Source organism: Paraburkholderia sp. GAS206C (assembly GCF_050435645.1).
GTDB classification, from domain to species: Bacteria; Pseudomonadota; Gammaproteobacteria; order Burkholderiales; family Burkholderiaceae; genus Paraburkholderia; species Paraburkholderia phenazinium_B.
Window position 1 is genome coordinate 229,605 of record NZ_JBNDKR010000007.1, and the last position, 115,343, is coordinate 344,947.

A 115,343-nucleotide genomic window follows, 5' to 3' on the forward strand; every position below is an offset into this window, starting at 1 on the left:
CGTGATGACCTTACCATGATGGTCGGTATCGTCCCCAATTCGGATCAGATTAATCATATTGCTTCCTTATCAACTCACCGCAAGGTCCTGCGAGCGCTCTAAAAAAGTTATTCATCAACCGGACGCTAATTGATCTCCTTTCCGCGCGACCGCATCTGCCCTTCAAGCCAAAACGGGGGGATCTCCTTGATTAGAGGATCGCCCCACTTCAGTGGCACCCAACTCTTTCCGCCGTCCTGAGAATAAACGACCAAGGGTCCGGCATCGAGCGCCAGTGTACTGTCCGTCGCGGCGAGCCAGATATGCCGGTCGTCGGCTACGTAGGCGCTGATCAGTTCGGAGATATTGTCAGGCAGTTTCATGGCTGACCAATGCGCTCCATCGTTCGAGCGCAGCAACGTGTTTTCAGTCGATCCGGCCATCCACCAGTGCCCCTGCGGTGACCATCCCAGTTCGACGAGGTAGTCGGGATTTCCGAGATCGGCAGACGCATCGATCCGGCAAGAGCCCGGCGCGATGCTCACGGTCCGATAGCGGGTATCTGATGGTCTGTCGCCCAATAAAGTGACCAGCGCTACCAGCGGTCGACTTGAATCGACGAAGCGAACACTCGTGTTCTTCAGTAACTCGATTGCGCGGGCATCATTCGCGTGGATCCCCAGTTGGTCCAACTTGAGCGTGCACATCTGTTTGCCTCGCGCAATTCGAAACGCCTTTCCCGATGCATTGGGTTCGATTCGGTAGTGGGAACCCAGGATCACAAGATCAGGTCGATGCTCGTCTTTAACTAGTCGTCCCGTATTGGCAAAGAGAATCTTGTCGCCGATGTAGAACACGCCTTGGCTGTCCGTCGCGATCGGTGGCCAATGCGCACCGCCCCGGTCTGTAACCTGAATCGGTTTGCCGTCTTTCACATCGAATTTGATGAACGAGCCGTACTGCTGCTCGATCTTAAGATCCCCGATGTCCAGTTGCACGACTGGATTGGCGAGCGCCGAAGATTGCGAAAGCGGCTGCAAGAGAGCCAGCGCAGCGCACGCAAAGATCACCGACTTACGGATTTGCATTGGCCAACTCCTTGCCTACGCTCGACAGCCAGAATCTGGAGCCGCCGATTCTTGTCGGCAACGGTGGCCAACGCGCTACCTTCGACGACTTCAATTTTCTGCCGTACATCGATCTATTCTTCGTTCATCCAATCGTAGTCGCCATTGCTCGGCACCATGATCATTGCTGCGCCGAATCCAGCCTAAGGGGTCCGACGCGATGGAATACATAGAGGCGTTTAAATTGCTCTGGAAGCGGTTGCCGGCAGCCAATTGTCAACGTTTTAGGCTAGCAGTCGAATGGTCTTTTCCAGGCAGCCCCCTGCACAGGCGAACAGCATATCTCGCCTCGCACCAGACCGTCCGAATCTTCAAAAGTGGCCATGTATTGAGCATGATTTTCGTTCCACGGCCGAAAACCTCGATGCACCGTAAATGGAGAAAGCATGAAAACGCTAGATGAGAGACAAATCAACAACATGCATAGTCGATGAAATTTCGTTTGACGCCGTCCGGTCTCCACGTCAGCCGATGTTAATCGCTTGTTGGGGGGGCCCTGCAACATCTATGCGTATCGAATAAAAGGCCCGGAAGCACCCGGATATCGCGGAATAAGTCTTCTTGATCTATTCGTAATTGGTGATTTAACATTTTTCAGATGTGCTGCGACTTTAATCTGGGGTAGATTCTCATTGCCGTGTTACGACACATTCGCAGAGATACAGGTTCGGAAAACCGAGCCCGTGAGTGCGTATGCTAGGCGCATGCACTCATTTGACAAGATGGATAAAACATGAATATGACCGATCTGGTTCAGGCCATCCGGGGTGGCCTGATTCAGCAGGACCGGCTGCTGAAAACTGACATTCCGTCTTTGCCAGGCAATACGCTGGTGCCCTATCGCGCTGTAACCTACAGCGAGTTAGGCCGTGACTTCAGCGTCACGCTCGACATGTTGTCGGCAGCGGGTGATGTCGAGCTCAAGAAACTCATCGCCCAACCGATGACCCTGTGGATGCAGCAGGCAGACAAGTCATATTTGCCCATTAACGGTTATGTTCATACAGCGAGAAGGCTGGGCGCGGACGGCAGCCTGACAAGCTACCAGGTGACTTATGCATCATGGATGCATTTTCTTAAATTCCGCCGGGATATGCGGTACTGGCAAGACAAGACGGCAGACGAAATAATCACTGATGTATTTAACCAGCATCCGCAGGCACAAGGGTATTTCCAGTTTGCTCTGTCTCAACCATTGCCACAACGTTCGTACTGCCGACAAAGTGAGACCGACTGGAATTTCGTGCATCGCCTGATGGAAGAGGAAGGTCTGTTCAGCTTCTGGCAATACAGCACGGATGGCAGGTCACATACGCTTGTTATCACTGACGATATTTATTCGCTGAACAGGATGGCTCCTGAGACGATTGATTTTTACCGTTCGGGGGCGACCAGCCAGATCAACGCATTCACCCAGTGGGGCGCATCCCGTACGTTACAGAGTGCGTTACACACCACCTGCACGTTCGACTACAAATCCCCATCTGCTCCGTCCAGTCCCAAAGGCACCGTGTTGCCGACACGGGCAGATCAGGGGAATCTTCCCGAGCAGGCAGAGGTTTACGAGTACACGGGAGCGTATACCTACGCGGGTCAGGACCGTGGCGAGTATCTCTCAAAGATTCATCTCGAAGAATGGGAGTCCCGTGCGAAGCGGTTCCACGGGTCGGGTGGTGTAGCCGGGATCGATGCCGGGTTGCGCTTCATCCTGGCGGGCCATCCTGTGCACGACCAGGACCCGGCCAGCCAGCGCGAATTTGCGGCCATCAAGGTCTGGCGGTACATCGAGAACAACCTGCCCGTCTCGGCGGGCGAGTCGAATTTCCCGCATAGCCTGAAACGTCAGTTGGCGGAGGCCAAGGCCGACAGCTCAAACGGCGGTTCCCTAACGATCCGTCACGCCGACGGTAGCGAAGGATTTTTTCTGGTTGAGGTCGAAGCGCAGCGCATCTCCGTGCCCTATCGCAGCCCGTTTGAGCACAGGAAACCGGAGATGCAACTGGAAACGGCGATCGTCGTAGGACCGGCAGGAGAAGAGGTGTACACGGACACGCTGAACCGCGTGAAAGTCATTTTCATCTGGGACCGCCTGAATCCGGGAAACGAGCAGGCGTCGTGCTGGGTGCGCGTCGCGCAATCGGATACGGGCGGAGGATACGGTAGTGTCCACATTCCGAGAGTCGGCGAAGAAGTGATTGTGGGCTACCTGGGGGGCGATTGCGACAGACCGCTCGTCCTGCATCGGGTCTACAACAGCGCAGTCAGCCCGCAATGGCACTCAAACGGCATCCTCTCCGGATACCGCTCGAAGGAATACTCCGGTGCCGGTTACAACGAGATGGTCATGGATGACGCGACGGGACAGAACCGTGCGCGACTTTTCAGTAGCACGTCGAACAGTCTGCTTCACCTCGGATATCTGGTTGGCCAGACCGGAAACACACGTGGCGGATATCTCGGAAGTGGGTTTGATCTCAGAACCGACTCTTACGGCGCGGTGCGCGCGAACAAGGGACTTTACGTTACGACACACTCTACGTCGGTCGACGGTCAACCGTTCGATACGTCAGATACCCAGCGACAGCTAACACGTGCGGAGAGCGTGGTCAAAGGACTATCGGACGCAAGCAAACAGCGTAACGCCGAAAACCTGGAGCCGGGCCACGATTCGCTCACCCAGTACACGGCCGCTACAAAGCAAAGCGTCTCGGGGCAATCCGGCGGAGGCCGGACAGGGGGCGGCGGCACAGGTAACGCAACCGCCTTCAGTGAGCCGCTGATCCTGTTGGGCAGTCCGTCCGGAATCGGCATCTCGACGGAGAAATCCGTCCGCATAACTGCCGATAAGAATCTGAACTTCGTGAGTGGCGAGAGCACCTATCTCGCGGCGGCCAAATCGCTTGTCGCGAGTGTGGCCGAGAAGATCAGTGTGTTCGTCCAGGGGGCGGGCATGAAACTGTTCGCGGGCAACGGCAAGGTGGAAATCCAGGCACAGAACGACGGCATGGACCTGTTCTCGGAAAAGCAGCTGCGCATATCGAGTGCGGGTCAGGATGTGCTGGTCGCGGCTAAACAGAAAGTGGTCGTCACGAGCGGCGGCGCGAGCATCACTATCGAGAATGGCAACGTGGAAATCCGTTGTCCGGGGAAATTCACCGTCAAGGCCGCATCGCACTCGTTCGAGGGACCGGCGGGGGACGATACTCCGCTGCCATCGCTCCCGCAAGGTGACCTGAAAATGAAGAACGTCTATAACTTGTCGCACTAACAATGATTATCAGCCCACCTTTTTTGCCCGCAGCAGGCGCGGCGTCAGGTAACGCCGACGCCACCGATCCGATGATGGACGCGGTCGATATGTTCGAACTCGCACACGGCGTCTATCCAATCGCTTTTGACAGACGCTGGCATACCGGCGTCCACCTGATGCCGGACACGCAGAACGAGCGCGTACGTGCAATTGCCGACGGCGAGGTGGTGGCCTACCGCGTGTGCCAGAAAGCGATCGATGGCGGTGAGGGGGTGCTGGATAGCAACGCCGGGTTCGTACTGCTCAAGCACAAGACCGAAACAGGCGACGGACGCTCCATCACTTTCTATTCGCTGTACATGCATCTGCTGGACCTGGACGGCTATACCGGCCTAGGTGTCCAGGTTAATTCCCTACCAGAGTTCCTGCGCACGCCGACGTCCGAAGAAGGACAGTCGGGCGGTGGCAAGAAGGTGTACCGGAAGGATGTGCTTGGGCTGCCTGGTGCCTGTCACGGAATGCACCACATGCACTTTGAAATCTTCATGCTACCGGGCGATTTCACCGCCTATGTCAACAGTACGCAACTCGATAACAAAAATACGACGACCCCGACGAACACCGATTACTGGGGGCACACCTACTACATCATTCCGGCCAATCAGCAGTTCGTAGACTCCCCCCCCGGCGTAGATAATGGCAAGCTCAACGGAATTGCGTTCGACAAGCTGCAAGGCGGATCGAACCAGAACCCGCTACACATCGAAACATACTTCCACAAAGGCAGCAGATACACGAACACATGGAGCGTGGGCGCGAACGGTACACGTACTCTGCTCACGTCGCAGCCAGTGAAGGAAGCGGGTTACGAATACACTCTCTACACGCGAGCAACCAAGCTATATCCGCGATGCCCGAGCGATGGTTATGAACTGTTGCGCTTCGGACGAATCCTGTCCGACCACCCTACCTTAAGCAATAGCGCGATCCACACGCCACCGGGCGTTTCGCCGGATATAGCCGGCAATCCGAATCCGGTGGACCAGGCGAACCCGTCAGCGGCGTGGATACGTGTCACCTACGCTCAGGGGAAGGAAGGCTATATCGACGTGAACGACGACAGTATCGTGAAGCTGTCCGATGCAGACTTTCCTTTCTTTACAGGCTGGACGAAGATCAGTGATGCCAATACGCCGTACACCGACGATGGCCTGTGTGACGTCGATGAGCTGAAAAAAATTCTCGGTAGCGTTCTGCAGCCTGTGGTCAACGGAAAGGATAACGAATACCAGGACGAAGACGCGCTGTGCAACTACATCTTGGGCGATGACGCCGTTCGGACAAGACTGAAGGGGTTCATATGCGAAGCCCCCACCGAATGGGATAGTGCTCATAACGACACACGGTATGCGAAGCTGAACGACCCGGATGGATTCTATGGCAAGCAGAAGGACGCCAACCCAACCGGCTACAGCGACTTTCTTACGTTGTTGAAGAAATTTCAGTTTTGGGATAAAACTGGTTTGCCTGAAGGCAAACTCTGGTACTTTCATCCGCTGCGGTTCATCCGGCACTTCAGAAAATGCGGATGGCTAAGCATGCCGGAATTTAAGCAACTCTTGCCAACTGAGGTTTTGCGAGAGGGCCCCCATCATGCCGTATATTACGAAAACATACCGAACTCTTATGCATCGGGAGCCATTCCGACTGACCACAGAGTTCCATTGAATAAAGTATTCAGAAAATATAGCATCACGGCCCCGGATCGGATGGCTGCACTCCTTGGGAATTCGATGCAAGAGACGCAATGGTTTACCAAACTGCATGAAAACAATTCGAGCATGTGGTACTACCCATGGGACGGCCGTGGTTTTCTTCAGCTAACTCATCCTGAGAACTACATTACATATTGCGATTTTAGAGGTCGGGAGATCTCGCAGACGACGCGTGACGCACTCGCTCGTGCGAAGAGCCAGGCAAATGCGCATAGGGACCATGCGCAAACGTACATCGCTGATTCGGTGAGTGGCGTAACGCCGTCCCTAATTTTATGGCGTCAGCAGGTTGGCGCAGAGGGCCGACCGTTGACAGTCGAAGACATGCTCGCCCCATCTGATAGTGCGGGATTTTACTGGTCTATGATGAAAATGGCGCAGTATGCGGATCGTAACATTTCTTTGGAGCGCCGAGAGGTATCGGCTACACAACCTCCAAATCCTCACCATCCCGACGCGTCCAATTCGGCTGTCACCAAGATTTATTATCATAGCGCGGGATTCCGCGACGCATCGGCTATCGTAAACTTGCCGAGTGCCGTAGGGCATGAAAATGCCCCTTTCAACGGCTATATCGCAAGATGCGTAGCATATGCCCAGGCGCTGGCAGTTTTGAGCGACATCATGTTTCCAGATGCCTCAGGAACCTTGTCACTTATTTTTCCAGAAGGGCGATCGCCGAGGAGAACATGAAAATGCGGGTAAATGTTGGTGCTATTTTTGTGGCGGTATTTCTATTGAGTCGATCAATAGTGGGATTTCCATCCGACCAGACTTCACCAAGTGGCAAGCCACTTAGGCTAGCCGTTCAGATGGGAGGAGGTTGCGCCGTTAGTATCATTGACCCGTATCACGGCCATTTTGAAAGTGGCATGCCATTACACGCAACATACTGGACGGACAAGCCGCCAATACCAACTAAAATCAATGATTTTTCGGTTAACATGATTTGCGAAGACGCAACCGGCGAGTCGGTTGACGACATCGCGACAAAGTACGGTGCGACGTACGATCAAACGGCTGGAAAATGGCGCGCACATTATGTAGACGATCAGGATCAAGCGCTACTCTCGCCCGTAACACACATCTATGAAGTTAAGTCGACAAACGGTTCAGGTTTTGCTCGTACAACGGACGATGTTGTTGGTGATACCGATCAACGGGTGCGTTCGCTGTCCTATTGTGTTTTCCACGAAAATCGAGCTGTGTGTGGAAACGGACAGGTGATGAAACTATCCGATTCCAAAGGAAATTTGCTCCCTTTCGTCATGAATGTGTTGCGTAGTATCGAGTTTCAGGACTCGAGCGCTAATTCCGGGGCGTCACCCACCCCAACGACCGCGATAACACCCAAACAGGACTAGTACGAACGTCACGGGATCCCAATTTTCCAGCTGAGGTACTACAGATATGAAGAATTTTTTTCGATGTGGGATTTATGAGCGATCACGCACGGCGTTTGGATACCCGGTGAAGCCAGGATGAAACGATATTTGATATTGGACGGCGACCGCACGACAGCATCGGGGACCGTTCACGCGCAGCCCACGACCGTCGAGTGTGATAGCAAAAATGTTGCGCACGAAGGCGATGACGTGACTTGTCCGGCCTGCAATTCGACGGGCAAGATAAAGTGTGACGGTCCCCATCTGCCGATGACGGGACCAGACGGAAGGCCCGCGGCCCTGAACGATGACCTATGCGTCTGCAAGTGCGATCCACCGCCAAAACTTGCGGCTTCGCAGTCGGCAATGTCGGTCGATGTATAACGCGTCATTCCCTGCGCAAATGAGAACGACGAACAGTCTGTATGGCAACCGTTAGTGAAACTAGCCTATGACGAGACGCTCTCTGTGGGTCATGTCAGGAAGGTAAGCACGGCCCCGCAACGTCTTGACTGGAGATCGTGATCTTTAGACTGCGACGTGGAGCTGATCGGCGACGTCCCACGGTGCGAGTTCATCGATGCGGTTAATCGCATGGTCGGCGATGCGCGCGAGCACGTAGCGCAGATACGCCTCGGGATCGATGCCGTTGAGTTTTGTGGTGCCAACGAGGCTGTAGCTGGCGGCGGCACGTTCGTCGCCGGAGTCTGCACCAGCGAGACTGAACGGCCACGCCCCCTACGCGTATCTCAAGGACGTTCTCGCGCGATTGCCTACGCAGCGGGCCAGTCGTCTCAATGAACTTTTACCACCATCAACCCGACACGTCTCAAACATCAATATTCCCCGCCCTCAACGCATTCGACTCAATGAAAGCCCTACGCGGCTCCACATCATCCCCCATGAGCGTAGTAAAAATCCCATCAGCCGCAATAGCATCCTCAATCTGCACTCGGAGGAGCCGTCGAACAGCCGGATCCATCGTAGTCTCCCAAAGCTGCCCAGGATTCATCTCTCCGAGACCCTTATAGCGTTGCTTGGAAACATTGCGCTCAGCATCCGCAATCAACCACTTCATAGCACTCTTGAAGTCATTAACGGCCATACTCCGCTCACCACGCTTGATCACAGCGCCCGGGCCAATCAACCCCTTAAACGTCAGCGCCGTAGTCACAAGCTGCTGATAGTCCGCGGTCAACTGAAACTCTTCATCCAGAACGGAAATCTTCTGATTCCCGTGATGCGTCCGCGACACCTTCAATGACCGGAGCTCCCGCACCTGGTCATACATAGTCGTAACTCGAACTTCAGGCTTCAGCGCATCATCCCTGAGCTTGGCCTCGAACGCCTTAGCCGAAGCCTCGGCGGCCTCTTCCGAAGAAAGATCGAGCACAACCCCATCCATCACAGCCTCAAGCGCCCCAGCGTCATACAACCGGCTCAACCGATCGACAACACCCTGCGCGAGCAGATACGAACGAGCGAGCTCACCCAAAGCATCCCCAGCGATCGGGGTAGCACCCTCAGCCGTCACAAGCTCCGACCCATTGAGCGCGAGCTTCAGCATATGAGCATTCAGCTCAGCCGCATCCTTCAGATACCGCTCATCCTTCCCCGCCTTGATCTTGTACAGAGGCGGCTGCGCGATATAAATGAACCCACGCTCGATCATGTCCGGCATCTGCCGATAGAAGAACGTCAGCAACAGCGTCCGAATGTGCGCACCGTCCACGTCAGCATCGGTCATGATGATGATCCGGTGATAACGCAGCTTCTCGAGGTTGTAGTCTTCCTTGCCGATCCCACAGCCGAGAGCAGTAATCAAAGTAACAATCTGCTCCGAAGAAAGCAGCTTGTCATAGCGGGCTTTCTCAACGTTCAGCACCTTCCCACGCAGCGGCAAGATCGCCTGAAACTTCCGATCCCGTCCCTGCTTGGCCGACCCACCTGCCGAGTCGCCCTCGACGATATAAATCTCAGACTTCGCCGGATCCTTCTCCTGGCAATCCGCCAGCTTCCCGGGCAGACCAACGCCATCCAGCACGCCCTTGCGCCGCGTCATCTCGCGCGCCTTGCGTGCAGCATCCCGCGCGCGCGCCGCATCCACAATCTTGCTGCAGATGATCTTCGCGTCGTTCGGCGTCTCCTGCAGAAAATCTTCCAGCGCCTTGGCGACCACGTCCTCCACCGGCGCCCGCACTTCAGAAGAAACCAGCTTGTCCTTGGTCTGCGCGGAGAACTTCGGCTCCGGCACCTTCACCGACAACACGCACGACAACCCTTCGCGCATGTCATCGCCCGAAGTCTCAACCTTCGCTTTCTTCGCGACTTCGTGATCGTTGATGTACTTGTTCAATACGCGCGTCATCGCCGCGCGCAAGCCGGTCAAGTGCGTCCCACCATCGCGCTGCGGAATGTTGTTCGTGAAGCACAGCACGTTCTCGTTATAGCTATCGTTCCACTGCATAGCCACTTCCACGCCCACGCCGTCCTTCTCGCCGCTGATGTGGAAAATATTCGGATGCAGCACGGCCTTGTTCTTGTTGATGTACTCAACAAAACCCTTCACGCCGCCCACGAACGCGAAATCTTCTTCCTTGCCGGTACGCTGATCCGTCAGGCGAATCCGCACACCGTTATTCAGGAACGACAGTTCGCGAATCCGTTTGGCCAGAATGTCGTAGTGATATTCGATGCTGCCGAAGATCGTCTCGTCGGCGAGAAAGTGCACTTCGGTGCCGCGGTTTTCGGTGTCGCCGGTCACCAGAATCGGCGAGACGGCCACGCCATTGATCTCTTCAATGATGCGGTTTTGCGGCACGCCACGGTGGAACTCCATGAAGTGCTTCTTGCCGTCGCGGCGAATGGTGAGACGCAGCCACGCCGACAACGCGTTCACGCACGACACGCCCACGCCATGCAGGCCACCGGACACCTTGTAGCTGTTCTGGTCGAACTTGCCGCCGGCGTGCAGTTCGGTCATCACGATTTCAGCGGCGCTGCGCTTCGGATCGTGCTTGTCGTCCATCTTCAGACCGGTGGGCACGCCGCGGCCGTTGTCGGTGACGGAGATCGAGTTGTCCGCGTGGATGATCACCTGAATATCGTTGCAGTGCCCAGCCAACGCTTCGTCGATGGCGTTGTCCAGCACTTCGAAGACGAGGTGGTGCAAACCGGTGCCATCTGAAGTATCCCCGATGTACATACCCGGTCGCTTGCGGACCGCCTCCAGACCCTCGAGGATCTGAATCGAAGAGGCGCCGTAGCTGTTATCGGGTTGCGAATTGTTCGTGTCAGTCATGGATTTTTTCCGGTTCTGCGTTGCTGCCTGGTTGCTGCTCGGGACTTTTCAAAACACCATAAAAACGCCAAAGGGGCACTGCGCCCCTTGGTGTTCTTCTCGATGTTGGACGCGTTAGATGCGCATCGGCATCACGACGTACTTGAATTCGTCGTTCTCGGGAATCGTGATCAATGCGCTGGAGCTGGCATCACCCAAGCTCACTTGCAACATGTCGACCTTTAGGTTTGCCAGCACGTCGAGCAGATACGTGACGTTAAACCCGATATCGACGCTGTCGCCGGTGTACGCAATTTCCAGTTCTTCTTGCGCTTCTTCCTGGTCAGCGTTGGTGGACATGATCTTCAACTGGCCCGGCTCGATAATGCAGCGCACGCCCTTGAATTTGTCCGAGGTCAGAATCGCCGCGCGTTGCAGCGAACGCTGCAGTTCTTCGCGGCCAATCAGGAACTGGTTCTTGTGCGACTTCGGAATCACGCGCTGGAAGTCCGGAAATTTCCCTTCCACCAGCTTCGACACCAGTTCGACCTGACCGAAGGTGAACTTCACCTGGCTCGCTGCAATGTCGATCTTCAGCGTGTCGTCGATGTCTTCCAGCAAGCGCTGCAATTCGAGAATCGTCTTGCGCGGGATGATCACTTCCTGGCGCGCAAACGAGCCTTCGATCTTCATGGACGAGAACGCCAAGCGGTGTCCGTCCGTTGCCACTGCCATCAACTGGTCGCCGTCCACCACTAGCAGCATGCCGTTCAGGTAGTAGCGAATGTCCTGTTGGGCCATCGAGAAATGGACCATGCCCAGCAGTTGGCGGAACGTCTTCTGCGGAACCACCAGGTTCGCACCGAAGTCTTTAGCTTGAGCGACGGTCGGGAATTCGTCCGCGGCCAGCGTCTGCAACGCAAAGCGGCTCTTGCCGGATTGCACGGTGAGGCGCTTGTCATTCAGCGTCAGCGTGACCTGGCCGTCGGGCATGGCACGCAGGATGTCGAGCAGCTTACGCGCCGCTACCGTTGTCGCAACCGAATCGCCGCCCACGCCGAAGTCGCCGTGCGTGGTGATCTGAAGCTCGAGGTCGGTGGACAGGAACGACACGTCGGGGCCGTTCTTGGTAATCAGCAAATTGGCGAGGATCGGCAACGTATGGCGGCGTTCGACGATGCCGCTCACGGTTTGCAGCGGCCTAAGGAGGTTATCGCGTTCGGTCTTGACCAGTTGCATAGGTTTCCTTCGTTGATGTGACGGCCTGCGCGCCTCGCTCGGCAATCCTGCACGCGGCCCCGGCCCCCGCCGGCGCTACGCTGCGCCAGTCACGGCGTACATCCGCCCCAAGCCGCCGGGCGGTTAAACCTGTATTGTGCCTGAAAACAGAACCGCTCCCCTAAAATGGGGGCGAGTTCCGAAATAAACAGGTCGATTTTTCCTGCTTTTTGCCCAAATTTTAGGCAGCGCTCTCGCGCCCCGGATTTCGCATGAATCATTAGCCCGAAATCGGGCCTCCGCGACGCGCAAGACCTATCCTTCTCTCACCCCTTCAACGTCTGCTCGAGCACGTGCAGTTCGTGGTTCAATTGAGCATCCGTGCCACGCTCGGCGGCAATCTTGCGCACCGCGTGCAACACCGTCGTGTGGTCGCGCCCGCCAAACAGTTCGCCGATTTCCGGCAAGCTCTTCTGCGTCAGTTCCTTCGCCAGATACATCGCAATCTGGCGCGGCCGCGCAATGTTCGCCGGCCGCTTCTTCGAATACATGTCGGCGACCTTGATGCTGTAAAAGTCCGCCACCGTCTTCTGGATGTTTTCCACCGAAATCTGCCGGTTCTGCACCGTCAGCAGATCTTTCAGCGCTTCTTTCGTCAGTTCGATCGAGATTTCACGCCCGTGGAACTTCGAGTACGCGAGGATCTTGCGCAGCGCGCCTTCCAGTTCGCGCACGTTCGAGCGCAGGTGCTTGGCGACGAAGAACGCCACGTCCTCATTCAGGCTCACGCCTTCGGACTGCGCTTTGCGCATCAGAATCGCCACGCGCATTTCCAGCTCAGGTGGCTCGATCGCCACCGTCAGGCCGGAGTCGAACCGCGAGATCAAGCGGTCGTCGATGCCCGAAATTTCCTTCGGATACGTGTCGCTCGTGATGATTACCTGCGCCTTGTTCGCCACCAGCGCTTCGAATGCGTAGAAGAACTCTTCCTGGGTGCGTGACTTGCCGGAGAAGAACTGAATATCGTCGATCAGCAGCAGGTCGAGCGAGTGGTAGTAGCGCTTGAAATCGTCGAACGCCTTGCGCTGGTACGCCTTCACCACGTCAGACACATATTGTTCCGCGTGGATATAGCGGATCCGCGCGCCGGCCTTGTCCATCAGCAACTGGTTGCCGATTGCATGGATCAGGTGAGTCTTGCCGAGGCCCACGCCGCCATATAGAAACAGGGGGTTGTACGAGATGCCGGGGTTGTCCGCCACCTGGATCGCGGCGGCACGCGCCAGCTGGTTGGCCTTACCGGTCACGAAATTGTCGAAGGTCAGCACGGGGTTGAGCTTCGAACGTTCGTACATTGAGTCGCTCTCCGCGCTGCCTTGCTGTGCGGCGCTCTGGCCCGGCCGCCATGTGCGGCGCGCCGCGGCAGCTTCGTTCGCGTCGAGGCTGGGCAGATCGAGATCGCCGCCGTCGTCACTATTGTTCTGATGCGCGCCGTTGCCGGCGTTTGCACCCTGCCCACCGCCATTGGCGCCATTGGCACGTGCGCCATGCGCGGCCTGAACCGCGCCGACGGCTGCATCCACGGCAGCCGTGCCGGCGTTCCCGGCAAACTGCGACGGCCGCGACTGGGCCGGCGCGCCAGCCGTGCTGCGCATGCCTGCTTTGGGATCGAGGACGAATTGAACGTCGACCGGCGCGTGCCAAAAGTCACGCGCCATATCGGAAATGCGGCCGGAAAACTGGCTCTTGACCCAGTCAAGCTTGAAGCGGTTGGGTGCTGCGATGCTCAGCGTGTTGGCTGCCGCATCGAAGGCAACCGGGGCCAACGGTTTGATCCACGTCACGTACTGCTGGGGCGTTAACTCACGCTCTAGCAGTGCGGAACAGTGTTGCCAGAATTCGTTCATCGAGTTGCTGTCGTTATGTTTACACGGCGCCCCGCCCGCCCCCTTGTTGCAGATACACAACAAGGCCCTGAGCGGCCAGGCGGAACGGCTCCAGGCGCTTGTGCCACAAGGGTTTGCGGGGCAAGCGAGCCGGAGCGGCGTGCAGGATTTTTGGGAAGTAGGACGAGATTCTACCGCCAAAACATCCAGGAAAGGGAGTTATCCACAGGGACGGATCAAACGTTTGCCGTCGGCCCAGCCTGTGGAATACGACGCTAAACTATTGACGACCAAAAGAAAACCGGTTTAAATAGCGGGTTCCGCGAAAACCAATTTTTGAACCACCGGCCATTGCACTTTCCGCGATGCTCGCGCGGTTATTTCTCTGCCAAGTGAGAGCAACATGAAACGTACTTACCAACCTTCCGTTACCCGTCGCAAGCGTACCCACGGCTTCCGCGTTCGCATGAAGACCGCTGGTGGCCGCAAGGTCATCAACGCACGCCGCGCCAAGGGCCGCAAGCGCCTCGCCATCTAAGGCTGGCGAGCGGATTGCGCGCTCCGTCTGTGCAACGCGATGCCCGCGGTAGCACGGGAACGGCAGGAGCGCCGCAGCAGGATTCGGTTCCGTTGCGAGCGCAAGCCGCGTTTCCCAAAGCCGCAAGGCTGCTAAAAACGGATGAATTCTCATCCGTTTTTCGTTTGCGCCCGTGGCGCCGCACCGAACACTTCGTCGTGTACGCCCGGCCCACCGGCGATGACGCGCGCCTTGGTCTCGTCATCGGCAAGAAGTATGCTCCGCGCGCGGTCACACGTAATCTGGTGCGACGCCTCGCGCGTGAAGCCTTCCGGTTGCGTCGCGCAGACTTTGGCGGCTGGGATGTGCTGCTGCGCTTGCATACGCGTTTCGACAAGAAGGCAATGCCTGCCGCTTCGTCGCTGCCGTTGAAGACGCTGTGCCGTAACGAAATAGAGGTGCTGCTCGACAAGGCAGCACGCGAAATTGCCCGTCGTGAGGCGCCGCCCGCGGATGCGCCCGCCACGCAATGACGCTTATGGAGATGCTCGTGCGGCTGATGGGCTGGTCGCTCATGGGGCCAGTCAAGCGGCCCGGTCGCCTGGGCATCACCCGGTATTCCTTCTTGGGCGGCGCCGCTCGGCCGCACTAGTCATGCAAACGGTACTTTTCGCTTTATTGCGTTTCTACAAGGTTGCCGTGAGTCCCCTGCTCGGCAACCGGTGCCGCTTTTACCCTTCCTGCTCTGATTACGCGCGCGAAGCAATCCAGTATCATGGCGCCGCGCGCGGGACTTATCTCGCCGCCAGGCGCATTTGCCGCTGTCACCCGTTTTCGGCGGGCGGCATCGATCTTGTCCCGCCTCCCACTTCTGAAAAGCGCTGACGCGCCGTTCCATCGACACTGAGACAACGCATGGATATCAAACGCACCGTCCTATGGGTCATATTTTTCATGTCGGCGGTCATGCTGTTCGACAACTGGCAGCGCGACCACGGACGCCCGTCGATGTTCTTCCCGAACGCCACGCCGACGCAAACCGCGGCCAGCGCAGCACCGGGCACAACGACGCCGGGAACCCAGCCTGCCGATTTGCCGCAGACCGACACCTCCGCTCCGGGCGCCGCGCCCGCTGCCCAGGCCCAACTGATCCCGTTCACGACTGACGTCTATAGCGGCGAGATCGACACGCGCGGCGGTACGCTGTCGAAGCTGTCGCTGATCAACAAGGGCAGTGGCAACCAGCCGGACCTCGTCATCACCCTGTTCGACCACACCGCAGATCACACGTATCTGGCGCGCACGGGTCTGCTGGGCGGCGATTTCCCGAACCACACGGACATCTATACGCCGGCGCCCAACCAACCGCACGATCTGACGGGCGACGCCAAGTCGTTCTCGCTTAGCTTCGAATCGCCGGCCAAGGGCGGCGTGAAGGTCGTGAAGACGTACACGTTCACGCGCGGCAGTTACGTGATCGGCGTCGATACGAAGATCGTCAACGTAGGCACGACGCCGGTGACGCCGACCGTCTATATGGAACTGGTGCGCGATAGTCAGCCGGTGGAAACGCCGCGCTTCTCGCACACGTTTATTGGGCCGGCTGTGTACACGGATCAGCACCACTTCCAGAAGATGACGTTCAGCGACATCGACAAGAACAAGGAAGACTATGCGAACCAGGCCGATAACGGCTGGATCGCCATGGTGCAGCATTACTTCGCGACGGCATGGATTCCGCAGCAAGGCGTCAAGCGCGACATCTACGTCAACAAGATCGATCCGTCGCTGTACCGGGTGGGCGTCAAGGAAGCGGTGCCGACCATCGCGCCGGGCCAGTCCGCTGACGTCTCCGCCAGGCTGTTCGCCGGTCCGGAAGAAGAGCGCATGCTGGAAGGCATCGCCCCGGGTCTGGAGCTCGTGAAGGACTATGGCTGGGTGACGATCATCGCCAAGCCGCTGTTTTGGCTGCTGGAAAAGATCCACAGCTATGTCGGCAACTGGGGCTGGTCGATCGTGCTGCTGACGCTGCTGATCAAGGCCGTGTTCTTCCCGCTGTCGGCCGCCAGCTACAAGTCGATGGCGCGCATGAAGGCGATCACGCCGCGTATGCAGGCCCTGCGTGAACGCTTCAAGGGCGATCCGCAAAAGATGAACTCGGCGCTGATGGAGCTGTACAAGACCGAGAAGGTCAATCCGTTCGGCGGCTGTCTGCCGGTCGTGATCCAGATCCCGGTGTTCATCTCGCTGTACTGGGTGCTGCTGTCGTCGGTAGAAATGCGCGGCGCGCCGTGGATTCTGTGGATTCACGATCTGTCGCAGCAAGACCCGTTCTTCATCCTGCCGGTGCTGATGGCCGTCTCGATGTTCCTGCAGACACGTCTGAACCCGACGCCGCCGGATCCGGTTCAAGCCAAGATGATGATGTTCATGCCGATCGCGTTCTCGGTCATGTTCTTCTTCTTCCCGGCTGGTCTGGTGCTGTACTACGTGGTCAACAACGTGCTGTCGATCGCCCAGCAGTACTACATCACGCGGATGATGGGCAAGCCGAAGGCCAAGGCGGCGTAAGCGCCGTGGTCTGAATTGCCGGAGCGAGCCCAGAACGGGTTCGCTTTTCTGCTCAAGTCAGTTGAGAAAAAGCCGCCCGGTTTGCGCCGGGCGGCTTTTTTATTGGATTCGCACACGGCCGGCGCGTCGGAGTCACTCTTTGCCGGTGTCGTAAAGCCGCTCGACAAACTCTTCGAGGAAATGGCGATCCTTCGGATCCAGCGCTTCGATCTTCGAGGCGAGCTCGATCGCCTCCGGAGTAAGGGGGTATTTCTCCCCGGGCGCGAGTGGCTTCGACTTGGCGCCCACCGGCGGTGGTGGTCCGTAGTGCAGCCAATGCACACCAACGCCTAGCCAATCGGCTAAGGTCTGCAGCTTGTCCGGCGTAGGAATGGTTCGGCCCGTCAGCCACTTATGCGCGGTCTGCGGCGACACAGGCGCCTCGCCGCGATGCAGCAGATTGAATTGCCTGGCGAGTTGAGTCCCACCCTTGATGTTCTTCCGGGCAATCTGATCTTGCAGTCTTTTGGCGAACGCTGATTTTTCTTTGGAGGTCGGCATGAGCCAAATTGTGCAATCCGGCGCGCCAACAGTGGACAACCATTTAGGCTACAATTTAGCGCATTTACGCTATTTTTAGCTCAAGATAAGCGCCAGATAACGCCTTGCGCAATTTACTCAGTTTGCGCTTTTTTCCTTCTGCCGTGGCTGTTTGGCGAATCCAATCCACGCAGATAGTCTTATTTATCCGAAGACCGATCTTATCGCAAATGAGATAAATCCGTATTTGTCTAATAAAAGGCGCCTAATACACCGGAATACCTCGTTGTCGCCCTCGGCGGAAGCCCCGCGAACCGCTCGCGTTACAATGCCTCGCGCCCTTCGTAGGGCCTTTCGTTCTTCCAGTTTCCTCTGCTGCTGCGCCCAATCCCATGCTCGCCACCGATTCCGATCCCATTGTTGCCATTGCTACTGCGCCCGGTCGTGGCGGAATCGGCGTGGTCCGGATTTCGTTCGGGCGTGCCGGCGCGGCTGCGGCCGAGCCGCTCATGCAAGCGCTCACAGGACAAATCCTCGCGCCGCGTCACGCGAGCTATGTGCCCTTCCTCGACGCTCACGGCGACGCGCTTGACCGCGGCATCGCGCTCTACTTTCCGGCGCCGAATTCGTACACCGGCGAGCACGTACTCGAGCTGCAGGGCCACGGCGGGCCGATCGTGCTGCAACTGGTACTGCAACGATGCATCGACGCCGGCCGCGCGGTCAGGCTGCGGCTAGCGGAACCGGGCGAATTCACCCGCCGCGCCTTCCTCAACGACAAGCTGGATCTGGCCCAGGCCGAGGCTGTCGCCGATCTGATCGAGGCAAGCACCGAGGCGGCCGCGCGCTCGGCGGGCCGCTCGCTGGAAGGCGCGTTTTCGCGTGACATCCACGCTATGGTCGAAGACGTCATCACGCTGCGGATGCTGGTCGAGGCGACGCTCGATTTTCCGGAAGAGGAAATTGACTTTCTGGAGGCCGCGGATGCACGCGGCAAGCTCGCGCGGATCCGCGAGCAACTCGCCCACGTGCTGAATGAAGCGCGTCAGGGTGCACTACTGCGTGAGGGGCTCTCGGTGGTGCTGGCGGGTCAGCCAAACGTCGGCAAGTCGTCGCTACTCAATGCGCTTGCCGGCGCCGAACTGGCCATCGTCACGCCAATCGCCGGCACGACTCGCGACAAGGTCGCGCAAACCATCCAGATTGAAGGGATCCCGCTACATGTGATCGACACCGCCGGATTGCGCGAAACCGAGGATGAGGTGGAGAAGATCGGCATCGAGCGCACGTGGAACGAGATTGAGCGCGCGGACGTGGTGCTGCATCTGCTCGATGCACGCACCGGTATGAACGCCGAGGACAATACGATTGCCGCCCGTTTTCCGGTGGGTGTGCCGGTGCTGCGGGTGATGAACAAGACCGATCTGACGGACATCGCTCCGGCTGTGCGTACGTTGGATGAGGCGGAAGGCGTCGATCTGCGCGAGGTGCGACTGTCCGCGAAACAGGGTGACGGCATCGCGTTACTGCGTGCCGAGTTGCTGCGGATCGCCGGCTGGCAGGCCGGCGCGGAGAGCGTATACCTCGCACGCGAGCGGCATCTGATCGCCCTGCGCGCAGCGCAGGAACACTTGGCAACGGCTGCGCAGCATGCTGACCAGAACGCGCAGGCACTCGACCTGTTCGCCGAGGAATTGCGGCTTGCTCAGGAACAGCTGAATTCCATCACCGGTGAGTTCACCTCCGATGACCTTTTGGGCGTGATTTTTAGCCGGTTTTGTATTGGGAAATAGATGGCGGGCGTGCGTCAGCCACATATTTTCATTTCAGGCCTGTATCTTCGACCTGAAATAGCAAGCAATCGCTATACTCCGAGGCATGATCAAACAGCGCTTTTTGGTACACAGAGTGTCTTTTCCGCATTTCTCGACGCACTGTGTACCAAAGAAAACGATCCAGGCATGCCCAAAATCGTCCCTCCCCTCAGCGAAACGCAGATCCGCGCGATGGAGCCCCGCGCAACCCGCTACTCCGTCGCTGACGGCAATGGCCTCGTGCTCGAGGTCATGCCGACCGGCAACAAGGTCTGGCGCTTTCGCTATACGCTCGACGGCAAACGGCAGCCGCTGACCACCATTGGCGACTATCGGCGAATTTCGCTTCGAGTCGCGCGCGAACGGGCGCGCAAATACGCCGAGATGGTCGCGGCCGGCGTATCGCCGGCGGCAACCGCCCGCCGCGACCGCGGCGCCGAGAAACGCGTCGACCTTCTACGCGACGCGGCCGAGCTGTATATGTCGGCGGCCATGGCGAGCAAGTCCGACGAATATCAGCGCACCACACGACGCGCGCTCGATAAAGACGTGCTGCGGGCAATCGGCAGCAAGCCGATCGGCGCAGTGACCTCTGAGGACGTCCTCGCGATTTGCGAACGGATCAAGTTGCGCGGGTCGCCCAAAATGGCCCTGCATACGCGCAACGTGATCAGGCGGCTCTACGAATTCCTGATTGCCCGGCAACTCGCCACCCACAATCCTGCGACAACTGTTCCCGCGCGCTTCATCGCCACACCGGACAGCCGAACGCGCGTGCTCACCGCCGAGGAACTCGGCACGACATTGCGCGCGATCGATGCTTCGCGCGTCCGTCGGCCACTGAAGCTCGCTTTGCACCTTCTCGTACTGACGATGGTCCGCAAGTCCGAACTGATTGAAGCGACCTGGGCCGAGTTCGATCTGAAAGCGTCCCTGTGGAAAATTCCCGCCGCCCGAATGAAAAATGCCCGCGCACATGAAGTGTATTTGCCGCGCCAGGCGGTGGCGATGCTGCGCGAACTACGCGAAACGAAAAGCAGCCGAACCTTCGTGTTCCCCACCGTCAGAGGTGACGATCGCCCCATCGCAAAAAGTACCCTCAATCAGGCGGTGAAAGCGCTCGGACTCGATGTTGAGCATTTCGTTTTGCACGATTTCCGGCGTACCGCGGAAGCCCATTTGCTCGCGATGGATCAACCCGCAGATGTCATCGCGAGAGCGCTCGCACGCGCTTCAAAAGAGGCTGCGAACGAGCCGACGCGCGCGGACGACGCGGCCAACCAGCGCAACGTATTGCAACGATGGGCGGATTTCGTAGAAGCGCAGATCGCAGACGAGCCACAGAGTGAGAGCAATCGATCCCGGGCCGCCTCTTAGGCATTGGCCACCTTACGCTGCGCCAGGAGTGAGCGGTTCACTCGGGCTACGCTGCGGCCCAGGTTGGTACACAGTACATGCCATATATCCGTCAAACTCAATTCAGATAAGCATTTTTGTCGAATTCACTAGGTTATATTTTAGGTAAAAAAATACTCCGACAACCAACGCCCGACGGTTAGCGAACCCTTCCCGCAAGGAAGACCCCCCTCAACTCCGCAACACGCGAACCCAATGACGCCAGAATGACACCTCTCCGCTTTCATCGGACATTTCGCAGTGCACACCTTCGCGCAAACGTTAGCGGTCCAGATCAATTCGTCTGACGCCATCCTGGCGGGCATGTGCGAGTGATCGACCGCGGATGCAGTCCGAATCCGACAAATCTCAGACCTCTGCGGCGCTTCGGCCACATCCTCTTTTGCAATGGCTTAGAGTCCCTACCGTGCGTGATCCCCCGCGCATGTAGTACCGTTTTTTGGCCGCCGATTTGGCGGCCTTTTTGTTGGTGCCCCAGGAACGCCTAAACTGCAAGCAAGGTTACGTGCTTGAGGGAGGCATCCATGACCGAGTCAATGCTGGCCATTTCGATGGCGACCATTCTCATCGTGTTCGGCACCGCGATACGCGCGACTCACATCAACCGCGATCGGCTTATCAGGTGGTTTGAGAAGCACAATATCCGCTGATGCGTGATGACGCTCGCGGTCATCGCTCCCCATCGCGCATCAGTGCCGCGAGCGCGTGAAGTCGTGCAGACGATGCCCGTGCATGCTGCGGATCAGACGCTGTCGAAGGTGTTCACGCCGGTAGTGCGCGACGACGAATAACGATGCGATCAACAGCACCGAGAAACCCAGCGCGACGCCCATCATGGTCTCGTCCATGGCCACCTCGTATCGGTATGCCCCCGATACTTATCTTAGGTCGCGGCTGACGCTTTTAACAGGCGAGCGTCCAATTACCAGGACATTGATCCGGACCCACTGACCGCGCCAATCGGCACCGTTGAATCCAGGCGTTTAAAGCAACGCTTTCGCTCGCGAATCGCCTAAAATACAGCCATTCTCTGTAGTTGCGGTCACGACCTCGACGGAGGGTCCTATGACTGAATCGGTGATGGCTTATTTGCTCGGACCACTGGTCATGGCCGTGGTGGGCATAGCATTGTGGGTTTCTTCGCATCACCGTCGCGACGGCGGCGATCGTGGAGAGCGCCGGCAACGCTGGCTGGACACGCATCACGTGGACTGGATGCGTCATCGGCATTGACGCCGTGCGTAATCGGGCAGCAAACGGGCCCGTTACGTGAAACTACGCGTTGAGCCTCAAGCGGGCTTATTCGCGGCTGAGTACCCGTAACACGTCGCGGGCGAAGTCTTCGCCTGCCCGCTCCCAGTCGGGCGAACCAACCACAAAATCGACCGGATTTCTTTTGCCCTGAGCCTTACGAATTGCCGCGATGCTCAGCGCGAGTGCCCGCGCCTCGAGATACTGCGGATGCCCAGGCCCGAATGGGATGGATTGTTCGTCGTTCATAGCCAGGATGTCGGCCTGTTCCGCGCAAACTTTAGTACGCGTGACGCGAATTTCTGATATTCCCCGTAGATCGGTCCTACTAATGCGGCGTTGCCCTCGTCCGCGCTTGCCCTAACGCACGCTCACGCTTGCGCCCGGCCACGACTCGAATCATGATGCGGCAGTGAAAAAGACCCCTGCACGCCACTTCGAGGAACGCCATGAAGTACGACGAGACAAACCCCTTCGCAAGGATTTTGCGCGGCGAGCTACCGTGCATCAAGGTTGCCGAGAGTGACGCCACGCTGGCCTTCATGGACCTGATGCCGCAGGCAGATGGCCATGTGCTGGTGGTGCCGAAAGAAGGCGCGTCCGAGATATTCGAGCTCTCCGATGCGGCGACCGTTGAATGCATACGCATGACGCAGCGGATCGCCATCGCGGTTAGAAAGGCGCTCAAGCCAGATGGCGTGTTTATCGGGCAATTCAACGGTGCGGCAGCCGGCCAGACCGTCGCGCATGTGCATTTTCACGTCATCCCACGTTGGGAAGGTGTGCCATTACGCTTGCACGCTCGTGAGGTAGCGCCGCAAGCCACGTTAGAGGGGTTCGCGCAGCGTATCCGTGCCCAGTTCGTCAGTGGGAGCAACTGAGGCCATACGCGCGGTTATAGAACGCTGCGGCCGTCGCGAGCCATAGGAGGCCTACGCGGACTGCAGCGCTTAGCGAGGACCGCTGCCGACGTTCACGAAGAACTCAGAACGGCATCAATTGCGATGCAACAAACTGCGCAACGGATGGTGCCAGTCGATATGCCGCGGGTGGTCCCTCTGCGCGCGCTGGCGATGCTCCTGCCACAGTTCATCGGAGAACAGGAACGCGACTATCAGCAGCGGCACGATCAGAAACGCGCCTAGTACCAGGTGCTCCATCACAGCTCTCCTTTCGCCCATCCGTAATTGCATTGTAGGCGCACTTCTCGTGCCCAGCGTGCGCCGGCGCACTCACGGACACCTGTCCGCCGGTTGCGACAAACGGACGCCCTGCTCCTGCAAAACCCGCGCCACGCCTTGTCCCGCGAACGTCAGGCTGCAACTGTTCACACGGCACTTCAAGAACTCCCAAGACGCACACGGGACTAACCCTGGCTCGCTGGAATTCGCTGGCCGCACAGGTATCGCAGTTGTTTTCTTCCCGTCACGGTCAATCCGGCGCAATCTAAAACCAATAACTCCCAAGGGGGGATCTCACATGACTATCGAACGCGATGCCATGCTCACGTTAAGGCCGCTCGAGCGTCACGATCTGCGCTTCGTCCATGAAGTGAACAACAACGCCAAGATCATGCGTTACTGGTTCGAAGAACCCTATGAAACGTTCTCGGAGCTTTCGCAGCTCTATGACCAGCACGTGCACGATCAGCGCGAACGGCGCTTCGTCGCCATCGATAACGACGGTGAAACGGTCGGCCTCGCGGAATTGATCGAACTCGACTACATTCACCGGCGCGGCGAATTCCAGATCATCATTGCCCCGCAGGCACAGGGCCGTGGCCATGCAACGGTTGCGACCCGGCTTGCCATTGACTACGCGTTTTCAGTGCTGAATCTGCGCAAGATCTATCTGATCGTCGACAAGTCGAACGCTGCCGCAATTCACGTGTACGAGAAATGCGGCTTCCGGCACGAAGCCGAATTGATCGAGGAGTTTTTCGGCAACGGGAAGTACCACAATGCGTTGCGCATGTGCATGTTCCAGCACGAGTTCTTCGCAGCGAATCCGCGCCGTGACTGACCGCGATGGTCACGCGCCCGTGGTTGAGCGAAGTAGCTAACGTGATGCAACTGAACGCGGTTCGCTTGCCGCGTCCAGCGATCTCGCGCCGCCGCGCCAAATCGTTACCGAGCCATCACGCGCTCGCTTTCTTCCATGTGGCGGCGAAAATTCCCGCCCCGATCAACAGGCTTCCCCCAACGCGGTTTACGACGCGCTGCACGCGCGCGCTGCGGATCGCCCGTCGGGCGACCGAGGCAAGCATTGCATAGCAAAGCGCGTTGAACGTACCGAGCAGCACGAACGTCGCTTCAAAAGCGATGATCTGCGAGGTTGCCGCTACATGGGGATCGATGAACTGCGGCACGAATGCGACAAAGAAAATGATGCTCTTGGGATTGAGCGCCGTCACCGCAAAGGCATGCGCAAAAATGCGGCTGGAGCGGGTCTCGACGATATTCGCGGCGTCTGTCACATCAGACGCCTCCATATCGCGCGTCGGGGAGCGCCACAACTTGATGCCAAGGTAGATCAGATAAGCCGCGCCAACCCATTTCAACGCCGTAAACAGGGCCGCGGACGCAGCGAGAATCACGCCCAGGCCCAGCATGGATGCGGTCATCGACGTCAGGTCACCGAGCGCGACGCCAGCGGTTGTCACGAGCGCAAAACGGCGGCCATGTCCCAGCGCATACGAAACAACGAGCAGTACCGTCGGGCCTGGGATCGCGACGAGGATTGCCGAAGCAATCGCAAAGGGCAGCCAGTGGGCAAGCGTCATGGGAGGATCTCCGAAAGTTGTCGGCTGATTTATCCATGAACTTTCGGCGAGTGCAAGCGACTTTTCGCCAGGCAATCTTCATCACACCCGACATCGCCACGACAGACCTGGCACTCTTTTTGTCCTGCAATTAAACCGATACTTGTCTCATTTTCAATTATCTGGTGAATGACTTTGTGTGCGGCGCATCAAGCGGCCGGATTTTTCGTATTAAGACGCTTAATTATCGATGCTGGTTTACTCGTATATACCCCGCGGAGCATTGCCAGTTAAAGCCAGGCGCGTTCGGCGACATTGAGGAATCCATGACGAAGCCTGCCTTTTTCATCATTTAGGACGTCGCATTATCCTGCGATAACCGGTGCGGCAATTCGCCACTGTTGCAAGCGCACACAAGATGTGCTTGCTGCTGGCTCAGGTTCTTCTAAAGTGCAAGATGCGGGTATGACCTAGAAGTTAAATACATAGCTAACCTGAGTAATAACCCGCACGGAGGCAAATATGAAATCGAAAGTCGCTCTTCTTTTCGCCGTAACGGGATTGCTGGCCGCATCATCGGTGCAGGCCCAGGACGCGATGGTCAAGCCGCAGCAAACCATCCAGTTCAAAGCGAATGCTTATGGCTGCCTGTCGAAGGATAAACTCGACGCCGCCGATCAGCACGCGCAGGCTGGCGAACAGCAGCAAATGCAGGAATTCTTCTCTGGCTATCAGTGCATCTCGACACCGGAGAATTCGAGTTTCCGCGTTGTGCGCGTCGTCGGACATGACGTGGAATTCGTCAATTCGGGCAATAGCGATACGGAAGGCCTCTGGGCTAACGATCGATTCATCAAGCAGTAAAGACTGTACCGCCAGGTTATAAAGCCTGGGCAGGCTGCTGCAATTCACGGCCCTTAAAAGGGGCCGTGTGGTGAGTTCGCGGAATTAAAGACACATTACGTCGTCCGTCGACGTAAATGGAAACGGCTAGGCACCGCGCCTGGCCGTTTTGTTTTTCTCCGCTCGCAGTGACCGATGTCGATCCGCATTGTGATCGATTCGCTTCATGCGCAAAACACCCACGTCGGTGAGCATAGCGTTTCATAGCGCTTTCCAGCATTCCGAATATCAATTCCGGTATGGCATGATCAAAGCCGCCGCATCAGGCAGACGGCTTTCGGCCACGCTATCGGGATAAACATGACACGCAGTCATTCGAACTGGTTTGTGCGCGGGCGACTCAAAACCCGGCAGCTGATGTTGCTGGCCGCAATGGAAGAGGAGGGCAACGTACGGCGCGCCGCCGATTCGCTCGGCATCACCCAGCCCGCCGCGTCGCGCCTTCTGAAGGAGCTGGAGGACATGCTGGGTGTCAGCCTGTTCGACCGCACCCCACACGGTATGCTCGCCACGATGTATGGCGAGGTGATGATCCGGCACGCGCGCATGGTGTTGTCAAACCTGAGTCACGCGCATGATGAAATATCGGCCTTGCGTGCTGGATTGACCGGCCAGGTGCGTATCGGCGTGATCGCCGCGGCCGCAGCGACGATGGTGCCACGCGCTATCGCAAGCGTGAAAGAGCTTTACCCCCAGTTGCAGATCTGGCTGCAGGTCGAAACGTCCGACGTGATGCTCGAGCGGGTTGCAGAGGGCGAGCTCGACATCATGATTGGCCGGGTGCTCGAACGGCAGAATCCGCTCAAGACTGAGGTGCGCTACGAGCCGCTCGCCGATGAACCGCTTTGCGTCGTCGCGCGGACCGGCCATCCTCTCGAAAATGAGACAGGTTTGACGCTGCGCGATGTTGTGAACGCAAGCTGGGTGCTGCATCCGCCTGGTAGCGTGCTGCGCCACCGTTTTGACCTGATGTTTTCGCAGATTGGACTCAATCCGCCACAAGACGTGGTCAATACGAACAATTTCCTGGCCATTTCGAGCCTGCTATTGCAAGGCGACATGCTGGCTGTCCTGCCGGACGAAGTGGCGCGTCAATACCAACAGTACGGCATGTTGCAACGGATGCCGGTGGATTTACCGTGCAGAATGGATACGTTCGGTATCATCACGCGCCAGTCGCAATTGCTGTCGCCGGCGGCGTCCGTGGTGCTGGAAGCCTTGCGCACAGCGGCCGCTGACGTGTATGGTGCGGCCTTCGACCCCACGGTGGCATGCTAAATGCTCCGCAATGGCTGAAAAAAGCAGCCATTGCAGGCGTTCTCGTGCATGATCCGTCCTCGCCACCCCACGGCTGCAGTCCAGCCGGCGACGTTTCGCTGCCAGCTTTTTCTGGCACCACGTGCCGGCCCCGCAGCCCTGTGGAGGAGCGAGCGATGTACAAACAAAACGGTAGGCGGCAGCGAGCCGCCGATGATTCCTTTTCTGTGAGGTCCGCAAGCGCGGGCTCCTGGTGTGGCATGGCTCTGAAATCGACGATTTATAAGGCGGAACTGCAGATTGCCGACATGGATCGGCACTACTACGCCGATCACGCGCTGACTATTGCGCGCCATCCGTCGGAAACCGACGAACGCATGATGGTGCGCGTGGCGGCGTTCGCGCTGTTTGCACAGGAACGCCTCGAGTTCTGCAAAGGCCTGTCGGACATCGACGAGCCCGATCTCTGGCAAAAGGATCTGACCGGCGCAATCGAGACCTGGATCGAAGTCGGCCAGCCAGACGAGCGGCGCATCGCCAAGGCGAGCGGCCGCTCCAACGAGGTGGTGGTAATCGCCTACGGTGGCCGCACTTCCGAGATCTGGTGGCAGGGGGTGCGCAACAAGGTGGACCGGCTGCGCAATGTCACGGTCTGGACGCTCGGAGAAGAAGTCGGCGCCGCGCTCGGCAAGCTGGCCGAACGCACCATGCGCCTGCAGTGCACGGTGCAGGACGGCGCGGCCTGGCTCGGCAGCGCGGATTCAGATCCGGTGCCGATTGAATGGACTGTGTTGAAAGCGCCGGCGAACGCTTAAGAAGGGCGCGGTCAATCAGGCGCGCCCGGTCAGGCAGCACCCTCGGGCGGTCCCTTCAGTTCGACCATATTGCCTTCCGGATCGAACAGATATAGCGACGGTCCGAAACCATCGGCGCCATATCGCACGCCCAGTTCGCCGATACGTACGCCGCGCTCACTCAGATACGCCTTCAGCGCCTCGCCGTCGAACTTTTCCACGCGCAGGCATAGGTGATCCATATTTCGACCTTCACCCGGCGTGCCGCTATCGGGCCGGTCAATCGTGGCGCCGACCGTCAGCAGATCGATCAGCGAACGTCCCGCCCGCAACTGGATCAGCCCAATATCGCGCTGTTCTTTTTCGACGCTGCAACCGAGCACGTCGCAGTAGAAGCGGGTGACGGTCTCGGGATCAGCGACCCGAATGACGACGTGGTCGATCTCGCGAATGTGAATCTTCATGAAAAACGCCCCTTGGCCGGTTCTCTAGCAATCAGTTCGAGTGTAGGAGAAAGGCGGCCTGCTGGGCGTATGCCCTTGTAATGCAGGAGCGGCGAAATACGGGGCCGAATCAGCTGATGACAGGCAAAAAAAAGCCCGCTCTCAGGGAGCAGGCTGAATCCATATCAGGAGGAGACATGGAGGAGACAAGGCCTACTATACACACGGGGTTGGTGCGACGCAATAACTTTTTAAGGGAAAACCCGATAGGGTGGCGTTTTGTCGCAACACATGCGGAACCGGTCCCAAAACCCCATCGCCACAAGGCCCGCGCAATGACAGAGCAAGAACCGGAGCGTAGTCTGACGCCATGCAAACTAAATTGGTGACCATCGAAACTGTCTCTTCGAGGACATCATGAACCACACCGTGACATCTGCCTGGACTACCGCCGCTGAACGCTGGGACGCCGTGACCCAGCGCGACCCGCACGCCGACGGCGCCTTCTTCTACGGCGTCAAAACCACCGGCGTGTTCTGCCGCCCATCGTGCGCGTCGCGCCAGCCGCGTCGTGAAAACGTCGATTTCTTCATTACGACAGACGCCGCACGCGCCGCCGGCTATCGCGATTGCAAGCGCTGTCAGCCAGGCCGTCTGCCGCGCGAACTTGAGATCGTCAACCGCGCGTGCGCCGCGCTCGACGCCGATCCGCAACAGCGCCTCACGCTCACGCAGTTAAGCGATGCCGTGCACGTCAGCCCGTTTCATTTGCAGCGGCTCTTCAAGCGCGTGGTCGGGGTGTCGCCGCGGCAGTATCAGGCGGCCCAGCGCGGCGCCGCGCTCCGCGATGCGCTCCAGCGCGGCACGGACGTGACGCGCGCCACCGTCGACGCCGGTTTCGGGTCGCCGTCTCGTATGTACGAAAGCGCGCCGGGAGAGCTGGGCATGGCGCCGTCGGCTTACCGCCGCAAAGGGGCGGGCTTGACCGTGCATTACGCCAGCGCGCCAACGTCGCTCGGATTCGTGCTGGTTGCCGCCACTGCCAAAGGTATCTGCAAGATCGGCTTCGGCGACGACCCCATCGCGCTTGCCAGCGAACTGCGCGGCGAGTTCGCCAACGCGGAACTGGTCGAGGATGCGGAGCGGCTCGCACCGTTCATCGCGCAAGTCGACGCCTATCTGCATGGCACGCGTCAGCGCTTCGATCTGCCGCTCGACATCGCCGCGACCGCGTTCCGCCAGCGCGTCTGGGACGCGCTGCGGCGCATTCCCTATGGCGAGACGCGCAGTTATTCGGACATCGCCGAGGCGGTCGGTTCGCCGCGCGCGGTGCGGGCCGTGGCAAGCGCCTGCGCGTCGAACCCGGTCGCGCTGGCGATTCCGTGCCATCGGGTCGTGCAAAAGGGCGGGGCGCTCGCTGGTTATCGCTGGGGACTGCCCCGCAAGGCTGCGCTGCTGGATGCCGAGGCTCTGCATGCGGGCGTGGGTGAAGGTGTCGAAACAGGCGTCGGGGCGGCCATGAAAGCGAAGGCAACCCCGACAGCAAACGCAAGCGCAACCAGCACCGCCGCAGGCAAACGCAAAGCCAAGCCCACCGCCGCTGTCACCCCCAATCTGGACCACGCCGCGTGAGCACTGCCACCGACCTCGTCATCCTCGAGCTGCCCTTCAAGGCACCCTTCGACTGGCCGCGCATCCTGCGATTCTTCAATGGACGCGCTACTCCCGGCGTCGAAGCGGTCGAGGACGGCGCGTACCGTCGCGCCATCGATTGGGCCGGCGACAGCGGCACGCTAACCGTCCGTCCCCACCCGCGCAAACGATGTCTGGTCGCCACCATCGAAGGTCCTGCCGGCCAGCACGCGGAGGCGTTGGGTGCACCGATTGCCCGGATGTTCGACCTGCACGCCGATCCAAAGGCGATCGCCGCGCATTTCGCCTCCGATCCGTGGCTCTCGCCTCTGATTGAAGCCGCGCCCGGCTTGCGCGTACCTGGCGCATGGTCGGCGTTCGAACTGGTGGTGCGCGCGATCGTCGGGCAACAGGTGAGTGTGAAGGCGGCCACGACGATCATCGGCCGGCTGGTGCAGCGCGCAGGTCTTCGTATCGAAGACCATCCGCACGAGCGCACCGCGTGGCGCTTTCCGACGCCGGCCGCCCTCGCCGCCGCGGACATGGCGCAGATCGGCATGCCGGGCAAGCGCGTGGCGGCGCTGCAAGGCTTTGCCGCAGCGGTAGCAAGCGGCGCGGTGCCGCTCGACAGTCATGCTGTCGACACCGCCACCTTACGCGCCGCGCTGCTGGCCTTACCCGGTATCGGGCCGTGGACCGTCGAATACGTGGCGATGCGCGCCTGGCGCGACGCCGACGCCTGGCCCGCCTGGGACCTGGTGCTGATGCAATCCATCGCGGCACGCGATCCGGCTCTGGTGCGGCCCACCCAGCAACGGCTTCGTACCGACGCATGGCGGCCCTGGCGCGCATACGCAGCCATGCATCTGTGGAATGAAGTGGCGGACCGCGCGGGCGCGGCGCGCGGTGGCTAGCGCCACGCAAAGCAGGCGAGTGGGGCAAGCGCGCATCGCGCGTGGGCTTTGTGCGGCGTAGAGTGGGCAGGACGACAGCAGCTCGCCGCACCTCGGCGAAAGCCGCTCAGGAGGCGCTCGAAGGGGCCTCAAGCAGGCCTGGTGACGAGATGTTAAAGTGCCCGCTACTGAAAATTCCGCCGGACGTTGTCGACCACACATAGCCTCACGTGAGCGGCGCATGGCGGCCGACAACGTCCGACTCGCATCAATGCCAAAGACAACACCTTCTCGCCCGACCGACCTGCTTTCGCACCGCCTGGCCTTGCTGGCTGCCGGCCCGCAGCGGGACGCGCTGACGACCGGCCTGCGTGGCATCGAAAGGGAAGCCCTGCGCGTCACGCACGACGGCCAGCTCGCCATGACGCCGCATCCGCGCGCGCTCGGCTCGGCGCTCACCCATCCGTCTCTGACCACTGATTACTCGGAAGCGCTGATCGAACTGATTACACCGGCAGAGCACGACGCCGCGATCACGCTCGAGAAGCTCGATGAGCTGCACCGTTTCGTCTACGCAAAGCTCGATGGCGAGATCCTGTGGAACAACTCGATGCCGGGCCTGTTGCCCGCCACTGACGACGGCATCCCGATCGCACAGTACGGTGCGTCGAACATCGGCAAGCTGAAGTACGTGTACCGGGTGGGCCTTGCGTTGCGCTACGGCCGTACGATGCAGACCATTGCCGGAATCCACTACAACTATTCGCTGAACGAAGAAGTGTGGCGCCTGCTGCACGCCGAACAGCAATCCACGGCGAGCGCGGTGGACTACCAGTCCGACCGTTATCTCGCGATGATCCGCAATTTCCGTCGCACCAACTGGCTGCTGATGTATCTGTTCGGCGCGTCGCCCGTGCTTGACCGGCGCTTTTTGCGCGATCGCAAACATACGCTGGAGACGTTCGACGCCGACACGCTGTATCGCCCGTATGCCACCAGCTTGCGGATGAGCGATCTCGGCTACTCGAACACCACCGCCCAGGCGGCGCTGCGCGCCGACTACGACACGCTGCCAGGCTACCTCGACGCGTTGGCAAAGGCGGTCAGCCAACCGTATCCACCGTACGAGAAAATCGGCACGCAGCGCGACGGCGAGTGGGTGCAGATCAACACCAACGTGTTGCAGATCGAAAACGAGTTTTACTCGACGATCCGCCCCAAACGCATCACGTATCCGGGCGAGCGTCCGCTGCACGCGCTTGCCGCGCGCGGCGTGCAATACGTCGAAGTGCGCTGCATGGATATCGATCCGTTCGAACCGACTGGCATTGCGCTCGAAACCGCGCGCTTTCTCGATGCCTACCTGCTGGTCTGCGCACTCGACGATAGTCCTTCGCTGCCTGCAGACGCTTACTGCGAAGCCAACCAGAACTTCGGGCGCATCACGATGGAAGGGCGCAAGCCCGGCCTCGAACTGACGCGCGACGGTCAGCAGGTCGCGATGCACGCATGGGCCGACCAACTGTTCGCGAAGATCGAGATCGCAGCGAAGGCGCTGGACGCGCTACACGGGAGCGATGCGCACGCACGTGCACTCGCCGCGCAGCGCGCGAAGCTCGCTGATGCGTCGCTAACGCCTTCCGCGCGCGTGTTGCAAACACTGCGCGACAGGAAACAGAGCTTCCTCGAGTTCGGTCTTGAACAAAGCGAAGCGCACGCGGCGTATTTCCGCTCGCGGCCGCTTGATGCGAAGGTCGAGAAAGCGTTCGGCGAGCTGGCCGTGAAGTCTTTGGAAGAGCAGGCGAAACTCGAGCGCGAAGAGGTCGGATCTTTCGACGCGTTCGTGGCGGCGTATCGCGCGTATACGTTGAATCGCTTTAGCGTTTGAGTTTGAGCCACGCGCACGCGCGAACGTATTCGCGCTCGTACGGACGAATGAAACGCCACCCGATTGCACGGGTCCAACCCTTACACTGAATGACAATCGGCGCGCGCTACGCGCATCCGGTCGTCTACACGCAGGGAGGAAGCAACGCGATGAAGAAAGCTCTGTTGGCAACATTGTGTGTTCTGGCCGCAGGCTGCACGACGCGCGGGCAGGTGAATCCCGACGTCATGCAGATCGCCACCACGCCGCTCACCTGTTCGAATACAAGCGAATGCAGCGTCTGGTGGCAACGCGCCCAGAGCTGGGTGAGCAGCCATTCCGCCTACAAGATCGAAGCCGCCACCGATTCGCTGATCCAGACCGCCGGCCCCGATGGCGGCAAACGCGCGCTCGCATATCAGATCACGAGGACGTCGAACAACGACGGCACCGCCACCATCGGCTTCGCGGCACATTGCGACAGCTCGTTGGGCTGCAAGCCGAATCCGTGGGAAGCGGGCGCCGATTTCAAGGAGTTCGTGAGAAGTGGAGCGCCGGTCACCGTGCCACCGCAAGGCACCGGTGTGGCCACGCCGGCCAGTCAGCCGCTGGAGTCCGCGCCTGCGCAATCGGTGAGCACGCCGGGAGACGTGCCTGTGTCGCAGTAGGCAAACGGCGCCGCCCCGGCCGACGGCGCCGTTCAAAGCCGTTCAATGGCGCTCAATGCCCCAGCGAAGGACCCGCGCCCTTGCGCGGCTTCGTAATCCACACCAGCCCGGCTAGCACGATGAAGGCGGCGCACGAGATGCGGAAGAAATCGTTGGTGGCCATCATGTACGCCTGCTGCGTCACGATCTGATTCAATTGCGCAGATAAGCCTTGGCCGGCAAAGCCGAGGCTCGTGAGTGAATCGCTATAGGTGGTCGTATTCGGAGCGTAGGTACTTACCGATTCCGTCAGGATCGCGTGATGGTAGATCGTGTCGTTTTCCCAGTACGTTGTGCTAACCGCGGTGCCGATTGCGCCCGACAAGGTACGGAAGAAATTCGACAGGCCCGAGGCGCTCGCCAGACGCTCATCGGACACGCTCGATAGCGTGATCGTGGTCATCGGCACGAAGAAACAGGCGACACCAATACCTTGCACCAGCCGCGGCAAGATCACGTGACTGAACGGCACGTCGAGCGTGAAGGTCGAGTTCCAGAACGAGACGAACGCGAATACGACAAACGCGAAGCTCGCTACCATCCGCAGATTGAGACGGTGCATGTTGCGGCCGATCATTGGCGATAGCACGAGCGCCAGCAAGCCGACCGGCGCGGTGGCCAGACCTGCGATGCCTGCTGTGTAGCCCATCACCGTCTGCAACCAGAGCGGGAAGATCACCACCGAACCGAAGAACGCCATGAAACCGAACGAGATGATCAGCACGCCGAGCGCGAAGTTGCGGTCCTTGAAGAGCGACAGGTCGATCACCGGCTCCTTCTCGGTCGTCTCCCAGACCAGCATGAAGGCAATCGAAATCACCGCAATGATCGCCAGCGCCACAATGAAGGTGGAGTTGAACCAGTCGCGGTCCTTGCCGAGGTCGAGCATCATCTGTAAGCACGACACACCGGTCACCAGCAGAGCGAGGCCTACTGCATCAATACGCTGCTTCGTCGTTTTCGTCTCACGGCCGCGCAGCAGCACGAACGCGCACGCCGCCGAAAACAGGCCAATCGGCACGTTGATGTAGAAGATCCACGGCCACGTATAGTTATCGGTGATCCAGCCGCCCATCACCGGCCCGAAGATCGGGGCGACGATCACGGTCATCGCCCACAGGCCGAGCGCGAGGCCGCGCTTCTCCGGTGGATACGAGCGCATCAGGATGGTCTGCGAGAGCGGCACCATTGGTCCCGAGACCAGTCCCTGAAGCAGCCGGAAGGCGATCAGCGATTCAAAGTTCTGCGCAAAGCCGCACAAGGCCGAAGCGATCGAGAACAGCAGCACCGAGAGCGTGAACAGGCGCACCTCGCCCACCCGACGCGCGAGCCAACCGGTCAACGGCACCGCGATCGCCGAGGCGACCGAATACGATGAAATCACCCAGGTGCCCTGGCTGGTGGCGACGCCCAGACTACCGGAGATGGTCGGAACAGCGACGTTGGCGATCGAGGTATCGAGCACTTCCATGAACGTGCCGAGCGCGAGACCAAGAGTGAGCAACGCCAGGGTGCCGCCAGCTAGCGGCGCCGGTTCAGCGGCGGGTGCGGCAACTGCGGGAGCCGTAGCGGCCATGGTCGAATCTCCTGTCGATCGAAGTTGGCGCTTTTGCGCTTACTCCGATCCCATGCAAAGCTGCCGGGGACAAAAAGCTTGACTCAGCATGCATATTTCACCGCCATACGCGGTGCCATAGATGTTTTGTCACTTTCTGCCCAGACAGATACCTGCTTAAACATCGACGCGTGAAAAAACGCGTCTCGTGGCTACATCGTGGCTTCTTGCCCGGCTACTTGCTGTCTTCCGGCGACGGTGAATTGCCTGCTCCAGGGCAGGCCATGAATCCGTCATCGGTCCCGCTCCCCGAGCCGTTTTTGATCAGACGGCCGAGCAACGTCGTCAGCGTCGCAATATCTTCAGCGGTAAAACCTTGCAACTGTTCGTTCAGCACCGCGGCACCCAAACGCGGCAACTGCCGGGCGACTTCCCGACCTTGCGGCGTGAGTTCGAGCTTGACCATGCGGCGGTCGGCATCGCTGCGCGTGCGGACGATAAAGCCTTTCTTTTCAAGGCGATCAAGCATGCGCGTCATCGAACCGCTGTCGTACGACATGGCGCGCGACAGCTCATACGGCGTATGGGCCCGCTCGCACGACAGCATCAGGATCACACCGATCTGCTGCGCGGTAAGGCCCAACGGCTTAACCGCCCGATCCATCCGTTCGACCAGCACATTGCGCGCTTTCGACAGGTAATAGCCAAGACTCGATTCGAGGTGAATCTCGTCCGCGTTATAGGGACCGTCGGTCATCGAAAACTCGCTTTGGAAACATCAGGAAGCAGACCGGATTTTAGCTGCCTAAGCAGACAAGTCAATCTGAAAATTCGCTTCGTCATGCGGGTGAAAAAACAACACGGCATGCTGACGTGCAGCAAAGTATCTTGAAATTTAATTGCATAGTCAATATTATTACAGGCAACGAGTTACGCGCGATTCGCGCCACCCGAGACCATGTTCTGACCGCTTTGCCGCGCACCCTACCTTGGCGGTGCGCAGAGGATCCCCGTCATGCTGTACCTGAAAAACACCCTGAGCGGCCTGAGCCGCTCGCTTCACGACTCCGCAGTGCAGAGCTTTCAAGGCCCGTACCGCTGGTGGAAACTCGCGCTCTACGTGGTGATGTTCGTGCTGCCGGGGGGATCGCTCGGGGTGTTGTTCTTTGCGTGGATCGACCGTCGCCGCAACGGCCACCCGGCCCAGCCGGCCAAACAGTCGCCGACGCTGCCAGGCCTCACGGGCGCACAGCCCTGCCGTAACGGCACGTAACCGTCTCCGCAGGACCGGTTACACACCCACCGCGCGTCGCGCATTACTCTTTCAATTTTCTGCGTCATCGGCATCGCGTACGCTACCATTCCGGATCGTCGCGATGTCCCGTCTCGCTTTGTCATCCGGGCATTCCGCCCGCCGACCTTCCCGGGATCCCGTTGTCACTCAGGAACGCGCCTCGGCCGAATCGACAGGAATTGATTGCATGCAGTTTGACCGAAGCTCGCACGCGCGGGCCGTTGCTCCGCGCGCCCTGACTCTCGCAGTTGCCGCTGCGCTCGCCGCGCTGGTGACAGGCTGCGCGGTGGGCCCCGACTATAAGACGCCCACCACCGACGTGCCCGCATCCTATAAGGAAGCGGCGCCAGGCTGGAAGGTTGCGCAACCGTCCGATCAGCACGACCGCGGTCAATGGTGGGCCATCTACGACGACGCGGAACTGAACGCCCTCGAAGACAAGCTGAATACCTCGAACCAGACCGTCGCCCAATATGCCGCCGCTTACCGGCAGGCCCGCGCGCTGGTCGGTGAAGCCCGCGCCGCGTATTTCCCGGTGATCAGCGGCTCGGCCGGCCTGACCCGCTCGGGCAATGGCTCGGCAGCGAGCTCGACCTCGGGGACGCGCTCGAGCGTCAGCAACAGCTACAACCTGTCACTCGACGCGAGCTGGGAGCCGGACCTGTGGGGCAAGGTTAGCCGCACCGTCAGCGCGCAGGAAGCCGGCCAGCAGGGCGCCGCCGCCACGCTCGCCAATGCGCGGCTGTCCGCGCAGGGCACATTGGCGCAGACCTATTTCTCGCTGCGCGAGCTCGATGCAATGCAGAAGCTGCTCGACGACACGGTTGTCGCTTACGAGAAATCGCTCAAGCTCACGCAGAACCAGTACGCACAGGGCGTCGCCGCACGCTCGGACGTGATTCAGGCACAGGCGCAACTGCAATCGGCACAGGCCGCCGCGATCGACAATGGCATCGCCCGTGCTGAAGACGAACACGCGATTGCAGTGCTGGTCGGCCAGCCCGCCTCGACTTTCTCGATTACGCCTGTGCCGCTCACCGCAACGCCGCCGTCCGTGCCCGCGCAGATGCCGTCTGCGCTGCTCGAGCGCCGACCCGACATCGCGGCGGCCGAGCGCGCCGCCAAGGCCGCCAACGAACAGATCGGCGTGGCGATCTCCGCGTTCTTCCCGTCGCTGACGCTATCCGCGAGCGGCGGCTTCGAGAGTTCCGTGCTGTCGCAATTGCTCACCGCGCCAGCGCGCTTCTGGACGCTCGGCCCGCAACTTGCCGGCACGATCTTCGATGGTGGCTTGCGCTCGGCGCAGACCGAAGCGGCCCGCGCCGCCTACGACGAGGACGTGGCGGTCTACCGTCAAACGGTGCTGGCAGCGTTTCAGGACGTCGAGGACAACCTCGCATCGCAGCGCATTCTGGAGCAGGAAATCGGCGTGCAGCAGCAAGCCGTCATTTCGGCCCAGCAAGCGCTGGCTATCGTCACGAACCAGTATAAGTCGGGCACCGTGGCATACCTGAGCGTGCTGACCGCGCAGACCACCGCCTTCACCGCTGAGCAGAAACTGGCCACGCTGTCGGGAGAGCGGATGGTGTCGTCGGTGGGTCTGGTGAAGGCCCTTGGCGGCGGCTGGGATGTATCGCAGATGGCGAGAGAAACCGGCACCGTGGCGCCGCCGGATGCTGCTTCCGCAATCTCAACGCCTTCGACGGCTGTCAGAAGCGACTAGGAAAGCAACCGCGTCGGATTGGCAGCAAACAAACCGCATTTATACAGAAGGGGTATGACCGTCACGCGGCCATACCCCTTTCGCCTTTCTCCACCACGAGCGCCAGTGCCGCACGTAGCGCTCAGTGCCGCGATCAGTGCACGAAGGTCAACGCTACCGTATCCGGACCGCTCGGCCGCCCGAGCAGATTCAGCAGGCCCGCAAGGTTGTCGCGCGCCTCGGGGGCGGCGCTCGCCGTGCCGTTAAACGATGACACACCGCCCCCCACCATGCCGTGACCCTTCAGCGTCAATGGACCCTTAAGCGTCGAGAGATCGATGGTCGAGCTGTTGCCTTGCGCCTGAATCACCACCTGGTACGAACCAAGCGGCTTGACCAGCGACACCCGCGAACTGGCATCGTTCAGCGTAACCGTCAGTTGTCCAAACGCTTCCTGGCCGAAGCTGCGCCAGTCGCTCCACGCAAGCCGCACTTCGCCTTGCAGATCGAGCGTGTTGAACGGTGCGCCGAGGCCCTTGAGCAACGTCGCCGGCACGGCGATCGAACCTTGCGACACCACGGCGCCGCGACGGGTAGCGTCGACGGTGACAGGAACGGGCATCGCTTCGCTTTGCAGCATCGTCATCTGCACACGGCCGGTGAAGAGCGGCCAGAAGGCAGTGTGCCATTCGATCCGGCCCGGAAGAAGCGTCGCCGAGCTGGTATCCGATCCAGCGGCCAGCATCAGCGTGGCCGAACCATTCCAGAGCGAGCCGGCGGGATCGACCAGATTGACGTGACCGCCGCTCGCCTTCGTGAACTGCGGAGTGATCCATGCCGCAGGCAACAGCACCAGCAAAACCGTACCGCTCGACAACACCGCGACCAGCAGCCACGGCAGGGCAGCGCGCAGGCGCCGCATCCAGAAATTCATGCGAGATCCTGTGGCTGCACCGTCATTTAGCGGTCGATGGCTGCAGCGACGCCGTCAGGTCGACCTGTCCATCGTCCTTGAGCGCCGTGATATGGGCTTCGGCAATCTGCACCTTGAACTGCTTGCGCACATCGTCGACCCAGGCAGTCCACGCAGGAAACGACGCGTTCTTCAACTGGACCTGCACAGCGTTGCCCATCAACTGCACTTGCAGCGGCACGAGACCGTGTTCGGTAAGCGAAGCGGTGAGCGCATCCTTGAGGGCGCCGCCAGTGGGCGCCACGCCCTGAGCAGCGGACGACAGGCTGCGCGCTTCATCGGCTTGCGCCGTCATCTGCGCGAGTTGACGCTGTATCGCCGGCAGGCTCTCGCGTAAATGCGCGCGGCCGTCGAGGGCAGGGGCCAAAAGGATCGACCACGCAATCACCACACCGAGGGCCACGCCACCCCATAGCAGCAGCGTTTTCTCGCGCTCGGTGCGTCCGTCCCAGAATCCGGCCCACGTTTGAGCAAGTTCCGCTTTCATTGTCCGCTCCTGATGGTCCACTTGCCGGTATTGCTATCGATCGCGCCGGACAACCCATTGATTGACAGACGTTGCGCGAGGCCAGGATCCACTTTGACTTCCGGTTTGAACGTCACGTCCAGCCGACGGTCGTGATAGTCGAGCGCCGCGATGCCGTTGACCGGCAACGGTCCGAGCGAGCGCGCGAGTCCGGAGGCAAGCGACAGGAAGTCGTCCGGCGACAGTTCACCCGCCGCCACGCGCAACTGCTGCATCTGGCGCGACATCTGATCGGGCGCATCGAGCACGACGGTAGTCTTCGGGAAGGTGTTGAGCAGCACCTCGGTCATCTGCGCGTTGATCGCATCGCGCTGATGCGCGAGCACCATCCACTGCACGTTGACGCCGATGATCGCGACCACCAGCGCGGCAACCGCCAGCACGATCGGAAAACGCAGACGCCGTAACGTGGCGCGATCGAGCCGCCAAGGCTGCGAAGCGAACTCGAACTGACACAGATCGAAACGGCATTCGAGTGCGCGGCGCGCGAGCTTCTCGAACGGCAACGGTTGTGCGCCCTGCACCTGGCCGGCGAGTTTCGCCTGCGCGCCCGAACCCATGCCCGGCTCGTTACCCGGCACCTCGGTGAGCTGATAAAGCGTGACCGGCGCGGCGCCCGAGAGCGCCTCGAGAGTACTGTTGACAGCCGTCGCCGGCAACGCGAGCCCCTCGCCCTGGCGACCGCGCGCAATCGCCAGTTCCACACGAGTGGTGCTGGACTCCGGCGCCGCCTCGAGCAGCAGGGCGGGCGCAGTGGAGACGACGGCGCCGAGCACGGCCGCGACGACTGGCGCGGGCGGCTCGATTGGCAGACCAGCCGCGAGCTTGGCCGCTGCCCCGGGTTTCAACGTCGCCGAGGCTGCTTCGGCCTCGGCTTCAGCGAGCGCGGCGGCGGTTTCAGTGGCAGCGACGGTGACCGGAGCCGACGGCAGACAACGCGTGACCGGCACGGCACGCACGCTGCGATGACCGGCTGCAGCGAAAGCTTCGCAGATGAAGCGGAACCAGCCGCGATCGATGATGGCGAGCAGATGCCGGCCTTTGCCGAGCGGTTGCGGATCGAGCGCGATATGACAGGTTTGCGGATCCTGGATCAGTTGATCTTCGACGATGTTTGGCAATGCCTGACGCAGACGCGGTCCCTTCAGCGGGGGCAGGGTAGCGGGCATCATCAGGAGGTCGCGGGCCGCGACCATCAGGACCGTCGACGAGGTACGCGGCAGCAGCGCGAGCGAGGCCCGACCGGCGCGCTGCGTGCGGCCCGACTTGTCGAGCAACACGAACGGCAGCTCCGGCAGTTGCCATTCCTGCGATGGCACCGCCGGGTCACGCGGCGGCAGAAGGACGATCAGTGTGCTCAAAGGCCACTCTCTCCGGGAAAAGCGTTATTCATAGTTGATCCTGCACGCTCACGATGCGGGTGGTGTGCGTGAGCGCATCGCGATAGACGAGGGTCGTACGATCCACTTCCGCGCGTTCATGATCGACTCGGCCGTGGATAAAAAAGTAACTGGTGTTGACGTCGTAGAGACTGGGGTCGATCGACAGTTGCGGGACACCCGCACCCTGCAAGGCCAACTGTACATCGCCGACGTTATGAAAGAACACGGTTTGGCGGCGCGCAACGAACGCCTGCGCATTGGACAGGCTCATACCCTCGATGACGGCGGCGACGACTTCGGCCGGTGCAGTATTCATGTTGACTGCGGTAGTGGTAGGCAGATACGTCACGAAGGGACGCAGACGCGCGACCATGTCGGGGGAGAAGCCAGGCACATCAAGCAGCGAATCGACGCCCGTCATCTGCAGGGGCACGACAGAGGGATTGTCGTCGTCGTCGCTGATACCGGGTTTATCGGTGAAGTTATTGCCGCCGACGGCGCCGCCTACGACGGCCGGCGCTGTGTAGCCGCTGGTCAGGGCGGTCGTCTGGAAGCGCGTCGCGGAATGGGCGAGGCTGTTGCGAACCTGCACCGCGGCATTTTGTGCGACCGAGCCGTTGAGGCCAAGCAAGCTGAGCAAACGCTGGAAGGTCTGGATTTGCGACACGTTCAATTGCAGCATGCCAGGCGCTGGGCTTGAGACCAGGTTTCGCAGATTGAAGCGGGATTGGGCGTCTTCTATCGAGCCTGATAAGTACGTGTCGGCGCCTTCGGCGGCGCGGACTTCGCCTATTTGGCCGAGGAAGTCAGAGAGACGTGTTTTGGCTATGGGGACGCTCCAGACCCCGCCCAGGTAGGTTATTCCTGCGGAGGTGTCGCCTTCTGATCTCAGGATCAGGCGGGTCCAGTCGAGGGCGCCTCTTGATATCCATTGGGCCTGGGATAGCAGGCGCTGGTTTTCTATCCTGCGGATTTGTACTTGCTGGCGCCAGAGGATGCCTGAGACAAGGATTGCTGATAGGGCTACTACTAGTAATGCTGTGATTATGGCTACGCCGGTTTGCGCCTTTCTGTTTGCCTTGTTTGCCTGCGCAGCGCTTGTCCGTGTTCTTGCGGGGTTGGCCTTTCCTTGCTTTGCTCTCGATCTATTAGCGTCGCCCCTGTGCGGGGCAGCACTTACTTTCTTTGCCGCCGCAAAGAAAGTAAGCAAAGAAAGCGGGCTCACACCGCCAGCTTGTAGGTGCCCCCCTCTGTCCATAACCCGGAGTGGTCCGCGCACGAAATGAGCCCCCGCACTCTCACCCTCCGTGACAAAGGACTCATTCATCCCGCCCACGCACTTTGTGCGTGACGGTTGGGCACAACCATTGTTGGGTTGCTGAGCGCGCGACGCGGACGCAAGTGCCACTGCGGCTTGAGCGGGGGGCTGAACCCGGCGGCGGGGCGCGAAGCGCGACGCTGGAACGGATGACTGCCTTGTCACTAACGAGGAGGGTGCGAGGGATGATTGCGTGCGCGCACCACTCCGGGTTATGGACAGAGGGGGACACTTATAAGCTGGCGGGGTGAGCGGCTTTCTTTTGCCTACTTTTCTTTGCCGCTGCAAAGAAAAGTAGGTGCTGCCCCGCACAGGGGCGACGCTAATAGACCAAAAGCAAATCAAGGAAAGGCCAAAACAAACAAAACCAGAACAGAGAGCAAACACCCCCCCCGCCTGCGCAGCAGAAAAAGAAAGCCCGAACCCCGACGGTAGCAAACCCAAACCCACTTAATCACTCTCCGACGAGAAAAACCCGCGTAACCGGCCGCGCCAGCGAAGTCGCCCCAATCACAACCTCAAGCCCCGTCACCGACCGCGGCAGCGGCGCACTCCCCAACTGGGGAACCTTGAGATTGTTATCGTTCTCGGCAATCGCCGCCTGCACATCGCTCATCTGCGTAGTCCAGCCAACCTTTGGCACAAACAGCCGCGCACCGATCGAGCCAACTCCCCCCATCAATGGCACCGCACTCCATCCGTCGCCTTCGCCACTCCGCAAAGCCCCTCGCAACTCCCCCATCGTGCCCAGCGGCGGCGATGCATATCGCGTCACCCGGCCCTCCGTCACCCGGTATCGCACCACCTGCAGGCGCGGCGCCGTATCCGGCATGTCGAATTCGCGCACGATCTGCAACACGTTCCCGCTCACCGACACCGCGGCGGCCCCCGACTCGTCATCCGTCGCGGCATGCCGCACATCAATTCGCATCTGGTCGAACAACTGTGCGAACACGCGTTCGTCTTCCATCGCGCTCGTGATCGTCTGCCGTCCGCGGATGATCTGATCCAGTCCGCGCCACGACAACACCGCAATCACCGCCAGAATCGCAATCGCGACCAGCAGCTCGATCAGCGTAAAACCACGCGCGGTCCGGCGACCGCGGCGCTCAGAGCGAACGGTTCGTTTCATTCGCCACCACCGTCACCATCTGGGCAAGATTGCCGGCGCGGCCCGGTGTCGTTACCGCCACCTCCACCCGGCGAAACACCGGATTCGGTGTCGCCGTCACGCGTTCCGTACAAAGCAGTTGCAGATTTCCCTGCGAACAGTCGTAACTGCTCGATCCCACATCCGGCCAGCTATGTGCAAGCTTTAACTGCGCCAGCATGTTGTCCGCACTCCAACCGGCCAGCAGACGCTGATGCAGCTCCACCTCGCTGTTCGCCAGATTGCCCACCGCACGCATCGAGGCAGCGAGAGCCACCGCGATAATCGCCAGCGCCACCAGCACTTCAATCATCGTAAAGCCGCCCTGTGACTTCCGATGCATCGGGGCACGCCCGACATCCCTCATCCGGCCGCTCATCTCAACGCACCTCATAGCGGCCATTGCCCGTTCCCACGATCCGCGCCTGACCGACAGCGGAAAATAGCGTGATCTGCACCGGCGCGTCGATACTCTCCGTGCCGAACACCAGCCGCGACGGATGCACGTCCGAACCCGGATAGTCGATCGACACGCTCGTCACGCCGCCTTCCCAGCGACGCGCACCAAGCAGATCGTCACGCAAGGGACGCCAGCCGTCGTCGGTGTGCATATCGAAGCGAAAGCCGCCATCGAACGGCTGCCACGCAATCGGCCGGGCCCGCACCTGCGCTTCGTCGCCGGCCGATTCAAACAGCAACGCCAGGCGTTGCGCTTCTTCATTCAGATCCGTGCGTGGATTGCGCGTCACCGCGAGCGACGCCAGCGACACCAGCAGCCCGGCAATCACCAGCACCACCAGCATCTCCAGCAACGTAAAGCCAATCTGCCGGCTCGCACGCCGACGTCCGTCCGGCGTGGCCGCGACGGTTTGCTGCCAGGCATCGCGAGACGCCGCGTACGACACCTTCGCCAGATGCGCCGGGGCAACACGAGACTTGCAAGCGGACAGAGACATGGTGCCGGCGATAAGCGAGAGTGCGCGCAATAAACTCAACCGGTCATTCCCACGAGCCTATGTCGGCGTCGTTACCTTCGCCACCCGGTTTGCCGTCGGCGCCGTAACTGAACACGTCGATTTCACCGTGCACGCCCGGATTCAGATACTGATACCCATTGCCCCACGGATCGTTCGGCAGACGCTCGAGGTAACCACCGTCCTTCCAGTTGTTCGGGACCGGATCGGTCGAGGGCTTTTCAATCAATGCACGCAGCCCCTGGTCCTGAGTCGGGTAGCGGCCATTGTCGAGACGGTACAGCTTCAACGCCTGCATGATCGTGCCGATGTCCTGCTTCGCAGCGACGCGCCGCGCTTCATCTGGCCGGCTCATGATCTTCGGGACGATCAGCGCGGCCAGGATGCCGAGAATCGCGATCACCACCATGATTTCGATCAGCGTGAAACCACGCTGACGACGGTTGCGCAGACCCGCGATTTCAGTGCGGCGAGTGGTCCACATTTGCATAGCTTGCTACCTCTTTTCAGGAAGATTTTCGTGTCGGGCGAGTGTCGCGCCAGCCAGGATCAGCGTGCGATTTAACACTCCCGTTCTGTCATTTTAATGTCATGCAGTTGAAGGGTTGCGAGAAAACGCCGGGCCGTCCCAGGTTTCTCGTTTCCCCTCCAGGCAGGGGCACTTTCCCCCAACGCAAATTTCACAATAGTCCGTACAATGATGCGCATGAACGCCATCCAAATTCGCCTTCTGTCGCTCGCACTGTTCGCCGTGTTCTGCGCGACGCTCACTTACTGGGTCGTCACGCTCACCGCACTGCGAGGCGGCCCGTTGCCCGCTGCCGCCGTGAACCCGCCGGTCTCGGTCGACCAGGCGGCCACGCTGTTCGGTGGCCAACTGCAGCGCAGCGCCAACCAGGACGTGCGCCTGTTCGGTATCCTCTCGCTTCAGGAAGGCGGCGCCGCCATCCTCAGCGCGGGCGGCGAACCGCCGCGGGCCGTCTCGCTCGGCAGCGCCATCATGCAAGGCGCCAAGCTCTACGAAGTGCGCCCCCGTTCGATCATCATCGACCGCAACGGTGTGCGCTCCGAAGTGTTCCTGCCTGCCAATCCCGCCGGCCCCACCATCTACGTGCGCTAGGCAAACCCGCCGCCAACCGCTTCGCAAGCATCGAGCGCGCGTCCATCGTGGCCGCGCGCCTGAAGGCTTCATTGCACCAGGTTGTTCAACTCGATGATCGGCAGCATCACCGCCAGCACGATCACCAGCACCACGCCCCCCATCGCCAGAATCAGCAACGGCTCGAGCAGGCTCGTCAGGAACATCGTGCGCCGCTCGAGTTCGTTGGATTCGCCTTCAGCCGCGCGATCGAGCATCGTCGTCACGTCGCCGGTCGCTTCGCCTGAACGGATCAGGTGCACCAGCACCGGCGGAAACGTCTTCGTATTACCCAGTGCACGCGACAGCGATGTCCCTTCACGCACGCGCACAATCGCGTCGTCGATGTTGTCGCGCATGGCGCGGTTGCTGAGCGTTTCGCTTGCCGCCTGCAGCGCGCGCAGGATCGGCACGCCCGCTGCGGTCAGAATGCCGAGCGTGCTGGCAAAGCGCACGGTGTTGTAGCCGCGTACCAGCTTGCCGACCAGCGGGGCGGTCAGCAGCCAGCGGTCGAAGGCGAGACGCGGGCCAGGCTGGGCCAGAATCGACCGCACGATATACGCCACCAGCACGACCGCGATCAGCACCGCCCACCACCATTTCCGCACGAAGCCGGAGAGCGCCATCATCATGATGGTCAGCACCGGCAACTGCTGCTTGGTGCTCGCAAACACGTTGACGACCTGCGGCACGACATAGCTCAACAGGAACGTGACGATGCCGAAAGCGATGATCGTGACGATGGTCGGATACGTGAAGGCCAGCACGATCTTCTGCTTGAGCGCGTTACGTTGCTCGATATAGTCGGCAAGACGCGACAGCACGAGACCCAGCTTGCCGGTATGTTCGCCGGCGGCCACGAGTGCACGGTAGATCTCGGGAAAATCTTTCGGATGCTGGTGCAGCGCATTGGCGAGCGAATGGCCGCCAAGCACTTCCGCGCGAATCGACGCCATCAGCTCGCGGATGTAGTCGCGCTCCGACTGTTCGGTCAGCACACCGAGCGCTTCGTCGAGCGGTAAGCCGGCGATCAGCAGGCTGGCCAGCTGACGCGTGAGAATGGCCTGCTCGCGTTGCGACAGACGGCGCCCCAAAGAGAGCCGCTGATTGCGTTCGCCGCGCGTGCGGGTCGAGGCTGGCTCGACGATCAGCGGCGTAAGCCCCTGGCCGCGCAGATGCGTGCGGGCGCCGCGCGCGCTATCCGCGTCGAGTACGCCTTTCTGCGCCTTGCCCGTCGCATCGATCGCTTCGAAACGAAATGCCGGCATGGGGTTATGCTCCGCCCGTCACGCGGATCACTTCTTCGAGCGAGGTCAGGCCGGAAGCGAGCCAGCGGTCGGCGTCCTCGCGCAGCGTCCGCATGCCCTGGGCACGACCCGCCGTGAGGATCTCCGAATCGGCCGCGTTACGATGGACCAGCGTGCGGATCGTGTCGTCGATCAGCAGCAACTCGTACACGCCGCGCCGTCCTGCGTAACCGGAGTGGCCGCACTTCTCGCAACCCACCGGATGCCACTGCATGCGCCCGTCCGCGTCGGGGCGCTCTTCGCGGCACACCGGACAGAGCCTGCGCACCAGACGTTGCGCCAGCACGCCGAGCAGCGACGAAGCCAGCAGGTAAGGCTCGACACCCATGTCGGTCAAACGCGTTACGGCGGAGGCCGCGTCGTTGGTGTGCAGCGTCGCCAGCACCAGGTGACCGGTGAGGGAAGCCTGCACAGCAATCTGCGCGGTCTCGAGATCGCGGATTTCACCAATCATGATGATGTCCGGATCCTGCCGCAGTATCGAGCGCAGCGCCCGCGCGAAAGTCATACCGATCCGCTCGTTGACCTGAGTCTGGCCGATGCCCGACAGGTCATATTCAATCGGATCTTCGACCGTCATGATGTTGGTCGTCGCCGTCTCAAGCCGCGACATCGACGCGTAGAGCGTCGTTGTCTTGCCTGAGCCGGTCGGCCCGGTCACCAGCACGATGCCGTGCGGGCGGCCGATCAGCTTGTCGAATTTCGCCAGCGTGTCTGCGCCCATGCCGAGCGCTTCCAGATTCAGACGCGACGCGTCTTTCTCGAGCAGACGTAACACGGCACGCTCGCCGTGCCCGGTCGGCAACGTCGAAACCCGCACATCGACCGGGCGGCCACCCACGCGCAGCGTGATCCGGCCATCCTGCGGCAAGCGCTTTTCAGCGATATCGAGCTGCGCCATGATCTTGATCCGCGAGATCAACGCGCCGTGCAGCGCCTTCTTCGGCCGCACGACGTCGCGCAGCGTACCGTCGACGCGAAAGCGCACCACCGAGGCATTCTCGAACGGCTCGATGTGAATATCCGAAGCCTGTTCGCGCGCCGCCTGGGTGAGAAGGGCGTTGATCATGCGGATGATCGGCGCGTCGTCTTCCGATTCGAGCAGATCCTCGACCTCCGGGATCTCCTGCATCAGACGCGACAGATCGACTTCACCTTCCACTTCGCCCACCACCTGGGCTGCACTGCCATCGTGGCGTGCATAGGCCTGGTTGATTGCCAGCGCGAGTTCGTCAGCGGGCAGGCGCACTACCGTGAGAGCGCCGAAATTACGCGCGACCTCGGCGAGCGCAGCATCGCTCGTGCGTTCACTGATCCAGACTTCAAGGCTGTCGGCGTGCTGATGCGCAACCAGAATCTGGCCACTGCGCGCGAAGCCATAGGGCACGAGCCGTGCGGCGACTGCCGATGACGCGCCGCGCTCGGCAGGCTCCACCGCCAACGCGGGCGTCGTCGCGGCACCGGCCCGGGTCGCTGCCGACGACGCAGAACCTGACGACGGCGTGGACGGCGTACTCACGGTTGCGCTCCCGGCGCCGTGGTCACAGGCGAGTTGGTCGGCACAGGATTAGTCTGGACTGCAGCACCATTCGGCACCGCACCGCCATTCTGGACGGCACCACCACTCTGAACGGCGCCACCGTTCGGAACGGCACCGCCATTCGACACCGGCGCCCGGGAAGCGGGAGCCGGCGGCGCCATCTGCTGACGGCGCATCTCGTCAAGATTGAACAGGTTCATCGCGGGCGCACCGCCCTCGGCCGGGCCGATCGGCATCGGCGGAACCACCGGATCGTCCTTGTCCTTGATCAGGTTGTTATCCGACTTGTACGCACCCTGCACGCCCTGGATGTAGTCGTAACGGTTCTCCGTCACGGCCTGCGCGGTAGCGTGATCGGTGATGATCACGGGACGCAGGAACACCATCAGGTTAGTCTTGTTGCGACTCTTCGATTCCGAGCGAAACAGTTGGCCGATCCACGGAATGTCGCCCAGCAGCGGCACCTTGCTGTTGCTGACCTGGTAGTTGTCCTGCATCAGGCCGCCCAGCACGATGATCTCGCCGTTATCGGCGAGCACCGTCGACTGGATCGAACGCTTGGTGAACTCCGGGCCCGCCGGGTTGGTCGTCGCGTTGGTCGTGCCGGTGACGATCGCCGAATCTTCCGTGTAGAGTTGCAGCTTGAGAATCCCGCCGTCGGTGATCTGCGGCTTGACGTGCAGCGTCAGACCCACGTCGACGCGGTCATAAGTATTGAACGCCGCGCTCGAGGTGCCGCTCGTCAGGTTCGAATACGAACCCGTCTGGATCGGCACGTTCGTACCGACGACGATCTTGGCTTCCTCGTTGTCGAGCGTGATCAGGTTAGGCGTCGACAGCACGTTCGCGTCGGCGGTCTGCGACAGGGCCTGCAACAACGCACCGAGTCCCTGCACACCGAAAATGTTGTGCACCCAACCAACATTGAGACCTTGCTGGAGGTTGCTGGTCGTAAGCGCACTGGCGAGACCGCCGGCGGCCAGGCCGCCCGTCGCCGCAGCCGCCGTCAGATTGATAATGCTATTGCCGGTGCCGGTTGCCAGGTTGGTGCCGGCCAGCACCGAGTTGTTCGCGACTTGCCACTGAATGCCGAGATTGGCATTCGTGTTGGAGTTCAGCTCGACGATCAGCGCCTCGATATAGACCTGGGCGCGCCGTGCATCCAGCTGGTCGATCACCGAGCGCAGGTTACGATAGACCGCTTCGGGCGCCGTGATGATCAGCGAGTTGGTTGCCGCGTCCGCCTGGATCATGCCGCCAGGCTGGTTGTCGTCACTGCTCTTGTCCTTGTCGGTGCCGATCGTGTCGCCAGAAGCGCCGGCTGCGCCCGAGCTGGCGCCTCCGCCGAGCGGTGACGAGCTCGAGCCGCCTCCGAGTCCGCCCGACGGCAGCGGTGGGGTGCCCGAGGTGCCCGTCGAACTGCTGCCATACGAACTGCCTGAACTGCCGCTCGCGTTGAACGAATTCGCATTGTTCGATCCGCTCGATGAGCCGCTGTCGCCGCCTTTACCCAGCATGCCGCGCAAGGTCTTCGCGAGCGTCGCCGCATCTGCGTTGCGCAGTGGCACGACATGCATGTTGCCGGGCACGGCGCTCGGCGCATCGAGCTGCTTCGCCAGCTCCTTCGCGGCCGCAAGGCGCGCGCCGTTTGATGCACGGATCAGCAGCGAGTTGGTGCGCGCGTCGGCGGTAACCGAAACCTTTAGCGTCGCATCGGTCGCACCGATCGCACCCGGATCGAGCATCTTCGTCAGTTGCGGTGCGATGTCGAGCGCGTTGGCGTTTCTCAACGGCACCACCGAAACCTGCGTGCCCGCAGCCGTGTCGATGCCGGCGATGATCTGGGCGATCCGGCGCACGTTGTCGGCGTAGTCCGTCACGACAATCGTGTTGTTGGACGGATAGGCCGCCACCGTATTGTTCGGCGAGATCAGCGGACGCAGCACCGGCAGCACGTTATTGGCCGATTCGTTCCTGAGCTGGAACACCTGCGTGATCACCTGATCGCCGCGCGCCACCGGAGTATTGCCGACGTAAGTCGGTACGCCCTGCAGCTTGGCATCGGCTTCCGGCACGACCTTCAGCACGCCATGATCCTCTACCAGCGCGAAGCCTTGCATCCGTAAAGCAGACTGCAGGGTCTTGAGCGCCTGGTCCTCGGGCACCGGATTTTCGGAGACGAGGTTTAACTGACCCTTGACGCGTGGGTCGACGATGATCGTCTTCCCGGTTGCAGCGCCAATCGCCCTGGCCACCTGATCGATGTCGGCGTTGACGAAGTTGAGTGTCACCTGGGCGTGTGCGGTCTGCGCACCGATCAGGCCAGCCACCAGCAGCGCCGTTGCGACGCGACGCAATGCCATACGATTTCTTCTCATGGAGTTTGATGTCGATGCCGACCGCCGAAGCGACCCGCTGTCATGCGCAGCAAACATAGGTGCGTACCAGCGGTCCCCACGGCTCGTCACCGCCCCCGCGGGCGCTGGCAACCCCGACTGCCTTCCAACCTATGTCCGGAAAAAACGAACAGTAACAGTTTTTCATGTCGGATTTGTCACAAAACAACGGCTCCGGTGTGATTACTCTAAACAAGCTCGCACAACGTAAAAATTTTGAAAGCTTTGGTGAGGATTTGCCCGACCCGTCTGCGAGGTTCGTTTTTAGCGCGCTTATATCCGTTAGCCGACTTGACGCTCGACTGCCTGCCGGTATCATACGAGCCGATCATCCTGCCGGACGCAGGTTTGGCTACGCGGGTTTTCCCCGATGTCCGCCACGGGCTCGGTGTTGGCGGGTTTGCGGGCATGCACAGGTGCATGCTAGGCGCGAGCAAAATGCCTTACCGCATCTTACCTATGTGAATTGCTTAGTCATCTTGACCGATGAAACGGACTCTTCTGACTGTCGCTACGGTACTCGGCACGCTGTTCGCAGCGGGGCAGGCGCACGCCGACTGTTTCGATGAGGCTGCCCGTTATCAGAAGGTCAATCCGCTGATCTTGCGGGCAATTGCCTGGCAGGAGTCGCACAACCGGCCCGACGCGCTGCATAAGAACGCCAACGGCTCGACCGACTACGGCCTGATGCAGATCAACTCCGTTCATCTCCCCACGCTGGCCCTGTATGGCATCTCCAGCAACACGCTGATGGAACCGTGCAAGAACGTCTATATTGCCGCCTGGCATCTGCGCCAGCAGATGAACAAGTACGGCAACACCTGGCAAGCGGTGGGCGCCTACCATTCGGAAACGCCGTCGCTGCGCGACCAGTATGCGCAACAGATTGTCGGTATCCTGCGTAAGTGGAACCTGATCGCAGCGTCGCACTAAGGGGTGGCTTGGCCGGAGTTTGCGCGAACGGCGCGGGTTTGATGCACAATGCGGCTTCGTGCTGCCATCGGCCCTGCGACTGCGCTTGAGTGCCCGGCACGCCTCCTTACCTCTCCGTTTCCGTACTGCGATGAACCAGCCGACTCTGCCCGTCACCGTGCTCTCCGGTTTTCTGGGCGCCGGCAAGACCACGCTCCTGAACCATATTCTTGCCAACCGCGCCGGTCTGCGCGTGGCCGTGATCGTCAACGATCTGGCCGCCGTCAACATCGACGCGACGCTCGTGCGCGACGCCGCCGCGCTCTCGCACCTCGAAGAACAGCTTGTCGAGATGAGCAACGGTTGCATCTGCTGCACGCTACGCGACGACCTGCTGGTCGAGATCCGGCGTCTTGCCGGCGAGCAGCGTTTCGACGCGATCCTGATCGAATCGACCGGCATCGCCGAGCCGATGCCGATCGCCGAAACCTTTACCTTCGTCGACGATGACGGCAAGTCGCTCTCCGATGTCGCGCGCCTCGACACGATGGTGACGGTCGTCGACGCCTTCAACTTCCTGCGCGATTACGGTTCGGCCGACGCGCTCGCCGAACGCGGCATTGCAGCGAGCGAAGAAGACGACCGCACGCTGGTGGAATTGCTGATTGAACAGATCGAGTTCTGCGACGTACTGGTGGTGAACAAGGTCGATCTCGTCAGTGCGGACGATCTGACGCGCCTGCAGCGGATTCTCGCGCGCATCAATCCGCGCGCCGTGCAGGTGGTGAGCCTCTTTGGTGTGGTGCCGCTCGAAGAAGTGCTGGACACGAAGCGCTTCGATTTCGATGCGGCGTCGAGCGCGCCCGGCTGGCTCGCGTCGCTGGAGCATGATCACGAGCACGGGCACGATCACAGCGGGGAAGCCGACGAATTCGGCATCGGCAATTTCGTTTATCGCGCTCGCCGGCCGTTTCATCCCGAGCGTCTGTGGGCACTGCTGCATGAAGAATGGAAAGGCGTGCTACGCAGCAAGGGTTTCTTCTGGCTCGCCACGCGTAACGACATTGCCGGCTCGCTTTCACAAGCAGGCGGCGCATGCCGCCACGGCCCAGCGGGAATGTGGTGGGCCGCCCAGGATCGCAGCGAATGGCCCGACGGCGACGACGAACTCGCTGCGGAAATCGCCGCCGACTGGCATGGCGACGCGAACGACTTCAGCGTCGGCGACCGGCGTCAGGAACTGGTGATGATCGGCGTTGGTATCGACCCGGCCGTGTGGAGCGCAAAGTTCGATGCGTGCCTGCTCACCGACGACGAATACGCGTTAGGTCCGCAAGGATGGCTGCAATTTGCCGATCCATTCCCGGCTTGGGATTTCGATGCCGAAGAAGATCACGATCATGATCACGACCACGGCGATGGTGAAATCGTCCATCACCATCACTGAGCGTGCGTCGTTCAGACGAAAAAAAACCCGCCCGAGGCGGGTTTCAACAACGGAGCACTGCTGTGCTTAGCGCTTGTTGACTGCGTCCTTGAACGCCTTGCCAGCCGTGAACTTGACGGTCTTGGCAGCCGGGATCTTGATGGTCTCGCCGGTCTTCGGGTTACGTCCCGTACGTGCTGCGCGCTTGCCCGAACCGAAGCTACCAAAACCGATCAACTGGACCGCATCACCCTTCGACACAGCCTTCTTGATCACTTCGAGCAACGTGTCCAGCGTTTCGCCGGTTTGAGCCTTGCTGGCGCCCGTCTGACCTGCGACGGCGTCGATCAGTTCCTGTTTGTTCATTAAGGTTCCTTTCTGGTTTAGGTTGACACGAACAGCGCGAACGCGCCGATTATACGTGCGCGGGCCGCGCCGTCGAGCAGCTACGGCTGTGCAGCTACCCGGACAACGCGACGGGCTGCTTGCGCAATGACGACCGTGCTGCCGCTTCCCTTCGCGGCGCTTGCTATGATAGCGCAGCGCAAACCCAATCTGGACAAGGGTTTCGAAGAAATACAGGCTGGTTGGCCCCATCCAGCCGTGAAATTACCATTTTTGCTATTCCTGGAATCGAAACGGCCGCCTAACCAGGGCTTTACATGAGGCTGGCGTTGGTTTTTGCCAACGTTCCAGCCGTGTTTTGAGCCGCTGCTGGCTTGCTTCTGACTTTTAGCGACTTGCTGCGCGATGGCCGGCGCGCCTCGTCCGGCAACGCTTGACCTGCACGTCCGTAGGTTTTTCACACTGCATGACCGATCCGCTGATCCCTGCCACGCTGGCGTTTCGCGACAACGGCACGCCGTTTTCGCCTCGCCACGACGACATCTATCACAGCGCTGTGGGCAGTCTTGCCCAGGCGCAATACGTTTTCCTGCAAGGCAACGGCCTGCCGGAACGATGGCAGCGCCGACGCGTTTTCTCGGTGCTCGAGACGGGCTTCGGGATGGGCATCAACTTCCTGACGACCTGGGCCGCGTGGCGCGCCGACCCCGCAAGATGCGAGCGGCTTCATTTCGTTTCGACGGAAAAACACCCTTTTTCACGGGCTGATCTGTTGCGCGCGTATGCCGCGACGGTTGCGGACGCATCGATTACGGGCCTCGGACAAAGCCTCGCCGACGCATGGCCGATGCTGGTTCCAGGCACCCACCGGCTTGAATTCGAAGGAGGGCGCGTCTCGCTGACACTGGTGTTCGGCGACGCCGTCGACACTCTGCCGACGCTGTGGCTGCGCGCCGACGCGTTCTATCTGGATGGTTTTGCGCCGGCGAAAAATCCCGAATTGTGGACACCGGCGATTTTCAAATCGCTCGCACGTCTCGCTGGCGAAGATGCTACGTTTTCGACCTACACGAGCTCGGGCGACGTGAAACGCGCACTCACCCAGACTGGCTTCGAGTATCGCAAGGTCGAGGGCTTCGGCTGGAAACGCGCCATGCTGGTGGGCCGTTTTGCGCCACGCTGGAGAGTGCGGCGGCACGAACCGCCCGCGCCGCTCGCCGTGGACGACCGGCATGCGGTCGTGATCGGGGCGGGGCTAGCAGGCTGCGCATTGATCGAGCGGCTCACCGCACGAGGCTGGCAGGTGACCTCGCTCGAACGGCACGATGCGTTGGCTCGCGATGCTTCGGGCAATCCCGCTGGCGTATTTCATCCCATGCTCTCGCGTGACGACAGCGTCGCCTCGCGCATCACACGCGCCGGCTTTCTATATGCACTGCAACGCTGGGCAATGCTGGCGCACGCGGGAAATCGCCCGGTACGCGGCGCGGAAGGCCTGCTGCAACTCGCCGCGACCGACGAAGAAGCCAGCATGATGGCGGCGTCACTGGCGGCGTTCGGTTATCCATCTGACTACGTGACACCGCTCGAACGTGTGCAGGCAGAGAGGATTGCGAAGCTCCCGGTTGCACACGGCGGATGGCTGTTTCCACATGGAGGGTGGATCGATCCCGTCACCCTTTGCGCGGCTCAATGCGCAGCGGCGGGTCAACGACTCGAGCGCCGTTTTGGCGTTGAAGCCGCGCATGTCGAACGTTCGGGCAATCAATGGAGCGTGCTCGACGCGAATGGACACACGCTTGCGCGCGCACCGGTCGTGATCTTTGCAAACGCACATGACGCCGCGCGCGTCGCCGGCTTGCGATACTCGCCAACCCAAAGCGTGCGCGGTCAATTGACCTTGCTGCCCGCCGGCAGCGTGCCGTCGCCCGCGCTGCCCGTGATCGGCGAAGGCTACGCCGTGCCGTTGCCCGATGGCGTCACGCTGACAGGGGCAACCTACGATATCGACGATCCCGAGCGCTCCATGCAGGCTGCAGGACACATCGAAAATCTGCAACGTCTCGCACAGATGTTGCCCACCTTCGCTACTGCCTTTGACCAGCAGCATGTTGCGTCACTAGCCGGGCGCGTCGCATTTCGCTGTGTAACGAGCGACCGCCTGCCGATGATCGGCGCGCTCGCCGACGAAGCCGCCGCCATCCAGGACCGGGAGCGTTTGCGCGGCGCGTGGCCACTCGATCTGCCGCGCGCGGACGGTTTATACGGTGCGTTCGCCTATGGTTCACGCGGCCTCGTCTGGGCCGGCCTCGGCGCCGAGTTGATCGCCTCGCAGATCGAAGGCGAACCCTGGCCGATCGAGCGCGACCTCGCCGAAGATCTCGACCCCGCACGTTTTCTACTACGTGCATTGCGTCAGGAAACAGCCCGATAGCCAGCCAGCCACGCAAAAAGTTATCCACGTCAGACTGTGGATAACCTGTCGGAATGCAGGCGCAAGTGATGTGGACGGCGTGTGGACGTAAACGGGGTAACTTCGTCGCGCACCAGAAACGCAAAAAGTTACCCCCGGCTCCTGGCCTCAACCGCACATCCTGTGCAGCGGGTTGTGCGTTCGACAACGCGCTGATTCGGCTCGGTAAACATGACTTATCCACAGAAATGGACCGGACTTGTTAACTGCTACTACGTATACATACGAGTAAACCAATAAACAGAAAGACCGCGGTGGGACGGCGCTTATCGAGAATGCAAAAACCTGGATCGCACGGACTTTTGCAGCACAGCAAAAAAGAAAACATCGACGTCGCAGATTGGTGAAGTGACGGACATCTGAGCGTCAGAGCAGAATCCGAACCGGTCGCTTTTTCTTGTTCTGCTGCGAAATACGCTCATTTTTACCGCTTCAGGCCGCAATTCGAGTGGTTTCCGTAGACGCCGAAAAGCTATGGCACAATCGCCGTTCTTTCCGCGTCCTGCCCTCCGTCAAACGGCAGACGCACCAATGGAACGGTGCCGGTCCATCGGACTCTGATTCAGATCGACGGCGCTCTTTCATCCAATCGTTGTATTTCGCAACGCTGGTCGGCACAAAACACACGCAGCGATGAAAGCATGGTGTGTTGATGGGGTCACCGGTGTTCCGCCGGTTCGTGTCGCCTGCCGTTGCTCACAGCAACTCTGTTGCATGGGATTGGAGTAGGCGCTAAAGCGCCAGCCCCAGTCGACCGCGATAAAACTGCATGGGACTCGAGTAAGCGCTAAAGCGCTAACTCGGATCGACAAAGGAGAACCCACCAAGATGAAGTCGGCGTTTTCATTCTTCCCCGGCTGGCCGCTCTCACCTGATGCCATTTTCTGGGCAGGGCTCGCATTGCTCGCCGCTGGTTTATGCGGCGAACTTTGCTATCGCGCGTGGCGCTTGCCACGCATTTCCGGTTACGCCGTTATTGGTCTGGTGGCAGGTGCCGCAGGCTTCGGTGTGATCGATACCGTTTCGGCGAAAGCTGCCCGCCCCTTACTCGATGTCGCGCTCGGCCTTTTGCTGTTCGAACTGGGCAGCCGGCTCGACTTGCGCTGGATCCGTCGCAACCCCTGGTTGATTCTCTCGAGCATCGCGGAATCGACACTGACGTTCGTGCTGGTGTTGCCAGTGCTGCTGTTTCTTCATGTCCAGCTAATCGTTGCCCTGGTGCTCGCGGCGATCGCGATGGCCACTTCGCCTGCCATGGTGATTCAGCTGAAAACAGAGTTGCGTGCAGAAGGGCAGGTCACGCAGCGTTTGTTGACTTTGACAGCGCTCAACAGCATGTACGCGGTTGTGATCGAAAAACTTGTGTCAGGATGGTTGCATCAGGAAACCTACGGCAACGCATTCGCCACGATCCTGCAACCGCTTTACCTGTTGATCGGCTCACTGGTTCTCGCGTTTGCGCTCGCACGCACCTGCATCTTTTTCTATCGCCGTATGAACATGCAGGACGAACATTCTTTCGTCGCATTGTTCGGACTTGTGCTGCTGGCCATTGCGATCGCACATCTGTTCAAGCTTTCGACCATTCTCAGTCTGCTCGCCGCCGGCATCATCGTGAAGAACATGGAAGCGCGGCCGCAGCTTTGGCCGCAGCATTTCGGCACTGCGGGCTGGTTGCTGACCGTGATTCTTTTCGTGCTGACGTTGACGTCGTTCGAATGGAAAGACATCGGCATTGGCGGACTTGCGGCACTTGGACTGATCCTTGCGCGCCTCGTTGGCAAGCTGGTTGGCGTGCTCGCCTTCGCGAAACCGAGCGGATTGAACTGGAAGCAGGGTGTTGCGCTTGGACTTTCGCTTTCGCCGATGTCCGCGCTCGCCTATCTGCTGGTTGACGATACCTACAGCCTCTATCCGAATCTGGATCCCGGCTTGCGCGCGATCATGATGTGTTCGATCGTTGTACTACAGATTGTGGGACCGTGGCTCGTGTATCGCTCACTTGCGCTGGTGGGCGAACGGCGAGAATGAGCGGCTCGCCCGCTGCCGCGTTGCGCGCAAAGCTGCGCGCCGCAATGCCGTGCGCCGCATTTCTGCATGCATATGCGACATTGAACATTGAAACGGCGGGGCAGGTTTAGCCTGTCCCGCGGACTTGAATCAGGGGACGCCATGTCACTCGAACGCTTCGTCGATTCGCAACCGTTCACCTTCGGTATCGAACTCGAGATGCAGATCGTCAATACTCATGACTATGATCTGACCAAAGCCGCTTCCGATCTGTTGCGGCTCATCAAGGATGAAAAAATCCCCGGCAACATCACGCCGGAGATCACCGAAAGCATGATCGAACTCTCGACCGGCATCTGCACGTCGCATGAGCAGGCGTTGACCGATCTGCGCACGATCCGCGACACGCTGGTCAGCGCCGCCGATCATCTGAACGTTGGCTTGTGCGGCGGCGGCACCCACGCTTTCCAGCAATGGAGCGACAGGCAGATCGTCGACACGCCTCGCTTTCAGTACCTTTCCGAGTTGTATGGCTACCTTGCCAAGCAGTTCACCGTGTTCGGCCAGCACGTGCATATCGGCTGTCCGAATTCGGACAGCGCGCTGTTTCTCCTACACTCGATGTCGCGTTTTATTCCACACTTCATCGCGCTTTCGGCATCGTCGCCGTTCGTGCAAGGCGTCGATACCGGCTTTCATTCGGCGCGTCTGAATTCGGTTTTTGCCTTTCCGCTGTCAGGCCGCGCGCCGTTCATGCTGACGTGGGACAGCTTCGAAGAGTACTTTTCGAAGATGGTTCACACGGGTGTCGTAAACAGCATGAAGGATTTTTACTGGGACATTCGTCCGAAGCCGGGCTTCGGCACGATCGAGGTGCGGGTGATGGACACGCCGCTGTCGGTCGACCGGGCCGCGGCGATTGCCTGCTACATCCAGACCCTTGCGCGTCATCTGCTGCTCGATAAACCGCTGACGCCGAAGGAAGACGATTACCTTGTCTACACATTTAATCGTTTCGAAGCGTGCCGCTTTGGACTGGAGGGAACCTGTATCGATCCGCAGACCGGCGAGCGTAAAACGATTTCAGAAGACATTCTCGAGACGCTCGATCGGATCGCGCCGCATGCCGAAGCGCTCGGTTCGGGGAAAGCGCTGGCCGAAGTCGCTTCGATCGCGCGTGGTCAGGTCAACGATGCAACCTGGTTACGCACGGTCTTCGAACATGAAAAATCGTTGCATGAGGCGGTTCGGCAACAATGTTTGCAGTGGCGCGCGTAAGCGAATAAGGTCGGCGATGCCCGGCTAGAATCTGCAGACGGAGAATTTTTTGCGAATTTTTTTCGTCGTCCTGATTCCAGTAAGTGTTCCTTAGAGATTTCCAAAGTTTACGTATACATACGTAGTAGTAGTTAACAAGCATGACACCGGCCTGTGGACAACTGAATAATTCCCTGAAAAGTCAAAGTCATGCGTTAATGATAACTGCGCGGTTCGGACGAGGATCCAGGGTGGAAAGTCCGGATAACTTTGCGGGCGCAGAGGGGACGAAAGGCTTGTCAAGAATCGGTGCACAGGCAGTCCCGGGCGTTTTTCAGTGGTTATCCACAGGTGAGCGTGAATAACTTAGCTGTACGATTGGCCGCTCTCGCATAGAATGTCGTTTTCGCTGCTTCGGCATGGTGGAGTCGCAGACCGGTTTCAGGGAGGCGACTGTGTTGGAGATAGCAAAAAAGTGTTGTAGCGTTTGCCAGCAATGGCGTACGAAGCGGTACATTTTCGAGATAGTTGATTCAGTCCGTCCGTGGTTCGGGCGAGGCTGCCCCCACACAGGCTGCCGGCGTGTTTGGCACCCGACGGCCAGCTAAACAGCGGCATGCTGTCAATAACCAACGAAAGATTATGAGCGAAGGCGTATACGGAGAGCAGGCAACCGGGCGAGTTACCCACAGCCTATTGCGACTGAGCACGGCCATGCGAAGCCAGGCATGGGAGTGGGCCGAAGGCGCGGGACTGACGCCGACCCAGGGCGAGATTCTGGTGTTGCTGATGCAACGCAAGGGTCCGATGCGTCTGGGCGAGATCGCACGTGAAACGGCTTTGACGGCCGCGACCACAAGCGACGCAGTCAGCACTTTGGAAAGCAAGGGACTGGTCGAAAAGCGCCGTGCGCTCGACGACGGCCGCGCCCTCGCGGTACGTCTGACGGCTCGTGGCCGCACGGCAGCCAAGCGCGCTGCGCAATGGCCGGACTTCCTGTCGAAGGCAGTCGGTACACTGCGTGACGACGAGCAGGCGCTGTTCTACCGCACCTTGCTGAAGACGGTTCGTCAGCTCGAAGAGCAGGACGACATCCCGCCGCACCGCATGTGTCTGACGTGTACGCACTTCGAGCCGAGCAAGAATGCGAAGAAGACGCCGCATCATTGCAAGCTGCTCGACCTGAACATGTCGGATACGGAAGTGCGCCTGGATTGCTCCGTTCACGAAACGGCTGACGTCGCGACCCAGAAGAAAATCTGGAAGATCTACGCGCAGTAACGCGAGGTCTGCTGTAAGGCGAAACCGGTCATGGCAGCCGCTCGACGCGGCCTGCCTGGCCGGTTTTGTGCCGTCGGACGACTTATTTTTTGTTCAAACTGAGGGTGAGATGTGCCGATGAATCACGAAGTTCTGGCTATTCGCCATGTCCACTTCGAAGATCTGGGCAGTCTCGAACTGGTGCTGGGCGAGCGCAGCCGGCCGGTGCGTTATCTCGATGTCGGATTTGCCCGCATCGAGGCGCCGGATCCTGTTGCGCCTTCGCTGATGGTCATTCTCGGCGGCCCGATCAGCGCCATTGACGATGCGCGCTATCCGACCATTACGCCGCTGTTGTCGATGATCGAAAAGCGTATCGCAGCAGGTTTGCCGACGCTCGGCATTTGCCTTGGCGCGCAACTGATTGCACGCGCGCTCGGCGCGCGGGTCTACCGCGCACCTCAGACCGAACTTGGCTGGACGCCGCTCACGCTGACGGAAGCCGGACGGGCGTCGCCGCTTCGGCATCTGGACGGCGCACTGACCTCCATGCTCCATTGGCACGGCGATACTTTCGACCTGCCCGCAGGCGCGACGCACCTTGCGTCCACAGTCGCCTGCGAAAACCAGGCGTTCAGCTGGGGCAAACATGTGCTCGGCCTGCAATGCCACCCGGAAATCCGGGCCGACCGTTTCGAGCCCTGGCTGATCGGCAATGCCGGGGAAATCGCCTCTGAAGGCATCGATGTGCGTGAACTCCGTGCCGATACCGCCCGGTTGGGTCCGCGCCTGGAAGAGGGCGCGCGCCTGATGTTCGGCGAGTGGCTCGATCAGGTCGAGAAGAAGGCATAAACCGTACGTAGTGCCAGGCGCAATAGCGGCCGGGCATCGGGTGCCGCGGCTGATGGATACGTACTGCTGTCCAGCAACGAATCGGGCACGGTGCTATCCTCATTCGCTCTTCCGCAATCCCAAAGGCGTAATCCATGAGCGCGCTTTTCTCTCCGCTCACGCTGCGTAGCGTGACACTTACTAATCGCATTGTTGTGTCGCCAATGTGTCAATACTCCGCCGAGCGCGGCGAGGCGACCGCATGGCACATGATCCATCTGGGCAGCATGGCGTTATCGGGCGCAGGCATGCTGTGCATCGAGGCCACGGCGGTCGAACCCGATGGCCGCATCACCCCGGGCGATCTCGGCCTCTGGGACGACGCGACCGAAGCCGCACTCGTGCCGGTGCTTGCAGCTATCCGCAAACACTCCTCGATCCCGGTCGCGATGCAACTCGCGCACGCCGGACGCAAGGCCTCGAGCCACACGCCATGGGACGGCGGTCAGCTGATTCCGGTTGCCGAGGGCGGGTGGTTGCCCCACGCACCGTCTTCGCTGCCGCACAAAGCAGGCGAGGAACCGCCGCTCGCGCTCGATACGCCGGGTCTCAACCGCATTCGCGAGGCGTTTGCGGCATCGGCCCGACGCGCAGCGCGTCTTGGTATCGACGCGCTGGAAGTGCATGGCGCACACGGCTATCTGCTGCATCAGTTCCTGTCGCCGATCGCCAATCAACGCCAGGACGAATATGGCGGTTCGCGTGAAAACCGCATGCGCTTTCCGCTGGAGATATTCGAAATCGTGCGCGCCGCGTTTCCGGCCGACAAGCCGGTCGGCGTGCGGGTTTCCGCAACCGACTGGGTTGAAGGCGGCTGGAGTCTCGACGACACGATCGCCTTCGCGCAGGAGTTGAAAAAGCGCGGTTGCGACTGGATCGACGTGTCGTCAGGAGGCGTCTCGCCGTTGCAGAAGATCCCGCTCGAACCGGGTTATCAGGTTCCGTTCGCGCGCGCGGTGAAGCAGGCTACGGGTCTCCCCACGATCGCAGTGGGTCTCATCACCGATCCGCTGCACGCCGAGCAACTGATCGAAGAGGGTGACGCAGACCTGATCGCATTGGCTCGCGGACTGCTCTACAACCCGCGCTGGCCGTGGCATGCCGCCGCCCAACTGGGCGCGACAGTCGAAGCGCCGCCGCAATACTGGCGCTCGCAACCGCGCGATCAGAAAGCGCTGTTTGGTGAGATTTCGTTCGGACAGCGTTAGATCTGTCGCCGGCACAACATGCTGATGCTTGTTTGACGGTTGAAGGAAGCCATAGCAAGCGTGTACGATGCCGGATGTGACGCAAGTGCGTTGCAAGATGACGCGGCGCCTGCATGGCGCCGCGTTTGCTATTCGCGTCGGAAAATCCGGCTGCTGGCGTGTCGCCGGTGCTGACGAAAGCCGGGATGTTCACCTCAAGTTCTTCACAAGGATTCATTCAATGAGTTCACGCAGGATCGCCGTGCGCCGTTCTGGAGTGCATGGCAAAGGCGTGTTTGCGGTCGAACCGATTGCGGCCGGCGAGCGCCTGATCGAATACAAGGGCGAGCGGATCTCGTGGAAAGAAGCTTTGCGACGTCATCCACACAATCCGAAAGAGCCGAACCATACGTTTTACTTCGCGCTGGATGGCGGGGGCGTCATCGACGGCAAGGTGGACGGCAATAGCGCGCGCTGGATCAACCACTCGTGCGCGCCGAACTGCGAAGCCGAAGAAATCGACGGGCACGTGTACGTTCACGCGCTGCGCGACATCGAGGCCGACGAAGAACTGTTCTACGACTACGGCCTCGTGATCGACGCACGTCAGACCAAGAAGCTGCAGAAGGAGTACGAGTGCCGGTGCGGCGCGCGCAAATGCCGTGGCACCATGCTGGCGCCGCCGGAAAAGAGCGACAAGAAGGGCAAGAAAAAGAAGAAGTAATGCCCGCGTACAGCCTTTGGATGGCCGGCCATGGCGCGACCATCCAGGGCGAGAAAACTACTGCGAAATAACAGATCGATCGGCGCCTGGTGCGCCGATTTTTTTGGTGCGCCGGTTCTCGGTGTCGCGCACTGCTTCGGCGCGAATGAGCGGAATCCGCACGATAAAGCGGGCCCCGCCTTCTGGTGCATCCTCGTAATGCACGCTGCCGTGATGCAGCACCATGATGTCGTGAACGATGGCGAGGCCAAGGCCCGCGCCGCTATCGACACCATTTTCGCTCTGGCCGTCGCCGCGGAAAAACCGTTTGAAGAGATCAGCCTGCTGCACCAGCGGCACACCAGGCCCGTTATCTTCGACGACGATCTCAGCCATCCGCACATCGCCGACGGTGCTCTGCGAGACGGTGACCGTGATACGCCCGCCGTCGAAGCGCGAGGGCGGCACATACTTCAGCGCGTTGTCGAGCAGGTTGGCAATCACCTCATGCAGTAGCACCGGGTTGCCGCGCGCGATCAGCGGGCGATCGTTGGCGGGGTCGTCCAGACGCTGGAAACCGAGGTCGACGTGCACGGCGAGCGCACGCGGCACCCATTCGGCACCGGTGTCGAAGGCGAGCGCCGCCATGTCGACGTTGACGAAGCGCGCGGCCTGCTCGCCAGGCTCGGCGCGCGCCAGCGATAACAACTGGTTCGACAGACGCACCGCACGGTCCGCAGCGGCGCGCAGTTCACGCACGGCCGCCAACGTGTGTTGCGGATCGCGGGCGATGGCCGCCTGTTCCGCATGCAATTTGACGGCGGTAAGCGGCGTGCGCAGCTGATGTGCTGCGTCAGCGATGAACTTGCGCTGGGCGTCGAGTGCGGATTTCAGGCGGTCGAGCAGCGCGTTCAGCGCACCCGTCAGCGGACGGATTTCGACCGGCACGTAGGTTTCGTCAACCGGCTCGAGCGACGTGTGGGTCTGCCGGTTCAGCGAGTCGGCCAGATCGGTGAGCGGGTTGAGCTGCTGGTTCACCACGCGCCATACGATTACCCAGCCGGCGAGCAGCAGCAGCAGCAACGGCATCATGATGGCAACCAGGAATTCGGCGGCGATCTCGATGCGGTGCTCGACCGGCTGCCCCACCTCGATGACGATCGGGTTGCCCGTTGGCTGATCGACGCGTACCTGCGCAACCCGCATCGTGACGCCTTGATACTGCGTTTCGAACACGTAGGCGTAGTGCATGATGCGCACGCTTTTGCCCTGCAGCGGCAGTTTGGCATCGCCGGCGATTTCAGTGTCGCCGTCGCTGATCCGGTAGATCAGGTGCTCGATCGGATCGGAGAACATGGCTTGGGCGAGCGGCGGCACCGTCGCCTTCGCATTCGGGCCAGCAATCTGGATTTGTCTGGAGATGGCCGTGGCGAGGTCCGCCAGCGACCGGTCGACCACGTGCTGCGTGTACTGCCACGCGAGCCAGTAAGCGATCAGGCCGCTCATCAGAGCGAGCAGGGAGAGGGGAGCGGCAAGGCGGCGCAGCAGCGTGCGACGCAGGCTATTCGCGGCCGGGTGGGGCATGGTCGAACGCGATAAAAGAGGCCGAGCGGCACGTGAGCCGCTGAAAGCCGCTGGGCAACGGCGAACCGCGCATCCTCGCGATGGATGCGCCATGCCGGCCCAGCGCCGTCAGGTCATCGGGCCGCGATGGCGACCCTGGACCTTCATGGCCATTATGCGGCCTGACGGATTTCCTGCAACAGGTAGCCGAAGCCACGCACCGTGACGATTTCGACACGGCAGTTTTCGAGCTTTTTGCGCACACGGTGCACGTAGACTTCGATCGCGGTGTCGCCGAGATCGCCGCCGAAGTGCGTCAGGTGATCCTGCAGCTGCGCTTTGCTGACCACGCGGCCATGACGCAGCAGCAGCATTTCGAGCACCGCGAATTCGCGCGGCGACAGTTCGAGCGGCTTGTCGTCGTTGAAGATGCGGCGGTCGACGCCCGACAGCCGCACGCCGCCCAATGAAACTTCCGGACGCGGCATGTCGCCGTGCGGACCGCTGCGGCGCATCACGGCACGGATGCGCGCTTCGAGCTCGGCCGGTTCAAACGGTTTCAGCATGTAGTCGTCGGCGCCGGAATTCAGGCCCTGGACGCGGTCGTTCAGTTCGTCGCGCGCGGTCAGCACGATCACCGGCGTATGCCGGTTGCTCTGGCGAAAACGCGAGAGCAACGTCATGCCGTCGATGCCGGGCAAGCCGAGATCGAGGATCACGAGCTCGTGACGGTTTTGCGTGAGGGCCTGTTCGGCGAAAATGCCGTCGTGGACCATGTCGACCGTGAAGCCGGCTTGTTCGAGACTGCTTTGGATGCCGCGTGCGATGGGGCGGTCATCTTCGATCAGAAGGAGTCGCATGGGTTTCGCTCAAGTACAATGGGTTTAGGCGTTCGGGCACGCGGTTCGCCGGGGCGCCTGCTGCACAGGGTGCCTGGCGGCGTCGCCGTACCTGCGCGTCCATCGAGCGATCACGAGAGTCATGTCCGATATAACGATCCACGAACTGGAAGCCGCGATCAACTTCTGGCGCGCCCGCTCACCTTCGAGCGGCGACGAACTCGTTCTGTGCAAGGAGGCAAGCGCGCTCTCCAAGCCGTATGCGCTGATGATTGTACAGCGTCGGAACGCGCTACCACCGGAAGGTTTGGATGAGACCGCGAGGGAAGCATGGAATTCTTACGTTCGCCTTAAGAATGGCCTGTAGAAGTGAAGGTTTGCGCGTCTGAATGCCTGCAAAGCGCTTTCATCGTACTGCAAACGCACTTTTATGCACGACATTCACCACCAGTTTTACTGTGCCCCTATGGCGATCTGATCGATAAAACGGGCCAGCAAAATGTCCCGTTCCGTTAGCCCATTCGCCTCATGCGTCGACAAGGTGATCTCCACCTTGTTATAGACGTTGAACCACTCCGGGTGGTGGTCCATTTCCTGGGCCTTGATTGCGACCCGCGTCATGAAACCGAACGCCTCGTTGAAATCGGCAAACTTGAGTTGTCGCTGGATCGCGTCGCGGCCGGCTACGGCTACCCAGCCGCGCAACTCGCCCAATTGCGTGGAACGCTCTTCGGAAGTGAGTTTGTGAATCATGAGGATACCTCCTGATCTGCAGTGGTGCGCCTGAGCGCAACCGTCTTGGCGGCCGGTAGCGCGCCCGCATCGGAGCGGCGCGCGTTGCGCGGACATTGGCCTATTTTTTCACGGATCAAGGCTCGGCGCAGGGCGATGCGTGTTTGAGCATGTGCGGAGGTGACGGCCGCGCAGGAGAGGTATGCTGGTCGGACTCGTTGCGACGGCTTCACGTGTCAGGCAGCTCAGACATTGCTATGCGCGGTGCGGTAAATGCTTATAGAGAGCGTGAACGAAGCATAGATTGAGTTATGTATGCAATAATCGTGCGTTAAACGATATATTGATGCGGGGAATCATCATGCTTGAACTTGATCACTTCGATCTCGCGTTGCTCGAGGTCTTGCAGCGCTTTGGACGGGCGACGCATCAGCAACTCGGCGAGCAGGTACCGCTGTCGCCGTCGCAGATTGGCCGGCGGTTGCAGCGTCTCGAGCAGCTGGGCGTGGTGGACGGCTATCGCGTGGTGCTGCGGCCCGAAAAGCTGGGCCTCGGAGTGACCGCGTTTACGAGTCTGAAGCTCAAGCATCACGGCGACTCGATCGTCGAACAGTTCCAGCAGCAGATTGATATGCTGCCCGAGGTGCTCGAGTGCCACGCGGTGGTCGGCGATGCGGATTATCTGCTGCGCATTGTTGCGCCCGATCTGAACGCGCTGTCGTCGTTTGTTATGAAGAAGCTGATGCGCGTGCCGGGGGTGGACAGTGTGCGCTCGAATATCGTGCTCACTACATTCAAGCGCAACGGGCCGTTGCCGTTGGGGCATCTGGCGCCGGGGGCCGCCGCCGGCCAGGCAGGCAGCGGGCGGTGACCCGCTGGGCGGTCCTGCTGGCCACCTGACGGACTATGCAACCTTGCGCGGCTCGCTATCCGGGCTGAGCAGATCCACATACGCGACGGCCACCAGATCCGACTCCGGCACCCCTAGCTTCGCAAACATCTCATGCGCTTCGGCGTGCCCGTCTTCCTCCTCGTCGTCCTGCGCGAGGAGCACTTCCAGCTCGACAAAGTCACCCAGACCGTCCACCCGGTCGAGGTGAATCCGCGTACGTCCGATCGTGTAGACGTGGCGTTCCTTGGTGACGATGCCACGTGTGGTCAATGCCGTGGCGAGCAGCGAGTGCATGGCTTCCGGATTGGTCACGGGGCTGCGCGTGTAGTACGAGGCCTTGGGGCCGTCGCGGTCGTCGCGCTGATAGAAGATCAGTTCAGCGGGCGTGCCGTCGTCGAACTGCCGCAGCTTGAGGCGGCCACGCGGCACATCGTAGAAGAAGTCCTGCTGGCGGAAGATCAGCGGAGCCTCGGGCGACAGTTCCGCGGCGCGTTCGCTGAGTTGATCGAAGTGCTGGGCGCGGGCTTTGATTTCGATGTTGCGGGCCATGTCAGGCTCCTGAGGAAGGATGGATTTTCGGCGGCTTCGGGTGGGACAGGATGAAGCGTGCCGTGAAGGACAAACTCGAACGAACTCAAAACAAAAGCGCTGCGCGGACAACGTGCGCGAACCCTGAATCTAGCAAAAAGCGCGTGACCGTGGCGTTACGTTGGCGGTGATTTGGGTGATTCATGTGATTCGCCGCCGCAAGCCTTCTCGCTGTCATGAGCCGGACTCATATCGCCCATTGCTGCTCGATGAGCTTGAGGGCGGCGGCGATGGCCGGATCGTCCTTGCGGGTGGCTAGCGTGACGAAGCTCAACTGGGTCGGCACCGTTACACCCTCGACGATGGTGAGCGCGTGCGCATGGGCCTCGGCGATGGCGGTTGCGTCGCGCACGAGGGTCAGGCCAACGCCGGATTTGACCAGATCGAGCATCGACGGCTCCTGATCGACCTCAGCCACCTTAACAGGCTTGACGCCGGCCTCGGCAAAGCGGCGCGACAGAAGCCGGTGATGGGCGGACGCGGGCGGCGTCCAGATCCATGGCAGGACGGCGAGCGCGCGCCAGTCGCGCGCCCCTTTAACGCGGTCTTTCCAGCCGGCGGGCGCGAGCACGCGGTACTGGAAGTGCGTCAGCGTGACGGCGTGGAAGATGGCGCTGTCACGCGTTTCGTCGTCCGATGGCTGGCCGATGTAGTAGCCGACATCGAGCTCGCCTGTACGGATCTGCTCGAGGACCCAGCCGGACATGCCATGGCGCAGCGCTGTTTCGATGTGTGGCCAGGTCTCGACGAGTTGTTTGAGGAAGCCGCCGAGGCGGAGGAATTCCGGATCGAGGATGGTACCAATGCGTAAGCGGCCGCGCACTTCGTGGCGTAATGAAGCGGCGGCGCGGTCTACGTCGCTGGCGGCGGTGAGGGCTCGTTCTGCGTGTGGGAGGAGCGCCTGGCCGTCGCGGGTTAATGATAGGCCGTGTGAGGTACGGGTAAACAATGTCAGGCCTAGCGTTTCCTGCAGGTGCTTGATCTGTAGGCTGACGGCTGGTTGGGTTAGGTGTAGTTGCACCGCGGCGCGGGTGAGGTTGCCCTCGTGGGCGACAGTGACGAATGCTCGTAGCAGGGTTAGGTCCATCTGCTGATATTAGCGCGGCTTATACGGCAGTTGAGCATTACTCATTAGATTTTGGTCGGGGTGGGGCTTACGCTTTGGGTTTTGTTGTTGCCTGTGCGGCGCTGGTCCGTGTTCCTGCGGTGTTGGCCTTTCCTTGCTTTGTTAGTGGTTTATTAGCTTCGCTCCCGTGCGCTCACCCTTCGTGACAAAGGACTCATTCATCCCGCCCGCGCGCAGCGCGGCGGATGGGTCCTCGAGGGTGGGGTGCGAGCGTCGACTTGCAAGGCAATGCGGAAAGTGTTTGGATACCTAAGTATGACGTTACACGATAAGCGAATGGACAAGGAATTGTGCAGCGACGGCGGGGTGCGAAACGGATACGCGCGCACACGTCCCCTGCTTTCCTCGGCAGACCCATCCGCGACGCACGTAGTGCGGAGTGGGGTGGATGAGTCCTTTGTCACGAAGGGTGAGCGCGCGGGGGCTCATTTCGTGCGCGGACCACTCCGTGCTCACACGAGTGGTGGACACCTACGAGCTAGCGGTTGCAAGCCCGCTTTCTTTGCTTACTTTCTTTGCGGCGGCAAAGAAAGTAAGTGCCGCCCCGCACAGGGGCGAAGCTAATAGACCACTAACAAAGCAAGGAAAGGCCAACACCACAGTAACACCAACGAACCAAGGCGCCGCAGGCAAAAACAAACCACGCCAAGCAGACAAAAAAGCAGCAATACGGAGACAAAGCGATGACCACAACCCAACAGAGCGCTACCCGAACGCAGGAGGGCGAATACGACTACATAATAGTAGGCGCCGGCACAGCCGGCTGCGTGCTAGCAAACCGCCTGAGCGAAGACCCAGAAATATCAGTACTTCTACTGGAAGCCGGCGGCAAGGACGACTACCACTGGATCCACGTCCCGGTAGGGTACCTGTACTGCATCGGCAACCCCCGCACCGACTGGCTCTACAAAACACGAGAAGAACCAGGCCTGAACGGCCGCGCCCTCTCATACCCACGCGGCAGAGTCCTGGGCGGTAGCTCCTCAATAAACGGCATGATCTATATGCGCGGCCAGCGCGAAGACTACGATGAATGGGCCCGCGTCACCAATGACCCCTCATGGTCCTGGAACAACGTCCTCCCCATCTTCAGACGCAGCGAAGACTACTACGGCGGCGCTAACGAATCGCACGGCTCCGGTGGCCCGTGGCGCGTCGAAAAACAACGCCTCAAGTGGAAAATCCTCGAAACGTTCTCGCAAGCCGCGCAGCAAGCCGGTCTCCCTGCCACCGATGACTTCAATCGCGGTGACAACACCGGCGTCGGCTATTTCGACGTGAACCAGAAGCGCGGTGTTCGCTGGAACGCTTCGAAAGCCTTTCTGCGGCCCGCGCTGAAGCGCCCGAATCTCACCATCATTACGGGTGCGCTCACGCAACGCGTCGTCTTCGATGGGCGTCGCTGCACCGGCGTCGAATATCGCGGCAATAACACCGATTATTTCGCCAAGGCCCGTTGTGAAGTCATCCTCAGTTCAGGCGCGGTCAACTCGCCGCAATTGCTCGAGCTCTCCGGTATCGGTAATGGCGTACGTCTGCAAAACCTCGGCATCGACGTCGTCCATGACCTGCGCGGTGTAGGTGAGAATCTCCAGGATCATCTGCAATTGCGGATGGCCTACAAGGTCGATGGCGTGCGCACCCTCAACACCGCCTCCGCGCACTGGTGGGGCAAGCTCATGATTGGTCTGGAGTACGCGCTGTTTCAGAGCGGCCCCATGGCAATGGCGCCGTCCCAACTCGGCGCCTTTGCGAAGTCGGACCCGGAGGACCGCTCGCTCACGCGGCCCGATCTCGAGTATCACGTGCAGCCGCTCTCGCTCGATCGCTTCGGTGAGCCTCTGCATCGCTTCAACGCGTTTACCGCCTCGGTGTGTCATTTGCGTCCCACCTCGCGCGGCAGTATTCATATCACCTCGCCCGAGGCCGATGCGCCGCCGCTGATCGCGCCCAATTACCTGTCCACGGATTACGACCGGCACGTTGCCGCCAATGCCGTGCGTCTCACGCGGCGTATCGCTGCGGCGCCCGCATTGGCCCCGTATCGGCCGCAGGAGATTCTTCCCGGCATTGAGTTTCAGACTGAAGAGGAACTGCGGCAGGCGGCCGGCAAGGTCGGTACGACGATCTTTCATCCGGTCGGCACCTGTCGCATGGGTAGCCCGGACGATCCCGCCGCCGTCGTCGACCAGCGTCTGCGCGTGATCGGAGTCGAGGGTTTGCGCGTAGTCGATGCCTCGGTAATGCCCACCATCACCTCGGGCAACACCAACTCGCCCACGCTGATGATCGCCGAGCGCGCGAGCGACATGATTCGCGAGGATCGTCGCGCACGCGCTGCAGGGCAGGCATTGCAGACAAATCCCACCACTTCGATGTCCATTGCGTGACAGGCAGGCGCGCAATTGCATACTAAGTGCAAATCCCGATGAATGCGGTGCATCATTGGCGCGACAATGACGCCATGCTGCGTCGCGCGCCATGGATTACCGTCCGCATTGGTGCACCACGCCAACGATCGGCACGGGGGTGTCGTCGCCATCAAAACGTCGCGCAGCCTTTGGCGCGGAAGATCGTAGTGCTTCGCCTTACTTCGCATGGAAGGGAACATGATTCTCGGCGATACGATTCTCGAAACGCGCGGGCTGACCAGGGAGTTCAAGGGCTTTGTCGCCGTCAACGGCGTCAACCTGCGCGTACGCCGTGGCTCGATTCATGCGCTGATCGGTCCGAACGGTGCCGGCAAAACCACCTGTTTTAATCTGCTGACCAAATTTCTCGTGCCCACTGCCGGGCAGATCGTCTACAACGGCGTCGATATCACGCGCGAACGGCCCGCACAGATCGCCCGGCGCGGCATCATCCGCTCGTTTCAGATTTCCGCTGTGTTTCCGCATCTGACGGCATTGCAGAACGTGCGCATCGGCCTGCAGCGTGCCCTGGGCACTGCGTTTCATTTCTGGAAAGGCGAGCGTTCGCTGCATCAACTCGATGATCGCGCCATGGATCTGCTGACCCAGGTCGGTTTGACCGATTTCGCCGATGTGCTGACGGTCGAGTTGTCCTATGGACGCAAACGCGCCCTCGAAATCGCCACCACGCTCGCCATGGAGCCCGAACTGATGCTACTCGACGAACCCACGCAGGGCATGGGTCACGAAGACGTCGATCGCGTCACGGCGTTGATCAAAAAGGTGTCGAGCGGCCGCACCATTCTGATGGTCGAACACAACATGAATGTGATTGCCGGCATCTCCGATACGATCACCGTCCTGCAGCGCGGCGAGGTGCTCGCCGAAGGCACGTACGCTGAAGTATCCAGGAGTCCGCTGGTCATGCAGGCCTATATGGGCAGCGCCGACGCTGCGCTCGCCGGAGCGCACGCATGAGCACGATTGCCGAGCGCGAGAATGTCGAAGTCAGCGAGCTCGCCGTTGCGGAGCCCGCGCTGGAGATAGCGGGCTTGCAGGCCTGGTATGGTGAATCTCATATATTGCATGGCGTCGATCTGACGGTGAACCGCGGCGAAGTGGTGACGCTGCTGGGCCGCAACGGCGCCGGACGCACGACCACGCTGCGCGCGATCATGGGACTCACGGGCCGCCGTACCGGCTCGATACGCGTCGGCGGTCGTGAAACGATCGATATGCCGACCCATCGCATCGCGCACTGCGCCATTGGCTATTGTCCGGAGGAACGCGGCATCTTTTCGAGCCTCTCCTGTGAGGAGAACCTACTGCTGCCTCCGATGGTCGGCGATGCCGCGCACGTGATGTCGCTCGACGAAATCTACGCGATGTTTCCAAACCTGCACGAACGCCGGATGAGCCAGGGCACGCGGCTCTCAGGCGGCGAGCAGCAGATGCTCGCCGTAGCCCGCATCCTGCGCACGGGCGCGAGCTTGCTGCTGCTCGACGAAATCTCCGAGGGTCTTGCACCGGTCATCGTGCAGGCGCTCGCGCGCATGATCGTGACGCTCAAGGCGCGCGGCTACACGATCGTGATGGTCGAACAGAATTTCCGTTTTGCTGCGCCACTCGCCGACCGCTTCTATGTGATGGAGCATGGCGGCATCGTCGAGCACTTCGGGGCGGGTGAACTCGAAAGCAAGATGCCGGCGCTGCACGATCTGCTGGGCGTATAAACGATAAGCGCCCGATTGCCTCTGATAACCACAAGCAAGGAAACAAGGAGACACCAATGAAAATGAAAACCCTCGCGCGACTTTCGGCGTTCTGCTTTGCTGCTGCGGCCAGCGCCGCAGTAATGATGGGAGGCGCGCGAGCTGCCGACGACACGGTCAAGATCGGCTATATCACTGACATGTCCGGCCTCTATGCCGATATCGACGGCCCGGGCGGCCTCGAAGCGATCCGCATGGCGATCGCCGACTTCGGCGGCAAGGTCAACGGCAAGCCAATCGAACTGCTCTATGCGGATCACCAGAACAAGGCGGATATCGCCGCATCGCGGGCACGCGAATGGTTCGACCGCGATGGCGTCCAGATGCTGATCGGTGGCACGAACTCGGCGACCGGCCTCTCGATGAACCAGGTGGCGGGCGAAAAGCACAAGGTCTATATCAACGTCGGCGCTGGCGCGGACACCATGACCAACGAGCAATGCACGCCGTACACGATTCACTACGCGTACGACACGACGGCGCTCGCGAAAGGCACGGGCGCCGCGGTGACGAAGCAGGGTGGCAAGACGTGGTTCTTCCTGACGGCTGACTACGCGTTCGGCAAGGCGCTGGAGACGGCGACTGCGGCCGTGGTGAAGGCAAACGGCGGCCAGGTACTCGGCGACGTGCACCACCCGTTGTCGGCTTCGGATTTCTCGTCGTTCCTGTTGCAGGCGCAGGCATCGAAGGCGCAGGTGCTGGGCCTTGCCAACGCCGGTGGCGATACGGTCAACTCGATCAAGGCCGCGAAGGAGTTTGGCATCACGAAGACGATGAAGCTCGCGGCGCTGCTGATCTTTATCGACGATATCCATAGTCTCGGACTCGAGACGACTCAAGGTCTGGTGTTGACCGACTCCTGGTACTGGAACAAGGACGACACCACCCGCAAATGGGCTGAGCGTTACTTTGACAAGACCAGGAAGATGCCGTCGAGCCTGCAGGCCGCCGATTACTCGGCCGTCACGAACTATCTGAAGGCGGTGCAGGCGGTCGGGTCGACGGATCCGGACAAGATCATGGCCCAGTTGAAGAAGACCAAGATCGACGACTTCTACGCCAAGGGCTACATCCGTGAAGACGGCAGCATGATTCACGACATGTATCTGATGCAGGTGAAGACGCCGGCTGAATCGAAAGAACCGTGGGACTACTACAAGATCACGGCAACCATTCCGGGCGATCAGGCGTTCACGACCAAGGCGGAAACGCGCTGCGCGTTGTGGAAATAAGCTTCGGCTGAAACCCCGTTTGCCGGTCCTCTGCATGGACGGCAGACGGGTCGGTTCACGATGCTGCGCACAGGCTGTGTACGAGCTACGTGTCGCCGGAAACACGCGTAGCTCGATCTCACCTTGACGATAGGTTAAGGGCTAAGGGGTTCAATGGAAATCTTTGGCATTCCGCTCTCGGCGATGCTGAGCCAGTTGCTGCTCGGGCTTGTGAACGGCTCGTTCTACGCGATCCTGAGCCTGGGTCTTGCGATCATCTTCGGGCTGCTTAACGTGATCAACTTCGCGCACGGCGCGTTGTTCATGCTGGGCGCGATGCTGACGTGGATGGGGCTGTCGTATTTCAATCTGCCGTACTGGGTGATGCTGGTGCTCGCACCGCTGATCGTCGGCGCGTTCGGCATTCTGATCGAACGCTCGATGTTGCGCTGGCTGTACAAGCTCGACCATCTGTACGGCCTGTTGCTGACCTTTGGACTGACGCTGGTGGTGGAAGGCGTGTTCCGCTCCATCTATGGTTCTTCGGGCCAACCGTACGATGTGCCTGACGCGCTCTCCGGGGCGACCAATCTGGGCTTCATGTTCCTGCCGAATTATCGCGCCTGGGTTGTGCTCGCCTCGTTGGTGGTGTGCTTCGCTACGTGGTTCGTGATCGAAAAGACGCGCCTCGGTGCCTACCTGCGCGCCGGCACTGAGAACCCGAAACTGGTGGAGGCGTTCGGCGTCAATGTGCCGTTGATGATCACGCTCACCTACGGCTTCGGCGTGGCGCTCGCTGCATTTGCCGGCGTGCTCGCCGCACCTGTGATCCAGGTCTCGCCGCTGATGGGGCAGCCCATGATCATCACCGTGTTCGCGGTGGTGGTGATCGGCGGGATGGGTTCGATCATGGGCTCGATCCTCACCGGTTTGCTGCTCGGCGTGATCGAAGGGTTCACGCGCGTGTTCTACCCGGAAGCCTCGGCGACGGTCGTCTTCGTCATCATGGCGCTCGTTCTGCTGGTGCGCCCGGCGGGTCTTTTCGGCAAGGAAAAGTGATGCAAAGAAAAGCGCTCTACGGGCTGCTGCTGCTCGCGTTGATTGCCGTACCGTTCATCGGCGTCTATCCGTTGTTCGTGATGAAGGTGCTGTGCTTCGCGCTGTTCGCTGCGGCCTTTAACCTGCTGATCGGCTACACGGGCCTGTTGTCGTTCGGGCACGCCATGTTTCTGGGGATGGCCGGTTATACGACCGGCTACGCCATCCAGACCCTCGGTTATCCGCCGGAGGTGGGCGTGCTCGCTGGCACGGCGGCGGCGACACTGCTTGGGTTGGTCGTCGGGCTGTTTGCTATCCGCCGGCAGGGCATTTACTTCGCGATGGTGACGCTCGCACTCGCGCAGATGGTCTACTTCGTGTTTCTGCAGGCGCCGTTCACGCACGGCGAGGATGGCCTGCAGGGCGTGCCGCGCGGCAAGCTGTTTGGCTTGCTGAGCCTGTCGTCGGATATCACGCTTTACTATGTCATCCTGGTGGTGATGGTGCTGATGTTCCTGCTGATCGTACGCATCGTTCACTCGCCTTTCGGACAGGTGCTCATAGCGATCAAGGAGAACGAGCCGCGGGCTGTCTCGCTCGGCTACGACACGGATCGTTTCAAGCTGCTGGCCTTCGTGTTGTCGGCGGGGATTGCGGGACTGGCGGGATCGTTGAAGGTACTGGTGCTCGGTTTCGAAACCTTGAGCGACGCGTACTGGACCATGTCGGGTCTGGTGATTCTGATGACGCTGGTCGGCGGCATGGGCACCTTGTTCGGGCCGCTGCTCGGTGCGGCGCTGATCGTCGCGCTCGAGGACCGGCTTGGCGATATCGGCGGTGCGCTCGCATCGGCGACTGGGGTGCAGTGGTTCAATTCGCTGGGCGAGTCGGCGACCATTGTGACGGGCGTGATCTTTATCGCCTGCGTGCTGGCGTTTCGGCGTGGCATCGTCGGTGAGATCGTGGCGCGGGTTCGCCCGCTGCGCGCGTAACAGGCGTGCGATCGCGAGATGCTTCGGTGTCCGATGCAAATCGGTAAAAGAGGCAAAATCCCCTGCGCCGCGAGGGCTGCATCGCAATGTTTAAAATGTGCCCCAATACAGTGCTGCGATGCACCACTAGGGTAAATGCTAGTTGTCCGGATGGGGGCGGTTGTTTAATCTTCACGCAGTTCTGATGAACACCGAATTTGCAGGTGGAGAACGAGGAGACATGAGGCACTAAGTGCCCAGACGAAAGCGCTGTTGGATATTGATCCAACAGCGCTTTTTATTTGCGGTTTCGGAAATTCATTTACCCGTTTTGCGCATTTGTCCTACGCCTTGTCTGTGCGTTTTCTTGCGGCTTTTCTCATTCAGTTTTGCACATTTTCCGCTTGATCGAGTGGGCTGGTTCTGCCGCAGTTGGGTGTTTCGTCGCCGGGCTGATGCACGCGCAACGCTTGTCGCAAGCGGCTCGCGTCCTCTACACTCGTCATTCACCGCGCGTCGGGCTGGGATTCAGATTGGCCGGTTCCATTCGAGCGAGTTGCACGATCGAGCGCGGAGCAGGATGAATTCGGCATTGCGCGGAATGAATGCCGCGTTAAATTCTGCTATTGAACTAACGAGAGGGCGCGAGCAGTTACGCGCCTTTTTTGTCGCTCGCGCATAATCGCAGATCGTCGTAGGCGGGACCGGCAGAGAAAATAACGGCAGGCACGTTGGACCGGTCACAGATTCAGGCATTCGGCTGATAAACCGGATAACAAATGGGCGCGTCAAGCGTTCGGAGATTCGCAATGAAAAAAACGAAGCAGTGGGTAGGCGCGGCCATCGCGCTGGCGTTGGTATGCGGCGCGGGCACGGCCGTAGCGCAGGTGAAAATTGGCGTGACCCTGTCGACCACGGGGCCGGCCGCATCGCTCGGGATTCCTGAGAAGAACACCATCGCTTTACTGCCGCAGCAAATTGCCGGCAAGAGCGTGCAGTACATCGTGCTCGACGATGCGACCGACACCAGCAAGGCCGTGCAGAACACTCACAAGCTGATCGATGAAGATCACGTCGACGCAATTGTCGGTTCCACGGCGACGCCAAATTCGCTGGCGATGCTCGACGTGGTCTCGGCGGCCAAGACGCCGATGATCTCGCTGGCGGCTTCGGCGGAAATCATCGCGCCGATGGATGCAAAGCGCCAGTGGGCCTTCAAGACGCCGCAAAACGACAGCCTGATGGCCGACGCGCTTGCCGGCTATATGGAGAAGCACGGCGTGAAGACGGTGGGTTTCATCGGCTTCTCGGACGCGTATGGCGAGAGCTGGTACAACGTGTTTAGCACCGCCGCGGCCGCGCATCATCTGAAGGTCGTCGCCAATGAGCGCTACAACCGCACCGATGCAACCGTGACCGGCCAGGTGCTGAAGACGATGTCCGCCAATCCGGACGTCGTGCTGATCGCGGGCGCGGGCACGCCGTCGGCGCTACCGGCCAGGACGCTGAAAGAGCGTGGCTACAAGGGCACTATCTATCAGACCCACGGCGTTGCCAATAACGACTTCCTGCGCGTGTGCGGCAAGGATTGCGAAGGCGAACTGCTGCCAGCCGGTCCGATCCTGGTGGCCGATCAGTTGCCCGATTCGAACCCGGTGAAGCAGTCGTCCGAGGCATACAAAAATGCCTATGAAAAGGCCTACGGCGCGGGTTCGGTATCGACGTTCGGCGGCCATGCATGGGACGCCGGCCAGATGCTGCAGCGGGCGATTCCCGAAGCGCTGAAGAAGGGGCAGCCGGGCACTGAAGCGTTCCGTGTGGCGTTGCGCGATGCGCTGGCGAACATCAAGGAACTGCCGCTCGCGCACGGCATCATGAATACCACGGCGACCGATCACAACGGCCTCGACACGCGCGCGCGCGTGATCGTGGAGATTGTCGACGGCAAGTGGAAGCTGCAGAACGAGTGACGGGCTTCGCAGCATCCAGGTTTCGACGGTTCATGACGAGGACGTATGGATCTATCTATCGCGGCGATCCTGGCGCAGGACGGCATCACCACCGGGGCGATTTACGCGCTGCTCGCGCTCGCTCTGGTGTTGGTGTTCTCCGTCACGCGGGTCATCTTTATCCCACAGGGTGAGTTCGTTTCGTACGGCGCGCTGACGCTCGCCGCAGTGCAGTCGCAGAAGTTTCCCGCTACCTGCTGGCTGCTGATAGCGATGGGCGCGGCGTGTTTCGTGGTCGAGACGGCGGGCCTGGTGGGGCATCCGGAGCGGCGCGCCCATGTGATGCGCGCGCTGGCGATGCTTGTGGCGAAGTATCTGTTGTTCCCGGTCGCGGTGTACGCGGTGACGCACGAACTCTTCGCACAACCGCTGCCGATGCTCGCGCAGATTGCCCTGACGCTGCTGATCGTCATCCCGATGGGACCGTTCGTCTACCGGCTGGCTTTCGAGCCGATCGCCGAAGGCACGACACTGCTGTTGCTGATCGTTGCGGTCGCGGTGCACTTTGCGATGGTCGGGCTTGGGCTAGTGATGTTCGGCGCGGAGGGCTCGCGCACCAATGCTTTCTCGGATGCCACTTTCAACGTCGGCAGCCTGTCGGTCTCGGGACAGAGCTTGTGGGTGATCGGTGCGGCGCTGGTATTGATCGCGGCGCTTTATCTGTACTTCGACCGCTCCATCTCGGGGAAGGCCCTGCGGGCGACTTCCGTCAATCGCGTCGGCGCCCGGCTGGTCGGCATCGGCACGACCCAGGCCGGCAAGCTCGCGTTCACGCTCGCAGCAGGGCTCGGCGCGCTGTGCGGCGCCCTCGTTGCACCCCTGACCACCATCTACTACGACTCGGGCTTCCTGATCGGTCTGAAGGGCTTCGTGGGGGCCATCATCGGCGGACTGGTCAGCTACCCGCTCGCGGCGGCGGGCGCCGTGCTGGTGGGCCTGCTGGAGTCGTATTCGTCGTTCTGGGCGAGTGCCTATAAAGAAGTCATCGTGTTCACACTGATCATCCCGGTGCTGCTGTGGCGCAGTTTCGCCAGCCCGCACGCGGAAGAGGACGAGGAGTGACACGATGAAACGTACCATGCGCAGCGCGCTCTTCGGGCTGTTCCTCGTGGTGATCTTCGCGCTACCGGTGCTGCCGCAGCCGGTGCATCTGCCAGAGTACTGGGTGACGCTGCTCAACTACATCGGGCTGTATGCGATCGTGGCGATCGGTCTGGTGCTGCTAACAGGCGTTGGTGGAATGACGAGCTTCGGGCAGGCGGCGTTTGTCGGCGTAGGGGCGTATGCCACCGCATTCCTGACTACGCAGTACGGCGTGTCGCCGTGGCTCGCGCTGATCGTGGGCGTGGTGTTGACCGCGTTGATTGCGCTGATCCTCGGTGCGGTGACGATGCGGCTTTCAGGGCACTTCCTGCCGCTCGGTACGATTGCGTGGGGTTTGGCGCTGTTCTATCTGTTTGGCAATCTCGACATTCTCGGCAAATACGACGGCATCAATGGCATTCCGGCGCTCAACGTGCTCGGTATCAGCCTCGAGTCGGGGCGGCATATCTACTACCTGATCTGGCTGGTGGTGCTTGGAGCGGTCGTCTCCGTTCAGAACCTGCTTAATAGCCGCCCGGGACGAGCGATTCGAGCGCTGCGGGGCGGCGGGGCGATGGCCGAGGCGATGGGCGTCAATACCGCGTGGATGCGGGTGGTGATCTTTATTTATGCCGCCGTGCTGGCGTCCATCTCCGGTTTTCTCTACGCGCATCTGCAGCGTGCGGTGAATCCGACGCCATTCGGCTTGAACCACGGCATCGAGTTTCTTTTCATGGCGGTTGTGGGTGGCGTCTCGCATGTTTGGGGAGCGGTGCTCGGAGCGGCGATCCTGACGGTCCTGCAGGACTATTTGCAGACGCTGCTGCCGAAGCTATTGGGCGAAAGCGGCAATTTCGAAGTGATCGTGTTTGGTGTGCTGATGGTGTTGCTGCTGCAGCACGCGCGGCAGGGCGTCTGGCCGCTGGTGGCGCGCCTGTTTCCGCGCGGACCGCAGGCTCATGTGCCAGAGCAGGCGGAGCCATTGCCGCAGCGCAGCAAACCGGCGGCCGGCGAAACGCTCCTGAATGTGGATAAGGCGCGCAAAGAGTTCGGTGGACTAGTTGCGGTGAACGATGTCAGCTTCGAGGTTAAGGCGGGTGAAATCATCGGGTTGATCGGACCGAACGGTGCAGGCAAGTCGACCACCTTCAATCTGGTGACCGGCGCGCTGCGGGCGACTCGCGGTGAGATCACTTTCCGGGGCGAACGGATCGATGCTCTCCCCTCACGTCAGATCGTCAAACGCGGAATTGGCCGTACATTTCAGCACGTCAAGCTGTTGCCGGGTATGAGCGTGCTCGAGAACGTGGCGATCGGCGCACACCTGCGCGGTCACGCCGGCGTGTGGCGCAGCGTTGTCAGGCTGAATGGCGCGGAAGAAGGGCGGCTGATGGCGGAAGCGGCGCAGCAGATCCGTCGGGTGGGGCTGGAACAGCATATGTATGACGAGGCGGGTAGCCTGGCGCTCGGTCAGCAGCGAATTCTCGAAATTGCCCGCGCGCTGTGCTGCGATCCCACGCTGCTGCTACTCGATGAGCCGGCTGCAGGCCTGCGTTACCAGGAAAAGCAGCAACTCGCCGACCTGCTGCGCAAGCTCAAGGCAGAGGGGATGAGCGTGCTGCTGGTCGAGCATGACATGGATTTCGTCATGAATCTGACCGATCGGCTGATCGTGATGGAGTTCGGGATGCGGATCGCCGAAGGGCTGCCGGAAGATGTGCAAAAGGATCCGGCGGTGCACGAAGCGTACCTGGGCGGGGTGGACTGATGAGAACGATGATGAATTCCGCTGTGCCGATTCTGGACGTGGAGGGCGTATCGGTCCGCTACGGTAAGGTCGAAGCGCTGCATGACGTCGGCATCAAGGTGCGGCCGGGGCAGATCGTTTCAGTGATCGGTCCGAATGGTGCGGGTAAGTCGACGTTACTCAACGCGATTATGGGTGCGCTGCCGGTGAGCGGTCGCGCGAAGGGCGGGATCCTTTATCACAATGAGGATATCAGCGCGGTGCCGGTCGAAAAGCGGGTGGCGCGAGGCATGTGTCTCGTCCCGGAAAAGCGCGAGCTGTTTGCGACGATGAGCGTGGAAGACAACCTGGTGCTGGGCGCCTACCGGCGCAAGCGGGCGGGCGAACGTGGTTATCTGGATCAGCTTGAGCCCGTCTTTACTTTGTTTCCACGGTTGAAGGAGCGTCGCAAGCAGGGGGCCGGCACCTTGTCCGGTGGCGAGCGGCAGATGCTCGCGGTAGGGCGCGCGTTGATGGGCAAGCCGGAATTGCTGATGCTGGACGAACCTAGCCTCGGTCTCGCACCGCTGATCGTGAAGGAGATTTTTCACATCATCAGCGCGTTGCGTCAGACAGGTGTGGCGATATTGCTGGTCGAGCAGAATGCACGGGCGGCGCTGCAGATTTCCGACTACGGCTACGTGTTGGAGACCGGCGAACTGGCGATCGAGGGACCTGCTGCCGATCTGGCTCAGAATCCACGGGTGATCGAAACGTATCTTGGTTTGACGAAGAGAGTGGCCTAAAGCGTTTCCTATCAATGGTTTGAGCGGTATCGGGCGGTGTGTTTCACGTGAAACACACCGCTTTTTTTATACCTTGGCCATTCGGACGAAATTCGGGCCAAAAGCGAACCCGCTATAATTCGCCCATACATTTTCCTTAGAAGGTTCACGCGGTGTCCCGGCGTGAGATCCGCGATGCTTTATCCCACAGAATTTGACGTAATTGTCGTTGGCGGCGGTCATGCCGGCACCGAAGCCGCTTTGGCTTCGGCGCGCATGGGCAACAAGACGCTCCTGCTGACGCACAACATCGAAACGCTCGGACAGATGAGCTGCAATCCGTCGATTGGCGGCATTGGTAAGGGCCATCTCGTGAAGGAAGTCGACGCACTCGGCGGCGCGATGGCCGCAGCCACGGACGAGGGCGGCATCCAGTTCCGCATCCTGAATTCATCGAAGGGTCCTGCCGTGCGGGCTACGCGCGCCCAGGCCGACCGTCTGCTTTACAAGCAGGCCATCCGGCATCGGCTCGAGAACCAGCCGAATCTCTGGCTATTCCAGCAGGCAGTGGACGACCTGATGGTCGAAGGGGACCGGGTAGTCGGCGCGGTGACGCAGGTCGGAATTCGCTTCCGCTCGCGCGCTGTCGTGCTGACGGCTGGGACGTTCCTGGACGGCAAGATTCATGTGGGCTTGAACAACTACACCGGTGGCCGCGCGGGCGATCCGGCGGCGGTGTCGTTATCGGCGCGTCTTAAAGAGCTCAAGCTCCCGCAGGGCCGACTGAAGACGGGTACGCCGCCGCGTATCGATGGTCGCACGATCGATTTTTCGAAGCTCGAAGAGCAACCGGGTGATCTCGATCCGGTGCCGGTGTTCTCGTTTCTTGGCCGCGTTGAACAGCATCCGCGCCAGGTGCCGTGTTGGGTGACGCATACCAACGAGCGCACGCATGACATCATCCGCGGCGGGCTCGACCGGTCGCCAATGTACACGGGCGTCATCGAAGGGGTGGGGCCGCGCTATTGCCCGTCGATCGAGGACAAGATTCACCGTTTCGCGTCGAAAGAATCGCACCAGATTTTCCTTGAACCGGAAGGTCTGACGACCAACGAGTTTTATCCGAACGGGATTTCCACCAGCCTGCCGTTTGACGTGCAACTGGACCTGGTACGTTCGATGGTTGGCCTTGAGCACGCGCACATCCTGCGTCCGGGTTACGCGATCGAGTACGATTATTTTGATCCGCGCGGGCTGAAGGCGTCGCTGGAGACGAAGGTTATCAACGGGCTGTTCTTCGCCGGTCAGATCAATGGAACGACCGGGTATGAAGAGGCCGCCGCGCAAGGTCTGCTGGCTGGGATCAACGCGGGGCTGCACGTGCAGGGCAGAGATGCGTGGTGCCCGCGCCGCGATCAGGCTTACCTGGGCGTGCTGGTCGACGATCTGGTGACGCGAGGCGTGTCGGAGCCGTACCGGATGTTCACGAGCCGTGCCGAGTATCGTCTGAGTCTGCGCGAAGACAATGCGGATATGCGTCTGACGGAGGTCGGTCGTGAGTTGGGCGTCGTCGACGACGCTCGCTGGGACGCATTCAGCCGCAAACGCGAGGCTGTTTCACGTGAAACAGAGCGCCTGCGCACGACCTGGGTGAATCCCAAGACGCTGTCCGCGGACGAAGCCACTGCCTTGCTCGGCAAGCCGATCGACCACGAGTACAGCCTCGCCGATCTGCTGCGCCGTCCAGGCGTGACGTACGACGGCGTGTGTGGCTTGCGCGAAGGTGCTTGCGCACCGGCCGAGATCCTTGCCGATGACGACGTCTTGCTGGCTCAGATCAAGGAGCAGATCGAGATCGGCATCAAATATCAGGGTTATATCGAGCGTCAGGCTGGAGAAATCGAGCGCAACGAGTCGCACGAAAACACGCGTCTGCCCGACGGGTTGGACTATGCCGAAGTGCGTGGCTTGTCATTCGAAGCGCGCCAGAAGTTGACGCAGTTCCGTCCGGAGACGATCGGCCAGGCATCGCGCATCTCAGGTATCACGCCAGCGGCGATCTCGTTGCTGATGGTTCACCTGAAGCGCGGCCTCGGACGTCGCTCGACCAAGCCAGCCGGAGCCGCCGATAGCGGCACCGACTCCACGCCGGTGACGCAATGACGGCACGGCAGAAGGGGTTTGGCGGCGCGGACAGCAGGGAAGCATTGGCCGCATTGCTTGACGAGGGCGTCAAGGAGCTGGGCCTTGACCTGAGCGACGTCCAGCTCGGCAAACTGCTCGACTACGTTGCCTTGCTTGCCAAGTGGAACGCCGTGTACAACCTCACGGCCATCCGCGATCCGCGGCAGATGCTGATCCAGCACATTCTGGACTCGCTTTCGATCGTGCCGCACCTTTCCGGGCTCGGCCCATCTTCTGCACTCGATGTCGGCTCCGGCGGCGGTCTGCCAGGTATCGTGCTGGCCATCGTCTTGCCCGACTGGACCGTCACGCTCAATGACATCGTCCATAAAAAGACCGCATTCCAGGCGCAGGCTAAGGCGGAGCTCGGGCTCGCCAACCTGTCGGTGGTGACCGGCCGTGTCGAAACGCTGAAGCCTGGCGTGGAAGTACCGGCAAAGTTTGATGTAATCGTCTCGCGCGCATTCGCAGAGCTCGCGGATTTCGTTACACTGGCCCGTCATCTGGTAGCGGAGCAGGGCGCGATCTGGGCCATGAAGGGTGTTCGACCCGACGGCGAGATCGAACGGCTGCCCGCGGGCTCCCACGCAAAGCAGATCATCCGGCTCAAGGTGCCGTCGCTCGATGCCGAGCGCCACCTCGTCGAGGTGAGACTGGATCCCGCTGGTTAGCCCCGCGAACCGGGCATAAGCGCATTCCAATTTATCCAGGCAGCAAAAAGGGACACACCAACGATGGCAAAAATCTTCTGCGTTGCGAACCAGAAGGGTGGCGTCGGCAAGACGACGACAGCAGTCAATCTCGCCGCGAGCCTCGCATCGCAGGGACAGCGTGTTCTGCTCATCGATCTGGATCCGCAGGGCAACGCCACGATGGGTAGCGGTGTCGACAAGGCTGCCTGCACCAATACCATTTACGAGGTGCTGGTGGACGGAGTGTCGGTTGCAGATGCACGGGTGCGGCCTGAAGCGGTTTCGTACGATGTCGTGCCGGCTAACCGCGAACTGGCAGGTGCGGAAGTCGAACTGGTGAGTGTGCAAAATCGCGAGCGTCAATTAAAGGACGCGCTGGCGCCGGTACAGGACGAGTACGACTTCGTGCTGATCGACTGTCCGCCGGCCTTGTCGTTGCTGACGCTCAACGGGCTGTGTGCGGCGCACGGCGTGGTGATCCCGATGCAGTGCGAGTACTTCGCGCTCGAAGGGCTCTCGGACCTCGTCAATACGATCAAGCAGGTTCACGCAAACCTGAATCGCGACCTGAAGGTGATCGGCCTGCTGCGCGTGATGTTCGATCCGCGCATCACGCTGCAACAACAGGTTTCCGACCAGTTGAAAGCGCATTTCGGCGACAAGGTATTTGACGTCGTCATTCCGCGCAACGTGCGTCTGGCCGAGGCGCCCAGCTACGGGTTGCCGGGTGTGGTGTTCGACCGGGCCTCACGTGGCGCACAGGCGTACGTGCAATTCGGCGCGGAAATGATTGAACGGGTGCGCGCGATCTGACGCGTGACCATGCATCCCAAGCTGATCGAGGAAGCACGATGAATGCAGTAGCAAGAAAGAAGGGATTGGGTCGCGGGCTGGAAGCGCTGCTCGGCGGCAGTGCGGATATTACCGAGGCGGTGAAGATCGAGGGCGCGCCTAACGTGTTGCCGCTCGGCAAGCTGCAGGCCGGCAAGTATCAGCCGCGTACGCGCATGGACGAAGGCGCGCTGCAGGAACTCGCGGCCAGCATCCGCGCGCAGGGCGTGATGCAACCGATCCTCGTGCGCCCGGTGTCAGCGGACAAATACGAAATCATCGCCGGCGAACGGCGCTTCCGCGCCGCACGGCTGGCTGGTCTGGACGAAGTGCCGGTACTGGTGCGCGATGTACCCGATCAGGCCGCCGCCGCGATGGCGCTGATCGAAAATATCCAGCGTGAAGACCTGAATCCGCTGGAAGAGGCGCAGGGCATCCAGCGTCTGCTCGACGAATTCAACTTTACGCACGAGCAGGCGGCTGAGTCGGTGGGGCGCTCGCGCAGCGCGGTGTCGAATCTGCTGCGTCTGTTGAACCTGGCCGCGCCGGTGCAGACAATGCTGCTTGCCGGCGATCTCGATATGGGCCACGCCCGCGCGTTGCTGGCAGTGGACGCCGCTACGCAGATCACGCTGGCCAACCAGGTGGTCAACAAGCGCATGTCGGTGCGTGAGACCGAGAAGCTGGTGACCACCACGACGAAAGCGGCGCCGGCGGTAAAGGCAAAGGCGAACAACGACGGTGGCCGCGATACGCGCCGCCTCGAAGAAGAGTTGTCGGATCTGCTGGCTTCGACGGTCAAGATCAAGCTCGGCCGCCGGGGACGCGGCCAGGTGCTGGTGGAGTTCGGTGACCTCGACGCACTCGAAGGTATTCTTGCCCGCCTGCGCGGCAACGCGACCGCGTGAGCGATCAATAGCTTTGACCTCGGCCGAACGCCCGACCAAAACCGCCAGTAGCAATCCGCTGCACAAGCTGATCGCCCTCGCGACGAAAGAGCCGGTTCTATCGGTTCTGGTCGTCGCGTTGGTCGCGCTGCAGTGTCTGCACCCGCGCCCGTGGCTTTCGCTGCCGGGGCTCGTCGACTGGCAGACCGTCCTGACGCTGGCGGGGCTTCTGATCCTGACCAAGGCCATCGAATTATCAGGATTCCTGATTTGGATGGCGCACCGCGTGGTCCATTACATCCATTCGGAGCGCGGTCTGGCGTTTTTGCTGATCGGACTCGCGGCTGCGCTCTCGACGCTGTTGACCAATGACGTGGCTTTGTTTGTGGTTGTGCCGCTCACCTTGTCACTGCATGAGCTCACGCCGCTGCCGCTCAAGCGCCTTGTGATTTTTATCGCGTTGTCGGTGAACGCAGGTTCTATCCTGACGCCGCTCGGCAATCCGCAGAACCTGTTTCTCTGGCAGACCAGTGGGGCCTCCTTCGGCGGCTTCGTTGCGGCCTTGGCTCCATTGTGTGCCGCGTTGATGGCGATGCTTTACGTGCTGGCGGCGTTCAGCTTTCGCGGCAAGGCGCTGGATCTGTCGAAAGACGCCGGTGCCTACGACGTCGACCGGCGCCTGCTCGGGGTCGCGGCCGTGCTGTTCGTCGCATTCGTGTTGTTGGCCGACACGCATCATGCGGGCATCGGATTGGCGGGCATCATGGCCGGCTTCCTGCTCTGGCGCCGCGAGATCGTCCTCAAGATCGACTGGCTGCTGCTGCTGATCTTCGTGTTCATGTTCATCGTGCTGCGTAGTGTGGCCGCGCTACCGTGGGTACACCAGTTCGTCGGCCAACTAGGTCTCGCGACGACGCTGCGCGCTTTTGCCGCAGGGGCGATTCTGTCGCAAGGCATCAGCAACGTTCCAGCAGCCATCATGCTCGCCGAGTTCACCAAGGACTGGCGTGCGCTCGCATACGGCGTCAGCGTAGGCGGCTTCGGTTTCGCGATCGGCTCGCTGGCGAATCTGATTGCAGTGCGTCTGTCGAAACAGCGCGGTATGTGGCTGCCGTTTCATCTCTATGCCATACCCTTCTGGCTCGCTGCCGGAGCAGTAGGTGGCTGGCTTCTGTTGCATATTTGATACGGACGCCATGACGTCCACATGGTAGCCAAAGCACCGCCAATCAGCGCAATTCAAGCCGCATTTTTCGTGGCCCCCCGACAGCCTTACAGTTGGAGTCGTCCTACCTCCGAAGCGCCATTTCCCGCATCATGGCGGGCCGTTTCACGCGCTTTATTGAAAGGCCTAAAGTCTTGAATTGCCTGCAACTATCGCTTACAATCGCCCGGATTTAATTGCACGACAACCCCGTAATCTTCACGTAAGCTGACGGGCGGCACGAGACTTCCGGAATACTGCGATGGCGCTTAAAACGTCGAATCAAGCGCCCCAAAATCGGCGCGACGAAGGCCGCGCAGAACGCACGTTTTCCGCCACGTCCGGCCAGCACGTTACGCATGACGACGCGTGGGATGCCGAGCAGCAAGATAACAATATCGTTCCGCTCACGCGGGCTGAAGCAGAGAAGCTGTTCGGTCCGAATGTGAGTCGTCCATCGCGCGTCACGCCGTTCAAGGTCGTGGCGGCGCAAATGGTTTTGTCCCTGGGTGCTACGCTGGTGTGGTGGCTGTTCTACAAGCCGCCGGGCGCTGCTGCGCTGTCCGCGTTCCTGGGGGGAGCGATCTGCTGGGTGCCGGGCGCGATGTTCGCGGCACGCCTTAGAACACTGAGCGGCGCCGAAACAGTCATGAGCTGGATGATCGGCGAAGCGCTCAAGATGGGGACAACGATCGCGATGTTTGTAGCCATCGCTTTCTGGTATCACGACGTACGCTGGGTGCCGCTGCTCGTGACTTACCTCATTGCATTGAAGACATACTGGATCGCGCTTGCCTGGCGGTGAGCGGTGAAGTAACGCAAAAAATACTGGCTGGCGCGCGGCGCCGGCAAAAAGGCGCGCGGGTATGACATGACCTGCGCCGGCGTGTTCCCGCAATAGAGTGTTGCGGCGGGAACAGCCCGAACTGATTTTCGACAATTTGGGTGGCATTAACGATATGGCAGCTAGCGAAGGAACGCGCGCGATGGATCCGTCCGAGTACATCGCGCACCACTTGCAGAACTTCTCCACCGCGCACCAGACGTCGATTTTCGATATTCACGTCTGGAATCTGGACACCCTGTTCTGGTCGATCGTTTGCGGTCTGGCCACGATCTTCATCCTGCATCTCGCTGCACGTAAAGCGACCGCCGGCGTGCCGGGTCGTTTCCAGTGCGCTATCGAGATGCTGGTCGAGATGGTCGAAGATCAGTCCAAGTCGATGATCCACGGCAGCCGCACCTTCATTGCGCCGCTCGCACTGTTCGTGTTCGTCTGGGTTGCCCTGATGAACTCGCTCGACTTCATCCCCGTCGACCTGCCGGGCCGCGTGATCGGCTGGCTTGGTCTTTCGCAAGTCATCCCGCACCACCGCATCGTGCCGACGGCCGACCTGAACGGCACCATCGGCATCGCGCTCGGCGTGTTCGTGCTGATGATTTACTACAACTTCAAGATCAAGGGCGCCGGCGGCTTCGTTCATGAACTGCTGTCCGCTCCGTTCGGCGCGCATCCGCTGCTGTGGATCCCGAACCTGGCACTGAACATCATCGAGTTCGTCGCAAAGACGGTTTCCCTCGGCATGCGGCTGTTCGGCAACATGTACGCGGGCGAACTGCTGTTCCTGCTGATTGCTCTCTTGGGCAGCATCTGGAGCTTCGGCGCGGACACGACGGTGCTTGGCTTCATCGGCCACGTGATCGCCGGCAGCGTGTGGGCAATCTTCCACATTCTGATCGTGCTGCTGCAGGCGTTCATTTTCATGATGCTGACGCTGGTGTACCTCGGCCAGGCACACGATACGCACTAACCTGCGCTGTCGAACAACGAATTGCCTTAGCTTTTTAGTTTTTTAAATCCTAGTTCCAACCAGTTCCAAAAAGACTTTTCACAAAGGAGTGATCATGCAAGCTTTCATCGCCAACATCCAGGGTCTGACCGCCATCGGTATCGGCATCATCATCGGCCTGGGTGCAATCGGCGCCTGTATCGGTATCGGCCTGATGGGCGGCAAGTACATTGAGGCATGCGCTCGTCAGCCGGAACTGATGAACCCGCTGCAAACCAAGATGTTCCTGCTGGCTGGTCTGATCGACGCGGCGTTCCTGATTGGCGTTGGTGTGGCAATGCTGTTTGCGTTCGCGAACCCGCTGCTGTCGAAGCTGGCAGGCTGAGGTTCCTCGGAAGTTTGCGCCTGAGCTATAACTGGTGAAGGCGCAGGGCGGAACGGGCACTTGGCGCTGATCGAATACAGAATCGATGAGCGCCTTGCCGTTTCACTTTCCGAACTAGCAACGTTTAAGGAAACACCGTGAATCTCAACGCAACCCTGTTTGCGCAAATGGTCGTGTTCCTGATCCTCGCGTGGTTCACGATGAAGTTCGTGTGGCCGCCGTTGATCAACGCCCTCGACGAGCGCGCGAAGAAGATCGCCGAAGGTCTGTCTGCTGCTGAGAAGGGCAAGGCAGAACTGGAAGCCGCGCACAAGCGCGTCGACCAGGAACTGGCGCAGGCACGCAACGACGGCCAGCAACGTATTGCTGACGCCGAAAAGCGCGCAGTGACGCTGGCTGACGAAATCAAGGCCCAGGCACAAGCTGAAGCCGCTCGCATCCTCGCGCAAGCGAAGGCGGACGCGGAGCAACAGGTCGTCAAGGCGCGCGAAGCGCTGCGCGGCGAAGTCGCTGCTCTCGCGGTCAAGGGCGCTGAACAGATCCTGAAGCGCGAAGTCGACCAGGCAGCGCATGCTGACCTGCTGAATCAACTGAAAGCCGAGCTCTGATCATGGCCGAACTTGCAACCATCGCCCGTCCGTACGCAGAAGCGTTGTTTGGCGTGGCCGAAGCTGGTGACGTCGCCGCCTGGTCCACGTTCGTGCAGGAGTTGGCACAGGTTGCGCATCTGCCCGAAGTGCTGTCGATCGCCACGAGCCCGAAAGTAAGCCGCGCCCAGGTCAGCGATCTGCTGCTGGCCGCGGTCAAGTCGCCGCTCAAGGACAACGCGCAAGCGAAGAATCTGGTGCAAATGCTGGTGGACAACCACCGTCTGCCGCTGCTGCCGGAAATCGCCACGCAGTTCGAAGAGTTGAAGAACGCGCGCGAAGGAGCGGCTGATGCGTTGATCGTCAGCGCATTCCCGCTCGAAGGCGCGCAGCTGGATGAACTCGTCGCCAGTCTCGAACGCAAGTTCAAGCGCAAGCTGAAGCCGGTGGTCGAGGTCGACTCGTCGCTGATCGGCGGTGTGCGCGTGACAGTCGGCGATGAAGTGCTCGATACCTCGGTCCGCGCGCGGCTTGCCAGCATGCAAACGGCTCTGACGGCCTGAAGCGCCTAAGGCGCTGAAGCGGCTGGCACGCAACAGAATTGACTATCAGGAGCGAATAATGCAACTCAATCCCTCTGAGATCAGCGAGCTGATCAAGAGCCGGATCCAGGGCCTTGAAGCGAGCGCAGACGTTCGCAACCAGGGCACCGTGATCTCCGTGACCGACGGTATCGTGCGTATTCACGGCCTGTCGGAAGTGATGCAGGGCGAAATGCTCGAATTCCCGGGCAACACCTTCGGTCTCGCGCTGAACCTCGAGCGCGACTCGGTCGGCGCCGTGATTCTGGGTGAATACGAACACATTTCGGAAGGCGACATCGTCAAGACGACGGGCCGCATTCTCGAAGTGCCGGTGGGTCCGGAACTGCTCGGCCGCGTGGTCGATGCACTCGGCAACCCGATCGACGGCAAAGGCCCGATCAACGCGAAGAAGACCGACGCAATCGAAAAGATTGCCCCGGGCGTGATCTGGCGTAAGTCGGTGTCGGAGCCGGTCCAGACCGGCCTGAAGTCGATCGACGCCATGGTGCCGGTTGGCCGTGGCCAGCGCGAGCTGATCATTGGCGACCGCCAGTGCGGCAAGACGGCTGTGGCTGTCGACGCGATCATCAACCAGAAGGGCAAGAACCTCTTCTGTATCTACGTCGCGATCGGCCAGAAGGCTTCGTCGATCATGAACGTGGTCCGCAAGCTCGAAGAAACCGGCGCGCTGGAATACACCATCGTGGTCGCTGCTTCGGCTTCGGAATCGGCTGCGATGCAATACCTCGCACCGTACGCCGGCTGCTCGATGGGCGAATACTTCCGCGACCGCGGTCAGGACGCGCTGATCGTTTATGACGACTTGACCAAGCAAGCCTGGGCATACCGTCAGATCTCGCTGCTGCTGCGCCGTCCGCCGGGCCGCGAAGCTTACCCGGGTGACGTGTTCTATCTGCACTCGCGTCTGCTCGAACGTGCGGCTCGCGTCTCGGAAGAGTACGTCGAGAAGTTCACGAACGGTGAAGTGAAGGGCAAGAGCGGTTCGCTGACAGCACTGCCGGTCATTGAAACGCAGGCAGGCGACGTGACCGCCTTCGTTCCGACGAACGTGATCTCGATTACCGACGGCCAGATCTTCCTGGAAACCGACCTCTTCAACGCAGGTATCCGCCCGGCAATTAACGCCGGCGTGTCGGTGTCGCGTGTGGGCGGTGCGGCTCAGACGAAGGTCGTGAAGAAGCTGTCGGGCGGTATCCGTACCGACCTGGCGCAGTATCGTGAGCTGGCTGCGTTCGCGCAGTTCGCGTCGGACCTCGACGAAGCTACCCGCAAGCAGCTGGAACGCGGCCGCCGCGTGACGGAACTGCTCAAGCAGCCGCAGTATCAGCCGCTGCAGGTGTGGGAACTGGCAATCGCGCTGTTCGCTGCGAACAACGGTTACCTCGACGATCTGGAAGTCGCGCAAGTGCTGCCGTTCGAAAAGGGCCTGCGTGATTACCTGAAGTCGAAGCACGCTGACCTGATCAAGCGCATCGAAGACACCAAGGAACTCTCGAAGGACGATGAAGGCCTGCTGCATACGGCCGTCAAAGACTTCAAGAAGTCCGGCGCTTATTGATCCGCGAGTGACCCGCAAGGCATAAACGGACCTTGAAGCGGCGCGGGCCGCATGTGAATGCCCCCGCGCCGCTTCGATCGCTTTGCATGGGACCCGGGTAGCCACTAAAGCGGTAGCTCGGGCCGAAGCTTTGCATGGGACCCGAGTAACCGCTAAAGCGGTAACTCGGGCCGACAAAGGAGCAAGCAATGGCTGGAATGAAGGAAATTCGCGGCAAGATCAAGAGCGTGCAAAACACGCGCAAGATCACGAAAGCGATGGAGATGGTGGCCGCATCGAAGATGCGCCGCGCTCAGGAGCGCATGCGCGCTGCTCGCCCGTACGCCGACAAGGTCCGCGACATCGCTGCGCACATGAGCCGTTCGAACCCTGAGTATCGTCACCCGTTCATGGTGTCGAACGACGGCGCAAAGACGGCCGGCATGATCCTCGTCACGACCGACAAGGGTTTGTGTGGTGGTATGAACACGAACGTGCTGCGCGCCGCACTGCAGAAGTTCAAGGAACTGGAAGGCCAGGGCAAGACGATCGAAGCAACGGCGATCGGCGGCAAGGGCCTCGGTTTTCTGAACCGCCTGCGTGCGAAGGTCGCCTCGAACGTGGTGGCGCTGGGCGACACGCCGCACCTCGAGAAGCTGATCGGCGCGGTGAAAGTGCAGCTCGACATGTACTCGGAAGGCAAGATTTCGGCGGTGTACCTGGCGTACACGCGCTTCGTCAATACGATGAAGCAGGAAGCCGTGATCGAGCAACTGCTGCCGCTGTCGGCAGACCAGTTCGAGCGCAAGGAAGACGAGGGCACGACGCCGAACACGTCGTGGGACTACATCTACGAGCCGGACGCACAGGCGGTGGTGGACGAGTTGCTCGTGCGTTATGTGGAAGCGCTGGTCTATCAGGCCGTCGCGGAAAACATGGCGTCGGAGCAGTCGGCACGGATGGTCGCAATGAAGGCCGCTTCGGACAACGCGAAGACGGTCATCAACGAACTGCAGCTCGTGTACAACAAGAGCCGTCAGGCAGCGATCACGAAAGAACTGTCGGAAATCGTCGGCGGCGCTGCGGCGGTCTGATCATCACGGTCAGGCGCGCCTCAGGGCGAGCGCTACAAACTGCGCCTTTGCGCGAGTGAAGAATTGAGTATCTAAAGGAAAAGCGATGAGTACTACTGCTTTGGTAGAAGGCAAGATCGTACAGTGCATCGGCGCGGTGATCGACGTGGAATTCCCGCGTGACCACATGCCGAAGATTTACGACGCGCTCATTCTCGACGGTTCGGAACTGACTCTCGAAGTCCAGCAGCAGCTGGGCGACGGCGTCGTTCGTACCATCTGTCTGGGTGCATCCGACGGCCTGCGCCGCGGTACGACGGTGAAGAACACGGGCAAGCCGATCAGCGTGCCGGTCGGCAAGCCGACCCTCGGCCGGATCATGGACGTGCTGGGCCGTCCGATCGACGAAGCCGGTCCGATCAACTCGGACGTGACGCGCGGTATTCACCAGAAGGCTCCGGCGTTCGAAGAACTGTCGCCGTCCACGGAACTGCTCGAAACAGGCATCAAGGTTATCGACCTGATCTGCCCGTTCGCCAAGGGCGGTAAAGTGGGTCTGTTCGGTGGCGCCGGTGTGGGCAAGACCGTGAACATGATGGAACTGATCAACAACATCGCCAAGGAACACGGTGGTTACTCCGTGTTCGCCGGTGTTGGAGAGCGTACCCGCGAAGGGAACGACTTCTATCATGAAATGAAGGACTCGAACGTTCTCGACAAGGTCGCGCTGGTGTACGGCCAGATGAACGAGCCGCCGGGTAACCGTCTGCGCGTCGCGCTGACCGGTCTGACGATGGCTGAGCATTTCCGCGACGAAGGTCTGGACGTGCTGTTCTTCGTCGACAACATCTACCGTTTCACGCTGGCCGGTACCGAAGTGTCGGCACTGCTCGGCCGTATGCCGTCGGCAGTGGGCTATCAGCCGACGCTGGCTGAAGAAATGGGCAAGCTGCAAGAGCGTATTACGTCGACCAAGACTGGCTCGATCACGTCGGTGCAGGCTGTGTACGTCCCTGCGGATGACTTGACCGACCCGTCGCCGGCTACGACCTTCGGCCACCTTGACGCAACCGTCGTGTTGTCGCGTGACATCGCTTCGCTGGGTATCTACCCGGCAGTCGACCCGCTCGATTCGACCTCGCGTCAGATCGACCCGAACGTGATCGGCGAAGAGCACTACTCGATCACGCGTGGCGTGCAGCAAACGCTGCAGCGCTACAAGGAACTGCGCGACATTATCGCGATTCTGGGCATGGACGAACTGGCGCCGGAAGACAAGCTCGCCGTGGCGCGCGCTCGTAAGATCCAGCGTTTCCTGTCGCAGCCGTTCCACGTCGCTGAAGTGTTCACGGGCTCGCCGGGCAAGTACGTGCCGCTGAAGGAAACGATCCGCGGCTTCAAGATGATCGTGGGCGGTGAGTGCGATCATTTGCCGGAGCAGGCGTTCTACATGGTCGGCACGATCGACGAAGCCTTCGAAAAGGCCAAGAAGATCCAGTAACGGTCGGGTGTAACGAAGCGGGCGTCGGTCCGCTCGCAAGCACTACCTTCAGGGTAGCTTTTGCGAAACCGGCGCCTCGTAATACGCTCAACCCGCCTTGCATGGGACGAGAGCGAGCGCCAAGGCGCTACCCTCGTCGAGCTTTGCATGGGACCGAAGTAAGCGCTAAGGCGCTAACTTTGGTCGGCACAGGAGTCGATATGGCAACCATTAAAGTAGACGTCGTCAGCGCGGAAGAGGAAATCTTCTCGGGCCAGGCGAAATTCGTGGCGCTGCCTGGCGAAGCGGGCGAACTCGGCATTCTGCCGGGCCACACGCCGCTTATCACGCGGATTCGTCCGGGTGCAGTGCGCATCGAAGCTGAAAACGGCGAAGAAGAGTTTGTGTTCGTCGCCGGCGGCATTCTTGAGATTCAACCGGGTGCAGTGACGGTTCTGGCCGACACCGCTATCCGCGGCAAGGATCTTGACGAAGCTAAGGCCGAAGACGCGCGCAAGCGTGCAGAAGAAGCGCTGCAAAACACGGGCTCGAACCTCGAATACGCGACCGCTCAGGCGGAGCTCGCGTATGCGACGGCACAGCTCGCTGCGATCCAGCGTCTGCGCAAGTTGCGTGGTCAGAATTGAGCGAGCCGCAAGCGCATTAAGGAAAAGCAGCCGAGAGGCTGCTTTTTTTTCGACTGCGATTGACGTTTACGGCAAGGGAAGCGAGCTCAGGCTCGTGACTCGACGAGCTTGCCTGCGGGTAACACTTGATGCCGCGCGGACATACCCCGGTGGCACAATCGGCAGCAACAATTCGCAGAAATCGCAGAAACACCGCCAGGCCGTCGGAAGATTTCCCGACCCTCTCGGGCCCGCGTGCAGCGGCAATCCTGATGGGGGTGCATAACAGAGCGAGCATCCGTTCACGGAGACAACGCCATGGCAACGCAAGCGTCAGGTCGAGCGGCACTCATCAAGCCAATGAACGGGCTCTCCTACGTCCGTGGTTCGACCGATATCCCGCTGAGCGACGCGACGGTCGGACGATTCCTGCGCGACACGGCGCGCCGCTTCGGCGGCCGACCTGCCGTGGTGTTCCGCGAGCAGGGCATCCGCTGGACGTGGGCGGTTTTCGCGCAAGAGGTCGACGTGCTCGCGGCCGGTTTGCTCGCATTGGGCATCGGCAAAGGCGACCGTGTCGGCATCTGGTCGCCGAACCGGGTCGAGTGGTTACTCACGCAATTCGCGACGGCGCGCATCGGGGCCGTACTGGTCAATATCAATCCCGCATACCGGCTGGCCGAACTCGAGTACGCGCTAAACAAGGTCGGATGCAAGGCCATCATCGTCGCAGAACGTTTCAAGTCGTCGATGTATCTGCAGATGCTGCAAGAGCTGGCGCCCGAACTTGCCACGCACGCTCCCGGCGATCTGCATGCGGCGCGCTTGCCGGAGTTGCGTGTCGTGATCCGCATGTGCGACCTGGGGATGCCGGGCATGCTGAGTTTCTCCGACGTGATCGAGCAGGGCCGCGCCACGCTCGACTCCGTAAAACTGGATGCGATCGATGCCACCTTGTCCGCGGACGATCCAATCAACATCCAGTTCACCAGCGGCACGACCGGCAACCCGAAGGGCGCCACGCTCACGCACCGCAACGTCGTCAACAACGCACGCTATATTGCAATGGCGATGGAGCTCTCGGAAGAGGACGGCCTTTGCATTCCCGTGCCGCTCTATCACTGCTTCGGCATGGTGCTGGCGGTGCTGGCCTGCGTGTCGGTCGGCGCGAACATGGTCTTTCCCGGCGAAGCCTTCGATCCGGCTGCGACACTCGCAGCCGTCGCCGAAGAAAGATGCACGGCGTTGCATGGCGTTCCCACCATGTTCATCGCAGAACTGGATCATCCGGAGTTCGCGCGTTTTGATCTTACGCGTTTGCGTACCGGCATCATGGCCGGCTCGCCATGCCCGATCGAGACCATGAAGAAGGTCGTGTCGAAGATGCATCTGGCCGAAATCACGATCGCCTACGGCATGACGGAAACCAGCCCGGTGTCTTTCCAGAGTTCGACGACTGATCCGCTGGACAAGCGGACCTCGACGGTGGGGCGTATCCAGCCGCATCTCGAAGTCAAGATCATCGACGCGCTGGGCAACGTCGTTCCGGTCGGCGAAACCGGCGAGCTATGTACAAAGGGATACTCGGTGATGCAGGGCTACTGGGGCGAGGAGGCGAAGACGCACGAAAGCATCGTCGACGGCTGGATGCACACCGGCGATCTGGCGACGCTCGACGCCGACGGTTACTGCAATATCGTCGGCCGCCTCAAGGACATGCTGATTCGCGGCGGCGAGAACATCTACCCACGCGAGATCGAAGAGTTTCTGTTCCGCCATCCGAAGATCCAGAGCGTTCAGGTGTTTGGCGTGCCGGACGCGAAGTACGGGGAAGAAGTGTGCGCGTGGATCGTGCTGCACGCCGGAGAACAGGCGAGCGCCGAGGAAGTGCAGGAGTTCTGCCGTAGCCAGATAGCCCACTACAAGGTGCCGAAATACATCCGCTTCGTCGATGAGCTGCCGATGACGGTCACCGGCAAGATACAGAAATTCGTGATGCGCGAACGGATGATCGAAGAGTTGAAGATCCGGAAAGACAAGACCGCCTGAAACGACAACGGCGGCGCCACGCATTGTCGTGGGGCCGCCGTGTTTGAGGGGGAGGCGCAACCGTTCGCGAAACCTGACTAGCAGCAGCCCGGGTAGAGCTCACCAGACCAGCGCGCAAACGTTTGGCTAAACAAAAAAAAAGCGGGCCTGGAGCCCGCTAAAAACCACACGCTACGGGGTTAGCGCGAGGAGACCATTGGAGGAACCGACTGGGTGGACGCTCTACGCGTCGACCACGGCCCCAGCAGGGATGCCCCTTTCCAGGGCTTCGGCGTGACGCCGACCGGCAAGTGCATCGTATCCGCTCACACCACGCACCCAGCCACATCCGTGTTGAAACCGTTGAAAAGCATTGTGGGCGAATAAGTCCGGTATGACGGTAACAAAGTGTTTCAGGTTGTAACGCCCGCCAGATAAGGCTTCGCGGGTCTTATTGCCATTGAAAGCTGTTTAAAACGTAATTTCTACCGATGCCTTTGACCATCATTACTCGGGTTCAATTGATGCTTCCGCGGCGCTCCGTGCAGCGCAACTGATTCAGACTTCACCGCATGAAACCACGGCCGGGGTTGCGCCACGCCCGCCGGATAGCGGCCAGATGGCCGATTCGGCGCCATTAACCTTGGCGCCCGCGTGATGAACGCACCTGTAACGCTGCGGCGCACGCTCAAATCCGGCCGGCTCGTTGCGCGGGTCGGACCGCGCAGCCGAGGGTGTCAATCGCGCAATTCCCTATCGACTTACGTGCAGATACGCGGTTACAGGATTGTGTCGATGCGCGTCGCTTATTGGACCGCGCTACTTCAACCACTTATCGGAGATTGCCTGGTATTCGCCGCTAGCTTGCGCCAGATGCAACCATTGGTCGACATATTGCTGGAACACCACGTCACCGCGCGGCAGCAACCAGGCCTTTTCTCCGTACTGGAACGGCTTGTCAGGGTGAACAGAGCACAGGCCAGGGTTGAGTTTCTGTTGCAGCAACGTTTCCGACGCGTCAGTCACCATCACATCCGCCTTGCCGGCGAGGATCTGTTTGAAGATCGTCACGTTGTCTGGATACACGGTAAGGTTCGCGTGCGGGAAAAACTGCCTCGCGAAGCGCTCGTTTGTACCACCGGGGTTGACGATGACGCGGGTCGTGGGTTGATCGATCTCGGCGACGGTCTGATATTTGTTCACGTCATCGCAGCGCACGATCGGCGTCTTGCCGTCGACCATATACGGCCGGGTGAAAAACGCGCGCTTTTGCCGTTCGAGCGATGGCGAGACGCCACCGACAGCGATATCGCACTTCGCCACAAAGTCGTTCATCAGGTTGGACCACGACGTTTTGATGTACTCAGCCTTCACACCCAGCGATTTCGCGAGCGATTCGGTCATGTCGATGTCGATTCCTTCGAACTGCCCGTCGCCCTTGTAGAAGGAGTACGGCCGGTAGTCGCCGGTCGTGCAGGCGCGCAGCGTACCGCGCGCGAGAATCTCGTCGAGGCGCGAGGGTGCTGTGGACGTACTGTTGCCGCCAACCGTAGCGGCCGAGCCCGCCGCGCTCTGCGCGTTCGCCGTCCCGGTTGCACCAGCGAGCAACGCCAAAGCCAGAATCCATGCTGCCTTTCTCATCGGATCTCCTCGAATCCCGTCATTGCCACATAAGGCCGCTGATCATAGCCTGCCAGTCCGCCCTTGAACATTAGCCGGACGGCCGGTCGCGGGACAACGCCATAGCGGACCGTTATTGCCCCGATCAACGAAGATGCGGGATCGGCCGCGCTGCGTCCGGTAAAATGCCCCTTTGCCTTCAGTCGTACGCAACGTGGCCCATAACCTTCTCAACGACACCTTCCTGCGCGCGCTGCTGCGTCAGCCGACCGACTACACGCCGATCTGGCTGATGCGTCAGGCCGGCCGGTACCTGCCGGAATACAACGCGACGCGCGCTCGTGCAGGTAGTTTTCTTGGCCTCGCGAAGAGCCCGGCGTACGCGACTGAAGTGACGCTGCAGCCACTCGAGCGCTATCCGCTCGACGCGGCCATCCTGTTCTCCGACATTCTCACGGTGCCCGACGCCATGGGCCTGGGGCTGGAGTTCGTGGCCGGCGAAGGTCCCAGCTTTGCGCATCCTGTGCGCACTGAGGCCGACGTCGCGCGCCTCGCCGTGCCGGATATCGGCGCCACGCTGCGCTACGTGACCGACGCGGTGAGCGAGATCCGCAAGGCGCTGACGGATGCGCAAGGCCGTCAGCGCGTGCCGCTGATCGGCTTTTCCGGCAGCCCGTGGACGCTCGCCTGCTACATGGTCGAAGGCAGCGGCTCGGCCGACTTCCGCACCGTGAAATCCATGCTGTACGCCCGTCCAGATCTGATGCACCGGATTCTGGAGGTGAACGCCAGGTCCGTGGCCGCTTACCTGAACGCGCAGATCGAAGCCGGCGCGCAAGCGGTGATGATTTTCGACACCTGGGGCGGAGCATTGGCCGACGGCATCTACCAACGTTTCTCACTGCACTACATCGCGCAGGTCGTGAGCCAGCTCAAACGCGATCACGACGGCGAGAAAGTCCCGGTCATCACCTTCACGAAGGGCGGCGGCTTGTGGCTCGACGAGATTGCGGCCACCGGCGTCGACGCGGTTGGCCTCGACTGGACGGTGAATCTCGCCCGCGCCCGCGAGCGGGTCGGCGGCAGGGTGGCCCTGCAAGGCAATATCGATCCGTCGGTGCTGTTCGCGCCACCCTCGGCGATTCGTATCGAAGCGCGTGCGGTACTCGACAGCTTCGGCAATCATCCCGGTCACGTCTTCAACCTTGGTCATGGCATTTCGCAGTTCACGCCGCCGGAAAACGTCGCCGAACTGGTCGATGAAGTCCATCGCCACAGCCGCGCGATTCGCGCTGCCGGAGCGGCGGGAGCTGCCCCAAACACGTGACAGATTTGTTGCGGTGCGGCGACGTGGGCTCTCGGACTAAGGGAAAAATAGTGTCAACTGGGCCGTCAGGCGGCGCTTCCGCAGTTGTCAAGACTTGACTTATACACATTCATCACGCTGCGGCGCGGTAGAGGGTTTAGTCGCGGCAATCTGCTTGCAAGTTGCGTGCGCATCCGATCAGGGCCTTGACTGGCAAGGGTTTCGTCGGATCAGGGAGAAGTGTGCGGTACCCCACACAACGTAGCAACGGCGCGGTTTTCGGGCCTTCCAGAGCGAGTTCTCAACAAAGTTATCCACAGGACATCCGGGCCAACACCAATTGTTCAGTAGATTCCAAAACTTAGCGCCGGAAGTGATGTTTTACTTTAACTTCTCCCGGTTCACTGACTCGTCGTCGGGCATCGGTCCGATGACCGAAGTGCCTGCGCCGACCCAATTGCGATCCTGAATCCTACGTGAGCCCCGTTTTTGTCCGCGTCGCGCTCGATCATCCGTTGCCGACCTTGTTCGACTATCGCTACGACGCCGCCGAGCCGCCGCTGCCGGGCACGCTCGTCAGCGTGCCGTTCGGCAGGCGCCAGGTGGTCGGGCTAGTCTGTGAAGTGACCACTCACAGTGATGTGCCGGCCGACAAACTGCGCGCCGTGGACAGCTTATGCGATGCCTGTCCGCCCTTGTCCGCCGAATGGCTGGCGCTTGCCGCCTTTGCCGCGGACTACTACCAGCGGGGCCTTGGCGAAGTCGCATTGCCGGCTTTGCCGCAGGCGTTGCGCGATCCGTCGCGCTGGGCGCGCCTGCTCGCGCCCCAGGAGCTGTACCGTTTGTTGCCGGCCGGCCGGGCAGCGCTGCCCGACGCGTTACCCGCGCGGGCGACTGCATTACGAAAACTGGCGCGGGCGCTTATCGACGCCGAGGCCGGTGCGCTACTTGTCGCCGACGCCCGCGCCGTCCATCCCAAAGCCGCCGCGACCCTCGAGGCGTGGCGTGCCGAAGGCTGGCTAGAACGGGAGGTGACCGAAGCGGCGGCACTGGCTTTGCTCGCGCCGTCGCCGGGCAGCGCGGCGCAGCGGGCCGCACCGCCGCTGCCCACCCTGACCGATGAGCAAGCCGCAGCCGTCGAAGCAGTTCGCGACGCCAACGGCTTCGCACCGTTCCTGTTGCACGGCGTGACCGGCAGCGGCAAGACTGAGGTGTATCTGCGCGCGCTTGCCGCGATTCTGGCGGCGCGGCCCGACGCCCAGGCGCTCGTTCTCGTGCCTGAAATCAATCTCACGCCGCAATTCGAAGCCGCGTTCCGCGCGCGCTTTGCGGCGCTCGAAGGCACCTCGATCGTCACGTTGCACAGCGGCCTCGCCGAGGGTGAACGGGCGCGCAACTGGTTCGCGGCACATAGCGGCCGTGCCCGGATCGTGCTCGGTACGCGGCTCGCGGTGCTCGCCTCGCTGCCGAAGCTGGCGATCATCGTCGTCGACGAAGAGCATGACCCCGCCTACAAGCAGCAGGAAGGCTTGCGTTACTCGGCGCGCGATCTGGCCATCTGGCGTGCCAAGCAGCTGGATTTGCCGGTGGTACTCGGCTCCGCGACGCCCTCGCTGGAAAGCTGGTGGCAGGCCGACCAGGGACGCTACACGCGACTCACGCTGTCGCGGCGGGCGGTCGCCGAGGCGGTGTTGCCCACCGTCAGGCTGATCGATCTCGAAGAAGAACGGCGACGTGGCCGGGCGTCAGTGGAAGGCCTGTCCGGGCCGCTGATCGCGGCGCTGAAGACTCGCCTTGAGCGAGGCGAACAGAGCCTCGTATTTCTCAACCGCCGCGGCTACGCGCCACAACTGGCCTGCGACGCCTGCGGCTGGGTGGCGGGCTGTCCACGCTGTAGCGCCTACGTCGTGTTGCACAAGCCGGAGCGTGCGCTGCGTTGCCACCACTGCGGCTGGGAAGCACGCATTCCACGTTCGTGCCCTGACTGCGGCAACGTGGACATCGCGCCGCTCGGACGTGGCACGCAGCGCGTCGAAGAGACCCTGGCGAGCGCCGTGCCCGGGGCGCGCGTGCTGCGCATCGACGCCGACACCACGCGCCGCAAAGGCAGCGCGCAGGCGCTGTTCTCCGACGTGCACGCGGGCGAGGTCGACATCCTGGTGGGCACGCAGATGATCGCCAAGGGGCACGACTTTCAACGCGTTTCGCTGGTGGGCGTGCTTAACGCCGATACGGCGCTGTTCTCGCACGACTTCCGCGCCGGCGAGCGCCTGTTCGCCCAGCTGATGCAGGTGAGCGGCCGCGCCGGTCGGGCAGGACTCCCCGGCGAGGTGCTGGTGCAGACGCGCTATCCGCGGCACGCGCTGTATCACGCGCTGGGGCGGCACGACTATGTCGGCTTCGCCAACTCGACGCTGGCCGAACGCCGCGACGCCCATTTGCCGCCGTTTGTCTATCAGGCACTGTTGCGCGCCGAAGGCCGCACGCTCGAAGCGGCGCTCGCTTTCCTCCAGCAAGCCGCTGCGGCGCTGGCGGAAATTCCCTCCGCCGAACGGGTGACGGTCTACGACGCCGTGCCGCTGACCATCGTCAAGGTCATGCACGTGCACCGCGCGCAACTGCTGATCGAGAGCGCTTCGCGCGGCGCGCTACAGGCCACGCTGCGCGCCTGGCAGCCGGTCTTGCGCAGCTTGAAGGGCGTGTTGCGCTGGAATCTAGAGGTCGACCCGCTCGATATCTGAGGCCGTCGTCGTCGGGCCTACCGGACCCGGCTGACGTGCAAATCCCTTTCAGTCATATTCATAGAGCGAAAGGTCGTTTCATTTCCGAAAGCCGCTCAACTATATTTCGCCAGAATCGGCGCAGTTTTAACAACAATCCCAACTTCTCCCGCGCCGACGCACCTCAACTCTCGGGGCTTTGCGATGAGCGATACCAATCACAGCCTGCCGGCGGGCGCAGCAGCAGCACCGGCCAGATCCGATTCCAACCGTGACACCGACGTCAAACATGGCGGCGGCCTGTTCGCGACCGAAGACTGGTGGGCCGTGTGGATCGGCCTGCTGGTGATCGTCGTCGCGTGGGGGCTCTTTGCCTCGGGTAGCAGCATCAAGTGGCTCGCGGTTGCGCCGGTCAAATGGACGGATCCGGTCCTGGCGGCTCAAGACCTGCTCAAACACCTGCCGAACTATGCCGCGCTGTTCGTCGTGTTCGCGGTGCTGTTCGGCGTCAGCCTCGCGGCTTTAAAGCAACGGCTCGCGCATTTTCTGCCGTCGTTCCTGATCCTGTTCGTCGCGTCGATACTGATTTTCACGCTCGGCGCATGGGCCAGCGCTTCCAGGTACAACCTCGAACCACCGCTGGTTGCGCTAGTGCTCGGTCTGGTGATCTCGAATGTGTTCGGGTTGCCCGAGTGGTTCTCGGCCGGGTTGCGCGTCGAGTTTTACATCAAGGTGGGCATCGTGCTGCTCGGCGCGACGCTACCGTTGACGTTGCTCGTGTGGGCCGGTCCGGTTGCGGTCGGACAGGCAAGCATTGTTTCGCTGGTGACGTTCTTCGTGATCTTCTTCGTCGCCAGAGCTTTCGGGCTCGACCGCCGCTTTGCCGCGGTGCTGGGCGTGGGCGGCGCGGTCTGCGGCGTCTCGGCGGCCATCGCAATTGCGGGCGCCGTGCGCGCCAAGCGCGAACAGGCTTCGGTGGCGATTACGCTGGTGATCCTGTGGGCCATCGTCATGATCTTCGTGTTGCCGTTCGCCTCGCGCTCGCTCGGGCTTTCGACGGCGGTCGGCGGCGCGTGGATCGGCACCTCTGAATTCGCGGACGCGGCCGGCATCGCCGCCGCCCAGGCTTATGGCGACCTGGCTAGGCAAGCTGGCGGCGCTATCGCCGGCGCGCCCGAAGCCTCCGTGCAGGCGTTCACGCTGATGAAGGTGGTGGGGCGCGACATCTGGATCGGCATCTGGGCGTTCGTGCTGGCGTTCGTCGCCTCGACCCGTTGGGAGAGCCAGGAAAGTGGCGTCAAGTCGAAGGCAAGCCCGGGCGAGATCTGGGCGCGCTTTCCGAAATTCGTGATTGGCTTTGTGATTGCGTCGGCGCTCGTGACGTGGATCGCGAGTCACTATTCGCTGGCGGACTACCGCAAGGTGGTGACACCGGAGTTCGTCGCGCCGATTACCGCGCTGCGCACCTGGGCCTTCATCTTCTGCTTCCTGAGCATCGGGTTGACCGCGCGGTTGCGCCTGCTGACCGCCACCGGCATCAAGCCGTTCCTCGCGTTCACGGCCGGCGTCGTCGTCAATGTCGCCATCGGCTACGCGCTGTCCGCGCACGTGTTCGCATCGTATTGGAATAGCTTGGGGCAGGGCTCATGACGAGTCCTGCGGAGGACCGGACCGAGACTGCGGAGCGCGCACTGCGTGCGCGCCGGCCGAGTTGTGCTGGTTGCCGGTACCGCGCTGACGATCGACACACGCTTGAGCAGAGCATCCCGGGCCTCGTGGTATTCAGTTCGGGGTTTGGGGCGAGCGTAGCCACGAGCCGGCTCTGCCGTCTGCACGACCAGCTGGTCTCGCTGGACGACTCCTGCAGCCAGTTCGCGCCAAACGCGTAAGGGGAAGGCTTATTTCCCGATCGCGCGGCGCGCGCTGTCGATCACTGCAAGCTCATCCTCTGCTTCGCGCGTGTCCGAGTACGTCGCGCCGCGGACGAACAGATATGCGCACGTTGCGCACATGCTCCAGATTGCTGCCAGTACCAGCCACTTTTCCATTTCGAACACCCCGTAACCCCGTTACGTGCGCTTGTGCGCATCATGTTCTGTATAACGGCCTGATTCTGCGTTTCGATAAGGGTCGCCAAAAAAGAATTTCGTAGGGGAAAGTACCGATCCGGCTCCGGGATCGCTCGCAGGTGCGCCAACTCCCGCAAACCCCGGTCGCACAAGGTTTTGACAATGGTGCAACCATGCCATCCGCGTGGTTGCACCTTTTTATTGGGAGGCGTACGATTCGGCCAACTTTTTAGTCTTTGGCCGGCGCGGCTTGGCTGGCATACGAAGGAAACATGGCTAGCACCACCCTTGGCGTCAAGGTCGACGACCTCCTGCGTACCCGGCTGAAAGATGCCGCCACCCGTCTCGAACGCACTCCGCACTGGCTGATCAAGCAGGCGATCTTTGCGTACCTCGAACGGATCGAGCACGGTCAATTGCCCGCTGAGCTGTCCGGCGCGCACGGCTCGGCCGATCTGGCCGATGGCGCGAGCGTCGAATCCGAAGAGGATGGGGCGTCGCACCCGTTCCTGGATTTTGCGCAGAACGTGCAACCGCAATCGGTGTTGCGCGCGGCGATTACAGCGGCCTACCGTCGTCCTGAGCCGGAATGCGTGCCGTTCCTGCTCGGTCAGGCGCGTCTGCCGGCAAACCTCGCCAATGATGTGCAGGCGATGGCGAGCAAGCTCGTCGAAACATTGCGCGGCAAGAGCAAGGGCGGCGGCGTCGAAGGGCTGATTCACGAGTTTTCGCTGTCGAGCCAGGAAGGCGTGGCGCTGATGTGCCTGGCCGAAGCGCTGCTGCGGATTCCCGATCGCGCCACTCGCGACGCGCTGATTCGCGACAAGATCAGCAAGGGCGACTGGAAATCGCACGTCGGCCAGGCGCCGTCGCTGTTTGTCAACGCCGCTACCTGGGGGCTGATGATCACCGGCAAGCTGGTGACGACCAATAGCGAAACGGGCCTGTCGTCGGCGCTCACGCGGCTGATCGGCAAGGGCGGTGAGCCGCTGATCCGCAAGGGCGTCGATATGGCGATGCGCTTGATGGGCGAGCAGTTCGTCACCGGCGAGAACATCTCCGAGGCGCTCGCCAACAGCCGCAAATTCGAAGCGCGCGGTTTCCGCTACTCGTACGACATGCTCGGCGAAGCGGCCACCACCGAAGCCGACGCGCAGCGCTACTACGCGTCGTACGAGCAGGCGATCCACGCTATCGGCAAGGCGGCCGGCGGACGCGGCATCTACGAAGGCCCGGGCATCTCTATCAAGCTCTCGGCGCTGCACCCGCGCTATGCGCGCTCGCAGTACGAACGCACGATGAACGAACTGCTGCCGCGCGTGCGCTCGCTCGCGATCCTCGCGCGCCGCTACGACATTGGCCTGAACATCGACGCGGAAGAAGCCGATCGCCTCGAAATCTCGCTGGATCTGCTCGAAGCGCTTTGCTTCGATCCGGAACTGGCGGGCTGGAACGGCATTGGCTTCGTGGTGCAGGCATATCAGAAGCGCTGTCCGTTCGTGATCGATTACATCATTGATCTGGCGCGCCGCAGCCGTCATCGCATCATGGTGCGGCTCGTGAAGGGCGCGTATTGGGACAGCGAAATCAAGCGTGCACAAGTGGATGGCCTCGAAGGCTATCCGGTCTACACGCGCAAGATCTATACGGACGTGTCGTACGTCGCCTGCGCGAAGAAGCTGCTCGGTGCGCCGGACGCGGTGTATCCGCAATTTGCCACGCACAACGCGCATACGCTCTCGGCGATCTATCACCTCGCGGGGCAGAACTACTATCCTGGCCAGTATGAGTTCCAGTGCTTGCACGGTATGGGTGAGCCGCTGTACGAAGAAGTCACGGGCCGAGACAAGCTGAATCGGCCGTGCCGCGTGTACGCACCGGTCGGCACACACGAAACGCTGCTCGCGTATCTGGTGCGACGCCTGCTGGAAAACGGCGCGAATACGTCGTTCGTGAACCGCATCGCTGATGAAAACGTGGCGATCAAGGATCTGGTGGCCGATCCGGTTGAAGAAGCGTCAAAGGTCGTGCCGCTCGGCGCGCCGCATGCGAAGATCCCGCTGCCGCGCAATCTGTATGGTGCGGAACGCGTAAATTCGATGGGACTGGATCTGTCGAATGAACATCGTCTGGCGTCCTTATCTTCGGCACTGCTGGCGAGTGCGCATCATCCGTGGCGCGCGACCCCCATGCTCGAAGACAACGAAATCGCTGTGGGTACCGCACGCGATGTACGCAATCCGGCTGACCATCGCGATCTCGTCGGCACGGTTGTCGAAGCCACGTCGGAACATGTGAGCGCGGCGCTGTCGAATGCCGTAGCCGCCGCGCCGATCTGGCAAGCGACACCGGTCGAAGCGCGCGCCGATTGCCTCGCGCGTGCGGCCGATCTGCTTGAAGCGCAGATGCATACGTTGATGGGCCTCGTGGTGCGCGAAGCGGGCAAGTCGCTGCCGAATGCCGCCGCCGAGATTCGCGAAGCGATTGACTTCCTGCGCTACTACTCGGCGCAGATCCGCACCGAGTTCTCGAACGACACGCATCGTCCGCTCGGGCCGGTGGTCTGTATTAGCCCGTGGAACTTCCCGCTGGCGATTTTCATGGGTCAGGTCGCGGCCGCATTAGCCGCCGGCAACACGGTGCTGGCGAAACCGGCCGAACAGACTCCGCTGATCGCGGCGCAAGCGGTGCGTATCCTGCGCGAAGCGGGTGTGCCGGCAGGCGCGGTGCAACTGCTGCCAGGTGACGGTGAAACGGTCGGTGCGGCGCTGGTAGCCGATGCCCGCACGCGGGCAGTGATGTTCACCGGTTCGACCGAAGTGGCACGCCTGATCAACAGGACGCTTTCGAGCCGTCTGGATGCAGAAGGCAAGCCGATTCCGCTGATCGCTGAGACCGGTGGGCAGAACGCGATGATCGTCGACTCGTCGGCGCTCGCCGAGCAGGTAGTGGCGGACGTGCTGAACTCGGCGTTCGACTCGGCCGGTCAACGTTGTTCCGCGCTGCGCGTTCTTTGTCTGCAGGACGATGTCGCCGATCGCACGCTGGAAATGCTGACCGGCGCGATGCGCGAGCTCGCGGTGGGCAATCCGGATCGTTTGTCGATCGATGTCGGTCCGGTGATCGACGTCGATGCGAAGCGCGGTATCGACGCGCACGTTGCGGCGATGCGTGAGAAGGGCCGCAAGGTCGTGCAACTGCCGATGCCGGAAGGTGGCGCGCAAGGCACTTTCGTGCCGCCGACGCTGATTGAACTCGACAGCATCGACGAACTGAAGCGCGAAGTGTTTGGTCCGGTGCTGCATGTGGTGCGTTATCGCCGCAACGCGCTCGACAAGCTGCTCGAACAGATCCGGGCGACCGGTTACGGCCTGACGCTCGGCATCCACACACGTATCGACGAAACAATCGCACATGTGATCAGCCGCGCGCATGTGGGCAACATCTACGTGAACCGCAACGTGGTGGGCGCGGTGGTCGGCGTGCAGCCGTTCGGCGGTGAAGGGCTGTCGGGCACGGGTCCGAAGGCAGGCGGCGCGCTTTATCTGCAGCGTCTGCTGGCGACGCGTCCGGCCGGTCTGCCGAAGACGCTGGCGCAGGCGCTGATCGCCGACGCCCCGCAGGCGACGGAAAACGGCGACAATCCGTCCTCGGCGCTGACGGCGCTGCGTGACTGGCTGATCAACGAGCGTCAGGCGTCGCTGGCGGCGCGTTGCGACGGCTACCTGTCGCAAGGCCTGGCAGGCGCCACGGCGGTGCTGCCTGGCCCGACCGGCGAGCGCAATACCTACACGCTCGGCGCACGCGGCACGGTGTTGTGCGTGGCGTCGACGGCGAGCGGTGCACGCGTGCAGTTTGCTGCGGCGCTTGCCACCGGCAACCGCGCGCTGTTCGACGGCGCTGCAGGCGAGCAATTGGTGTCGGCACTGCCTGCGGCACTCAAGCCGTATGCAAGCGTGAAGAAGAGCGCCGACACGCCGTTCGACGCCGTGCTGTTCGAAGGCGACAGCGATGAACTGCTTTCGCTGGTGAAGGAAGTGGCCAAGCGGGTGGGTCCGATCGTCTCCGTACAGGGCGTGGCGGCTCGCGCGCTGGAAAGCGGCGAAGAGGACTATGCGCTCGAACGTCTGCTGACGGAGCGTTCGGTCAGCGTAAACACCGCAGCCGCAGGCGGCAATGCGAATTTGATGACGATCGGTTGAGCGAACCTTTGACGGTCGATTCAATTAAACGGAAGCGGTACGGCGACCCCGAAACCGCTCCACTCACACCTGGTACCAAGGAGAAGCTATGCAACACAAGATGAAACAGCTGGCAGGCGCCGCGCTCGTCGCAGCCATGTCGCTGGCGGGGACGGCACACGCACAGCAGGTCGAAGACGTGAAGGTCGGTTTTGCCGGCCCGATGACGGGCGCACAGGCCCACTACGGCAAGGACTTCCAGAACGGCATCACGCTGGCTGTGGAAGAAGAAAACGCAAGCAAGCCGATGATCGGCGGCAAGCAGGTTCGCTTCGTTCTCGATTCGGCGGACGACCAGGCGGATCCGCGCACCGGCACGACCGTCGCGCAGAAGCTGGTGGACGACAACATCAAGGGCATGCTCGGCCACTTCAACTCGGGCACGACGATCCCGGCTTCGCGCATCTACGCGAACGCGGGCATCCCCGAAATCGCCATGGCGACGGCGCCTGAGTACACGCAACAAGGCTTCAAGACGACTTTCCGCATGATGACGTCCGATACGCAGCAAGGTTCGGTTGCCGGGACGTTTGCGGTGAAGAATCTTGGCATGAAGAAGATTGCTATTGTCGACGACCGCACGGCTTATGGGCAGGGGTTGGCTGATCAGTTCGAGAAGGCGGCCAAGGCTTCAGGTGGGGCGATCGTTGATCGTGAGTTCACCAATGACAAGGCTGTTGACTTCAAGTCGATTCTGACCAAGTTGAAGTCGGTTAATCCGGATCTCATCTATTACGGTGGTGCGGATTCGCAAGCTGCGCCGATGGTCAAGCAGATGCGGGAGCTTGGTATCAAGGCTCCGCTCATGGGCGGTGAGATGGTCCATACGCCGACGTTCCTGTCGCTCGCTGGCGATGCGGCTAATGGGACTGTTGCTTCGCTGGCTGGGCTGCCGCTTGATCAGATGCCTGGTGGTGCTGACTATGTCAGCAAGTATAAGAAGCGTTTTAATGAGGATGTGCAGACGTACTCGCCGTATGCATACGATGGTGCTATGGCGATGTTCGCTGCTATGAAGAAGGCTAATTCGACCGATCCGGCTAAGTATTTGCCGTTCCTCGCCAAGACGGATATGCCGGCTGTTACTGCGGCTCATCTTGAGTATGACGGTAAGGGTGATCTTAAGAATGGTGGGATTACGCTTTACAAGGTTGTTGATGGGAAGTGGACGACTTTGCAGAGTGTTGGTGGGAAGTGAGTTTTTTGCCTCGCGGCGCTTGAGGATGGTTCGGTTTAGTTGATTTTTCAAGCGTTGAATGGCTGGCTCGGTGTTTATGCCCTACGGGTCTCTTATGGCTCGTGGGGCTTTATTTTTTTGCCGAAAAGGCAAACGCCAGGCTCAAGCCCTATGGGTGGATATTAGGAAAGTATCCACTCGCTACGTCGGTCTTACCGCCACCCGTTTGGTGGAAAAATTCCAATGGTGGAATTTTTAAAATGCGCCTGCGCCGCCGGTGACGTCGGCTCACGTCTGCCACCTTTCTATGATTTGACTCAGTGAAAATCAACCTTGGAGGGCGCTACCTGCCTTATTCCATCGAAAATTTTATTCGAGAAACTTTTATAGCGCGAGGCTTGACACTCCTTGTCAAAAGCAATATTCCCGCGTTTGGACACATACAGCTCTCCTGGCCACACTGAAGACACAACGTAAGTGTACATTCCGCGCGTAAATTTCAAGTGTAAGCCATGAATGCTTCCCTCGGAAACGTCAGATATCGCAAATCTATCACCCGGTGGCATATTTTCGAGGGGATAATTGAAACTGCTTTCTTTATTTCCGTATTCATATCTAACGTAACCTTGGTTCGGGCTGATGTTATTTTTCGCGCAAACTGAAATTGTCTTCCCATTCTCCAGCGGGCAGCTGAAGTAAATGTCCTCGCCTTCACGACAAAGCGAATCTTCGCTTGGCAAAGATTGAACTTGTGCATTCGCCGCACTGACGCGTAGGCAGAGCATGAAAGTAAGAAAAATAGATTTCCTCATAGATATCACTTCAATCCTTGCCAGCTGTGAATGGCGGAAAAATTATTCTGTCTATCGACGATGTCGGCCATGTTTTCTGCGTTAATAGGCTGGCCAAGACGGTGGGAAAAAAGCCCTGGATTTATCACCTTAGTGATATTGTCTACAACGTTGCTTGATGTGCCTTCATCCGCAATTTGATACATTTGGTTGTCTACCCAATAGGCAGCCGCTGACCTTGTCGCGTATTTGATCTGTCCGACCAATTGGAAATCATCTAGAAAATCTAAATTCGCCTCATTTGGCCATCCATGCGAATTCTGCCGATGCCACGCTGAAAATTTCCCATATTGCGCTCTCCCAGTAATCTGTATCAAACCTCTTCCGCGGTAGTTCCACCCATCTCCATTCTGAACGTTGCCGTTTCTGCCTCCGTAGGCGCGGTTCGCGATAGCTTCCTGATCGGCGGAGTGTGCGCTCGTGCGCCCATATTGTTCGGCTTCGTTAGGATGTTGCTGAAAATACGAGAATTTTTGTATCAATCTTGATGGCGGGTAGTTCAAACTCTCGCCATCATGGACCGCCAATGACGGACCCGCCTCCCGGCGGACCTGAGCAAAAAAATGCTCTCGCCTAAGGGATGTGTCCAGCTTGAACAATTCAATATTTGTATTCAGTTCGTCTATGACGACCTGCAACGTTGCAACGGTCGCTGTGGGGAAAATGTGTTGCACCATTTCCAGCGTGAATCGGAAGCCGTACCGCAAGAAATTCCCAATCAAAGCCACCGGATGTATGTGATTCACCACTGGGCTGGACGGAAAACCTTCCACCTTATCTTTCACTGAATCCCACCACTGAAGCTTTTTGATCCGCTCCAGCTCGCATTTCCAGTTCTCGGCCGCGTTACGCATGAGCGGCGTAAGCGCTTCCCAGCGGTTCATGCCACCGCCCCATTCGCTCTCGTATTTCAAGATGACATGGCACAGATCACTTGCCAGCCATCGCCGTCCAAGTGCCTGCCGTAACTTGACCGCCGTCACAATTACGCTGCCGTCCTTACCTCGTTCATCTTTTACTCGTAAGCGCGCAGCAAACCCGCCTTGACGGATTACGCTAGCTGACTGTCACAGGCGGACGCCAGCGATGTGGCAGCAATGCAGAGATGTCGCTGGCCTTGTGGGTCGGCAATCGCGTGAGGATGTCCTTCAGATAGGCGTGCGGGTCGTGGCCGTTAAGCTGTGCCGACCTTATGAGGCTCATGATGGCGGCAGCGCGCTGGCCTGCGCGTAGTGAGCCGGCGAACAGCCAGTTCGCTCTGCCGATGGCCCATGGACGGATCTGGTTTTCTACCCAGTTGTTGTCTATAGGCACGTGCCCGTCGTCGAGATAACGCGTGAGCGCCTCCCAACGCTTGAGACTGTAATCAAGCGCTTTTGCAATCGCTGAACCTTCCGAAACCAGCTTGCGTTGCGCCGTCATCCATTCGTGCAGTGCATCGCACACCGGTTTGGCCCGGCTCTGCCGGAGTTTGCGCCGCTCTTCGGTATCCAGCACTGCAGCGTCGCGCTCGATATCGTAAAGCGCAGCGAAGAACGGCATGGCCTGTCCAGCGACGTGGCTGCTGTGATTAGCATGCAGGTCGAAGAACTTGCGCCGTGCGTGCGCAGCACATCCGATTTCAGTGATGCCCTGCTGGAATCCGGCCTTGTATCCGCCATAGTCGTCGCACACCAGCTTGCCCTGCCAGTTGACGAGAAACGTGCGAGCATGCTCGCCTGCGCGGCTGTCTGCGAAGTCGTAGACCACCGCGCGCAGATCACTGAAGTGCGTGGGCGCGTATGCCCACAGATACGCCCGGTGTGTCTTCCCCTTGCCGGGACTGAGCATCTGCACCGGTGTCTCATCCGCATGCAGCACACCCTGCTGCAAGAGTTCCTGATGGAGGGCATCGACCAGTGGCTGCAACTGTGCGCCGCACGCGCCGACCCAGGCACCCAGTGTCGAGCGCGGTATCGCCAGACCCGCCCGCGCAAAGATCTGTTCCTGACGATACAGGGGAAGGTGGTCAGCGTACTTGGCAACCAGCACCGAGGCCAGCAGCCCCGTGGTCGGGATGCCCTTGTCGATGACGTGTGCGGGCACTGGCGCCTGAACCAGCGTTTCGCACTTCTTGCAGACCCACTTGCCACGGATATGGCGCTCTACCGTGAACACGCCCGGCGTGTAGTCCAGCTTCTCGCTGATGTCCTCACCGATGCGCACGCGCTCGCAGCCACACTGACACACGGTGCTGTCCGGCTCGTGGTGGATCTCCGTGCGCGGCAGTTGCGCCGGCAGCGATGCACGCTTCGGTTGCCGGGGTGACGGGTCGGCTGCTGCTTGTGGCTGAAGCTGCTCGAGCTCCAGTTCGATGGCGGCCAGATCGGCGTCGACAGCTTCGTCCAGCAGGTTCATCTGCTCGCTGCTGAGCTGTTCGCTGCGCCGGCCAAACTGCTGGCGCCTGAGGATGGCGATCTCGTGGCTCAACTGCTCGATACGGGTCTGCCGGTAACGCAGCTCGCGTTCGTTCTCCTTGACCTCCCGCGCCTTCTCTTCGATTTCCCGGTCTCTCTCCTGCACCTGGGCAATCAGCTGCGCGGCGAGCGTGCGCAACTGTTCCGGGCTGAGGGCGTTGAGGTCGGCGGGCAGGTTCATGCAAACCAGTCTGCCAGAACCCCTGGCACCGTGGAAGCGCAACAGTTTACGTCCCTGTTGGCCTTATACGACGCGGATCACACCGTTCGGGCCGATGCGCTGCCACGGCAAACCGATTACCAGACCCGCGAGCTGCTGCTGCGTGAGTGCGTGTTGCTTCGGTTCGCTGCCGGCGTGAGGCCAGACGAACTGTCCCTCGTTCAACCGTCGCGCTGCCAGCCAGATACCGATTCCGTCGTGAACCAGTACCTTCAGGCGGTTGGCTCGCCGGTTGGCGAACAGATAGGCATGGTGCGGATGCGCAGCGCCGAATACCCTGACCACCCGAGCCAGGGCCGTATCGAAGCCGGCCCGCATATCCAGCGGGTCGACTGCCAGCCACACCTCATCAATGCGGATCACGCGAGCCACTCGCGCAGCCAGGCGGCGCACTGTGCTGCCTCTGATGTCGGCCAGCTAACCGTTATCGACTGACCTCCACGGCGAACCTCAATGCGGATCTCGGACGAGTGCGTATCCGGTGTTCCCAATGGTACTGGCACAAAGGCTGGCAGCGACGGTGGCGTGGCAGGTGGGCGGCCCAACGGCCTCCTGGGAAGTCGACCTTCTGCCTGATCGATCCAGCGCCGAAGCAGATTCGCATTAAGCCTGTGTTCCAGTGCAACTGCCGCAACCGATACGCCGATTCCCTGGCAGGCCGCTACCACCTGGGCCTTGAACTCCTCGCTATAGCGTTGCCGACGACGACGCTCTGGGAGTGATTCCGATTCTATAGTGTTCACGTGTCCGCTTATTCGTGCAGTGGACACGATACTCCCAAGCGCCGCAGCCAGATTCAAGATGGGTTTGCTGGCCGCTTACTTTTACTCCACGAGACGACGGCAAGCGACTTACAGTCTGCTCAAGCTTTGACAGGAGAGCACTGTTGCCTACCGCCTCAGTGGATGGCGCGAATGCTTTCTGTTCTTTCGGATTCGCCGAACCGGTGACCGAAAGATTTCGTTTGAAGGCGTCGGTGAGGTTGATCCCTGTTGCGTCCACAATTTCAAAGCCCGGCCATGCCCACGGACTCTCCCAATGTGTGCCTGGATGGGTTGCACTAC

General features: G+C 60.7%; 102 protein-coding genes and 3 pseudogenes (2 of these 105 cut by a window edge). 66 read left to right on the forward strand and 39 right to left on the reverse strand.

From position 1 onward, the window contains the following. On the reverse strand, positions 1-57 hold the start of the coding sequence (locus P3T20_RS20760) for a PAAR domain-containing protein (protein WP_429287669.1). The gene continues 195 nt to the left of window position 1, outside the view; the window shows 57 of its 252 coding nt (coding positions 1-57); the start codon lies at positions 55-57; its stop codon lies off the left edge, out of view. A gap of 68 nt (positions 58-125) precedes the next feature. Next, positions 126-1,067 (reverse strand): WD40/YVTN/BNR-like repeat-containing protein, encoded by a 942-nt coding sequence (locus P3T20_RS20765; protein WP_429287670.1) that lies wholly within the window; start codon positions 1,065-1,067, stop codon positions 126-128. 772 nt (positions 1,068-1,839) lie between these two features. Here P3T20_RS20765 and P3T20_RS20770 point away from each other — a divergent pair. From P3T20_RS20770 to P3T20_RS20785, 4 genes are all read left to right on the forward strand, one after another. Continuing rightward, entirely contained in the window at positions 1,840-4,374 is a 2,535-nt protein-coding gene (locus P3T20_RS20770; RefSeq protein WP_429287671.1) for a type VI secretion system Vgr family protein, read from the forward strand. Between the two features lie 2 nt (positions 4,375-4,376). Then, entirely contained in the window at positions 4,377-6,824 is a 2,448-nt protein-coding gene (locus tag P3T20_RS20775) for a hypothetical protein (RefSeq protein WP_429287672.1), read from the forward strand. Then, positions 6,821-7,495: a hypothetical protein gene (locus P3T20_RS20780; RefSeq protein ID WP_429287673.1), complete on the forward strand. Its 675-nt coding sequence runs from the start codon at positions 6,821-6,823 to the stop codon at positions 7,493-7,495. The genes P3T20_RS20775 and P3T20_RS20780 overlap by 4 nt, the downstream gene beginning before the upstream one ends. Positions 7,496-7,612: 117 nt before the next feature. Beyond that, positions 7,613-7,900 carry a PAAR domain-containing protein gene (locus tag P3T20_RS20785; protein ID WP_429287674.1) on the forward strand — a complete coding sequence of 96 codons (288 nt, stop codon included), beginning with the start codon at positions 7,613-7,615 and terminating at the stop codon, positions 7,898-7,900. A 144-nt stretch (positions 7,901-8,044) separates the two neighbouring features. Here P3T20_RS20785 and P3T20_RS20790 read toward each other — a convergent pair. Next, positions 8,045-8,242: pseudogene (locus P3T20_RS20790) on the reverse strand (transposase domain-containing protein); the annotation flags it as partial. Here P3T20_RS20790 and P3T20_RS20795 point away from each other — a divergent pair. After that, a pseudogene (locus tag P3T20_RS20795) lies at positions 8,232-8,327 on the forward strand (transposase domain-containing protein); the annotation flags it as partial. The pseudogenes P3T20_RS20790 and P3T20_RS20795 overlap by 11 nt on opposite strands. A gap of 18 nt (positions 8,328-8,345) precedes the next feature. Here the strand turns inward: P3T20_RS20795 and gyrB are convergent. From gyrB to dnaA, 3 genes are all read right to left on the reverse strand, one after another. Continuing rightward, positions 8,346-10,817: a DNA topoisomerase (ATP-hydrolyzing) subunit B gene (gene gyrB / locus P3T20_RS20800; RefSeq protein ID WP_074263000.1), complete on the reverse strand. Its 2,472-nt coding sequence runs from the start codon at positions 10,815-10,817 to the stop codon at positions 8,346-8,348. 114 nt (positions 10,818-10,931) lie between these two features. After that, complete coding sequence (dnaN, locus tag P3T20_RS20805) at positions 10,932-12,035, reverse strand: DNA polymerase III subunit beta (RefSeq protein WP_429287675.1); 1,104 nt, start codon at positions 12,033-12,035, stop codon at positions 10,932-10,934. A gap of 305 nt (positions 12,036-12,340) precedes the next feature. Then, positions 12,341-13,921, reverse strand: coding sequence for a chromosomal replication initiator protein DnaA (dnaA, locus tag P3T20_RS20810; protein WP_217272795.1), 1,581 nt, complete (start codon positions 13,919-13,921; stop codon positions 12,341-12,343). A 382-nt stretch (positions 13,922-14,303) separates the two neighbouring features. On the opposite strand from dnaA, the gene rpmH reads away from it, so the two are divergent. The 4 genes from rpmH (at position 14,304) to yidC (ending at position 16,988) form a co-directional block, all read left to right on the forward strand. Beyond that, a complete protein-coding gene (gene rpmH / locus P3T20_RS20815) occupies positions 14,304-14,438 on the forward strand; it encodes a 50S ribosomal protein L34 (RefSeq protein WP_004198824.1) in 135 nt (44 codons plus the stop codon). Between the two features lie 14 nt (positions 14,439-14,452). After that, the gene (gene rnpA / locus P3T20_RS20820; protein WP_429287676.1) at positions 14,453-14,950 is read left to right on the forward strand and encodes a ribonuclease P protein component; all 498 of its coding nucleotides are present in this window, start codon (positions 14,453-14,455) and stop codon (positions 14,948-14,950) included. A 121-nt stretch (positions 14,951-15,071) separates the two neighbouring features. Next, entirely contained in the window at positions 15,072-15,302 is a 231-nt protein-coding gene (yidD, locus tag P3T20_RS20825) for a membrane protein insertion efficiency factor YidD (protein WP_074262996.1), read from the forward strand. A gap of 30 nt (positions 15,303-15,332) precedes the next feature. Further along, positions 15,333-16,988: a membrane protein insertase YidC gene (gene yidC, locus P3T20_RS20830; RefSeq protein WP_429287677.1), complete on the forward strand. Its 1,656-nt coding sequence runs from the start codon at positions 15,333-15,335 to the stop codon at positions 16,986-16,988. A 132-nt stretch (positions 16,989-17,120) separates the two neighbouring features. Here yidC and P3T20_RS20835 read toward each other — a convergent pair whose 3' ends face one another. Continuing rightward, positions 17,121-17,528, reverse strand: coding sequence for an XRE family transcriptional regulator (locus P3T20_RS20835; protein WP_122152983.1), 408 nt, complete (start codon positions 17,526-17,528; stop codon positions 17,121-17,123). A 371-nt stretch (positions 17,529-17,899) separates the two neighbouring features. Between P3T20_RS20835 and mnmE the strand changes: the two genes are divergently transcribed. From mnmE to P3T20_RS20850, 3 genes are all read left to right on the forward strand, one after another. Beyond that, a complete protein-coding gene (mnmE, locus tag P3T20_RS20840; protein WP_074262993.1) occupies positions 17,900-19,300 on the forward strand; it encodes a tRNA uridine-5-carboxymethylaminomethyl(34) synthesis GTPase MnmE in 1,401 nt (466 codons plus the stop codon). Between the two features lie 168 nt (positions 19,301-19,468). Then, positions 19,469-20,698 carry a tyrosine-type recombinase/integrase gene (locus tag P3T20_RS20845; protein ID WP_074262992.1) on the forward strand — a complete coding sequence of 410 codons (1,230 nt, stop codon included), beginning with the start codon at positions 19,469-19,471 and terminating at the stop codon, positions 20,696-20,698. 563 nt (positions 20,699-21,261) lie between these two features. After that, positions 21,262-21,387, forward strand: coding sequence for a hypothetical protein (locus P3T20_RS20850; RefSeq protein ID WP_302050848.1), 126 nt, complete (start codon positions 21,262-21,264; stop codon positions 21,385-21,387). Between the two features lie 39 nt (positions 21,388-21,426). Here the strand turns inward: P3T20_RS20850 and P3T20_RS20855 are convergent, their stop codons facing one another. Continuing rightward, complete coding sequence (locus tag P3T20_RS20855) at positions 21,427-21,585, reverse strand: hypothetical protein (protein ID WP_167379365.1); 159 nt, start codon at positions 21,583-21,585, stop codon at positions 21,427-21,429. Positions 21,586-21,802: 217 nt separating this feature from the next. On the opposite strand from P3T20_RS20855, the gene P3T20_RS20860 reads away from it, so the two are divergent. Next, entirely contained in the window at positions 21,803-21,970 is a 168-nt protein-coding gene (locus tag P3T20_RS20860) for a hypothetical protein (RefSeq protein WP_167379364.1), read from the forward strand. Positions 21,971-22,036: 66 nt separating this feature from the next. Here the strand turns inward: P3T20_RS20860 and P3T20_RS20865 are convergent, their stop codons facing one another. Further along, positions 22,037-22,237 carry a hypothetical protein gene (locus P3T20_RS20865; protein ID WP_074262991.1) on the reverse strand — a complete coding sequence of 67 codons (201 nt, stop codon included), beginning with the start codon at positions 22,235-22,237 and terminating at the stop codon, positions 22,037-22,039. A 200-nt stretch (positions 22,238-22,437) separates the two neighbouring features. Here P3T20_RS20865 and P3T20_RS20870 point away from each other — a divergent pair, with 200 nt between their 5' ends. Further along, on the forward strand, positions 22,438-22,869 hold the full coding sequence (locus tag P3T20_RS20870) for an HIT family protein (protein ID WP_429287678.1): 432 nt from the start codon (positions 22,438-22,440) through the stop codon (positions 22,867-22,869). A 114-nt stretch (positions 22,870-22,983) separates the two neighbouring features. Here P3T20_RS20870 and P3T20_RS20875 read toward each other — a convergent pair whose 3' ends face one another. Next, the gene (locus P3T20_RS20875) at positions 22,984-23,148 is read right to left on the reverse strand and encodes a hypothetical protein (protein WP_167379356.1); all 165 of its coding nucleotides are present in this window, start codon (positions 23,146-23,148) and stop codon (positions 22,984-22,986) included. 319 nt (positions 23,149-23,467) lie between these two features. Here P3T20_RS20875 and speG point away from each other — a divergent pair, with 319 nt between their 5' ends. Further along, complete coding sequence (gene speG / locus P3T20_RS20880; protein WP_429287679.1) at positions 23,468-24,010, forward strand: spermidine N1-acetyltransferase; 543 nt, start codon at positions 23,468-23,470, stop codon at positions 24,008-24,010. Between the two features lie 115 nt (positions 24,011-24,125). Here speG and P3T20_RS20885 read toward each other — a convergent pair whose 3' ends face one another. Further along, positions 24,126-24,770: a LysE family translocator gene (locus P3T20_RS20885; RefSeq protein ID WP_429287680.1), complete on the reverse strand. Its 645-nt coding sequence runs from the start codon at positions 24,768-24,770 to the stop codon at positions 24,126-24,128. A gap of 501 nt (positions 24,771-25,271) precedes the next feature. Here P3T20_RS20885 and sap1 point away from each other — a divergent pair. The 3 genes from sap1 (at position 25,272) to P3T20_RS20900 (ending at position 27,724) form a co-directional block, all read left to right on the forward strand. Continuing rightward, positions 25,272-25,613, forward strand: a complete 342-nt coding sequence (sap1, locus tag P3T20_RS20890) for a surface attachment protein Sap1 (RefSeq protein WP_429287681.1) — start codon at positions 25,272-25,274, stop codon at positions 25,611-25,613. A 339-nt stretch (positions 25,614-25,952) separates the two neighbouring features. Further along, on the forward strand, positions 25,953-26,930 hold the full coding sequence (locus tag P3T20_RS20895) for a LysR family transcriptional regulator (RefSeq protein ID WP_429287682.1): 978 nt from the start codon (positions 25,953-25,955) through the stop codon (positions 26,928-26,930). Positions 26,931-27,169: 239 nt separating this feature from the next. Beyond that, the gene (locus P3T20_RS20900) at positions 27,170-27,724 is read left to right on the forward strand and encodes a YaeQ family protein (RefSeq protein ID WP_074262985.1); all 555 of its coding nucleotides are present in this window, start codon (positions 27,170-27,172) and stop codon (positions 27,722-27,724) included. A gap of 29 nt (positions 27,725-27,753) precedes the next feature. On the opposite strand, the gene P3T20_RS20905 is transcribed toward P3T20_RS20900, so the two are convergent. Further along, the gene (locus P3T20_RS20905; RefSeq protein WP_074262984.1) at positions 27,754-28,167 is read right to left on the reverse strand and encodes a VOC family protein; all 414 of its coding nucleotides are present in this window, start codon (positions 28,165-28,167) and stop codon (positions 27,754-27,756) included. Positions 28,168-28,563: 396 nt separating this feature from the next. Here P3T20_RS20905 and ada point away from each other — a divergent pair, with 396 nt between their 5' ends. The 4 genes from ada (at position 28,564) to P3T20_RS20925 (ending at position 33,206) form a co-directional block, all read left to right on the forward strand. Further along, positions 28,564-29,778: a bifunctional DNA-binding transcriptional regulator/O6-methylguanine-DNA methyltransferase Ada gene (gene ada, locus P3T20_RS20910; RefSeq protein ID WP_429287683.1), complete on the forward strand. Its 1,215-nt coding sequence runs from the start codon at positions 28,564-28,566 to the stop codon at positions 29,776-29,778. Next, positions 29,775-30,692, forward strand: coding sequence for a DNA-3-methyladenine glycosylase family protein (locus tag P3T20_RS20915; protein WP_429287684.1), 918 nt, complete (start codon positions 29,775-29,777; stop codon positions 30,690-30,692). Before ada ends, P3T20_RS20915 begins: the two co-directional genes overlap by 4 nt. Positions 30,693-30,942: 250 nt before the next feature. Beyond that, a complete protein-coding gene (gshA, locus tag P3T20_RS20920; RefSeq protein ID WP_429287685.1) occupies positions 30,943-32,559 on the forward strand; it encodes a glutamate--cysteine ligase in 1,617 nt (538 codons plus the stop codon). Between the two features lie 149 nt (positions 32,560-32,708). Further along, on the forward strand, positions 32,709-33,206 hold the full coding sequence (locus tag P3T20_RS20925) for a hypothetical protein (RefSeq protein ID WP_429287686.1): 498 nt from the start codon (positions 32,709-32,711) through the stop codon (positions 33,204-33,206). A gap of 52 nt (positions 33,207-33,258) precedes the next feature. On the opposite strand, the gene P3T20_RS20930 is transcribed toward P3T20_RS20925, so the two are convergent. After that, on the reverse strand, positions 33,259-34,821 hold the full coding sequence (locus P3T20_RS20930; protein WP_429287687.1) for a DHA2 family efflux MFS transporter permease subunit: 1,563 nt from the start codon (positions 34,819-34,821) through the stop codon (positions 33,259-33,261). Between the two features lie 214 nt (positions 34,822-35,035). Continuing rightward, positions 35,036-35,557 carry a MarR family winged helix-turn-helix transcriptional regulator gene (locus P3T20_RS20935; protein WP_074262980.1) on the reverse strand — a complete coding sequence of 174 codons (522 nt, stop codon included), beginning with the start codon at positions 35,555-35,557 and terminating at the stop codon, positions 35,036-35,038. A 258-nt stretch (positions 35,558-35,815) separates the two neighbouring features. Here P3T20_RS20935 and P3T20_RS20940 point away from each other — a divergent pair, with 258 nt between their 5' ends. Both P3T20_RS20940 and P3T20_RS20945 read left to right on the forward strand, forming a co-directional pair. Continuing rightward, positions 35,816-36,073: a hypothetical protein gene (locus P3T20_RS20940; protein WP_429287824.1), complete on the forward strand. Its 258-nt coding sequence runs from the start codon at positions 35,816-35,818 to the stop codon at positions 36,071-36,073. 208 nt (positions 36,074-36,281) lie between these two features. Continuing rightward, entirely contained in the window at positions 36,282-37,817 is a 1,536-nt protein-coding gene (locus P3T20_RS20945; RefSeq protein ID WP_429287688.1) for an efflux transporter outer membrane subunit, read from the forward strand. A 133-nt stretch (positions 37,818-37,950) separates the two neighbouring features. Here the strand turns inward: P3T20_RS20945 and P3T20_RS20950 are convergent, their stop codons facing one another. From P3T20_RS20950 to gspG, 8 genes are all read right to left on the reverse strand, one after another. Further along, positions 37,951-38,730, reverse strand: coding sequence for a type II secretion system protein N (locus P3T20_RS20950; RefSeq protein ID WP_074262977.1), 780 nt, complete (start codon positions 38,728-38,730; stop codon positions 37,951-37,953). Between the two features lie 22 nt (positions 38,731-38,752). Further along, positions 38,753-39,256 carry a type II secretion system protein GspM gene (gene gspM, locus P3T20_RS20955; RefSeq protein ID WP_074262976.1) on the reverse strand — a complete coding sequence of 168 codons (504 nt, stop codon included), beginning with the start codon at positions 39,254-39,256 and terminating at the stop codon, positions 38,753-38,755. Next, positions 39,253-40,656 (reverse strand): type II secretion system protein GspL, encoded by a 1,404-nt coding sequence (gene gspL / locus P3T20_RS20960; RefSeq protein ID WP_429287689.1) that lies wholly within the window; start codon positions 40,654-40,656, stop codon positions 39,253-39,255. The genes gspM and gspL overlap by 4 nt, the downstream gene beginning before the upstream one ends. 28 nt (positions 40,657-40,684) lie before the next feature. Next, on the reverse strand, positions 40,685-41,902 hold the full coding sequence (gspK, locus tag P3T20_RS20965) for a type II secretion system minor pseudopilin GspK (RefSeq protein ID WP_429287690.1): 1,218 nt from the start codon (positions 41,900-41,902) through the stop codon (positions 40,685-40,687). Between the two features lie 547 nt (positions 41,903-42,449). Next, complete coding sequence (locus P3T20_RS20970) at positions 42,450-43,127, reverse strand: PulJ/GspJ family protein (protein ID WP_074262974.1); 678 nt, start codon at positions 43,125-43,127, stop codon at positions 42,450-42,452. Continuing rightward, positions 43,105-43,512: a type II secretion system minor pseudopilin GspI gene (gene gspI, locus P3T20_RS20975; RefSeq protein WP_429287814.1), complete on the reverse strand. Its 408-nt coding sequence runs from the start codon at positions 43,510-43,512 to the stop codon at positions 43,105-43,107. Before gspI ends, P3T20_RS20970 begins: the two co-directional genes overlap by 23 nt. A gap of 13 nt (positions 43,513-43,525) precedes the next feature. Continuing rightward, positions 43,526-44,101 carry a GspH/FimT family pseudopilin gene (locus P3T20_RS20980; protein WP_429287691.1) on the reverse strand — a complete coding sequence of 192 codons (576 nt, stop codon included), beginning with the start codon at positions 44,099-44,101 and terminating at the stop codon, positions 43,526-43,528. A 43-nt stretch (positions 44,102-44,144) separates the two neighbouring features. Next, a complete protein-coding gene (gspG, locus tag P3T20_RS20985; RefSeq protein ID WP_074262973.1) occupies positions 44,145-44,609 on the reverse strand; it encodes a type II secretion system major pseudopilin GspG in 465 nt (154 codons plus the stop codon). Positions 44,610-44,816: 207 nt separating this feature from the next. On the opposite strand from gspG, the gene P3T20_RS20990 reads away from it, so the two are divergent. Beyond that, a complete protein-coding gene (locus tag P3T20_RS20990; RefSeq protein WP_254368734.1) occupies positions 44,817-45,239 on the forward strand; it encodes a type II secretion system protein N in 423 nt (140 codons plus the stop codon). 68 nt (positions 45,240-45,307) lie between these two features. Here P3T20_RS20990 and gspF read toward each other — a convergent pair whose 3' ends face one another. Genes gspF through gspD form a run of 3 tightly spaced genes read right to left on the reverse strand, consistent with a single transcriptional unit; the run spans position 45,308 to position 50,467 of the window. After that, positions 45,308-46,525: a type II secretion system inner membrane protein GspF gene (gene gspF, locus P3T20_RS20995; RefSeq protein ID WP_429287692.1), complete on the reverse strand. Its 1,218-nt coding sequence runs from the start codon at positions 46,523-46,525 to the stop codon at positions 45,308-45,310. A gap of 4 nt (positions 46,526-46,529) precedes the next feature. Further along, the gene (gspE, locus tag P3T20_RS21000; protein ID WP_429287693.1) at positions 46,530-48,083 is read right to left on the reverse strand and encodes a type II secretion system ATPase GspE; all 1,554 of its coding nucleotides are present in this window, start codon (positions 48,081-48,083) and stop codon (positions 46,530-46,532) included. Continuing rightward, positions 48,080-50,467, reverse strand: a complete 2,388-nt coding sequence (gene gspD, locus P3T20_RS21005; protein WP_074262970.1) for a type II secretion system secretin GspD — start codon at positions 50,465-50,467, stop codon at positions 48,080-48,082. Before gspD ends, gspE begins: the two co-directional genes overlap by 4 nt. Positions 50,468-50,986: 519 nt before the next feature. Here gspD and P3T20_RS21010 point away from each other — a divergent pair. Both P3T20_RS21010 and P3T20_RS21015 read left to right on the forward strand, forming a co-directional pair. Next, on the forward strand, positions 50,987-51,433 hold the full coding sequence (locus P3T20_RS21010) for a lytic transglycosylase domain-containing protein (protein ID WP_074262969.1): 447 nt from the start codon (positions 50,987-50,989) through the stop codon (positions 51,431-51,433). Between the two features lie 130 nt (positions 51,434-51,563). Further along, the gene (locus P3T20_RS21015) at positions 51,564-52,859 is read left to right on the forward strand and encodes a GTP-binding protein (RefSeq protein WP_429287694.1); all 1,296 of its coding nucleotides are present in this window, start codon (positions 51,564-51,566) and stop codon (positions 52,857-52,859) included. Positions 52,860-52,925: 66 nt separating this feature from the next. On the opposite strand, the gene P3T20_RS21020 is transcribed toward P3T20_RS21015, so the two are convergent. Further along, positions 52,926-53,204: an HU family DNA-binding protein gene (locus tag P3T20_RS21020; protein ID WP_074262967.1), complete on the reverse strand. Its 279-nt coding sequence runs from the start codon at positions 53,202-53,204 to the stop codon at positions 52,926-52,928. Positions 53,205-53,649: 445 nt separating this feature from the next. Here P3T20_RS21020 and mnmC point away from each other — a divergent pair, with 445 nt between their 5' ends. The 7 genes from mnmC to P3T20_RS21055 all read left to right on the forward strand — a co-directional run bounded on the left by mnmC (position 53,650) and on the right by P3T20_RS21055 (position 62,985). Continuing rightward, on the forward strand, positions 53,650-55,617 hold the full coding sequence (gene mnmC / locus P3T20_RS21025; protein ID WP_429287695.1) for a bifunctional tRNA (5-methylaminomethyl-2-thiouridine)(34)-methyltransferase MnmD/FAD-dependent 5-carboxymethylaminomethyl-2-thiouridine(34) oxidoreductase MnmC: 1,968 nt from the start codon (positions 53,650-53,652) through the stop codon (positions 55,615-55,617). A gap of 867 nt (positions 55,618-56,484) precedes the next feature. Continuing rightward, positions 56,485-57,687 (forward strand): cation:proton antiporter, encoded by a 1,203-nt coding sequence (locus P3T20_RS21030; RefSeq protein ID WP_429287696.1) that lies wholly within the window; start codon positions 56,485-56,487, stop codon positions 57,685-57,687. A gap of 141 nt (positions 57,688-57,828) precedes the next feature. Then, positions 57,829-58,944, forward strand: a complete 1,116-nt coding sequence (locus tag P3T20_RS21035) for a YbdK family carboxylate-amine ligase (RefSeq protein ID WP_074262964.1) — start codon at positions 57,829-57,831, stop codon at positions 58,942-58,944. A 621-nt stretch (positions 58,945-59,565) separates the two neighbouring features. Next, complete coding sequence (locus P3T20_RS21040) at positions 59,566-60,204, forward strand: MarR family winged helix-turn-helix transcriptional regulator (protein ID WP_074262963.1); 639 nt, start codon at positions 59,566-59,568, stop codon at positions 60,202-60,204. Between the two features lie 117 nt (positions 60,205-60,321). After that, complete coding sequence (locus P3T20_RS21045; RefSeq protein ID WP_074262962.1) at positions 60,322-61,035, forward strand: glutamine amidotransferase; 714 nt, start codon at positions 60,322-60,324, stop codon at positions 61,033-61,035. Between the two features lie 134 nt (positions 61,036-61,169). After that, complete coding sequence (locus P3T20_RS21050) at positions 61,170-62,282, forward strand: NADH:flavin oxidoreductase/NADH oxidase (protein WP_429287697.1); 1,113 nt, start codon at positions 61,170-61,172, stop codon at positions 62,280-62,282. A gap of 220 nt (positions 62,283-62,502) precedes the next feature. Next, complete coding sequence (locus P3T20_RS21055) at positions 62,503-62,985, forward strand: SET domain-containing protein (RefSeq protein WP_074265886.1); 483 nt, start codon at positions 62,503-62,505, stop codon at positions 62,983-62,985. A 71-nt stretch (positions 62,986-63,056) separates the two neighbouring features. On the opposite strand, the pseudogene P3T20_RS21060 reads toward P3T20_RS21055, so the two are convergent. Both P3T20_RS21060 and P3T20_RS21065 read right to left on the reverse strand, forming a co-directional pair. Then, positions 63,057-64,548: pseudogene (locus P3T20_RS21060) on the reverse strand (sensor histidine kinase N-terminal domain-containing protein); the annotation flags it as partial. Positions 64,549-64,700: 152 nt separating this feature from the next. Continuing rightward, positions 64,701-65,387: a response regulator transcription factor gene (locus tag P3T20_RS21065; RefSeq protein ID WP_074262960.1), complete on the reverse strand. Its 687-nt coding sequence runs from the start codon at positions 65,385-65,387 to the stop codon at positions 64,701-64,703. 121 nt (positions 65,388-65,508) lie between these two features. On the opposite strand from P3T20_RS21065, the gene P3T20_RS21070 reads away from it, so the two are divergent. Continuing rightward, entirely contained in the window at positions 65,509-65,733 is a 225-nt protein-coding gene (locus P3T20_RS21070) for a DUF3717 domain-containing protein (protein ID WP_074262959.1), read from the forward strand. Positions 65,734-65,819: 86 nt separating this feature from the next. Here the strand turns inward: P3T20_RS21070 and P3T20_RS21075 are convergent, their stop codons facing one another. Further along, on the reverse strand, positions 65,820-66,119 hold the full coding sequence (locus P3T20_RS21075) for a 4a-hydroxytetrahydrobiopterin dehydratase (RefSeq protein WP_074262958.1): 300 nt from the start codon (positions 66,117-66,119) through the stop codon (positions 65,820-65,822). Positions 66,120-66,459: 340 nt separating this feature from the next. On the opposite strand from P3T20_RS21075, the gene P3T20_RS21080 reads away from it, so the two are divergent. Continuing rightward, on the forward strand, positions 66,460-66,969 hold the full coding sequence (locus tag P3T20_RS21080) for an Lrp/AsnC family transcriptional regulator (RefSeq protein WP_074265885.1): 510 nt from the start codon (positions 66,460-66,462) through the stop codon (positions 66,967-66,969). Positions 66,970-67,002: 33 nt separating this feature from the next. Here P3T20_RS21080 and P3T20_RS21085 read toward each other — a convergent pair whose 3' ends face one another. After that, a complete protein-coding gene (locus P3T20_RS21085) occupies positions 67,003-67,539 on the reverse strand; it encodes a class IV adenylate cyclase (protein ID WP_074262957.1) in 537 nt (178 codons plus the stop codon). A 226-nt stretch (positions 67,540-67,765) separates the two neighbouring features. Continuing rightward, positions 67,766-68,665: a LysR family transcriptional regulator gene (locus P3T20_RS21090; RefSeq protein ID WP_429287698.1), complete on the reverse strand. Its 900-nt coding sequence runs from the start codon at positions 68,663-68,665 to the stop codon at positions 67,766-67,768. A gap of 722 nt (positions 68,666-69,387) precedes the next feature. On the opposite strand from P3T20_RS21090, the gene P3T20_RS21095 reads away from it, so the two are divergent. From P3T20_RS21095 to P3T20_RS21215, 25 genes are all read left to right on the forward strand, one after another. Then, positions 69,388-71,094 carry a GMC family oxidoreductase gene (locus tag P3T20_RS21095; protein WP_429287699.1) on the forward strand — a complete coding sequence of 569 codons (1,707 nt, stop codon included), beginning with the start codon at positions 69,388-69,390 and terminating at the stop codon, positions 71,092-71,094. A gap of 219 nt (positions 71,095-71,313) precedes the next feature. Beyond that, positions 71,314-72,093 (forward strand): ABC transporter ATP-binding protein, encoded by a 780-nt coding sequence (locus P3T20_RS21100; protein ID WP_429287700.1) that lies wholly within the window; start codon positions 71,314-71,316, stop codon positions 72,091-72,093. Next, a complete protein-coding gene (locus P3T20_RS21105; RefSeq protein WP_074262953.1) occupies positions 72,090-72,848 on the forward strand; it encodes an ABC transporter ATP-binding protein in 759 nt (252 codons plus the stop codon). The genes P3T20_RS21100 and P3T20_RS21105 overlap by 4 nt, the downstream gene beginning before the upstream one ends. Before the next feature lie 56 nt (positions 72,849-72,904). After that, entirely contained in the window at positions 72,905-74,119 is a 1,215-nt protein-coding gene (locus P3T20_RS21110; protein WP_429287701.1) for an ABC transporter substrate-binding protein, read from the forward strand. A gap of 153 nt (positions 74,120-74,272) precedes the next feature. Next, a complete protein-coding gene (locus P3T20_RS21115) occupies positions 74,273-75,157 on the forward strand; it encodes a branched-chain amino acid ABC transporter permease (protein ID WP_074262951.1) in 885 nt (294 codons plus the stop codon). Then, positions 75,157-76,128, forward strand: a complete 972-nt coding sequence (locus P3T20_RS21120) for a branched-chain amino acid ABC transporter permease (protein ID WP_429287702.1) — start codon at positions 75,157-75,159, stop codon at positions 76,126-76,128. The genes P3T20_RS21115 and P3T20_RS21120 overlap by 1 nt, the downstream gene beginning before the upstream one ends. A 788-nt stretch (positions 76,129-76,916) precedes the next feature. After that, a complete protein-coding gene (locus tag P3T20_RS21125) occupies positions 76,917-78,077 on the forward strand; it encodes an ABC transporter substrate-binding protein (protein WP_429287703.1) in 1,161 nt (386 codons plus the stop codon). A gap of 45 nt (positions 78,078-78,122) precedes the next feature. Next, on the forward strand, positions 78,123-79,178 hold the full coding sequence (locus P3T20_RS21130) for a branched-chain amino acid ABC transporter permease (RefSeq protein WP_429287704.1): 1,056 nt from the start codon (positions 78,123-78,125) through the stop codon (positions 79,176-79,178). Between the two features lie 4 nt (positions 79,179-79,182). Then, entirely contained in the window at positions 79,183-80,967 is a 1,785-nt protein-coding gene (locus tag P3T20_RS21135) for an ABC transporter permease subunit (RefSeq protein WP_429287705.1), read from the forward strand. An 11-nt stretch (positions 80,968-80,978) separates the two neighbouring features. After that, complete coding sequence (locus P3T20_RS21140; protein ID WP_429287815.1) at positions 80,979-81,731, forward strand: ABC transporter ATP-binding protein; 753 nt, start codon at positions 80,979-80,981, stop codon at positions 81,729-81,731. A 174-nt stretch (positions 81,732-81,905) separates the two neighbouring features. After that, positions 81,906-83,873: a tRNA uridine-5-carboxymethylaminomethyl(34) synthesis enzyme MnmG gene (gene mnmG / locus P3T20_RS21145; RefSeq protein WP_074262945.1), complete on the forward strand. Its 1,968-nt coding sequence runs from the start codon at positions 81,906-81,908 to the stop codon at positions 83,871-83,873. Beyond that, entirely contained in the window at positions 83,870-84,565 is a 696-nt protein-coding gene (gene rsmG, locus P3T20_RS21150) for a 16S rRNA (guanine(527)-N(7))-methyltransferase RsmG (RefSeq protein ID WP_429287706.1), read from the forward strand. The genes mnmG and rsmG overlap by 4 nt, the downstream gene beginning before the upstream one ends. A 63-nt stretch (positions 84,566-84,628) precedes the next feature. Next, positions 84,629-85,399, forward strand: coding sequence for a ParA family protein (locus P3T20_RS21155; protein WP_074262943.1), 771 nt, complete (start codon positions 84,629-84,631; stop codon positions 85,397-85,399). 38 nt (positions 85,400-85,437) lie between these two features. Then, entirely contained in the window at positions 85,438-86,325 is an 888-nt protein-coding gene (locus tag P3T20_RS21160; RefSeq protein WP_074262942.1) for a ParB/RepB/Spo0J family partition protein, read from the forward strand. 58 nt (positions 86,326-86,383) lie between these two features. After that, positions 86,384-87,490, forward strand: coding sequence for an SLC13 family permease (locus P3T20_RS21165; RefSeq protein ID WP_429287816.1), 1,107 nt, complete (start codon positions 86,384-86,386; stop codon positions 87,488-87,490). 280 nt (positions 87,491-87,770) lie between these two features. Then, a complete protein-coding gene (locus P3T20_RS21170) occupies positions 87,771-88,313 on the forward strand; it encodes an ATP synthase subunit I (protein WP_074262941.1) in 543 nt (180 codons plus the stop codon). A 154-nt stretch (positions 88,314-88,467) separates the two neighbouring features. Further along, entirely contained in the window at positions 88,468-89,319 is an 852-nt protein-coding gene (gene atpB, locus P3T20_RS21175) for a F0F1 ATP synthase subunit A (RefSeq protein ID WP_074265883.1), read from the forward strand. Between the two features lie 94 nt (positions 89,320-89,413). Then, positions 89,414-89,683, forward strand: coding sequence for a F0F1 ATP synthase subunit C (atpE, locus tag P3T20_RS21180; RefSeq protein WP_007180033.1), 270 nt, complete (start codon positions 89,414-89,416; stop codon positions 89,681-89,683). 137 nt (positions 89,684-89,820) lie between these two features. Further along, positions 89,821-90,291, forward strand: a complete 471-nt coding sequence (locus tag P3T20_RS21185; RefSeq protein WP_074262940.1) for a F0F1 ATP synthase subunit B — start codon at positions 89,821-89,823, stop codon at positions 90,289-90,291. Between the two features lie 2 nt (positions 90,292-90,293). Further along, positions 90,294-90,833 carry a F0F1 ATP synthase subunit delta gene (locus tag P3T20_RS21190; protein ID WP_074262939.1) on the forward strand — a complete coding sequence of 180 codons (540 nt, stop codon included), beginning with the start codon at positions 90,294-90,296 and terminating at the stop codon, positions 90,831-90,833. A gap of 58 nt (positions 90,834-90,891) precedes the next feature. After that, positions 90,892-92,433 (forward strand): F0F1 ATP synthase subunit alpha, encoded by a 1,542-nt coding sequence (gene atpA / locus P3T20_RS21195; RefSeq protein ID WP_429287707.1) that lies wholly within the window; start codon positions 90,892-90,894, stop codon positions 92,431-92,433. Positions 92,434-92,621: 188 nt separating this feature from the next. Beyond that, complete coding sequence (gene atpG / locus P3T20_RS21200) at positions 92,622-93,506, forward strand: F0F1 ATP synthase subunit gamma (protein ID WP_074262937.1); 885 nt, start codon at positions 92,622-92,624, stop codon at positions 93,504-93,506. Between the two features lie 85 nt (positions 93,507-93,591). Continuing rightward, complete coding sequence (atpD, locus tag P3T20_RS21205) at positions 93,592-94,986, forward strand: F0F1 ATP synthase subunit beta (RefSeq protein WP_074262936.1); 1,395 nt, start codon at positions 93,592-93,594, stop codon at positions 94,984-94,986. Between the two features lie 200 nt (positions 94,987-95,186). Further along, on the forward strand, positions 95,187-95,612 hold the full coding sequence (locus P3T20_RS21210) for a F0F1 ATP synthase subunit epsilon (protein ID WP_074262935.1): 426 nt from the start codon (positions 95,187-95,189) through the stop codon (positions 95,610-95,612). A gap of 297 nt (positions 95,613-95,909) precedes the next feature. Next, positions 95,910-97,640 carry an AMP-binding protein gene (locus P3T20_RS21215; RefSeq protein WP_429287708.1) on the forward strand — a complete coding sequence of 577 codons (1,731 nt, stop codon included), beginning with the start codon at positions 95,910-95,912 and terminating at the stop codon, positions 97,638-97,640. Positions 97,641-98,438: 798 nt separating this feature from the next. On the opposite strand, the gene P3T20_RS21220 is transcribed toward P3T20_RS21215, so the two are convergent. Next, a complete protein-coding gene (locus P3T20_RS21220; RefSeq protein ID WP_074262933.1) occupies positions 98,439-99,260 on the reverse strand; it encodes a transporter substrate-binding domain-containing protein in 822 nt (273 codons plus the stop codon). A 193-nt stretch (positions 99,261-99,453) separates the two neighbouring features. On the opposite strand from P3T20_RS21220, the gene hemE reads away from it, so the two are divergent. The 3 genes from hemE to P3T20_RS21235 all read left to right on the forward strand — a co-directional run bounded on the left by hemE (position 99,454) and on the right by P3T20_RS21235 (position 104,915). Further along, a complete protein-coding gene (gene hemE, locus P3T20_RS21225; protein ID WP_429287709.1) occupies positions 99,454-100,566 on the forward strand; it encodes a uroporphyrinogen decarboxylase in 1,113 nt (370 codons plus the stop codon). 455 nt (positions 100,567-101,021) lie between these two features. Continuing rightward, positions 101,022-103,286: a primosomal protein N' gene (locus P3T20_RS21230; protein ID WP_429287710.1), complete on the forward strand. Its 2,265-nt coding sequence runs from the start codon at positions 101,022-101,024 to the stop codon at positions 103,284-103,286. A gap of 183 nt (positions 103,287-103,469) precedes the next feature. After that, on the forward strand, positions 103,470-104,915 hold the full coding sequence (locus P3T20_RS21235; RefSeq protein ID WP_429287711.1) for a YeiH family protein: 1,446 nt from the start codon (positions 103,470-103,472) through the stop codon (positions 104,913-104,915). 248 nt (positions 104,916-105,163) lie between these two features. Here the strand turns inward: P3T20_RS21235 and P3T20_RS21240 are convergent, their stop codons facing one another. Continuing rightward, positions 105,164-105,313, reverse strand: coding sequence for a hypothetical protein (locus P3T20_RS21240; RefSeq protein ID WP_166660776.1), 150 nt, complete (start codon positions 105,311-105,313; stop codon positions 105,164-105,166). 293 nt (positions 105,314-105,606) lie between these two features. Between P3T20_RS21240 and putA the strand changes: the two genes are divergently transcribed. Next, positions 105,607-109,536 carry a trifunctional transcriptional regulator/proline dehydrogenase/L-glutamate gamma-semialdehyde dehydrogenase gene (gene putA / locus P3T20_RS21245; RefSeq protein WP_429287712.1) on the forward strand — a complete coding sequence of 1,310 codons (3,930 nt, stop codon included), beginning with the start codon at positions 105,607-105,609 and terminating at the stop codon, positions 109,534-109,536. Positions 109,537-109,624: 88 nt separating this feature from the next. Next, a complete protein-coding gene (locus tag P3T20_RS21250; RefSeq protein WP_074262928.1) occupies positions 109,625-110,773 on the forward strand; it encodes a branched-chain amino acid ABC transporter substrate-binding protein in 1,149 nt (382 codons plus the stop codon). A 296-nt stretch (positions 110,774-111,069) separates the two neighbouring features. On the opposite strand, the gene P3T20_RS21255 is transcribed toward P3T20_RS21250, so the two are convergent. From P3T20_RS21255 to P3T20_RS21280, 6 genes are all read right to left on the reverse strand, one after another. Continuing rightward, positions 111,070-111,564, reverse strand: a complete 495-nt coding sequence (locus P3T20_RS21255; protein ID WP_429287713.1) for a hypothetical protein — start codon at positions 111,562-111,564, stop codon at positions 111,070-111,072. Positions 111,565-111,569: 5 nt separating this feature from the next. Then, positions 111,570-112,487: a glycoside hydrolase family 19 protein gene (locus tag P3T20_RS21260; RefSeq protein ID WP_429287714.1), complete on the reverse strand. Its 918-nt coding sequence runs from the start codon at positions 112,485-112,487 to the stop codon at positions 111,570-111,572. Between the two features lie 172 nt (positions 112,488-112,659). Further along, a complete protein-coding gene (gene tnpC / locus P3T20_RS21265; RefSeq protein WP_429287715.1) occupies positions 112,660-114,240 on the reverse strand; it encodes an IS66 family transposase in 1,581 nt (526 codons plus the stop codon). 63 nt (positions 114,241-114,303) lie between these two features. Beyond that, on the reverse strand, positions 114,304-114,642 hold the full coding sequence (gene tnpB / locus P3T20_RS21270; RefSeq protein WP_429287716.1) for an IS66 family insertion sequence element accessory protein TnpB: 339 nt from the start codon (positions 114,640-114,642) through the stop codon (positions 114,304-114,306). Continuing rightward, positions 114,639-115,049, reverse strand: a complete 411-nt coding sequence (tnpA, locus tag P3T20_RS21275) for an IS66-like element accessory protein TnpA (protein WP_429287717.1) — start codon at positions 115,047-115,049, stop codon at positions 114,639-114,641. The genes tnpB and tnpA overlap by 4 nt, the downstream gene beginning before the upstream one ends. Then, positions 114,967-115,343, reverse strand: the final stretch of a protein-coding gene (locus P3T20_RS21280) for a hypothetical protein (RefSeq protein ID WP_429287718.1). 1,579 nt of this gene lie beyond the right edge of the window; the window shows 377 of its 1,956 coding nt (coding positions 1,580-1,956); its start codon lies off the right edge, out of view; it ends in the stop codon at positions 114,967-114,969. The genes tnpA and P3T20_RS21280 overlap by 83 nt, the downstream gene beginning before the upstream one ends.

Bases quoted from the DNA above. Each gene is read 5' to 3' on its own strand.
- P3T20_RS20765 (WP_429287670.1), bottom strand. From the start codon at position 1,067: ATGCAAATCCGTAAGTCGGTGATCTTTGCGTGCGCTGCGCTGGCTCTC.
- P3T20_RS20770 (WP_429287671.1), top strand. From the start codon at position 1,840: ATGAATATGACCGATCTGGTTCAGGCCATCCGGGGTGGCCTGATTCAG.
- P3T20_RS20775 (WP_429287672.1), top strand. From the start codon at position 4,377: ATGATTATCAGCCCACCTTTTTTGCCCGCAGCAGGCGCGGCGTCAGGT.
- P3T20_RS20780 (WP_429287673.1), top strand. From the start codon at position 6,821: ATGAAAATGCGGGTAAATGTTGGTGCTATTTTTGTGGCGGTATTTCTA.
- P3T20_RS20785 (WP_429287674.1), top strand. From the start codon at position 7,613: ATGAAACGATATTTGATATTGGACGGCGACCGCACGACAGCATCGGGG.
- gyrB (WP_074263000.1), bottom strand. From the start codon at position 10,817: ATGACTGACACGAACAATTCGCAACCCGATAACAGCTACGGCGCCTCT.
- dnaN (WP_429287675.1), bottom strand. From the start codon at position 12,035: ATGCAACTGGTCAAGACCGAACGCGATAACCTCCTTAGGCCGCTGCAA.
- dnaA (WP_217272795.1), bottom strand. From the start codon at position 13,921: ATGAACGAATTCTGGCAACACTGTTCCGCACTGCTAGAGCGTGAGTTA.
- rpmH (WP_004198824.1), top strand. From the start codon at position 14,304: ATGAAACGTACTTACCAACCTTCCGTTACCCGTCGCAAGCGTACCCAC.
- yidD (WP_074262996.1), top strand. From the start codon at position 15,072: ATGCAAACGGTACTTTTCGCTTTATTGCGTTTCTACAAGGTTGCCGTG.
- yidC (WP_429287677.1), top strand. From the start codon at position 15,333: ATGGATATCAAACGCACCGTCCTATGGGTCATATTTTTCATGTCGGCG.
- P3T20_RS20835 (WP_122152983.1), bottom strand. From the start codon at position 17,528: ATGCCGACCTCCAAAGAAAAATCAGCGTTCGCCAAAAGACTGCAAGAT.
- mnmE (WP_074262993.1), top strand. From the start codon at position 17,900: ATGCTCGCCACCGATTCCGATCCCATTGTTGCCATTGCTACTGCGCCC.
- P3T20_RS20845 (WP_074262992.1), top strand. From the start codon at position 19,469: ATGCCCAAAATCGTCCCTCCCCTCAGCGAAACGCAGATCCGCGCGATG.
- P3T20_RS20850 (WP_302050848.1), top strand. From the start codon at position 21,262: ATGACCGAGTCAATGCTGGCCATTTCGATGGCGACCATTCTCATCGTG.
- P3T20_RS20855 (WP_167379365.1), bottom strand. From the start codon at position 21,585: ATGGACGAGACCATGATGGGCGTCGCGCTGGGTTTCTCGGTGCTGTTG.
- P3T20_RS20860 (WP_167379364.1), top strand. From the start codon at position 21,803: ATGACTGAATCGGTGATGGCTTATTTGCTCGGACCACTGGTCATGGCC.
- P3T20_RS20865 (WP_074262991.1), bottom strand. From the start codon at position 22,237: ATGAACGACGAACAATCCATCCCATTCGGGCCTGGGCATCCGCAGTAT.
- P3T20_RS20870 (WP_429287678.1), top strand. From the start codon at position 22,438: ATGAAGTACGACGAGACAAACCCCTTCGCAAGGATTTTGCGCGGCGAG.
- P3T20_RS20875 (WP_167379356.1), bottom strand. From the start codon at position 23,148: ATGGAGCACCTGGTACTAGGCGCGTTTCTGATCGTGCCGCTGCTGATA.
- speG (WP_429287679.1), top strand. From the start codon at position 23,468: ATGACTATCGAACGCGATGCCATGCTCACGTTAAGGCCGCTCGAGCGT.
- P3T20_RS20885 (WP_429287680.1), bottom strand. From the start codon at position 24,770: ATGACGCTTGCCCACTGGCTGCCCTTTGCGATTGCTTCGGCAATCCTC.
- sap1 (WP_429287681.1), top strand. From the start codon at position 25,272: ATGAAATCGAAAGTCGCTCTTCTTTTCGCCGTAACGGGATTGCTGGCC.
- P3T20_RS20895 (WP_429287682.1), top strand. From the start codon at position 25,953: ATGACACGCAGTCATTCGAACTGGTTTGTGCGCGGGCGACTCAAAACC.
- P3T20_RS20900 (WP_074262985.1), top strand. From the start codon at position 27,170: ATGGCTCTGAAATCGACGATTTATAAGGCGGAACTGCAGATTGCCGAC.
- P3T20_RS20905 (WP_074262984.1), bottom strand. From the start codon at position 28,167: ATGAAGATTCACATTCGCGAGATCGACCACGTCGTCATTCGGGTCGCT.
- ada (WP_429287683.1), top strand. From the start codon at position 28,564: ATGAACCACACCGTGACATCTGCCTGGACTACCGCCGCTGAACGCTGG.
- gshA (WP_429287685.1), top strand. From the start codon at position 30,943: ATGCCAAAGACAACACCTTCTCGCCCGACCGACCTGCTTTCGCACCGC.
- P3T20_RS20925 (WP_429287686.1), top strand. From the start codon at position 32,709: ATGAAGAAAGCTCTGTTGGCAACATTGTGTGTTCTGGCCGCAGGCTGC.
- P3T20_RS20930 (WP_429287687.1), bottom strand. From the start codon at position 34,821: ATGGCCGCTACGGCTCCCGCAGTTGCCGCACCCGCCGCTGAACCGGCG.
- P3T20_RS20935 (WP_074262980.1), bottom strand. From the start codon at position 35,557: ATGACCGACGGTCCCTATAACGCGGACGAGATTCACCTCGAATCGAGT.
- P3T20_RS20940 (WP_429287824.1), top strand. From the start codon at position 35,816: ATGCTGTACCTGAAAAACACCCTGAGCGGCCTGAGCCGCTCGCTTCAC.
- P3T20_RS20945 (WP_429287688.1), top strand. From the start codon at position 36,282: ATGCAGTTTGACCGAAGCTCGCACGCGCGGGCCGTTGCTCCGCGCGCC.
- P3T20_RS20950 (WP_074262977.1), bottom strand. From the start codon at position 38,730: ATGAATTTCTGGATGCGGCGCCTGCGCGCTGCCCTGCCGTGGCTGCTG.
- gspM (WP_074262976.1), bottom strand. From the start codon at position 39,256: ATGAAAGCGGAACTTGCTCAAACGTGGGCCGGATTCTGGGACGGACGC.
- P3T20_RS20970 (WP_074262974.1), bottom strand. From the start codon at position 43,127: ATGAAACGAACCGTTCGCTCTGAGCGCCGCGGTCGCCGGACCGCGCGT.
- gspI (WP_429287814.1), bottom strand. From the start codon at position 43,512: ATGAGGGATGTCGGGCGTGCCCCGATGCATCGGAAGTCACAGGGCGGC.
- P3T20_RS20980 (WP_429287691.1), bottom strand. From the start codon at position 44,101: ATGTCTCTGTCCGCTTGCAAGTCTCGTGTTGCCCCGGCGCATCTGGCG.
- gspG (WP_074262973.1), bottom strand. From the start codon at position 44,609: ATGCAAATGTGGACCACTCGCCGCACTGAAATCGCGGGTCTGCGCAAC.
- P3T20_RS20990 (WP_254368734.1), top strand. From the start codon at position 44,817: ATGATGCGCATGAACGCCATCCAAATTCGCCTTCTGTCGCTCGCACTG.
- gspF (WP_429287692.1), bottom strand. From the start codon at position 46,525: ATGCCGGCATTTCGTTTCGAAGCGATCGATGCGACGGGCAAGGCGCAG.
- gspD (WP_074262970.1), bottom strand. From the start codon at position 50,467: ATGGCATTGCGTCGCGTCGCAACGGCGCTGCTGGTGGCTGGCCTGATC.
- P3T20_RS21010 (WP_074262969.1), top strand. From the start codon at position 50,987: ATGAAACGGACTCTTCTGACTGTCGCTACGGTACTCGGCACGCTGTTC.
- P3T20_RS21015 (WP_429287694.1), top strand. From the start codon at position 51,564: ATGAACCAGCCGACTCTGCCCGTCACCGTGCTCTCCGGTTTTCTGGGC.
- P3T20_RS21020 (WP_074262967.1), bottom strand. From the start codon at position 53,204: ATGAACAAACAGGAACTGATCGACGCCGTCGCAGGTCAGACGGGCGCC.
- mnmC (WP_429287695.1), top strand. From the start codon at position 53,650: ATGACCGATCCGCTGATCCCTGCCACGCTGGCGTTTCGCGACAACGGC.
- P3T20_RS21030 (WP_429287696.1), top strand. From the start codon at position 56,485: ATGAAGTCGGCGTTTTCATTCTTCCCCGGCTGGCCGCTCTCACCTGAT.
- P3T20_RS21035 (WP_074262964.1), top strand. From the start codon at position 57,829: ATGTCACTCGAACGCTTCGTCGATTCGCAACCGTTCACCTTCGGTATC.
- P3T20_RS21040 (WP_074262963.1), top strand. From the start codon at position 59,566: ATGAGCGAAGGCGTATACGGAGAGCAGGCAACCGGGCGAGTTACCCAC.
- P3T20_RS21045 (WP_074262962.1), top strand. From the start codon at position 60,322: ATGAATCACGAAGTTCTGGCTATTCGCCATGTCCACTTCGAAGATCTG.
- P3T20_RS21050 (WP_429287697.1), top strand. From the start codon at position 61,170: ATGAGCGCGCTTTTCTCTCCGCTCACGCTGCGTAGCGTGACACTTACT.
- P3T20_RS21055 (WP_074265886.1), top strand. From the start codon at position 62,503: ATGAGTTCACGCAGGATCGCCGTGCGCCGTTCTGGAGTGCATGGCAAA.
- P3T20_RS21065 (WP_074262960.1), bottom strand. From the start codon at position 65,387: ATGCGACTCCTTCTGATCGAAGATGACCGCCCCATCGCACGCGGCATC.
- P3T20_RS21070 (WP_074262959.1), top strand. From the start codon at position 65,509: ATGTCCGATATAACGATCCACGAACTGGAAGCCGCGATCAACTTCTGG.
- P3T20_RS21075 (WP_074262958.1), bottom strand. From the start codon at position 66,119: ATGATTCACAAACTCACTTCCGAAGAGCGTTCCACGCAATTGGGCGAG.
- P3T20_RS21080 (WP_074265885.1), top strand. From the start codon at position 66,460: ATGCTTGAACTTGATCACTTCGATCTCGCGTTGCTCGAGGTCTTGCAG.
- P3T20_RS21085 (WP_074262957.1), bottom strand. From the start codon at position 67,539: ATGGCCCGCAACATCGAAATCAAAGCCCGCGCCCAGCACTTCGATCAA.
- P3T20_RS21090 (WP_429287698.1), bottom strand. From the start codon at position 68,665: ATGGACCTAACCCTGCTACGAGCATTCGTCACTGTCGCCCACGAGGGC.
- P3T20_RS21095 (WP_429287699.1), top strand. From the start codon at position 69,388: ATGACCACAACCCAACAGAGCGCTACCCGAACGCAGGAGGGCGAATAC.
- P3T20_RS21100 (WP_429287700.1), top strand. From the start codon at position 71,314: ATGATTCTCGGCGATACGATTCTCGAAACGCGCGGGCTGACCAGGGAG.
- P3T20_RS21105 (WP_074262953.1), top strand. From the start codon at position 72,090: ATGAGCACGATTGCCGAGCGCGAGAATGTCGAAGTCAGCGAGCTCGCC.
- P3T20_RS21110 (WP_429287701.1), top strand. From the start codon at position 72,905: ATGAAAATGAAAACCCTCGCGCGACTTTCGGCGTTCTGCTTTGCTGCT.
- P3T20_RS21115 (WP_074262951.1), top strand. From the start codon at position 74,273: ATGGAAATCTTTGGCATTCCGCTCTCGGCGATGCTGAGCCAGTTGCTG.
- P3T20_RS21120 (WP_429287702.1), top strand. From the start codon at position 75,157: ATGCAAAGAAAAGCGCTCTACGGGCTGCTGCTGCTCGCGTTGATTGCC.
- P3T20_RS21125 (WP_429287703.1), top strand. From the start codon at position 76,917: ATGAAAAAAACGAAGCAGTGGGTAGGCGCGGCCATCGCGCTGGCGTTG.
- P3T20_RS21130 (WP_429287704.1), top strand. From the start codon at position 78,123: ATGGATCTATCTATCGCGGCGATCCTGGCGCAGGACGGCATCACCACC.
- P3T20_RS21135 (WP_429287705.1), top strand. From the start codon at position 79,183: ATGAAACGTACCATGCGCAGCGCGCTCTTCGGGCTGTTCCTCGTGGTG.
- P3T20_RS21140 (WP_429287815.1), top strand. From the start codon at position 80,979: ATGAATTCCGCTGTGCCGATTCTGGACGTGGAGGGCGTATCGGTCCGC.
- mnmG (WP_074262945.1), top strand. From the start codon at position 81,906: ATGCTTTATCCCACAGAATTTGACGTAATTGTCGTTGGCGGCGGTCAT.
- rsmG (WP_429287706.1), top strand. From the start codon at position 83,870: ATGACGGCACGGCAGAAGGGGTTTGGCGGCGCGGACAGCAGGGAAGCA.
- P3T20_RS21155 (WP_074262943.1), top strand. From the start codon at position 84,629: ATGGCAAAAATCTTCTGCGTTGCGAACCAGAAGGGTGGCGTCGGCAAG.
- P3T20_RS21160 (WP_074262942.1), top strand. From the start codon at position 85,438: ATGAATGCAGTAGCAAGAAAGAAGGGATTGGGTCGCGGGCTGGAAGCG.
- P3T20_RS21170 (WP_074262941.1), top strand. From the start codon at position 87,771: ATGGCGCTTAAAACGTCGAATCAAGCGCCCCAAAATCGGCGCGACGAA.
- atpB (WP_074265883.1), top strand. From the start codon at position 88,468: ATGGCAGCTAGCGAAGGAACGCGCGCGATGGATCCGTCCGAGTACATC.
- atpE (WP_007180033.1), top strand. From the start codon at position 89,414: ATGCAAGCTTTCATCGCCAACATCCAGGGTCTGACCGCCATCGGTATC.
- P3T20_RS21190 (WP_074262939.1), top strand. From the start codon at position 90,294: ATGGCCGAACTTGCAACCATCGCCCGTCCGTACGCAGAAGCGTTGTTT.
- atpA (WP_429287707.1), top strand. From the start codon at position 90,892: ATGCAACTCAATCCCTCTGAGATCAGCGAGCTGATCAAGAGCCGGATC.
- atpG (WP_074262937.1), top strand. From the start codon at position 92,622: ATGGCTGGAATGAAGGAAATTCGCGGCAAGATCAAGAGCGTGCAAAAC.
- atpD (WP_074262936.1), top strand. From the start codon at position 93,592: ATGAGTACTACTGCTTTGGTAGAAGGCAAGATCGTACAGTGCATCGGC.
- P3T20_RS21210 (WP_074262935.1), top strand. From the start codon at position 95,187: ATGGCAACCATTAAAGTAGACGTCGTCAGCGCGGAAGAGGAAATCTTC.
- P3T20_RS21215 (WP_429287708.1), top strand. From the start codon at position 95,910: ATGGCAACGCAAGCGTCAGGTCGAGCGGCACTCATCAAGCCAATGAAC.
- P3T20_RS21220 (WP_074262933.1), bottom strand. From the start codon at position 99,260: ATGAGAAAGGCAGCATGGATTCTGGCTTTGGCGTTGCTCGCTGGTGCA.
- P3T20_RS21235 (WP_429287711.1), top strand. From the start codon at position 103,470: ATGAGCGATACCAATCACAGCCTGCCGGCGGGCGCAGCAGCAGCACCG.
- P3T20_RS21240 (WP_166660776.1), bottom strand. From the start codon at position 105,313: ATGGAAAAGTGGCTGGTACTGGCAGCAATCTGGAGCATGTGCGCAACG.
- putA (WP_429287712.1), top strand. From the start codon at position 105,607: ATGGCTAGCACCACCCTTGGCGTCAAGGTCGACGACCTCCTGCGTACC.
- P3T20_RS21250 (WP_074262928.1), top strand. From the start codon at position 109,625: ATGCAACACAAGATGAAACAGCTGGCAGGCGCCGCGCTCGTCGCAGCC.
- P3T20_RS21255 (WP_429287713.1), bottom strand. From the start codon at position 111,564: ATGAGGAAATCTATTTTTCTTACTTTCATGCTCTGCCTACGCGTCAGT.
- P3T20_RS21260 (WP_429287714.1), bottom strand. From the start codon at position 112,487: ATGAACCGCTGGGAAGCGCTTACGCCGCTCATGCGTAACGCGGCCGAG.
- tnpC (WP_429287715.1), bottom strand. From the start codon at position 114,240: ATGAACCTGCCCGCCGACCTCAACGCCCTCAGCCCGGAACAGTTGCGC.